The organism is Aerococcus sp. 150760013-2 (assembly GCF_053627715.1).
This window is the reverse complement of sequence record NZ_JBSEYI010000001.1, coordinates 173014-265522: the sequence shown is the minus strand read 5'-3', so window position 1 is coordinate 265522 and position 92509 is coordinate 173014. Positions and strand designations below refer to the sequence as shown.

Sequence of the window (92509 nt, the reverse complement as noted above, 5' to 3'; positions counted from 1 at the left end):
CAGCTAAAAATATATTAAATATTGGCCTGGAACAGGCCTTAGTTAAATAGCTTAGACCGCTGTTTTGCTTTGAAATAAGTGGAACAAGTCATGAGTGTTCCTAGAAACACGCCATTTTAATGGCGTTGTAGTTCATAAGTTACCGTCTAACAAGTCTTGAATGACTTTTGATACACCTAGATCGTTATTAGATGGGGCGATAAAATTAGCTTGTGCTTTAACATCGTCATGGGCATTTTCCATGGCATATGAATATTTCACTGCAGCCAACATTTCAATGTCATTATAGTTATCACCAAAAGCCATCATTTGGTCAGTGGTGATATTGAGTAAGTTGCTCAGTTGGTACATGCCTTGGCCTTTATCGATATTTTTGTTCATAATATCAATCCACTCTTTTCCGGATGTTGTGGCAGAAAATTGTTTGTTTAAAGCCGGACCGTAAATGTCCGCATATTGGTCAACGGCATCATTATTCGGTGTGTACACTGTAAACTTGTTGGCAACAGCGTCTACTGATGCGAAGTCGTCGAAATAGTAAATATTGGTATAGAATGTCCGGTAGATTTGATCATATTGATCATGGGCTTTTGAAATGTAGGCAGCGTCTAGGGCACACAAGATAGGGATACCAGTTGCTTCATTTTGCTCAAGGGTAAAGGCCATCAATTTGCGGTAGTCATCTGGATCGATGATTGAATTAAATAATTGTTCTCCTTGTTTGGTAATGGCTGCACCATTATCAGATACGAAAATCAAATCGTCTTCGATATGACTGAACATATCTACCAATGTATAAAGTGGTCGACCGGATGCGATGGCCACCTGGATGCCTTTTTCCTTTAAGGCGTGTACCTGGTCAGTAAAGTTCTCAGGGAGCTGACCCTTATCATTTAGCAAGGTGTTGTCCATATCAATGGCAATTAATTTAATATTTATCATGTAAATCCTCCAATTGGTATTTTTTACTAGCGAACTTTTTAGACTGTTATATAGCGCTTACAATTACTTTTAACTTAAAGATTACATCGTAAGACGGATGGCCAGTAAACTTATCTATGTTATATTATAACCATAAACTATTGAAAACGAAAATGAAAGGATGAATGCCCTTGGGTTGTTTAGGAAATTTAATTTGGATGATTTTTGGTGGGCTTATTTCTGCCATCTCTTGGTTCTTTATCGGCTGTCTATGGTGCCTAACGATTATTGGTATTCCCGTAGGCCTACAATGTTTCAAAATGGCCAAGTTATCATTAATGCCATTTGGTAAAGACGTTGTCCGTGAGGAAAGTGGCTTTGGGAGCTTGCTATGGAATATTCTATGGTTAATCTTTGGTGGTCTAGAATTAGCAGTCATGCACCTATTTGTGGGGGTTATTTTAGCTATTACCATTATCGGTATCCCATTCGCCAAACAACATTTTAAACTAGCCTTACTAGCCCTAGTGCCATTTGGTGCGCGAATCGTACCGTCAAATACACTTTACATGGATATAAGATAGTAGAATAATTATAGGAAAAAACTAGCCAGATACCTCTTGGCTAGTTTTTTTTAGGATAGAATGTCGGCAAAATCTAATTGGCCAATCACTTTTTCCAGACCATTTACGGGTGCTTCAACTAGGAAACCGCGTTTTCCGGCTGAAAAAATAATGGTCTCATAATTTTGAGCGGAGGCATCAATAATGGTTGGGAAGGCCTTCTTCATACCAATTGGAGAACACCCACCGTGAATGTAGCCAGTTAAGGGTTCAAGATCTTTCTGAGCAATCATATGAATATTCTTCTCGCCAACGGCAGCAGCGGCTAATTTTAGGTCTAACTCATGGTTAACAGGGACTAGGAAGACATAGTGGTCTTTTGATTTTCCGTGTGTGACTAGCGTTTTGAATTGTTGATCTGGATTAATGCCAAGGATTTCAGCAACTTCTTCACTAGAACGGGGCTTGAAATCTTCAGGAAGGGTCATTTCTGTATAGGGAATTTTTTGTTGGTCTAATTTACGGATTACATTGGTTTTTTTAGCTTTTGCCATAATACAACATCACTTTCTTTTATATTTTCATCCTTCGATTTAATTCTATGATTTAATCCTATTTTACACATCTATGTTTATTTTGCGAAAAAAAGCGATGGGGTAAAACAAAATGGGACGTGTGAGTAAATAGACAGGTTTGATCTGCGCGTGTGAGAAAATCTGACATTTTGCGTGATATTTCCTTTCCTTTTTTGATAATTTCAAGGTATACTTGTAACTATCTTGTGAAAGCATTAAAAACATATGAAGAAAGAAGTGAGGGAAAGCCATGATGAAGCATATAAAGCTATCATTTTCCGTATTTATTGTAAGTTTACTTACTATATTATTTTCAATCGCACCTGGTAAAGTTGAGGCAACTGAAACAGGTAATGGCGAAACTTATATTATTGCAACTGATACAACTTTTGCACCTTTTGAATTCGTAGATGATTCAGGTGAATTTGTTGGCATCGATGTAGATATTTTAGCAGCAATCGCTGAAGACCAAGGATTCGATTATGAATTACGTTCATTAGGTTTCGATGCAGCGGTTCAAGCTGTTGAAACAGGTCAAGCAGACGCGGTAATCGCTGGTATGTCAATTACTGAAGAACGTCAACAAACCTTTGACTTCTCAGAACCATACTATGAATCAGGTACTGCTTTTGCGGTATTAGACGATTCTGAATACCAATCATTAGAAGATTTAGAAGGTCAATCTGTTGCTGTTAAAACAGGTACGCAAGGGGCAACCATCGCAGCCGACTTAGCGGACCAATACGGTTTTACAGTGAATACTTTCGATGACTCGCCAAATATGTACCAAGATGTTATTTCTGGTAACTCAGCAGCAGCGGTAGAAGATTATCCAGTAATGGGTTACGCAATCGAATCAGGTGGTTTAAACTTACGATTCATTGGTGACAATTTTGAAGAAGCGCCTTATGGATTTGCTGTATTAGGTGGTCAAAATGCTGAATTACTTGAAATGTTCAACGCCGGTCTTGAAAACATCAAGGCTTCAGGTGAATATGATGACATTTTAGCTGAATACGGTGCTAGTCAAGAAGAAACATCTTCTTCATCAGAAACACCAGCAGCTGGTTCAGGTGAAACTTACACAATTGCAACCGATACAACTTTTGCACCATTTGAATTCGTAGACGAAAATGGTGACTTTACTGGTATCGATGTTGAATTATTGGATGCCATTGCAGCTAACCAAGGTTTCAACTACGAGTTGAAATCATTAGGGTTTGATGCGGCAGTTCAAGCGGTTGAGACCCAACAAGCAGATGCCGTAATCGCTGGTATGTCAATTACAGAAGAACGTCAACAAACATTTGACTTCTCAGAACCGTATTTTGATTCAGGGACAACATTTGCTGTTTTAGCGGATTCAGATATTGAATCATACGAAGACTTAGAAGGACAAAATGTTGCCGTTAAAACTGGTACGCAAGGGGCAACAATTGCCCAATCAATGGCCGACGAATACGGTTTTACCGTAACGACATTTGATGACTCTTCTAACATGTACCAAGATGTTATTTCTGGTAACTCATCGGCAGCGGTAGAAGATTATCCAGTAATGGCTTACGCGATTAACTCTGGTGGTTTGAACCTTAAAATTATTGGTGACCAATTAGAACCAGTATCTTATGGGTTTGCTGTTTTAGCTGGTGAAAACCAAGAATTACTACAAATGTTCAATGACGGACTAGCGGCTATTCAAGAATCTGGCGAGTATGACGAAATCGTTGGTAAATACTTGGGTGATTCTGAAGAAGGCGAAACAAGTTCTTCTAACGGCTTCTTAGCTCAATTAGCCAACAACTTCCCAGCCTTATTATCAGGTTTAGGAACAACCGTTTACTTAGCTATCGTATCATTAGTAATTGCGACAATATTAGGTATTTTCTTAGGATTGATGCGTACAAGTGGTAACGTTGTGCTATCAGGAATTGCGACAGTATATATCGACATCATGCGTGGGTTACCACTAATTGTAATGTCATTCTTCATCTACTTCGGTATTCCGCAAATGTTTAACATTACCATTTCAAGTAACTTGGCGGGTATCTTAACCCTTTCACTTAATGCAGCAGCCTACATGGGTGAAATCGTTCGTGGTGGTATCCAAGCCATTGATACTGGTCAAACTGAAGCAGCTCGAAGTTTAGGTTTAACAAACGGTCAAACAATGCGTCGCATCATCTTGCCACAGGCAGTAAAAGTGATGGTACCGTCATTCATTAACCAGTTCGTTATTACCTTGAAAGATACGTCAATCCTATCCGTAATTGGTATCGTAGAATTGACGCAAACAGGTCGTATCATCATCGCCCGCACTTACCAATCAGGTAGCATGTGGTTGATTGTTGGTTTGATGTACATCATCATCATTACGATCCTAACTAAACTATCAAACTATATTGAAAAACGTTATGTAGGTTCAAGAACTACACGCTAATAAATAAACGTTAATCATACCAAAAATCCAGGCACCTTTAACCGGGCAACCTGGATTTTTTTTTGATTTAAGTTGATGGAAACTAGGCTTCTTGAACGATGTTTTGTGGTTTACCGTCGATAAATGCTTTGGTGTTTTCAAAAGCAATTTGCGCCCTTAATTCCATGGCTTCGTCAGATAAGAAACCAACATGTGGTGTCAAAATAGCATTCTTAGCCGATAATAATGGGTAGTCAGCAGGCAATGGCGGTTCACCGTCAAAGACGTCAATCCCAGCGCCGGCTATTTTACCTTCATTCAATAAGTCTGCTAAGGCTGAATCATCAATAATCGGCCCGCGGGCAACGTTAATAATCACAGCAGATTCTTTCATCAAGCTTAATTTGTCTTTATTTAACAAGTGTCTTGTTTCATCATTTAAAGGCAAATGAACTGATACAATATCTGCGCTTTGTAATAATTCATCCAGTTCAACTAATTCCACGCCTAAGTCTTTGGCTTCTTGCTTTTCAGATCGGTTGTATCCGATTAAATCAGCACCGAACGCTTTAAATAATTTGGCCGTTTCAAGGCCAATATGACCAGTACCGACGATACCAACCGTTTTTCCTTTGATTTCACGCCCTTGGAAGGGACCTTGGAAGTTGGCATTACGAATGTCGTCGTTACCCTTTGTGATGGCGCGGAATAGGTCTAAAGTCAAACCTAAAGCCAATTCAGCAACCGCTGTTGTTGCATATCCTGAAGCATTGGCGATGGCGATCCCTTTATGCTTACTTGCTTTGCTGTTAACATGGTCGAAACCAGTGAAGGCGACGTTGATAAATTTTGTGTTTTCTAAACGCTCGATCACTTCAGCCGGGAAGGGATTATTGGCAATCATGACAATATCAGCGTCTTTAGACCGTTCATAAAGTTCGTTTGGATCAGTTGTTTTGTCAGGGTAATAGGTAAATTCTTGACCCGCGTCAATCAGCGGTTGGGCCAATTCGTTAATGCGGGCTTCTGGTACGCGTAATGGTTCTAGTAAAGCAATCTTCATGGAATCTTCCTTTCAACATTTAATTATACAATCGATTCTTACTTTCACTATAAGGCATAAAGGCTTTTAATTCAAACAGTTGACACCCGGAAATAGTATGAGAAAATTTAGGAAAAAGGGGTAGGTGTGTGACATGATTTTACTAGGATTGGAAATTACATTTACATTTGCTAGCGATTCGCTGAAAGACAAACGCCGAATCCTACAAAGTATGATGAAAAAAGTATCCGCCAAATACGGTGTTTCAGTTGCAGAAACTGGAGACCAAGACGTCATCAACCAGGCTATTCTTGGCATTGGTATTGTGTCAAATTCATACGGTTTTGCGGAGAAGATGCTCAATCAAGCTGTTGACTTTTGTGAAGCCAATTATCCCATTGAAGTCATCCAACAAGATTGGTATGAATAGCTTTTTAGAGGCGGTCTTGAATAATCTTGTCTAGGGCTTGAATAAAATGATAACGGTCTTCTGCAGTAAAGGGTTTAGGCCCCTTCGTCCGCATCTTGGCTTTTCGCATCTGTTGACTTTCATACCGCTGGCGGAGCAGTTGGTCGATATTCATGTCGGTATAAATCATGCCAGAATGGTGGATGACCGTCGCTTTTGCCAGAGCTAATGACGCTAGGCCGTAATCTTGGGTGACCACAATATCCCCGGCACTGATCATGGATAGGATTTTAAAATCGGCCGAGTCAGCACCTCTTTCCACATAGACTGTTTCCACGTGGTCAGCGACTGGCTTTTTTGAAAAATGGTCAATCGAGGTTACTAAAACGACTGGTAAATCATATTTTTTCGCCAATTGAATAGTTTCTTGTTTAGTGGGACTACCGTCACCGTCGATAAAGATTTTCATCAAAACATCCTTTCTATCATTAACTAATGGGAAAATAAAACGTATAATATAGTGTAGACAAAATAATGCGCAATTAAGGTGTAAAATCACCAGTAAATAAGGAAGTGGCAGTATGGCTTACAATAGAACATCTGGTCAACAACGACCGCATATGGGCAAGTCAATCATCGGTTTTCCAAAAGATTATGTCATGATCGATATCGAAACAACCGGTTTAAAACCAAGTAACGACGAAATTTTAGAATTATCAGCTATTCGGATTCGTGACCACCAGATGGACCGGACTTTTTCAACCTTGGTCCAACCCAACCGACCAATTTCAGGATTCATCACCAATTTAACTGGCATATCCAATCATATGGTCATGACCGCACCGCCAATTGAACAGGCTATGCCCGAATTCTTAGATTTCATCCAAGAAGATATCATTTTAGGCTACAATGTCAACTTCGACTTGAGCTTTATTTATGATACAGCAGTAAACCTTTATAATTTCCCCGTGAGAAACGACTACCTGGACGTGCTAACCATCGCCCGTAAATTAGTAACAGAAACACCCAACCATAAATTGGGGACTATGGCCCAATTCTACGGCATTTCATACGAGGGCGCTCACCGGGGATTAACAGACTGCTATATTACGGTAGAAGTGTACAACCAACTCTTCAACCAAGCTAAGCAAGTCTATCAAAGTGAACAAGACTTCAAGAATGATTTCTACCGCCGTGCCTATCCAAAACAAATTAAAGTAGAGGACTTAAAGGCAGAAACAAGTGACTTTAATCCTATGCATCCCTTATTTAATAAGACAATCGTTTTTTCAGGGGACTTAGATAATATGTCCCGTGAAGAAGCCATGCAATCTAGTTTGAATAAGGGGGCTATTTTAGGTAAGTCAGTGACCCTTAAGACAGATTACCTTATTGTCTCACAATCTGATTTAAATAAGCAGAAGAAAACAAGTAAATTTAAAAAAGCTGAAGAATACGCTAATCGCGGCGAAAAAATTAAAATTATTTCGGAAAAATTTTTCAAACAACTCTTGGAAATGGAGTAGGGCTAATGCAATGAGGATGCAAAAAGAGCTGTGACATCATCAGCACAGCTCTTGATTCAAAAGATTAGCCTTTGGGACTATGACGTTGAATAATATCATCGTATTTTTCAACCAGTTCATGACCGCGTTCAGTTGTTTGATAAGCGATCATAGGCATTTGCGGTGCTAAATCTTTTTCATTGATTTGATCTTGCACATATTTCACCAATTCATCTTTCTTCATAGAAGAATAGCCCGATAAGCCAGCATTTTTAAGGATTTTTTTCAAAGTCCCGGCATTCACTAAATACAAAGTTTCCTTGGCTGACATTTGGTAAGCTAGACCTTCTTCAATAAAATTGTCCAAGGCATCTAAAGCATGAATGCCGTAAATGTATTCGAAATAGCGAGGGATAGCTGACTCAGTTGAAAAAGTCCCCAAATCAAGACGCCATAATAAAATAATGTGACCAGGTAATAAGCCTTCTTCCGTCCGTTCCATATTTCGTTTAGGGACTAGATGTTCTTTTTGAACATCCAGTTTATCCATAAAGGTATCAAAATCACGGTCTGGATTGATATAAGGCATTTCAGGGTAGTCTTTGTAAAGTTTTCTTATCGTATCTAAGTTGGCCATAAAATCTCCTTTTGTCATGTTTCTCTTTAATCTTAGTATAGTTTGCGAAGGAAACTTACACAAGTATATTGAGGAAAGTGCCATCTGTTATTGTGACTAATTAAAATAAAGCAGAAATAAGCAAGAGCATGGAGGATGTATATGGAAGTAGCACCTATAGGTTGGATAGAAACGGCTTTTGTAGAAAAGTTCGGCATTCCGAGACAAAGTATGGTTGTGCCACAAGTAAAGGGAATGATTCAATTTTATCCACCTTTCAATCAAATTGAATATTTTAAAGGGATTCAATCCTTTGATTACTTGTGGTTAGTTTGGCATTTTTCAGCACAAAAGGGTCGGGCCAACAAAGCAACTGTCAGACCACCTCGTTTGGGTGGGAATGAACGGGTAGGTGTCTTTGCTTCAAGGTCGCCGTACCGACCAAATCCTATCGGCCTGTCTTCAGTGAAATTAGAAAAAGTTCATATCGATGGGGCTGGAAAAGTGTCTTTAGAAGTATCTGGTGTTGATTTAATGGATAAAACACCTATTTTAGATATCAAACCCTATGTCAAAACAGACATCCATGAAGAAGCTAGGGCTGGTTTTACAGATGATATAGCTTGGCAACCATTGACAGTCGATATGCCTGAAGCGGTGACTGCGGGGTTACCAGAATATTTACTTACCCAACTGCAAGCCGTTTTAGCTCAAGACCCGAGACCTAGAACCCAAGATAATCCTGATAAAGTTTACGGCATGCGTTTTGATGCTTATGATGTACATTTTACAGTCAAAAGTGGTATTTTAAGGGTAGTAAAAATCACTGAACAGGCAGAATCATAGGAGGTTGACGATGAAATTTATTCAATATTTCCAGGTAAATTCAAATGACATGCAAGTCGGTATCCTGAGTGACTTAGGAATTATCGACATCAGAGAAGCAAGTGAAACATTAGGTATCCAAGTCCCAAACCAACTGAAGACTATTATTGAAGGGTCATACAAGGACCGTATTCAACAAATTCTAGACTACTATACCCACCATGCCCACGAAGTAACCTTTGTGGACGCGGACACCATTGTCTATGCGCCAGTTATCCATAATCCTGAGAAAATAATTTGTGTGGGCTTAAATTATCATGACCATGTGAGTGAATCGAAAATCTCTGATGATCCAGAAGAACCCGTGTTATTTTCAAAATTTAATAACGCCTTAGCCAGCCATCATCAGGTCATCCCATTGAATAAACACGGCGAACAATTCGATTATGAAGGGGAATTAGTAGTCGTAATTGGCAAAACAGCTAAAAACATTTCTCATTCCGAGGCCCTAGATGCCGTATTTGGCTATTCTATAGCCAATGATGTATCCGTTCGTGACTTACAGTTTAAATCAGGTCAATGGTTACTTGGTAAAACCAATGATTTCTCTACACCCGTTGGTCCCTATTTAACGACTAAAGATGAAGTGGACATCAACAATTTAGTCATTAAGACATACCGTAATGGTGCAGAAGTTCAATCAGCTAGTACCAAGCAAATGATTTTCAAGGTAGCTGAGATTGTGTCCTATATCTCAGAATACATGACCTTACAGGCAGGGGATATCATCTTAACAGGTACACCTTCAGGGGTAGTATTAGGTTATCCAGAAGATCAACAAGACTGGCTTAAAACAGGCGATGAAATTTCGATTGAAATTGAAGGATTAGGTCGTTTAACCAATAGCTTTGAAATAGAAGGATAAGAGAAATATATAGAAATTTGAGAGATGTAAGTATGTCAATATAGTACTTTACCTCTCTTTTTTATACAATGCCCGATGGTATCGCTTTATTGACGATGACATTTAAAGTATAATTAGAATATAAAAAGAGAAGGAGTTGTATATTATGGTATGGATTATTGTCATTGCTATAATCGTTATATTAGTTGTGTGGGGGATTGGAGCCTACAATAACTTCGTACGTTCCAAAGAAATGGTATCAAATGCCATGGCGCAAATTGCAGCACAAGTAGAATCTCGTTGGGATGCCTTAACCAATTTGATTTCAGCAACCAAACAATATCAAACACATGAACACGATACCTTAACCAAAATCGTTGAATCACGTTCGAATGTTTCACGTAACTCCTCTGTTAGTGATGTGGAAAAAGATGATGCAGCTTTCAACCGTGCATTACGTTCAATTGATGTAGTAGTGGAACAATATCCGAATTTAAAAGCTTCGGACGTTTACCAATCAACAATGAATTCTGTAAATACTTATGAAAACAATGTACGTCAGTCACGTATGGTCTTTAATGACACTGTTACTAAATACAATCGTTTAATTAAAACTTTCCCGAATTCTGTTATTGCTGGATTTACAGGATTTACACCAGAAGAATACTTTGAAAATTCAGCAGAAAAAGCGGAGATGCCACAATGGTAAAAACACATCAAAAAGCTATTGAGATAATCATAGCCTTTGGTGCGTTGGTTTTATTTTGGGTAGCACCCCAATCAGTATTGGCGAATGAGATTAATTCGATCGATGTAGATGTAACTTTACAATCTGATGGATCAGCCTTAATCCATGAAACTTGGGACATGAATACTGATGAGGGAACTGAGATTTATAAAGGTTTGAATCTTAAAGATGTTCAGAATATCTCTAATTTTACAGTTTCAATGGATGGAAAGCCTATGGATCAACAATCATCTTGGGATATTGATGATAGTTTTGACCAAAAAGCAGGTACCTATGGGCAAAACACGAATGAACTGAATTGGGGGATTACTGAATACGGGCAACACACATACGAGTTGTCATATGAGATTTCAAATTTTGTTACACAAACATCAACGGATCAAATGGTCTATTGGCAGTTTATTAACTCAGACCTATCGCCATCTCCGGAAGCTGTGTCCGTAGAAATTTCCTCAGATGTACAAACAATGAATTATGAAGATAACCGCATTTGGGGGTTTGGTTACAAAGGTAATATTGATATCAAAAGCGATGGTGTCGTACAAACAGAATCGACTGAAGCTTTAGGGTCAAACAACTATGTAACGATTCTATTGCGTATTCCAGATGGAACCTATCCAACTGACTTCGTCATTGAAGATAGGACATTTGATTCATTTGTAGAGCAAGCATTTGAGGGGTCATCTTATAACTATGAAGATTATGATCCTAATGCTACTTATGAAGAAATCCAAGAAATGGATGGGGCAAATGAAGCCGATACTTCAACCTCAACATCTACTAAGGTCATCCTTGGTTTAGCAGCAGCCGCTGGTATTGGTGGACTTGGTGCGGGTATCTGGGGGATTTCTCGTTACGCTTCTGACCAACGGAAATACCGAGAGTATTATCCAACCATGAAAACTATGGAAAAACGTACGCAAGGAGAATATTACCGTGAAGCGCCAACTGAAGATGTATTCCAACTTTATGTGATTTTATCCCAATTAATCGATAACAAGAGTGAATTGCGGCAAAACTATATGACGGCAGGGATATTATACCTGGTAAAAAATGGTTATATCACAGTGCGTGAAGAAGAAATTGATGGCATCCTAAGATCGAAAGATCAAGCTGTTATCTATGTTCAATCAGACAAGGCGCCAACCGGCCCATCAGCACGATTGTTTAAATTGATGCAACGTGTTGCTCAAAAAGACGGCCGTGTTGAACAAAAAGCCTTCTCTAAATATATAGAAAAGAATTACAAGAAAATTGAGGCCTATGAACGAGCCTTAGATTCTTATTCATCAGATTATTTGGAAGAAAATGGTTACACTTTTGTCGGCTTAACAGCCAAATCACGTCGTGAAAAAAGCGACTTAGATATCGCCCATGAAGTGGCAGGTGTCGCTTATACAGATAAAGGCTTTGAGTTACGCGATAATATCGTGAAATTCAAAAACTATCTGTTAGACTTCTCATTACTAAATGAGCGTCAAACGAATGAAGTTGCCTTATGGGATGAATTAATGATTTATGCGGGTGCTTTTGGTATTGCTGATGAAGTGGAAGAAGAATTCCGTAAGATTTATCCTGAATATGCTGAAATCTCAACCTACTCAGATGCGCCATTCTTCTACTATGCGTACTATGGTTCAATGCTTAACAGATCTTATTCAGACGGTCATAGCGCTGCAACAGCTTCTTCATCATCTGGTGGAGGTGGCGGTACCAGCTTCGGTGGTGGTGGCGGTTCCTTCGGTGGAGGTGGCGGCGGCGGTGTTCGCTAGTCTGTCACGATATAAATGCGAACAATAATTGTATTAGCCAACTAGACTCGTTTTAGTTGGCTTTTTATTTGCGAATGATTTCAAACATTCATACCAGGATTTCCAATAATATAACTTATTATCCTTAATTATGTGTAAGGTTTAGCCAAATTAAAAAATGAATGTCTAATAATTAAGGAATGGATAAATTTCCAAGATTTTTCTCTTGAAAGTTAATTTAGTTATTTCTGGCTGATCAATCGTGGTATATTGATTATAATGAGTATTTATGTCAAGACAGGGCTTTTTAAAAATTTCAAGGAAATATTTTTAATTAGGCATATTATATAGATTATGGAATACAGGAGGATAGCATGATTGTAAATGTCTTAGCAAATATGGCAATTGTTTTTATGGATATTTATTTAGTTTGGCGCTGGCGATATGGTATTGAGGAAAGACGAAATCCCATCAACAACCGTAAACTCTTTATTAGTTTACAAACGGCAGCGGGTTTTTGCTTGATGATGTCATCCTTTCTCGTTGAAGGTGTTCGTTTTGACTTTAGGTCGGTACTATTCGCCTATACCATGGTATATTTGGATAAGAAAATTGCCTATCCGACAATGGTGCTGGTTGCGATTGGTCGTTTTTTCTTTGGTGACTTAACCTTGTCCAGTTTAAACCTCTTGATGGTCTTAGTCTATATTTTGCTCAGTTTAGGTGTCTTTGACCGTATTAAAGCCAAGTATTCAGAGTTCTTCCAACTATGGTTGTTAGCGATGATGGCTATTTTCATTACTACGCCAATATCCATCATTCGATTAGAAGATCCCGCCCAAGTATTTTCATCTTTACTATTGCTAGCTGTTTTGTCATCGGCATTCATATACGTTTCTTACCAGTTCACCAACGATCTAGACAAACTCTACCAAACCTCAGTGCATGACAGTTTAACGACCCTCTATAACGCCCGAAAATTAGAAGAAGACCTTAGGAAAATTTCAGAAAATAATGATCCCTATTCCCTATTAGTTCTTGATATTGATAATTTCAAAAAGTTAAATGATACCTATGGTCATCTTGTGGGCGATAGGGCACTTAAAGAAATAGGCACCGTGTTAAATAATTTAAAGTCCGATTTATTCGATTATTACCGGTATGGTGGGGAAGAATTCGTGGCTTTAGTATTTGACGAGACGGGACAAAAGACGCTGGATTTAGCTGAATCTATCCATGAAAGGGTTGCTGAATTGCCACTATTTAGTGAAGAAGGCGACCCCTTGAAGATTACGGTGTCAATTGGTGTGGCCCATAGAAAACCGCATGAAGACATGAAAATTACCTTATTGCGGGCTGACCAAGCCTTATATCAAGCGAAACACCGAGGGAAGAACCAGACGGTGAGCGCTATAAGTGAGTTGAGTGTTGATTAATTGATTATTTTCAACTAGAACTTTCATATTTTTTAGCTTTCAACGATGATTCTCAGCCCAAAGATTGATACAATACATATTATCTAATAGTACAATGGATTGGTCTTATTGAACTGTCTAGTAAAAAATGGAATTGAAAGAGGAGAATAAATGAATAATAAAAAAGATGCCGTCTTTTCGGCAGATTGGTTTATCCGTGTTCTGAAGGGTGCAGCTGTTGGGATAGGAGGCATTCTACCAGGTCTTTCAGGTGGTGTCCTAGCTGTGATTTTCGGTTTGTACGATCAAATAATTAACTTTTTAGCTAACATTACGGAAAACTTCTGGAAAAATGTGCGTTACTTTATTCCAGTTGGGATTGGTTTCTTAATAGGAATATTGGTATTTTCAATTTTCGTTGAAAAAGCTTTTGGACTTTACGCAGCTATTTTTATTACCTTATTTATCGGTTTCGTAGTGGGTACATTACCATCACTATTTAAGTCTGCTGGAAAAGAAGGGCGCAGTACATCTGACTTAACCTTGCTTGCAGTGACTGCAGTCATCATTTTCTTAATCATGTACTTTGGAGGTCAAGGGATTACACAAGTACAACCTTCTTTTATCGCTTGGGTATTATCAGGTGCTTTGATTGGTTTAGGGGTTATTGTACCGGGGATGAGCCCATCAAACTTCTTAATCTACTTTGGTTTGTATGACAAAATGGCCGCTGGTATTGCAGCCCTTGATTTTTCAGTCATTATTCCGTTAGGTTTAGGTGGGTTACTGTGTGTCATTGGTTTAGCGAAGGTTGCTGAATGGGCCTTTAAACATTACTACTCTAAAATGTACCACTTTATTTTAGGGACTGTAATTGGTTCATCGATTGCATTATTCCCAACACAAGTATTCCCAGGTTTCTCAGCTGAAGGTTTAGCAAATTCTGGTTTATCATTCATGAGCACATTGATTTGGTGTGTGATTGCCTTTGTATTAGGGACAATCTTCTCATTATGGTTCTCTAAAATTGAAGAAAAATATTCAAATGACTAAATCGTCTAAAAACAGGCACTTCCTTTTGTGGGGAGTGCCTGTTTCGTTTTACGGATAATAATTTATTTTGTATAATGAACTTATAAGAAAACGAATTTCTAGGGAAGGGAGTGATTTGAATGAATAAACGGCATGAAGTATTTGAACAGCAGATAAATAAGGTGTCGGACTTATATCTAGATTATCAGAACAACCCATTTTCCGATGAACTAGTCCACGATTTGCGTGTTTCAATTCGAGAATTACGTGGTCTACTTAACTTTATAAAAAAACGTATGGACAAAGACCATTATAACAAGTTGAACCAGCAATTGGGTGCAGCAGCGCGCGTATTTGGGCCCCTTCGTGAATTGGATGTGCTTTATGAATATTGCGAAGATTATGCAGTAAATCATCCTGAAACCAGCGAGGCTTATTACCAGCTGTTTAACACCTTCGTTAAAGAACGTCGGATAGAAATGAACCGGACTTTTAATAAGGGCAATAGCGCCACCATTCAGCAGGCTATTGAGGATGCGAAAGAAATCCTTGAACTCGACCTATTTAAAAATAAGAAAGACTGGAAAAAGTATACGCTTAAGCGCCTGAAAAAGAAGGATAAAAAATTGCGATACGCCTTTAAGACAGTGGATATTTCTGACTACGAGGTAGTCCACGAAATTAGAAAGAGTGCCAAGAAGGTGCGGTATGCTGCCACTTACTTCGACGATACGGTTTCTAAAGACTTAAACCAATACAGAAAAGACGCCAAGGCCATTCAATCTGAATTCGGTGAAATTACAGATGCGCATGTCAATTATGATTTACTGACAGCATACAAAGATAAAGTGAAGGATGAAAATGTGCGTGATTTATTAAATCAAATTCGCGATAATATCGAAAGCGCGGAATAGATTTAAGAATAAGATAATACACAAAAAGCAGTTGGATTTTCCAACTGCTTTTTGTGATTTTTTGCTATTTGAAAGTATGTAGCGCCTTGCACCCTCATTCAAAATCGGGATCGAGCGACTCGCACCTTACATAGTCGAATTTAAAATGTCAGACTTCGCTGACATATCACCAAATCCTTCAATATCTTTCAGATCTCGTAGGATTGGTTACAGTACGGCTAGTCTAGGCGACATTTTTACCATCCTATTTAAAATCTTTCGTTTGCGTATCTTGTCAAGAAGGCTTTTGTTCTTTCTTGTTTCGGGGTATCGATGACCTCTTTGGCTGGACCTTGTTCGACGATGACACCTTTGTCCATGAAGACGATATTGGTTGATACGTCACGGGCGAAGGCCATTTCGTGGGTTACAACGATCATTGTTAGACCTTCTGTTGCTAATTGGGTCATTGTTTCCAATACTTCCCCAACCATTTCTGGGTCAAGGGCAGATGTAGGCTCATCGAATAGTAAGACTTCTGGGTCCATTGAAAGGGCACGGGCAATCGCGACACGCTGTTGTTGTCCACCAGATAGTTGCTCAGGGCGGGCGTCACGGTAAGGTGCCATACCGACTTTTTCAAGGTTCTTAAGGGCAACTGCTTCTGCTTCAGCCTGACTACGACCTAAGATTTTACGTTGGCCAACTGTACAGTTTTCTAGGGCTGTACAGTTTTTAAATAGGTTGAATGATTGGAATACCATACCAACTTGGGTACGGTATTTATTAATGTTCATTTTCTTCCCGTTTAAAATCGATTGGCCGTGGTATAAAATGTCGCCGCCAGTTGGTTCTTCAAGTAGGTTTAAGCAACGTAGTAGGGTAGATTTACCTGATCCAGATGAACCAATAATAGAGGTTACTTGTCCTGGGCGTACTTGGAAGTCGATATCACGTAGGACCAAGTTTTCCCCAAAACGTTTTTCTAAATGTTGTACATTTAAGATTAATTGATCTTGGTTTTGCATGTCATTTTCCTCCTATTGTTCTCTTTGACCGTTGATTACTGTATTCGTGCTAGATTCATAGACATGGTAAGTCTTTTTGCCTGCCATACGATTTTCGATAAAATTCAAGACACGAGTTGTTGTAAAAGTTAAGACAAAGTAGATAATCGCTGTAATTAGGAATGTTTGGAAGGTTAGGTAAGTTGAACCTGCAGCTGATTTCGTTACAAAGAATAACTCAGTTACTGCGATAACATTCAATACAGAAGTATCTTTAATATTGATTACAAATTCGTTACCTAAAGCAGGTAAGATTGACCGAATAGCTTGTGGCAAAACGATTGTCGTCATTGTTTGGTAGTGGTTCATACCAATGGCACGAGCGGCCTCAGTTTGGCCTTTATCCACTGAGGTAATCCCACCACGGATCACTTCGGCAAGATAAGCACCAGTATTAATCGACACAATTAGTAAGGCTGCAAACATAGTAGACATTTGGAAATTGAAGAATAGTCTTGAACCATAGAAAATCATCATAGCTTGTACCATCATTGGTGTACCACGGAAGATTTCAATGTAGGCAGCAATCACAAAGTCGAATAATTTATAGAAGAAGTAGGCAACTGGTTTTTGATCGCGACGAACGATTAATGAACGGTAGATAGCAATCAATAAACCAATGACAAATCCCATAATTGTCGAGCTTAACGCGATAAACATAGTGTTACCAGCACCAGTTAGGAATTGGGAACCGTAAGTATCCCAAATGCCCGCAACTTCAGACCAGAAACCAGCACTTTCACCGCGCTCGTTCAAGTTCACCATATCTTCCATTAATTGGTCACGGTCAGCGGTTGGAATAGTTGCTAAGGCTTGGTTCATAATGTCTGTTAATGGAGAATCTTTTCTGGTTGCAACAGCAATATCAGAAGTGACTTCACCTAAGTTAAAGCCTTGGCCCTCAGCAAACTCAACGTATGTTAAGTCAGGGTTAGCAGCTACAGCAGCCATGGCACCTGGTTTTTCAGATACATAGGCGTCAACTGAACCAGCAGTTAAAGCTGTAATCATCGTTGGGAATGAATCTAAGGCAGTGGCTTGGGTTACGTCAGTAATTTGCGGAATTAAATCATAATGGAATGTATTTAATTGACCAGTAACAGTTGTGCCAGCGAAATCTTCTAGAGATTTAGCATCTGCGTATTCACTGTCAGCCATAGTCACAAGAACGATATCTGAAGAATAGTAAGAATTTGAGAAGTCCATTTGTTGTAGACGTTCTGGTGTTGGTGACATACCGGCAATAATCACGTCTATCATGCCAGATTCAAGTGCGGGTGGTAGACCGTCCCACTCTAACTTAACAATTTCAAGTTCTAAACCTAGTGAATCAGCTAGACGTTTAGCGATTTGTACGTCATAACCGTTTGCATATTCACCGTCAGAGTTTGAAATAGGGACTGCACCGTCCGCGTCAGATGTTTGCGACCAGTTGAAGGGCGCATAGTTGGCTTCCATCCCAACTCGTAGGACGCCTTCTGTGTCTAAACCTTCAGCTAATGCTTCTTGGTCAACCTCAATTGTTGTGCCGACCTCACTCGCTTCAACAAAAGCGGATGTTGGGCCAACGATGGCAAATACGATGGTCAAAATAGCAATCAAAGCTTTTTGCCAAGTGTTACTTACTTGATGATTTTTCATAATAATACCTCCCGAAAATAATAAAAAGCCTCTACAGCAATAAATTGCAATAGAGGCTTCCCTTTGTACGCAGTTAGACTATGACTAGTCTTTCAGTCGTCACTCCTAGGATAGCGCATCACTTGGTTAAGTGACAGTCATAAACATTTTTTGTTTATGCCCAATACTTTAACTTGGGGTTAAAATATTTCGGCGAATATTCCTTTCCATACTTTCAACGCTCCCGCTCGGGTATGTACTGATAAGCTCCGCACCTCTATCTCAATATATCGTATCTCATCATACACGAAGAATAATGACTTGTCATGAAAATCTGATTAAATCTTTCATGATAGCTTAAAATCATTGCAATTTTTCTATCTTTTTTGATCATTAAAAGCAGATAGTGGCTAGGTCTAGCCATTATTCGGGATAAATGGTAAAATATCTAAGATTATGAAAGCTAGGTGGAACGAAAGTCGTTAAGACGCGACCTTTCTATTGCATCTATAAACATTTAACGCACAGTAAAAAAAGTTGGAGTGACAAATATGTCGAATGAAGAAAAAAACAGAGTAATAGCGAAATTGGGCTATCACAAATTCACCATCAAGAGTCATAAAACAAGTGAACATATTCAACAAGTGAGCCGTGATATCAACCAATTACTTGCTGATATCAGTAAAAAGAATCCCAATATGTCAATGGAAGAGATGGCTTTATTAGTAGCGTTAAACATCCAATCTGATAATGTGGATTTACAAGCACAAATGGCTGTAAAATCTAAAGAAAATGCCGATTTAATGGTCCGTGTAAAATCAATGGAGCAAACCATGGGCACGTTGGTGAAAGAAATTGCTGAAATAGAAAAAGAAAAGATGCGTGAAGCACAAGAAAAAACGCAACCGCAAACACCATCAAAAGCCAAGACGAACCAGGGACATGCTAAGGCGCTAGCTAAAAGACCAGCGCAAACAAAAGCAAGTGGAAAACAAACACTGACACAGGCTGACCTAGATAAAGAAATTCCTGAAATTAGCCAACCAAGTTTGAAGTCTAGTGTGAACACAGCCTCAAAACAATTGGGTCGTTTGCGTCAAACACCAAGATCATAGGCTATTGATAGAAAATATGGATACCAACGGGAGGAAAGCATGACAAGTTTTTTGATTTTATTATTTTTTACACTTAGTATAGGCGTTGGTGTCTATCGAGGGGCTATACTGCAAGGCATTCATTCTATAGGCCTATTAGTCGCGTATTTGTTTGCCGTTTTGTTCTATCAAAATCTAGTTGACCTTGTAACCTTATGGGTGCCTTATGTAGGTTTTGATATTGAAAATACCTTTGTCTATTATCCAGTAGCTTTATTACAAAATATGGATATCATTTACTTTAGATTAGTTGCCTTGTTAGCAATTATCTTGCTTGTCTGGATTGTTACTAAATTAATTGCTTTTGGCTTAAGAGACTTAAAATTTAAAGAAATGGATATTCAATGGAACGGCATTTTGGGCGGCCTATTTGGCTTCTTCTCAGCTTGGTTCTGGTCATTCTTTATTTTGATGTTTATGTCAGTTTTAACCTTTGAAGGGGTGCAAACAGCCTTATCCAATTCTTCAGTCGCCGACTTCATTATCTTGAATACCCCAATTTTATCTGGTCAAGTATTCAATATCCTACTACAAGGACTAGGCAACTTACCATTTTAACAACGTGCAAATATATGCCTTTGCGCACTGCGCAATTATGGCAATTCATATGGCTGTGATAATTGATCACGGCCTATTTCCTACTTAAGACGCCTTTTATATTCATTACTGATAACAATCGAAGGAGGACACATTTTGAATCCTAAAATATTTCAAACCTTAGAATTTGAGAAAATACAACAACAAGTAGCAAAAGAAACCCGAACTGAAATCGGAAAAATCCAAGCTTTAAATTTAAAACCCAGTGCAGAAGCGGAAGAAATCGAGCAAGCCTTACAAAGTGTTGACGATTTAAAACGCTTGTTTGAATTAGACAAACGGATCCCAGTCAGCCAACTAATCAACGTAAAACCATTCTTAAAACGATTGGATATTGGTGCCGACTTAAACGGGAAAGAATTGGCTGCAGTAGGCCGGGTCTTACGGGCATCTGGTGAAGTTTCTACCTTCTTTAGCAAACTAAAAGAAGCAAAAGTAGAATTAATGCAATTGTATGAAATTGCAGATGACTTTATTGACATGCGGGATTTGATGCGTAAGATGCAAAATGCAATTGCAGATGATGGGTCAGTTTATGACAATGCCTCGTCAACTTTACATGGCTTAAGACAAGGAATCAAACGCGAAGAAGCGGGTATCCGTGTCAAACTAGACCAAATAATCCGGTCTAATAAGGCTTCTTATTTAAGTGAGGCCATCATCACCATCCGGAACAACCGCTTTGTAATTCCGGTTAAACAAGAATACCGTAACGCTTTTGGTGGGGTAGTTCATGACCAATCGTCATCAGGACAAACATTGTACATTGAACCGCAAACAGTTTTAGATGCAAATAACCACTTGCGGTCCCTGCAAGTCCAAGAAGACGAGGAGATTAGACGGATTTTCCAAGAGTTATCTACAGAATTAGCCCCTTATACCAGTGAAATTGCTGAAAACAATCAACGTCTTGGGGATATAGACTTGATTCAAGCTAAATTCTTCTATGCCCGTGAAATTGGGGCCAACCGACCGATTTTAGCAAATGGATCTGAACGCATTGACCTAAAAGAGGCGAGACATCCTTTATTAGACCGCAAAACAGTTGTCGCTAACGATATTCATTTTAGCCATGAATATAATATGATCGTCATTACCGGGCCAAACACCGGTGGTAAAACCATTACCTTGAAAACAGTCGGTCTACTGCAATTAATGGCTCAATCAGGCTTATATATTACTGCCAAGGCAGATTCTCGGGTAGAAATCTTCAAAGAAATATTTGCGGATATTGGTGACGAGCAGTCCATTGAACAAAGTTTATCCACCTTCTCAGGACATATGACGAATATTATCCGTATTGTTGAGGCTGCAGATGAACATTCGCTAGTTTTAATCGATGAGTTGGGTTCTGGTACCGACCCTCAAGAAGGGGCAGCCATCGCCATCGCGGTACTAAACCGTTTTGCCTTCCTAAACGCCCGCGTATTGGCCACTACCCACTATCCGGAACTGAAAACGTACGCTTACGACCATCCTGGGGCCATTAATGCCTCGATGGAATTTAACGAAATCACCTTGGAACCAACCTATCAATTGCTGATTGGGGTGCCAGGTCGCTCTAACGCCTTTGATATCTCCCAACGACTAGGTTTACCAGTTGAAATGGTGGATGAAGCACGTTCTTATATCCAGGAAGATAGCCAAAATCTCAACGAAATGTTGCTTGATTTAGAAGCCCAACGTCACGAATACGAAGACTTATCAGCCGAAGCCGCCAAAGACTTAGCCGATGCTGAAAATCTTTTAAATGATTTGAAAAAGGCACAAGCTAGACTAGAAGCCGACAAACAAACCTATATGAACCGGGCCCGTAAAGAAGCCAATCAATTGGTAGAAGACACCAAGGCAAAAGCCGATGCCATTCTGGCGGAGATCCGGGAGTGGCAAATCAACCATCCAACCATTGGTAATATCAAAGAACATGAGATGATTGATCGTCAAAGCGCCTTGTCTAACTTAACGCAAGAGGAACAGCTAAAGAAAAACAAAATCCTTCAAAAAGCCAAGAAAAATAAAGAGCGAAAAGCCAGCTTTGAAGTGGGCGATGAAGTGAATGTTCTAACCTACGGGCAACGTGGTACCTTGGTTGAGAAACGTGAAAAGGACTGGGTTGTTCAGATGGGTATGCTGAAGATGGAAGTGGCTGAAAAAGATTTAACTTTAGTTGATGAGAAACCGAAGAAAGAGAAAAATCATCGGGCTGGACTCAAAGCAAGTAAGGCTAAATCAGTCAATACGAGTCTAGATTTACGTGGTGAACGGTATGAGGAAGCCATGATTCGACTAAACAATTTTATCGATTCGGCCTTATTAGCCGGGCATGGTCAGGTCACCATTATCCATGGTCACGGCACAGGTGCCTTAAGACTGGGTGTTCAAAAGGCCTTGAAGAACCATCCACGGGTTGAATCCTTTGAATTCGCACCTTATAACATGGGTGGTAATGGGGCGACAATCGCTAAATTTAAAGGCTAAATTGGTAAAAAGCAGATAAATGTTCAAATTGGTCAGACAATGCTATAATGATGAAGAATAAAAATGAGAGGGGTAATATAAATGGTTAAAGCTATTACAGATGCAGAATTTAAAAATGAGACTGAAGAAGGCGTTGTATTAATTGACTTTTGGGCTACTTGGTGTGGTCCTTGTCGTATGCAATCACCAATCGTTGAAACTTTAGATGATGAAATGGGTGACCAAGTTAAGTTCACCAAAATGGATGTGGATGATAATCCAGAAACAGCACGTGAATTTGGTATTATGTCCATCCCAACATTAATGATCAAGAAAGACGGTCAAGTTGTTGAGCAATTAGTTGGTTATACGCCAAAAGAAAATCTAGAGCAAGTATTAAACCAATACTTATAATCTAAAATAAAGAAAGCGGCCGGGAAAATTCTCGACCGCTTTCTTTATTTGCTTAAGTCTATTGTTACAGGGCAAACTTTACTCATCAGTCCTATTTGACGAAGAGCCCTATTTTCAAATTTACTCGACCAATTTACGGCCTTCGTTGCCTCTTTCGATATTTTCTAAGATGTCTTGGTTTAAGAAGCCATCGTCGTATTGTTTACGCCAGTCCATAAAGCCTTCATCTAACCCGCGAATAAGGACTTCTGCGGTACCGATATTGGTTGCTAGTGGGATGTTATACACGTCACATAAACGGATCAGGGCAGTCACATCTGGTTCGTGGGGCATAGCTGCTAATGGATCACGCATAAAGATAACTAAGTCCATGGCGTTTTGTGAGATAGCCGCACCGACTTGTTGGTCACCACCAAGTGGGCCTGATTTAAAGCGGTGAACGTCTAAACCAGTGGCTTCGATAATACGTAAACCAGTTGTCCCTGTAGCAAATAATTCATGTTTTTCAAGAATGAACTTGTAGGCAGTTGCAAAGGACACCATCATATCTTTTTTTGAATCATGGGCAATAAGAGCAATTTTCATATAGCATATCCTCCAGTTCGTATCGGCAATTTGATTTTCAAACGAGACATTGACCTTTTTCATTAAATTACGTTTAATAATTGCGAATGGGTGAAGTGAATCGTCTTCTTCTGTTATAATTGTATCATAGATTTTAAATTGTTCATTGCGATTTTTGAACGATTTGTTTGACGGAGGAGGTTAACATGAACAGACCTATCGGATTCTTAGATTCTGGTGTAGGTGGCTTAACGGTAGTGAAAGAAGCTATGCGACAATTGCCCAATGAATCGATTATCTATATTGGTGACAATGCACGTTGTCCTTATGGGCCAAGAAGTGTAGAAGAAATAGCGACTTTTACTAATCAAATGGTCGATTTTCTTTTAACCAAAGATATTAAATTATTGGTCATTGCCTGTAATACAGCGACTGCGGTTGCCTTGGATGAAATTAAACAGCGGTTGTCTATTCCAGTTATCGGGGTGATTCAACCGGGTGCAAGAGCAGCCAATAAATACACAAAAAATGGCAAAATTGGTGTTTTAGGTACTGAAGGGACCATTAAAAGTGGCATGTACCTTGAAAATTTACTACAAAAAAATAAAGACTTGAACATGACTTCATTAGCTTGTCCAGCCCTTGTCCCACTGGTAGAAAGCCAACAATATGCCACACCTTTAGCCAAAAAGGTGATAGCGGAAACTTTAGCACCAATTAAAAATAAGGGGTTGGATACTGTTATTCTAGGTTGTACCCACTATCCTTTACTGAGAGATACCATTCAAAAAACCTTGGGACATACGGTCAAACTTGTTGATTCTGGCCAAGAAACCATTTCAGACGTATCCATCCTTTTGGATTACAACGACATTGCCAAATTGTCGGATGATCCATCACCAAGAGTGACTGAATTTTACACCACCGGCTCACCAGAACTATTTAAGGAGATTGCGGACGACTGGTTGGATCAACCAATTGAAGTAGACCGTGTCACTATCGAAACACTTGAAGCAATTCAAAAACAGATGAAAGAAGGCTAACATTTATATGAAGCAAGTAATGATCGCTACAGCCAACCAAGGTAAAGCCAAGGAATTCAAGCAATTATTTGATAAATACGGAATTGAAGTTAAAACCTTGCTAGATTTTCCTGACTATCCAGATATTCCAGAAACTGGGACTACTTTCATTGAAAATGCGACGATTAAAGCCACAACAGCCGCGAAAGACTTGCACATTCCAGTCATAGCGGACGATTCTGGTCTAGCCATTGACGCATTAGACGGAGCACCTGGCGTTTATTCAGCCCGTTACGCAGGCCCTGAGAAGTCAGATGCCAATAACCGGAAAAAGGCCTTAACCGAGCTTGCTGACGTACCTGACGCAGATAGAGGCGCGACTTTCCATACCTATCTAGTCGTTTCTGACGCACAAGGTCAAGTCATCAACCACTACCACGGCACTTTATCGGGTGTCATCTTACGTGAAGAGCGCGGGGAAAATGGCTTTGGCTATGATCCAATTTTTTACGTACCAAGTGAAGGGTTAACCACAGCTGAAATGTCAGCAGAAAAAAAAGATTCTTTAAGTCACCGAGGCAATGCCTTACGATTACTAGCCAAAGATTTACAAAGTGGGGAGTTGAACTTATATGAAGATTCTAATCACAAGTGATAACCACGGCGACCATGAAGCGCTGGTCAACCTAGTCTTAAAAGCAGGGGATGACATTGATTTATTTATCCACTGTGGTGACTCTGAGTTATCAGAAGACGATACCATTTGGGGAATTTTCCATACCGTAAGAGGGAACACTGACTATGGCAACTACAAGGACGCCATTAGTTTAAATACCCCTGAAGGGAAAATTGTTGTGACCCACGGCCATTTATATGGGGTAAAACAAAACTTGAAGAAATTGGTTGCCTTAGCGAAAGAAAATCAAGCGGATGTCATCATGTACGGCCATACTCATGTCATGGATGACCAAGAAATCGACGGGATTAAAATTATTAACCCAGGTTCAATCCGCATTCCAAAAGGTAACTACCCATACCCATCATTTGCTATTTTAGACTGGCAAGGTGACAATAAAGAAGTCACTTTCTACAATGCAGACTGGGAAATTATTACAGAAGTAGGTTAAAAATACAAAAAGAAACCGCACGGTCAAGTCCTGGTTTGGACACCAATCGTGCGGTTTTTGTATATGTGATTGTAATGATTATAGTTCTGCTCCTGAGTCATAAACAGGTTGTTTGTAGCCATTGCGTACAAGTAGGGCTGTAAGTTGTTCATAGTAGTGTGAACGAACTGCCATCTTATCGCTATCTCTAGTATTGAATACTACACGGTAGAATAAGCGGCCGACAGCGTCACGTTGGTAACCCCAAACTTCTGGTTCACCTAAAACCCGGTCATCAGAAGAAGCTAATGATAAACCATCTTTAATAACAGATTCGAATGAACCTAAATCAGAGTTTGGATCAATGTACAAGTCTACGTACATATGACGAGTGGTATTAGAAGAGTTGGTTACATTTTCGATGTTACGGTTAGGGACAAAGTGCCTTGAACCGTCATCTCCAGATAGAATAGTTGTCCGGATACCCGTTGAAATAATGGTACCTGATAAACCAGCGATTGTAACATAGTCTCCAACAGCAAATTGGTGTTCTAAAAGAATGAAAAAACCATTGACCACGTCAGTGATAAAGCCTTGTGCACCAAGACCTAAGGCTAGGGAAGCAACCCCGGCACCGGCTACTAGTGTGGCTACTGGTAAACCTAGAATGGCTAGAATAGAGTAACCTAATAGGAAATAGTAAGTATATTGAACAACGTTTTCCACTAATTTATGGATGGTTTTGCTCCGTTGGATAGACCCAACGTTGCGGTTTTCAATACGTTTAGCGTCCCGCTCAAAGTATACGTCAACAATACGGTCGACAATCTTTTTGACAACCCAAAAGATTAAAGCGGTGATTACCAGTTCAAAAATGGTAGAAATTAAGCTTGAGAGTAGACTGGCATAATCAATTGATTCGATATAAGTGCGCCACCATTGTCTAATTTGATCCAAATAAATCATCCTTTCAGCATTATCCTTATTCTTCATGGTATCGAATGATGAAATTATTGTAAAGCAATTTGCAAAAGGGTTAACCAATATTTAAGCTGTTGGATTTTTAAGCTTAAAATAAGTGCCTTATTTTTTGTAAAGCCCTCTCATGGTATGGTAAAATATTCTTATAGTTATATATTAAATATCTTATATTTAATGATATGAGAGATGGAGAAGGAGTGATTTTTACATGACCGGAGGCCAAATTGCGGGCTTAATCGCAGCAATAGCATTTGCGGCATTAGTGATCTACATTATTCTATTCTTACGTGAACTAACAAAGACCATGAAGGAAGTTACAGGTATTGTTAATGAAGCGAATGAAACAGTTAAAGTAGTCACCAAGGATGTGGATGCATTATCAATTGAGGTGCAAGGATTACTCAATAAGTCTAATGTTTTATTAGATGATGTGAATGGAAAAGTAGCTCAAGTGGACCCATTGTTCAAAGCAATCGGGGACGTCGGGGTAACTGTTTCAGACGTGAATGATTCTACACGTAACTTAGTCCTAAATATTACCAATACTGCCCAAACAAAGGTAGATGATATTAAGGATAAAACAACAGGTGCTACTGAAGCTGGTTCAGCTACAGTAACTGCTGATCAAGCAGTAAAACCTGGACAACCAACTGTGACTGGTATTCAAAAAGTGGGGCAATCAGCTAAAGCTTTATATCAAAAACGGCAAGTGCGCAAGGCACAAGAGAATTCACAATCTAAACCATATTAATCAATATTATTAATTGAAAGAAAGAGGGAAATATATATGTCTAGAAATACAGGTTCATTCTTATTAGGTGCAATCATCGGTGGTACTGCAGGTGCTGTAGCGGCATTATTATTTGCACCAAAATCAGGTCGCGAGTTCCGTGATGACTTAAATCAACAAGCAAACGTTCTTCGTGATACAGCTTTAGACTACGCTGATATCGTCACTGAAAAAGGTAACGTAATGTATCAAACTGCTAGCGACGCTGCACAAGATATCCGCGTGAACTTATCAGAATCTGCTGAAGTTTTAAAAGCGCAATTAAACGAAGCAACTACCGAAGCAACTAAACAATACCAAGTAGCTCGTGATGAAGTGGCAAGTGCTTATGCAGATGCCAAAAATACGACTACCCAAGCAACAGAAGATGCAAAAGCTGAAGTTGCGGAAGGTACTGAAGAAGCGAAAGTCGCTACTGATAAAGCAGCAGCTAAAGAACAACCACTTAAAGAAGACGCTGCAAAAGTGAAAAAACAAGTGGAAGAAGTTAAAGAAAAATAATTGCTGATTTAAACAAATGAAATAGGATTGTCTACAAGTATTTGAGATTTTGAAATACTTGTAGACAATTTTTGTTGTGTTTCATAAAAATCATGCAAATTTTGTACATTTTTATGAAAATGACTTGTTAAACAAGTCAAATACTGATAGAATATGAAAATGTGAATGAAAGCAGTCACCGTAACAAAGAAAACGTTTGCAAATATCACTTTTTAGTGCTATATTTGGCAATGTACGTATGAAAACAAATTAAAAAATTTTAAAGGAGCGATGAAGATGGAAAAACAAACTGTTACGATCTATGATGTTGCGCGTGAAGCACAAGTATCTATGGCTACAGTTTCTCGTGTTGTAAATGGTAACACGAATGTTAAACCTTCAACGCGTGCAAAAGTATTAGATGTAATTAAACGACTAGACTACCGTCCTAATGCGGTCGCACGTGGATTAGCAAGTAAAAAGACGACAACTGTTGGGGTATTATTACCAGATATCACGAATAATTTCTTTAGTGCTTTAGCTTTAGGGATTGATGATATTGCCTCAATGTACAAATACAACATTATTCTAGATAATGCAGATAATAAAAAAGAATCACAAGTTCTTTCTAATATTTTAGCAAAACAAGTAGATGGTGTTATCTACATGGGTCACCAATTATCTGACTCTGTTCGTGAAGAAATCAACCGTACAAACACACCGTTTGTATTAGCTGGTTTAAACGATGATAAAGGCGAAATTCCTTCTGTAAATATCGACTACACACAAGCTTTCTACGAAGCTGTTTCAGGTCTATTTGCACAAGGATACAAAAATATTGGTTTCCTAGCGGCTAAACCATACTTTAACAATAACCTAGACCGTTACAATGGTTACTTAAAAGCTTTAGAAGAAGCTGGTAAAGAATTGGACAAATCATTATTATTTGAAGTGCAAGACTCTCGTTTCAAAAACGGTGAAGACATTGCCCAACAAATCCGTGATTCAAAAGCTGACGGTATCGTTGTCGTTGGTGATGAGTTAGCGGTTAAAGTAACGAACCATATGGTGGATAATGGTGTGAAAGTACCAGAAGAATTCGCTATTGTGACGTCAAACAACACTTCCCTAACTGAAGTTGTTCGACCAACTTTAACGTCAATTGAACCACCTTTATATGATATTGGTGCCGTTTCAATGCGTATCTTAACAAAATTAATGAACAAAGAAGAAGAAATCGAAAACCATGTAACCTTACCACATAAATTTATTTTACGTGATTCAACTAAAGATGCATAAAGTGAGAAAGGCCCTCAAAGCGAAATGCTTTGAAGGTCTTTTTTTTACCTTGTTGTTTGAAAATTCTTCCATTATCATTAATGTAATGAATTGGGAGAGGTGTTGGATTTAGATGAAGAATAAGTTGAGCCAGGGTAACCGAATATTACTAATGATTATAGCCATTGGACTAGTCTGTCTAGTGGGCATTGCACTTGCCTACAAGGGGATTGTTTCACCAAGTAACGCCAATGAAAACGGGGATGAACAAGGGGGAAACGATACGCCAGCCATACAAGTGCCGTCCTTTTTATCAAATCTGCCGGCTAAGGAAACTGAAGACCAGTGGCAGGGTGAAGATGGGACTTTTGTCTTGCGGTCGGTTGGAGATGTTTTGATCCATTCGGAGGTGACAGCAACATCGGATACGACAGCGGAGGTGTTTGCGGATCAAACGGCTTCAATACAGGATGCGGGTGCTCTAACTGGAGACAATTTGATTGCCCATGGTTCAAATAATGGGGACATGGCGGTTGATCTAGGTGTTTCGGACTATAATTTTGACCCTATGGTTGCTAAAATTGCGCCATTTACATCTTATGCAGATTATACAGTGGCCAACCTGGAGATTCCTGCGGCCTATCCTAAATTGCCGGTGGCGACTTATCCGAATTTCAATATGCCTTCATCCATTCTTGGGTCTTTGAAGCGGGCTGGTATTGACGGTGTGTCAACTGCGACCAACCATACGCTGGACCAGTTTGCGGACGGAGCTAACATCACTATGGACTATCTGGATGAAGCTGGGCTCATGTATTACGGGGCTTTTCGTAGTCAAGAAGACCATGACACGGCAAGGATTGTCGAGAAAAATGGGATTAAGTTGGGCTTTCTGGCTTATACTTATGGGACCAACGGCATGGTTCCGCCCGAAGATGAGCCGTGGGTGGTTAACTATGCGGATTTACCAGTGATGCTTGAAGAAGTGGCGGCATTGAATGACCAAGTGGATGCGGTTGTTGTGTCATTACATTTGGGGACTGAATACGGGACGTTGCCGGATGATGAACAAATCGCTGTGACCCAGGCCTTGGCCGATGCTGGTGTAAAATTGGTGATTGGTGGACACCCACATGATTTACAGCCAGTGAATTGGTTGAATGACAAGGATACCTATGTGATTTATTCGCAAGCGTCATTTATGACTGGTCAAGTTGCGGATGATAATAAACTTGGGGGCATTCATGAGGTGACTTTTACCCGTGACGAAAACGGTGAAGTACAAGTGAGCGTCGGGAAATTCATGCCAACTTATTTTTCAGGGACAGCTCACGAGACTTCATACGAAAGTGTTCCACTAGCGGATTATAAGGGGCAAGATAATGATCAAGCGGCTTGGGTTGAAACCATTCATGACAGGATGATGACTTATACAGAAGAATTTACCTATGCGGATTATTTGGAGACTGCCTGGACAGAGGGCGTTGACTACGAATAATAGCAGTAGGTAGGAGCATGCTAAGAAGCGTGGGATTTACAATGCCTTTACTAAAAAGACTTTTGTAAAATGCAATAAGGGATTGATTTTGTATCGAATTCCCCTTAAAATGTCAGCTTTTTTGTGAGAATGTCATCTTTTGATTTTGTTTTCAAATGGCATAGATTATAATAGGATGAGATTTTGTTTATTTTGATTAGTAGATATATGTACTTGGCAAAAGAAAAAACAAGGACCTTATTTAAGTTGTCAGTGGGACCTGCATTAAATAAGGGGATAAATCAATTGAAGGATGGGATAATATGCAAGCAGTAATTACAGTAATTGGTAAGGATAAGGTTGGTATTTTAGCGAAAGCAGCCACTAAATGTGCTGAATTAAACGCAAATATTGTAGATGTTGAGCAATCAATCATGCAAGACCTTTTTACCATGGTGATGATCGTCAATATTGATGGTTTAAACGTTGAATTTGAGGACTTTAAAAAAGAAATTAAAGATGCATTAACTGCGATGGAAGTTTATGTAATGCACGAAGATATTTTTAATGCCATGCATAAAATTTAAGTCAGTTGAGGAGAAACAAACATGCTAGAAATGAATAATATCATTGAAACAGTTTCAATGATTAAAGACAACAATTTAGACATTCGAACAATTACAATGGGGATTTCGCTGATTGACTGTGCAGATCCAGATATCGACCGTGCCTGTCAAAAGGTATACGATAAAATCACTACTGTTGCCAAAGACTTGGTGAAAACCGGTGAAGAAATTGAAGAGAAATACGGGATTCCAATTGTCAATAAACGGATTGCTGTAACGCCAATTTCGCAATTATTAGCGGCTTCAGGTGGCGACCCATTGAAATATGCCCATATCTTAGACAAGGCAGCCAATGCAGTTGGCGTCAACTACATCGGTGGGTATACAGCATTAGTTCATAAAGGATTTTCTGCTGGGGACCGTGCTTTAATCGAATCGATTCCACAAGCCATGGCTGAAACAGACCACGTTTGTTCATCCGTTAATATTGGGTCAACACGTGCAGGTATCAACATGGATGCTGTTAAAATCATGGGTGAGGTTGTCCGTAAGGCAGCTGAATTAACCCAAGAAAACGAAAGCATGGGGGCTTCTAAGATTGTCGTCTTCTGTAATGCAGTTGAAGATAATCCGTTCATGGCCGGTGCCTTCCACGGTCAAGGAGAGCCGGATGTTGTGATTAACGTTGGGGTTTCTGGACCAGGTGTTGTCCGTAATGCCCTTGCAGAATTGCCAAAAGATGCATCTCTTGAAACAGTTGCGGATACTATTAAACAAACAGCTTTCAAAGTAACTCGTATGGGACAATTAGTGGGGACAGAAGCCTCTAATATGCTAGGTGTACCTTTTGGAATTGTAGATTTATCATTAGCGCCTACGCCAGCTGTCGGCGATTCTGTAGCTCATATCTTAGAAGAAATTGGTTTAGACCAAGTGGGTGCCCATGGTTCAGTAGCGACTCTAGCTATGCTAAACGATGCAGTTAAAAAAGGCGGTATCATGGCATCATCAAATGTTGGTGGTTTATCAGGTGCCTTCATTCCAGTAAGTGAGGATGCAGGGATGATTGCAGCTGCAGCTAACGGTACTTTAAATATTGAAACGTTAATGTCGATGACAGCTGTATGTTCAGTTGGTTTAGATATGATTGTTATTCCTGGTGATACAACGCCTGAAATTATTTCAGCGATTATTGCCGATGAAGCAGCGATTGGGATGATTAATTCCAAAACAACCGCTGTTCGTGTGATTCCAGCTATAGGTCGCCGTGATGATGAAGTCTTGAACTTTGGTGGTTTGTTTGGTGAAGCTTCTGTTATGCAAGTAAATCGAACTTCTCCTAATACCTTTATCCACCGTGGTGGTCGTATTCCAGCACCAATTCAATCACTTAAAAACTAGTTTTTTTATCATAAGTAAGGCCCTTATCTTTTTACAAAATAAGGGCTTTTATTTGGTTCAATGAATGAATGCGCTTATAATGGAGGCACAGTGGAAACTGAATACGTATTAAGGGGAAATTACATGAATTTATTAAATCAAACATTAACCTTAAATAATGGGGTAGAAGTCCCACAAATTGCATTAGGGACTTGGCAAACACCGACTGCTGAAGCGGTGAGTTCAGTCCGTTTTGCCCTAGACAATGGCTACAAACACATTGACGGTGCTCATGCCTACGAAAACTCTAAGGGGATTGGTGAAGGGATTAAATCTTCAAACGTTAACCGTGAAGACATTTTCATCACAACTAAGGTTCGTGGGGAATCGAAAACTTATGAAGCGGCAATGGACAACTTCTACCAAGAGTTGAAAGACTTAGATACTGACTACATAGACTTATTATTAGTCCACTGTCCAACACCTTGGCGCTTTTTCTCAAGAACTGATGAAAAACGTCCAAGCTTCTATGAAGAAAATATCCAAGTATGGCGCGCTTTAGAAGAGTTGTATGATAAAGGCTTAGTCCGTGCAATCGGGGTTTCAAACTTTAACGCCGATGACTTACAACACTTAATCGAAAATACAAATATTAAACCTGTGGTAAACCAAATCAAGTACCACATCGGCTACACGCAAGACGATATTGTATCTTACTGTGAAGCTAACGACATCATCGTTGAAGGCTACTCATCACTAGGTACAGGCCGCTTATTAGGCAACGAAGATATCAAGGCGATTGCAGACAAATACGGGGTATCCGTACCACAATTATGCTATCGTTATCCTTTGCAAAATGGCCACATCATTCTACCAAAATCAGTTCACGAAGAATACATTCTTGCCAATGCTGAATTAGATTTCGAAATTTCTGAAGCTGATATGGCAACTTTAGATGCATTCGTTATTGAATAACCTGATGGTCATCTTTGATAAAAAAAGGAGCTAGGAAATACCTAGCTCTAAAAATAAATTCACCGTCAACTTTGCGTTTAGCGTAGATAACTTTTTTATTTTGTTATAATTTTGATAGATGGTGAGTCACTCATTTAATTTTTGTGTGTCACTAATCTAGTAAGGTATTTGACTCACTATGCTTTTTAAAAGGATAAAAAACCTTCAACTTTTTCTTGTTTAGAATGAGTTGAAGGTTTTTTTGTTAGGGGACTAAGTTGTTTTGCAATCTCCTTTTTAAGTAACTTTTTTAGAGGCAATATACTGTTTCACTAAGCGATCGTATTCACGCATAATTGACGATATGACCGGCTTTTTTATCGACTCTAATGGGATGGAATCGATGGAAGCTATAGGCAATACATCGTTACCCGTTCCTGAAATAAAAGCGCCATCGATAGTATTTAATTCCGTCACAGGAACATTTTGTTCAATAATATCAATTTGCTGTTGTTGGCAAATAGCTACAACTTTAGAACGGACAATACCTAAAAGAACATTTTTAGCAGGAGAAGTATAGAGTTTATCCCCTTTAACAACAAATAAATTTGAACGACTACCTTCTGTGACGTTACCTTCTTGGTCGACTAACAGCACTTCATATGAACCTGTTTTTTCTCGTTCCGCTAGTACAGTTTTTTGATACGCTTCACGTTGGATCTTGATATTCGGATCTTCTCTTTCCAAATTCAACAAAGTTGTTTTAATGCCATTTTGATAATAGCTCGCAGGCGGATAAGAACTTTTAGTGAAGAAAGCCAGTAAACCAATGTCTTTATTCCAGATCAATTTGATATTTTGATCAAAGGCACTATTCTTATCTATAAGTTGGTATAACCGATTGATTAAAATATCATCTGAATCTGTTAAAGGAATGCCGACAGCTAGAGCAAAATCTCTGAATCGGCGCAAATGATCTTCCAAAAACAAAGGTATGCCTTCTCTAACGCGAATCACTTCATACACGTTTTTTCCTGTTAATTGTTCAAATGGATGCAAATTGTCTGTGGATACTTCTTGATCATTATGATAGTAAAACTTTTGTTCAACATATTCCATATTTTTCATCCTCTTTTATTTAATCATTGTGGTTAATTTATTCAGGAGCCTGTTAATGGTCTATTTTTAAATAAGTTTATCACTTTTTTTAAATGAAGACAGCAATGTTTTTTTAAATAGTTGAATAGATACTCCTTACTATAAAGTGTAGTGAGTAGTGTAATGTTTTTTACTAAATACATACTGGTAAAAAGGTATTTAATATCAAATAGGAGCGAAAATAACATATAACTTACATAGAGTGTTAGGGCTTATTTATCTAAGCTATATATCCGTATCAGTCATAGAATAATTATTCACTGTTAGCGACCTTTCAATGCTAGCTTTAGTAGCAAGAATCCCTTGTCGTTTATGAGAAAAGTTCTATGGCACAGCTATAGTGGTACGAAAATAGAGAAGTTAAAACTTTAACGATTACATAACTTTTGACTTATATAAAACAAGATGATAAACTACTTTAAAATATGAAACTATCACTTTTATATGAAGGAGAGATTCTATGCGCGCAGTAACATGGCAAGGAAACGAAAAAATGGAAGTCAAAACGGTCCCGGATCCTACGATTGAAGAACCAACCGATATGATCGTTCGCATTACAGCAACAGCTATTTGTGGTTCTGATTTGCATTTATACCATAACGGGAAACCGGTCATGGAAGAAGACTATATAGTAGGGCATGAGCCTATGGGTATTGTAGAAGAAGTTGGTTCTGCAGTGACCAAAGTGAAAAAAGGCGACCGAGTTGTTATCCCTTTCAACATTGGTTGTGGAGATTGTCATTTCTGTGCTCATCATATGGAAAGTCAATGTGACAATTCCAACCCTAATCCAACGTTTGATCAAGGCGGATTGTTCGGTTTTGGTAAAATGAACGGAAATCACCCTGGAGGGCAAGCTGAATACTTACGTGTCCCATTTGCAGATTTTACTTCTTTTGTTGTTCCTGAAAGTAATCTACCGGATGAAAAGGTATTATTTCTATCGGATGTACTGCCAACAGCATATTGGAGTGTAGAGCATAGTGGTATGAAACCAGGAGATACAGTGATCGTATTGGGTTCTGGCCCTATCGGATTATTTGTACAAAAATTTGCCAAAATGAAAGGTGCTAAACGTGTAATTGCTGTAGATAACGTCGATCATCGTTTGCAGCACGCGAAAAAAATGAACGGCGTAGAGACCGTGAATTTTTCAGATGTTTCTAAAGTTGGTAGTGAATTGTATGAAATGACTAAGGGCGGTGCTGAGGTAGTAATTGATTGTGTAGGAATGGATGGTGTAACACCAATCAAAGAAAAAACCAAAGAAATTCTTACCCCGCAAAGCGGTTCTTACTCACCAATTCAAACGGCAAGTGAAGCTGTGAAGAAATTTGGGACGTTGATGGTAACTGGGGTTTATATGACTCCAGCAACGAATTTCCCTTTCCAAGATTTCTTCACTCGTAATGTGAGTATTAAAATGGGACAAGCTCCGGTTATCCACTTGATGCCGAAAATCTATGACATGATTGAAAAAGGGGAATTTGACCCATCGGATATCATTACACATACCATGCCTTTGGAACGTGCTGCTGAAGCATACGATATTTTTGACAAAAAAGCAGATAATAATATTAAAGTAGTATTGAAACCCGGTATGTCTTAAAAGAAATAGTGGGGCTGGCAAATAACTAGCTCTAAAAAAAAAAGCGCGATGAGATAATCATGAAATGTGGTTGTTTTGTCGCGTTTTTATTTTTAGCGGATTTGGGAGATATGAAATCAGTCAGACATTTATGGCGATGTTTCTTTAGATTACGACGACGTCGTTCGTGAACAAGATGCGCTTTAGGAATCGTCTTTTCTTCTTTGATTGTAGCTTCAACTTCTATCAGTTCTTCACCCAAATGATAAATGATTTTTATAATACCTTCTGGCGTTTCTGAAATTTATTCAGATAAAACCATATCAATACTTTTTTAGACGGATAAAAACCCTTCAACTCTTTCTAATTTAGAATGAGTTGAAGGGTTCCATTGTTAGGAGACAGAGTTGTTTCCTAGCACATCTTTTTTATTTTTCTAACCATCTTGTTGAATATTATCTTCTTCAATTTCTTGACGACGTTGTTCATTTTCTGCACTACGCAATTTAAAGGATTCTAATACTTCTTGAACTTTAGCATTTACAGTAGCATTTGTCTTAGAACGGAAGCTTTCAAGTTTGTTCATGTAGTCATCCATCGAACCACCTATACCAAAGGTAAAGCTTGGTTGTTCTGGATCCATCGCAGCGGTAAACAATTCAGTGTTGGTTGCTGCTGATGAAGAAATTGTATAGCTTGTATCATATGGCCCTTCAAAGGTACCAGATGTCGTACCTGTTTCCGTCACAACTGTTTCCTCGTGAACACCTTCAGGTTCTTCTAAGACTTCACCAGATCCCATTGTATTCGGGTAGTAGTAGTTTAGTCGGTTACCTAAGGTTGTCCAGTAACTTAATGAACGTTGAGCTGGCGTACCGTATACCGCATTTTCAACTTGACTATATAGGTCGCGAGTTTGCGTGATGTTATCATAACCAATCCAAGAAGTAAGAGTAACGTTTGGTGTTGAACCGTTGGCCCATAAATCCCTAAATTCTTCTGAAGTACCAGTCTTCAGAAACCAGTCTAAATCACTATCCATTTGCGAATTATAAGAGGCCATAGCACCAGTAGTTGTCGCGTCTTTTAAGATATCAGCAATTACATAGGCTACATCTTCATCAAAGACACGTTCTTTTTGCGTTTGATGCTGGTAAACCACATTACCATTGGAATCTGTAATAGTTTCGATTAGGTAAGGTTCAACGTAAACACCACCATTTGCAAAGGTCGCAAAGGCTGCTGCGTTTTCTAATACAGTTGGACCATTAGTAGTTCCACCAAGTGATAGGGCTAAGTTACTGAATTCATCAGTTGAAATCGCATCCTGTAAGCCCATCTTATATGCATAAGATTGAATGTCGACGCCCTGGTTTAATAATTCATTATATAAGGCCAAGGTCGGATTATTCATAGAAGTTGACAGGGCATAGCGGGCGGTTACAAAGTCATTTGAAATGGTAGTCCCAAAGTTGGTTGGCTCATAAATGGACCCATCTGGTTGAACGATACGAGTATAAGTATCCGCTAGCATCGTATTTGCACCAGCAATTTGCTCCTGCAAGGCCGGACCATAAGTCAAGATAGGTTTAAATGATGAACCAGGTGAACGACGAGAACTAAAAGCGTGGTCAACTTGAGTGGTATCAAAGTCAATCCCACCTACAAATCCAAGGACTTGGCCAGTGTCGTTATCTAATAAAACTGTTCCATTTTGAACAGGTTCTACGACTTCAATCGGGTCACCATTTTCATCTGTTGATTCTGAATAATAGGTGGTACCAAATGAAGCAGAAAATTCTTGAACGGTTGAGTTCATTGTTTCGTAAATATCGGGATCGACTGTCGCTTTAATGGTTAAACCACCGTTACGCATTTGACTTTCAGCCTCAGCATAATATTGGTTGTATAACTGATCATTCGCGTTAACATCAGCCATAGTCAGTCCATCAGCCGCTACTTTTTGTGCCATCAAGATATCAATAGTTTCAAGTTCAACCGCTTGATAGATGTATGAATTACGTTCATCTGGTACTTCTTCGCTGGTTCCAGTACTTAGGAAGTCTTGGGTAATATCGTAATTAATGGCTTCTTGATACTCTTCTTCAGTAATATAGTTGGTTAACCGCATTCTTTGTAAGACTTCATGCGAACGGGTAATCCCATCTTCTAAATATTCTGCATCTTTTAATTCACCAGATTGCAAGAAGGGGGTATAAGTATATGGATTTTGCGGAATACCCACTAAAAAGGCTGCTTGTGCTAAAGTGACTTCACTCGCTGATACACCGAAAATCCCTTGGGCTGCTGTTTCAATCCCTGCAATATTTTCCCCTTTATTATTACGTCCGTATGGTGATTCATTCAAGTAACCTTGCAGAATCTGCTCTTTTGAATAGTGGTTTTCTAACCGCATCGCTAGCAAAATTTCCTTCGCCTTACGTTCAAAAGACACTTCATTGGTTAATAGTTTTTGTTTGATCAACTGTTGGGTAATAGTTGAACCACCGGAAGTCCCACCTACACCAAGGAAGGTTGAAGCACCTGCCCGGATAATGGCTGACGGTACGACACCACCATGTTCGAAGAAGTTTTCATCTTCCGTAGCCACTAAACCATTAATGATATACGGACTCACATTTTTCAGTTCAGTATTTTCACGAACCAAGTCAGCACGAATACTAGAAATTTCTGTATCATCACTATAAGTCATGGTAGAAATCTCACCGGCATTCTCCACCGCATTAGCAAGTTCCTCTTCAGTTGGGATTGGCATATCTTCTACCAAACCAATGAAATAGCCTGATCCTAAACCAAGCCCCAATGACCCACCAAGAAATAGGATAAGCAATAAGACTAGGAATATTTTAGCCAAGGATTTAAAAGCCACATTCACATAGAACATCACTTTTTCAGTTTTAGATAGCCCATTCCCAATTTTTTTCTTTTCTTCATTGTTTTTCTTCACTATACACACACTTTTCTATAACATATTTTATTGTAAAAATAGCTTGATTTGCTCTTAATTATATCAAAACAATTGTATACATGCTATGTGAATTCCCCCTCTGTAAAATGAATGTAAAATTAACTTAGCTCGCTTTCCTTCGTTTTCAAAATAATCTAGGGCTAAATATAGCTAAATAAGCAAGGGTCTAGTAAAATAAAGGTAATACAAAGCACATGGAGGTAGAGAAAATGTCTAAAGTAATGTTGATTATTAACCCCTCATCAGGAAAAGGTGCGGGTAAAGAGATTCAAAGTGACTTAGAAAAAGCCTTGTCTGCTTCATTTGATGACGTTGAAACAAGATTCACTGAAGGAGAAGGCGACGCCAAAGACTGGGCTCGAGAAGCTAGTGATGAAGGCTGCGAAGCTGTTGTCGTCGTTGGTGGTGATGGTACTGTTAACGAAGGGATTTCAGGAATCGCTGAAGCAGATTCAACCATTAAATTTGGCTTCATTCCACTTGGGACAGCCAATGATTTAGCACGTGCCTTAGGAATTAGTCTAGAACCTCAAAAAGCAGCTGAAGACCTGGCTAATTTTAAAACGCGAAAAATTGATATCGCTAAAATAAACGACCTATACTTCTGTAATGTGGCCGCTATTGGATCAATTCCAACAGCAGTAATGGAAACCTCAAGTGAAGAAAAATCAAAATTTGGTTTCTTCGCCTATGTGCGTGATTCAATGCGTGCTGTATTAAACGATAACCAGTACACCTACAAATTAGTCTTAGACGACGATGAAGAGATTGAAATCTCAACAAAAGTATTAGTGATTGCCTTAACAAACAGTGTAGGTTCATTTGAAAACATGATTGCTGGTGCAACACCAGATGACGGCTTATTACATATCATGACTTTAAAAGATGAAAACTTATTAGCTGAATTACCAGGCATGCTACAAGAATTAAACGGCGGGTATATCTCTGAAGCCAATAACATGATTACGTATAACGTAAAAAAAGTGTCTATCTCGGTTGTTAATGAAGACGCGGACGAAGTGAAAGTGAATATTGACGGTGAGGTTGGTCCAGCGTTACCAATTGATATCGAAGTCTTACCATCACATGTGGAAGTAATGGTGCCTAATAAATAGGCTTCATTGCTATGATGTCAATACTTTGATATAATAACCTAGTGAAAAATTACAGGAAAGAGGGTATATGTCGTGTCTGGACATAATAAATGGAGTAAAATCAAAAACAAAAAAGGTGCAACCGATGCTAAACGAGCGAAAGTATTCCAAAAACTTTCTCGTGAAATTTATGTAGCAACGAAAGCGGGTGGACCTGATCCAGAATCAAACCCATCTTTACGTTTGGTTATGGATAAAGCAAAAGCAGCGAACATGCCTAACGACAATGTAAACCGTGCGATTGAAAAAGGTTCAAGTAACAACGCTGGTGAAGATTACGATGAAATCACTTACGAAGGTTATGGACCAGGCGGTATTGCCATTTTAGTTGAAACCTTAACTGATAATACCAACCGTACTTTAACCAATATACGTACTATCTTTAACAAAAATGGTGGTTCATTAGGTGAATCAGGTTCAGTTGCTTACATGTTTGACCGTCAAGGTTACATCGTGATTGAGCGTGAAGGTTTAGACCTTGACGAAGATGAAATGTTAATGAACGTAATCGAAGCTGGTGGGGAAGACATGACAACTTCAGATGAAGTATTTGAAATTTCTACAGAAGCTTCTGACTTCACTGATGTTCGTGACGCCTTAGAAGCGCAAGGATTCAAATTAGCACAAGCTGAAATCACAATGGTAGCTAAAACAATGTTAGAACTACCTGAAGATAAAGCCAGCCAACTTGAAAACTTGATCGACTTATTAGAAGACGACGATGATGTACAAAATGTACATTACAATACAGAATTAGCTGAATAAAGTTATTCAATACAAATAGTGTTGGTAGAAGTTCGAAGGAACTTCCACCAACACTTTTTATATAATCAAAAAGACGGCCTATGTATACTGGCGCGAAACCAGTTTACATAGGTCGTCTTTATCTTTACTCTTTGCTATTTAAGATGCGTTTAACCACTTTAAGACGGGTAAATTCTTCACGTTCTTTCTCTTCAAGCGCAGAAGAAATAGATTTTTGCGCACCTTCCAATTGTGGAATGGTCACGTTTTGAAGGGCATTTACACGTTTTTGTGTTTTCTGCATGTTGTTCGCTAAACGATAAGCCGCATTCTCAACTTCAGCGATTTGAATCAGCAATTCTTTTACCCGACGAAAGGCAATCCTTGCTTCATCAATAGCCACTGTATTGTCATAGAATGAGTAGGCGGGCTTCATAGGTCGAGGTTTGTAATTAATTTCTGGCACCTCTGAACCCATGACACTACGTACTTTTAATTGGATATCGTCTTCAACATCTACGTTAGTTGATGCATCATTTACACTTAAAATACCATTTTCATATGCAGCAATTGACAGTTTATGATAAGCCAATTCATAAGCTTTTTTAAGGTCATCCTGTAAACCAGAAGCCTTATTCAGCAATTCAATCAACTCATTCATTAAGATAATCCGTTTACGATCCATCAATAGGTAACCGCTACGTGAAAGATCTAATGTCTTTTGAATTTGCATTAGGTTCCCCTTAGTAGGGGTGTTATTAATATCCATTAATTCTCACCACCTTAAACTAGGGGCTTGTCAGTTGTTTGTTGGTTTAATACCTCATCAGCTGTATCTTTGTAGTATTTATCAAGGATTTCAGTATCCATACGTGTTAATTCTTCACGTGGGAAAATACCCAATAATTTCCATCCTAAGTCCAATGTTTCTTGAATAGTTCTGGTCTCATCTTGACCTTGACCAACAAATTTTTGTTCAAATAATTCACCAAATTTTAGGTAAAGTTTATCAACATCTGATAATTCTTCTTCACCGATAACAGAAGCTAAAGACTTAGCTTCATTAGCACCAGAATAAGAAGCGAACAATTGGTTAGCAACGTCAGAATGGTCTTCACGAGTATAACCTTCACCGATACCATCTTTCATCAAACGAGAAAGTGATGGTAAAATCCCAACTGGTGGATAAACATTTTTACCCTCAATTACACGGTCAAGTACGATTTGGCCTTCAGTAATATATCCGGTAAGGTCAGGGATAGGGTGGGTAATATCATCATTAGGCATGGTTAGAATTGGAATTTGCGTTACTGAACCTGGTTTACCTTTAACGATACCCGCACGTTCATAAATAGTCGCCAATTCAGAGTAAAGGTAACCTGGGTAACCTTTACGAGAAGGGATTTCTTGTTTTGCTGACGATACTTCACGTAAGGCCTCAGCAAAAGAAGTCATATCCGTTAAGATAACTAACACATGTTTACCTAAATCATAAGCCAAGTATTCAGCTGTAGTTAAGGCCACACGAGGTGTGATTAGACGTTCCATAACGGGATCATCAGCTGAGTTTACAAACATCGTTACATGGTCCATTGCACCAGACTCTTCAAATGAACGACGGAAATAGTCAGCAATATCATGTTTTACACCCATAGCAGCAAATACAACAGCGAATTCTTCGTCAGAATCTTCACCCAATTTAGCTTGTTTAACGATTTGAGCGGCTACTTGGTTATGACTCATACCATCACCAGAGAAGATAGGTAATTTTTGACCACGAATTAACGTCATTAATCCGTCAATGGCTGAGAATCCAGTTTCAATATAGTCACGTGGGTAAACACGAGATACAGGGTTCAGTGGTGCACCATTAACATCACGCTTAATGTCAGAATGGATTGGTCCTAAATTATCAATTGGTCGACCAATTCCATCAAAGACACGCCCTTGAATTTCAGGTGCAAGTTCGATTTCTAAACCGTGGCCAGTAAATTGTGTATGTGTATTGTCTAGAGACATAGAAGTAGTTGAGTCAAATACTTGAATGATGGCTTTTTCGCCTTCCATTGTAATAATTTGACCTAATTTTTCTTCATTACCATTTACGCGAAAGCGTACGATATCGTTATATGCAGCGCCTCTAACACCGTCTACAACTACTAGAGGGCCATTAATGGAATTTAATCCTAAATATTCTATTGCCATTATTATTCCCCCTTAACCATTCTCTTGCATAGCATTTTCATAGAATGTATCGATATCCTCAAAGTAGTGATCGAAATCAGCTAAGTTATCATTTGAGGTTGTATACTTCATGTTGATTACATCAGTGAAAATGTTTGATTTATTTAGATATGACATCGGCATACCCCATTGGATCAATGACTTCGCACGGTGATGTAAGTATAAAATAACTTCCATCATTTTTTCTTGTTTAGCTATAGGAACCGCAGAGTCTACCTTATGGAAGGTGTTTTGTTGTAAGAAACCTTCACGGAAGACACGGGCAGTTTGTAAGACTAATTTTTGGTGGTCAGGTAGGACATCAGAACCGATTAGTTTTACAACTTCCATTAATTGATCTTCTTCATGTAAAAGAGCCATCATTTCAGCACGGTTAGCTAGGAATTTTTCAGAAACGTTGGCAGTATACCAAGCACCTAAATCATCCACGTACTGACTATAAGAATTCATCCAGTTGATGGCAGGGTAGTGACGTTTATGGGCAAGTTCTGAATCTAGCCCCCAGAAACAACGTACAAAACGTTTAGTATTTTGGGTAACTGGCTCAGAGAAGTCCCCACCTTGAGGAGACACAGCACCGATAATCGATACTGAACCTTCTGATTGGTTTAAGTTACGCATGTAACCTGCACGCTCATAAAAAGTAGCAATACGACTAGCTAAGTATGCAGGGAAACCTTCTTCAGCGGGCATTTCTTCAAGACGACCAGATAACTCACGTAAAGCTTCGGCCCAACGAGAAGTTGAATCGGCCATGATTGCTACGTCATAACCCATATCACGGTAATATTCAGCGATTGTTAAACCTGTATAAATAGAGGCTTCACGGGCTGCTACCGGCATGTTAGAAGTGTTGGCAATTAAAACTGTACGTTCCATCAAAGGTGCATTTGAACGAGGGTCAATTAATTTAGAGAAGTCTTCAAGTACTTCTGTCATTTCATTACCACGTTCCCCACAACCAATATAAACAATTACATCCGCATCTGCATACTTTGCAATCTGATGTTGCATAGTCGTTTTACCAGTACCGAAACCACCCGGAATTGCAGCAGTACCACCTTTAGCGATAGGAAAGACTGAGTCAATAATCCGTTGACCAGTTACAAGTGGTGTAGTTGACTCGAATCGAGAAGCAACAGGACGTGCTTGACGGATTGGCCATTCTTGATAAGCTTTGATTTCATCAATGTCACCGTTGAATCGGCGTACTTTAACCAAGATATCCTCGATTGTATAGTCACCTTCAGCAACGACTTCTATGACTTCACCAACAGTTGTAGGAGGTACCAATACTTTATGGGTAACGGCATTTGATTCTGGGATTTCGGCGATAATTGCACCACCAGAAACTTGATCACCGACTTTAACAACTGGTTTCACATGCCATAAGGTTGATTTATCAAGTGAATCTACTTGAACACCACGTTTGATCATGTATCCGGATTGTTTTTCAATTTCAACTAAAGGACGTTCAATACCATCATAGATATTATTGATTAAACCAGGGCCTAACTGTACTTTAATCGGCATTGTTGTACCGTAAACGCGTTCTCCTGGACGGATACCCGCAGTTTCTTCGTACACTTGGATAGTGGTTTCTTTTTCATTGATGGAAATAACTTCCCCAACTAATTTGTCTTCACCAACGTGGACCATCTCTTGCATAGATAAGTCGGTTGGACCAGCGATTTTAACGATTGGACCCGAAATTGAATAAATTAAATTTTCGTTTGCCATTCTAGTCATCAACCTCCTTGATAGTAAAGCTATCTTCAACGTTTGCTAATAGGGTAGAGAAAGAGTAATCAATCAACACTTGACGGTCTTTCAAGACACCACGGACGCCACCTAAAAACTCACGGTCTGAAATTTGAATATTTGCATTTGTTTCTTCTAATAAAGTTTCAATCATACCTTGATCTGAATGGTTGATGTAAACAACCAACTCTTCACGATTTTTTTCTGCATAGTCTTTTAAGTTATTAATCATCACAACTAATTGGTTGCGGTATTCATCTGTTTGCATGTAATTTTGAATCGCACTGTTGAATTCAGCGAATAGAGATTTTTTCAACTTTTCTTCTTGTAAGTACAAGTCACGTTGTAAGTGAATTTGACTTTGAGAAATGTTTTTATTCAACTCTTTACGCATATTTTTTTTGGCGTTGACAAATTTTGCATCAAACTCTTGATTTGTATTTTTCACAAATTCATCATAGTCTTTTTGCAAAGTTGCTTGGTATTGATTGACTTGTTCGTCAATAATATCTTGCGCTTGTTGGTTGACTTGCGTTTCAAAATAAGCAAATTTATCTTCTAAATCCATTGCTTAAAACTCCCATTCTATAATTGGATACCGATTGCATGTTGAATTGTTTCAGCAATGGTATTGGTCGCATTTTGATATTCATTTGCACCTAAGACTGAAGTGATAAGTGGTGTTGCTTGGTTAAAGCGAACATCATTTACAAGGTCTTGATTGCTTTCAATTAGAGAAGGCGAAAGATAAAGAATGCCAATACCTTTATCTGCTATTGCACGTTTAAAGGCAGGTTCAAATTCCGCAGGCTTTACAATTTCACCTTCAATACCTACTAATCGCAATCCAGTCAAAGTGTCTAAGTTATCGCAGATTACGTAAGCTTTCATTATAGTTGACCTAAGATCATGAATGAGATGATCAAACCGTAAAGGGCAACCCCTTCAGCAAGACCAACGAAGATTAATGAACGACCGAAGATTGAACCATCTTCTGAAATAGCACCTAGGGCAGCTGAAGCAGCAGAGGCAACGGCAATACCACCACCAACACATGATAAACCAGTTGATAAGGCAGCAGCGATGTAACCAAGACCTGTTGCTAAACCAGCAGCATTACCAGCAGTTTCTGCAGCAGCACCAGTTGATGCTAAAGCAACTTCTGGGTTGTAAGCTAATACGATAGCAATTAAGATACCAGCTACAACAAATACTATGTTAGTAGTTAATGATTTTTTGTAACGATCTTTTGTTTTTTTGCCTGTGTAGAAGTAACCAAATGGTAAAACAAAACCCAATACGAAAGTTGCAACCATTGTTAGTTTAATTAATAATTCTGTTGACATTTTTATTTTCTCCTTTAATCTTTAATCCAAATATTTTTAAATTCAATACCATCGCCACGATAGAAGTGACTGAAAATTTCATAAAATTCAAGACGTAAAACTTGAATTGCCACGACTAATCCTTCAAAACCAGTTACAAACAAGTTACCTAAGATAATAACCAACCAGTTGATGTTGCCACTATTTTCAGCACCTGCAAACATTAATACCACACTCATCATTGCACCATGGGAAATAGCGAACGCACCCACACGGACGAATGAAATTGAGTTAGAGAAGTAAGTTAATAGGGTTTCAAATGTCTCAAAGAAGATCGTTAATGCTTTAATCACGATGTTGTCACCATTTTTCTCTTTATGGTTTTCCAACTTGTGAATGATTTCTTCCTTAAAGGCAATTGTGATTAATGCTAAAACCAGGATAGTGATTAAGATGCCAATTGCTGGAATTGTGTGTCCAGACATGTAAAGGATTAACATAGCTACTAATACAAAGTAGAAAATGAATCCGGCAATACCGTTCTTATCAAGAATGGCTTCCCATTTTTCTCCGGCATTAAAGCGTTGCACGATGTTGACGATCATTGTTGCGAGGATCATGAACATACCAAAGGCGACTGCTACGATAAATACTGTATTTAAGCTTCCGAAGAAGGGAATGTCTGTCATGTGTGTCATAGGATGTAGCCATAATGCATGGATAACATCTTCAAATCCAAAGATTGATCCGTAAAGGAAACCAAAGATAGTTGAACTTAATCCAATTGGCGCTAACATACCGATAGGGCGTAATTTCTTGTTGAAGAATCCGACAAGCCCTACTAGGAATAGAATTAATCCCTGACCCACATCTCCGAACATGGCACCAAAAAGAAGGGAGTACGAAATACCTACGATCGCTGTTGGATCAATTTCACGGTAGTTTGGAACGCCGTACATTTTGGTTAGTAGCTCAAAAGGGCGGATTAGGAAATTGTTCTTCATTTTTGTAGGTGGATTCAAATGACTGTTGTCATCTTCATCTTCGATATACATAGTCACGTTTGGATCGTTTTTAACTTCAGCGCTGAAGATTTGCGCATCAGATTGAGCCATCCAACCGATTAATAAGTAACGTGTTTCTTTTTGCGCGAATTCCTCACGGGTAATTGCTGCAAATTTACGAACACCAAAAGCTTGAGATAAATCCATTAACCGACTCTTAGCCGCTAATAAATCTGGCGCCACTGGTGTAACTAAAGCACGCATTTTTCGTTTCAATTGGATTAACTGGCTTTCAGTATCTTCTACCAAATTCTGATATTTATGTGTAATTTCACGGAAACTACCACTTTCCTCAGGTAGGTAAATCCGCTCCCAAGCTAGTGAGAATAGAAGGGCATCAACACGTTGGCGCGCTTCATCAGGTGTGAAGTAGACACCATAAACGTATTTTTCAGTTTCTTCACTCTTCACGAAGATGGCTGGTACCATTGTGTCCACATATTTTTCGAACTTACGGTAGTTTTCACGAGTGAAACGACCGAAACGGAATTTAATGTGGTTCATTTCGTAAATTTTATCTAATGTGAAGTCAACTGATTGGAAGGGTCTAAACATTAATAAGTTTTCGTTTGCTTCATCATGTGCTGCTTGCACCTTAGCAATGGCCTCTCGTTCATGTTGCAAGCTTTCTTCAACTTCGTTTACTAAAGCTTTTGCTTGATCAAAGGTCATGGGTTTGTCCAGGTGAATGTCTTTACCATGCTCAACGTTTGTGTAGTCTAATAAGTTATCAATTCGTTCTTCCCAAGGTTCATAAGGGTTTGGACTTGTATAGGGACGAAGTGTTCGAATCTCTGACAACTCCTTCAACGCATTTTCTAAATGGATAGGGTAGTGGGTCAAATAACGATCCGCCATCCGGTCAATATCGTCACGAGGACCGGTAATATTGACTAAGCGCATTTCGGTTATCATTGATTTAAACTCCTTTCTATAGGTGAGATGTTTTTATATGTAATTCGTTCGGTTAATTCTTCTAACATCAACAAAGCACGACGACTATCCTCTAAATAATTGATAATTGCGTACATAGATTTTGGTGCTCTAGTCGCAAGATGACGTTGTAAGGATCTTAAGAAATCTTCCTCATATTTTTGTAGGGATTCATCTGTCGATAGATGTTCAAAAATTTCACCATAACCAAGTTCAGCAACCGTAATCTCGAAGTTTCGAATATCAGGTGCTTGCAATAATCGGTCGATATACTCGTCATTCAAACGATACTTTCCGTCTACTAAAGCAGATGTGACTTCGTTATCGCTTAATTGGTAGAGGAATTTCAAACGATAAATTGTAAAAATATTTAAGATATCAAAGCGGGCGCCGAATAGTTTTTTAAAACCTGTTAATGACTCACCGGTTAGATATTTTTTACCGCCTTGCCAAATTTGTTGAATGACAAATTGGTCAAAGGCAATTTCGAATTCATAGCGCTCGTAGTCATTTTGACTAAATAAGTTACTATATTGTTGGAAAAAAGGTCCGTAAATGGTGTCAGCAAGTGCATCCACAACTGTTTTTACATCAGTTGCCATGATCAAATCTGTCGTTTTGAATCCGCGATTATCATCGAGATAATGGGTGACTGGACTCATGATGACGGTTGTTTCACCACGATTTACGACGGTTCTTAAGGTATGTTTGATAAACCAAGCCTCAAAAAACATTGCATATCGTTTAAGGAAAGCGCGTTGTTGCAAAGAGGCAAATCGATATATCTTTAAAAACTCAAAGAAATTGCCGTAATTAAGCATCAATTCAATATCTTCTCGCGAAGAGACATCAGTTTTTAGAACGTCTGCTGCCTTTTGGTAAGAAGGATTTTCGGTGATTAATGCGTACAATTCATTTAATGTACGAATATTCCCATGAGCCTCGATTTTCTCACTGGTCAGTAAATGCTTTCGCATACCATGAATTTTTGTGTCTATAGCAGTATAGTTATCCAATTTCATCGACTCCAAGCTTTGTTACTTTTTCCATGAACTCGTCTACATAAAGACCGTGTTCATTGTCAAGAATATCTTGAATGCGTTGCATTTTACGGGAAAATTTGGCAGTAAGATTATGAGAAGTTTCATAGTCCTCAGAACTAAACGATTCTCTTGTTGCTTCGATTTTTTTAGCATAAGCATCATTAGCCGCTTGTAAAAAATCACGTTTCTTATCGTCAAATGATCTTTTAATGCTCATTTTTTGATCTTGAACCGTATTCTCCGCATCTTTAGCCGTATTTTCAATTTGATATAAACGATTTACGATGTCATCCATTGCAGTTCCCTCCCTTTTTGTAGTGCCAATTTAGCGGCCTAACTTAAAGTATATCATTTCAGAAAATTTTCAAAATTAAAACGGGGGCTTATCATGCAAAAGTGCGCAAAATTTTGAGATGCGCTTTTTTTTGCATATTATTTTCATTTCGTAAGCGATTTTATAAGAATTCTTCGTATAAATTATATGACCTGAAAATAAATGGAGGTGATAGGTTGAAAGAAATGATAGACAAGATGATTTCGATGGCGATATTAAAACGGTCCGATGATATCCACATTCTCCCAGAAGGACAGCAGTATCATATTTTTCTAAGAGACGGATACCAATTGATATTGCAGGAAACCCTTGAATTTGAAAAAGGGAGTCAGTTGATTCGGTTATTAAAGTATATGGCTAATATGGATGTAGGTGAGAAACGTATGCCCCAAGATGGTGCTATTGTCTATGACCTGGGAGACGACAAAATCGAATTACGATTATCGTCAATCTCTAATTATCTCATGCATGAATCATTAGTCATCCGTGTTTTCCATGACAAGGTGACCAGTGATTTTAAAGCCAATCACTTGAATCAAGCAGCTTATGACACCCTGAACAAATATATGAAGCGCAAAAGTGGTTTGATAATATTTTCAGGCCCAGTTTCTTCAGGGAAAACAACGACCATTTACCAACTGTTAAGGAATGCCTATCAAGAAAAAGCCAGTCAAATTATTACAATAGAAGAGCCCATTGAAATTAAAGAGCCTACTTTCTTACAAACAGAAGTCAATGAAAAGGCGGATATTACTTATGACCGTTTGCTGACCGCTAGTTTGCGTCACCATCCGGATATTATTCTAATTGGCGAAATCAGAAGTGAAGAAACAGCGAAAATGGTGATTCGCGCATCACTGACTGGTCATCTAGTTTTAGCTACCGTTCATGCTAAAAATACTTTTGGTGTAATTGGACGCTTAAAAGAATTAGGCATCACAAACGAACAATTGGTCCAGACCTTACTATTAGTCGTTGCCCAAAGGTTGGTGCCTCGTGTCCCTGATCCAGAAATTGTTGCGACTGAGAAATTAGCCTTATTTGAGTTACTACAGGGTGACCAGCTGAGTAGTTTCATTTTAAATCAAAGCTATCCAAATGATTTTAAATCACTAAATCGACTATTAAAGGAGGCTTATGATCATGGCTACATCACCCAGTCCAGCATGGAAGAATATCAACTGGAAACAATTAGCGAAAACTGAAATTACTAGCACTTGGCAACCGCAATTACAGGCGACTGTACTTTTATACATCGCAGAAATGCTTCAAGAAGGGTTTCCTATGCTTGAAATATTTTCTTTTTTAAAGACTATTTTTCCTAAGCAAGAAGTGACTTTTGGCAAAATGGCGACCGGTTTCTCAGCTGGTCAGTATTTTTATCAAGTTATACATGAAATGAAAATTAAGGGTAATGTAGCTTATCAAATTCAAGTGGCAGAAGCTTATGGCAATTTTGGTTTAGGGCTAGAAACGATTGCTAAGTACATTCAAGAACGTGATCAACAGATGCAAAAGCTAAAAGGGGTAATGCTTTATCCAATTGCTTTAATTGTGTTGATGATTGGCATGTTATTTGGCTTGCGCATATTTCTTTTGCCACAATTAGCTTCTATGTCAGTGGGTGAGGGACAGGGATTACTGAGCTATTTATTGATTTTCTTGCAAAAGCTGCATTGGATAATGATAGGGTTCTCAATTTTGTTGTTAGTTATACTCATCATCTATCTTATATGGAAGAAGCGGACTAACCCATTAGTAAGGGCAAGGTTATATGTCAAATTACCAGTGGTTGGAAAATTATTTAGATTATATTACACCCAGTTTTTTGCTTACGAATTTAGCCAACTATTTAAAATAGGTTATTCAGTACGGCAAATCACTGAGTCGTTAATTAAACAAGATGAAGTTGCATTCTTACAAGCTTTCGGTGAGTACTTAGACGAAAGATATTATCAAGGAGTGTCATTTGCAGATAGTTTAACAGCTGCCGGTGTGTTCACCCGTGAATTTCCAGCGATAGTTATTCAGGGGGAATTATTAAATCAATTGGCGATTAAGACAAGGTTATATAGTCAGAGGGTTCTAAGACTTTTGTATCAAACGATTGATCGACAGATAAAAATAGCCCAATCCATTTTGTTTTTGAGTGTCGCAATCTGTGTGGTCATGGTCTACTTAATTTTAATGTTACCAATGTTAACTATGCTAGAAACAATCTAAGGAGGAATTATCATGAAAAAAGTATTGGTTAAGTTCATTCAAAAGGGTCGTAGAAAAGAAGGTTTTACGCTTATAGAAATGGTTCTCGTCTTATTTATTGTGGCAGCCTTGTTATTGCTAATTATACCAAACATGTCCAAGCAAACAAAAAATGTAGAAACTAAAACTAACGCTGCTTTAGTCGAAACTGTTGAAACGCAGATGGAATTATATTTACTAGAACATGATGAAGCAAGTGTCACGGCGGAAGTACTAGCAAACGAAGGCTATATCACCACTGATCAATTAGAAAAATATAATGCCATTCCAGCTGGAACTGTTACCCCTTAGGAATTATTAACATCACCATTTTAAGAGGAGTAGATTTTGATGAAAAAACATAAAAAGAAGTCAGGATTTACTCTTCTAGAAATGATACTTGTTTTATTTGCGCTGTCATTATCATTAATACTTGCGGTCCCATATGCAAAAGACGCTATTATCCGCTATGAATCAAAAGTAATGATGCGTAATGTCATGCAACACTTTGAATACGTGCATAAAATGACAATAGTTAGGAAAGGTATTCATTTTGTGACTTTTTCAGGTAATACAGTGGAATTTCGAGCTGATCTATTACGACCTTCACCAGTAGATACGACGTTTGTGTTTCCAAAAGAATCTAAGTTTGTACATTATAAAAGATTTGAATTTTCTACGTCAGGAACTGTTGGGCCACAAACGATAACCTTAAGAACACCAACGAAGGATTATGCAATTGTTTATCAATTTTCTGGAGGGCGTTATGTTATTGAAGAAAAAAAGCCAGTTGATCCATAATTCCAATAGTAAAAAGGGGAAACAAGGGTTTATGTTCATCGAATCTATTATTGGACTGTCTTTAATAGGGGCTATGGTCTACCTCCTTGTCATAAACCAGCAGGTGCAACTTGAAAACCTAAGGCGAAGTGAAAGGGCCTTAAGTCAAAGTCGTGAACAGTTTCATCAATTAAATGCTGTTCAATTTGGGGCAAGTATACATGAAGGGATAGAAATCAATCTGGAAAAAGGCAAATTGGAGGATCAACGGGATGGTCATTTCACAGAATTTAAGATTCAAGAATAAATTAAATAGGCGAAAGTTAAAGCTGACTAAGTTAAATCTAACTATGTCAAATATGATTAATACAAGATCAGGATTTACCTTATTGGAAATGATTTACGGACTATTTTTCTATGCCCTAATTCAAATTACCTTTTTGGCTGTGATGGGAACAGAGATGAATATATATAACAGATATGAAGCAATGGCCTACGATGACTTTGATATCTTCTCCAACCAATTTTTGACAGATCATACACAAACGGAACTAGTTAGATATACTGCAGATACCCTTTCTCTCAAAGAAAATAATAAGGTCGGTATTTACCGGTACTATAAAGATAGCAATGGGAACTCCTGGATTAGATATTCTTTAAACGGAGGATACGAGCCACAAATTCCAAACGCTACAGGTCTCACGATCCAAGAATTAGATCATGGGAACTTCCTGTTTAAAGTGAGGCTATTCGATGGTAAGGATTATAAAATCCTTTTACCTTTAGTAAAGAAGGGTAAATAATAATGAAGAAAAGTGGTTTTGTCTTATTTACCGCATTAATGTATATGTCGATCCTAACCTTCATCTATTTAGTTAACTTAAATATGTACAGTAGCCAAGTTAAAATGAATGAAGAAATTAAAATATCCTATCAAGCACAAATCATGTCTCGCCTGGCGGTGGAGAAAGTGATCGCTGAGAAGGAGAAAGTAGTGACTAGCCAAATAAGTTCAAAGGATCAGCCGTCAGAGCCTTCAGATAGTAAAGAATTGGATACATCCCATTCTAAAGAAGAAAGTGATGTAAAACCTTTGCCGAATGAAAGCAGTGTAATCATAAATAATCCTGATCAAGCTAGTGTTTCAGAGATTCAGCCAGATGCTACCGTTGGATCGAGCAATCAAGAGGATATAGAAAATAACGAAGCAGCTGTTAATTCAGCAACTTCAGATCAAGTAAATGAAGTTGCGGCTGCCACTCAATCGTCAATACCATGGACAGATGGTAATTGGACTATGACCTTTAACCAGGGACATGTGTCAGTTGAATTAAAAAATAAGGTCTTTAGCACGACTGTATTCATTGTAGAAAACGGACGGCAATATAAATATAATAATGTCCCTTATGATCAAAGAACTCGGGAGTAAGTAGCTTTGGGTAATGGGTAAAAAGTGAGCAAGAATGTTGATAAAGAGCACTATGGATAAAGCTAAGTTTCATTGAAGACTGATATATGCTATACTAATTGGGCTATAAAAAGTGACTCTATTTAGAGAGATAGATTAGTCAATATGAGGTGAAAAGTTTGGAAAAGAGAATAAGTGCTTTGCAAGAAAGCATGGCAGCTGAAGGTATTAATGCATACTATGTCACTGACCCATTTAATTTAAGATATATTTCTGGTTTTACTGGCACAAGTGGTACAGCATTAATTACAGCAAATAATGCGTACTTCATCACAGATTTTAGATATCGGGAACAAGCGAAAGCACAGTGTGCTGGCTATGAAATTATCATTGCTGGCGGATCTGCAGCGCATACTAGTCCATTGCGATTCGTTCAATCCGCAGTGGTTAACGAAAATCTAGGTCAACTTGGTTATGAAGAAGAATATATGACAGTTGCTAAATTTGATGAGTTAGAAGATATCGTTTCTGCTCGCTTAATCCCAGCATCTGGAATGATTGAAGCCTTACGTCAAACCAAAGACCAAGAAGAAATTACGACAATTCAACGAGCATGTGAAATTGCAGATGCAGCTTTCGAGCATATCTTAGGCTTTATTCAAGTCGGTATGACTGAAATCCAAGTTGCAAATGAATTAGATTTCTTTATGAGAAGCCAAGGGGCAAGTGGTGTTTCTTTTGAAACAATTGTTGCATCAGGTTATCGTTCTGCAATGCCACATGGCGTGGCCTCTGATAAAGTGATTGAAGCAGGCGATATCGTGACTATGGACTATGGTTGCTACTATAAGGGGTATGTTTCTGACATCACAAGGACTATCGCTGTTGGAGAACCATCAAGCAAGATGAAAGAAATCTATGATGTTGTTTTCCAAGCAAACCAGCTGGTGAATGAGCAAGCGAAAGCTGGCATGACTGGTGAAGAAATGGATGCTATTGCACGTGATTTTATTGCTAGTCATGGTTATGGGGATGACTTTGGACACTCACTTGGACATTCTATTGGTTTAGATATTCATGAGTCACCAAATGCAAGTATGCATAATAAACAACCACTAAAAGAGTACACTGTTATTACAAATGAGCCAGGCATCTACTTAGAGGGTATTGGTGGGGTTCGTATTGAAGATGACATCATTTTGACAGAAGATGGGAATAAAGTCCTTACACATTCTCCACGTCACTTGATTATCGTGTAATTTTACGTAGATGATAGAATGCATCCGTCTTTTTGAGCCAGGATGCATTTTAATGTGTTATAATTTTGGTATGATTAAATTTTTTAGGAGATGTAAATATGATTACAACAAACGATTTTAAAACAGGCTTAACTATTCAAGATAATGGTAACTTATTCCGTGTTGTTGAGTTTCAACATGTTAAACCAGGTAAAGGGTCTGCTTTCGTGCGTTCAAAATTAAAAAACTTACGTACAGGTGCATTATTAGATAAGACTTGGCGTGCAGGTGAAAAAGTAGAAACTGCTCATATCGAAAACCGTGACATGCAATACTTATACGCTGATGGCGATACTCACGTATTCATGGATAACGAAACTTATGAACAAACTGAAATTCCTGCTAACCAAATCCAAGACGAATTAAAATTCATGTTAGAAAACATGGAAGTTAAAATCATCACTTTTGGTGCTGAGGTATTAGGTGTTGAATTGCCTAAGACAGTTGAATTAGTTGTTAAAGAAACAGAACCTGGTATCAAAGGTGATACTGCTTCAGGTGGTTCTAAACCTGCTACTATGGAAACAGGTGTAGTTGTTAACGTACCATTCTTTGTTAACGCTGGTGACAAATTAGTAATCAATACTTCTAACGGTGGAGAGTACATTTCACGCGCGTAATTTGAGATAAGGAGTGAACGACAATGGCTGATAAAATTGAAGCATACAAGCATAATCAAGTGCAAGCTACCGGTGCAATTGAAATTGCTCCTCAAGTAATCGAAAATATTGCCGCAGCGACGGCCTTGCAAAGCAAAGGTGTTCGAGCAATTAAACGTGCTAACAAGACAATTCAAGATGTTTTCCAACGCGATGCCGGAGTAATTCTTTATCAAAATAATCGAAATGAAATGGTATTAGATATGTCTGTAGAATTATATTTTGGGACTGCTGTAATTGCAGTTGCACAAAATATTCAATCACAGGTAATTGACCAAGTGAAGTACATGACAGATATTACGATTGATGTCGTAAACGTACATGTAACAAACTTGTATATGGAAAAAGCAAGTAAATAAATCGTATTAAGGGGAACAAGTATGAAATTAGGGTTATCACAAATTAGAGAACTCGCTGTATTAATATCTTATGAGCAAGAGTTCAATCCACAACTTTCTTTGGAAAGTGCCTTCAATCATATCCTACAAAACCACAAGAAATTGGGTCAAAAGGTGAATTTTGAGGAATTAACTGAAGAAGAATTTATTGAGTATGAAAATCATGCAATCAAGTTGAAAGATAGTATTGAGAATTTTTCAGCTAAAAATCATTTTGATAAATTACCGGATGTTACTGAAGATGTGACTGTTCCCGCTTATTTACGTACATTAGTAGAAGGTGTTAAAGCAAATCGCTTTGAGATTGACCAAATGATCGATAACCATATCCATGGTAATTGGTCAGTGCAACGACTAGAATTAGTGAATCTACAAATTCTACGAGTAGCTGTGTTCGAATTACTATTTACCGATGAAGAAACGGTTCCCCGCGTAGTAGCGGTTAATGAAGCAATTGAATTAGCTAAATTATATTCGGACGACCGTGCACGTAAATTTATTAACGGGATCTTATCAAACGTCCTAGCTGAATTAAAAGCCAACGCGAATGGCGATGTTAAACCAGTAGAAACTGTTGATATTGATACTATTGAAGAGGGCGAAACAGACTTAGACAGTGAATAGTCAGCTGAATAATCGTTTTGTGTGCAAGAGACCGGGACCTGAGTCCCGGTTTTTTAAATGTATATAGGTATAATTTAATTATATTGCCACTACAATACTGTTAATATGGCTCAACTTTCGATATACTTGTTACATTACATTATGGATAAGGTGGGCAATTATGATAGAAATTCGTTCCAAAGAATATGTTAAAGTTCAAACTGAGTTATTGAAACAAAGAGTAAGTGAATTAAAAGATAAAGGCATTCACCCTAAAATAGTCATTATTCTTTGTGGTGATGATGAAGCGAGTGCATCATATGCACGAACTAAAACTAGATTTGCTGACAAAATCGGTGTGGCAAACGAATTAATTTCTTGCCCAAGTAATACAACAACAGAAGAATTGTTGGCGGTTATCCAACAATATAATGAAGATGAAACAGTACAAGGTATCATGATTGAGATGCCTTTACCAAAACAAATTGACGTACAAAAAATTAATATTGCGATTGATCCAGATAAAGATTTAGATGCCATTCACCCAGTACATTTAGGAAACCTATTAGCCGGTAATCAAAGTCGGGTACCGAATACACCACTTTCTGCTATCACCTTGATGGACGAAGTAAATACGACTTTTAGAGGGAAACGCGCTGTTATGATTGGCCGGTCTACAATCGTTGGAAAACCACTAGCAGATTTGATGTTACAACGTGGGGCTACGGTAACGGTTGCCCACAGTCAAACGGAAAATATGGCTGAATTAACGCGGTCTGCTGATATTATTTGTGTTGCCGTTGGTATTCCGAAATTTTTAACAGAAGATATGGTTTCACCAGGTACAACTGTAATTGATATCGGGACTACATATGATGAAAATGGTAAAGTTACTGGTGACGTAGATTTTGAAAATGTCGCTGAGAAAACCCATGCCATTACACCGGTGCCAGGCGGTGTTGGACCAGTCACCAAATTAATGGTATTTAAACAGATGATTGATAGATTAGAGGAAGTGACAGGTATTGTCTGATAAGAATTATTTAACCGTTAGCCAGTTAACGCAATATATTGCAACCAAGTTTGAAAAGGACCCTTATTTACATCAGGTCTACGTAACAGGTGAAGTATCAAATTTTAGAAAACGCGCTAAGCATCAGTATTTCTCCTTAAAGGATGATCATGCAGTATTATCTGGGGTCATGTTTGCCAATGCTTTTAACCAGATGAAATTCGATTTAGAAGACGGAATGAAAGTCTTAGCAATCGGTCGTATCGGTGTTTTTAATGCGACTGGGCGTTACCAGTTGTATATTGACCACCTTGAGCCAGATGGTGTGGGTGCTCTTTACCAACGCTATGAGCAATTAAAGAAACAGTTAACTGAAGAAGGCCTTTTTCATTTTGATCCGAAGCCGATTCCAAGATTTCCAAAAAATATCGCAGTCATTACTTCGCCATCTGGTGCTGTAATTAGAGATATCATTACAACCGTTAAGCGTCGATACCCGATCGTGCAATTGACCCTGTACCCAACCGCAGTCCAAGGCAAGCACGCTGCCGACGAACTGGTGAAGAATTTAGAACGGGTGTCCGCACACGGTGACTATGATACAGTGATTATCGGCCGTGGTGGTGGATCGATTGAAGACTTGTGGCCTTTCAACGAGGAGAAGGTCGTTCGTGCCGTCCGCAAAATGGACATCCCTATTATTTCATCAGTCGGCCATGAAACGGATACAACCCTCGTTGACTTTGCCAGCGATCAAAGAGCAGCCACACCAACAGCTGCTGCAGAACTTGCTACACCGGTATTGTCAGAGGAGTTGATTCGCATTCAAGAATTGCAAGCGCGATTATATCGAGCTCAAGTTAATCGTATACAATATTTAAATCAGCGATTACTTGAATATCAAAATGCTTATATATTCCGCCAACCATTGCGGTTATATGAAGGCCACCAATTAAAATTAAAGAACTTACAGGCACAACTGATTCAGTCGCAAGAAAGCCACTTGAAATCTCAAAAAGTTGCCGTACGGCACTTAGACCAAAGGTTAAACCAATCTTCTCCTGCAATTACATTAGGCAATTACCGTACAAAATTACAATACATGCAGCGCCAATTGATTAATAGCCAAAGCCAACAGGTAAGGTCTAAGGAATATCAATTGCAAAATGCGATGTCACAACTGGATCTTTTATCACCCCTAAAAAGGATGAGCAAAGGTTTTGCTTATGTGACAAGTAAACAAGAACCAGTAGATTCCATTACAAAAGTGAATATTGGTGATCCACTAGCCATTCAATTAGCAGATGGCCGTATTACCGCGCAAATTACTGGAACAGACAAGAAACAATTTTCTAAATTAAAAGGAGAATCATAAATGGCTATCGATACCTCAAAATTATCGTTTGAAGAAGCGTTAGAAAAACTAGAAGCAATTGTCAATCAATTACAATCTGGCGATATCAAATTAGAAGAATCAATGGACGCTTTTCAAGACGGCATGATTCTAAGCAAATATTGCAGCCAAACTTTAGAAAACGCTGAAGAAACAATGACAAAATTGATGACAGAAAGTGGTCAATTAGAAGCATTTGAAGAACCAACGAGTCAAGGTGACCAATAATGGATGCAACTTTTTTTATGGAAAACCAATTGCTAGCCTTAGACGAAGCTATTCTGAAGTCTGTTGACCAATTCGGTCACGCCCAGCCTGGTCAATTGAAAGAATCAATGGTTTATTCATTAAATACAGGTGGCAAACGCATTCGACCAATGTTATTGTTGGCTACTTTAAAAGCGCTGAACGCTGACATTGAAACAGGGTTAAATACAGCTATTGCCTTAGAGTATATCCATACGTATTCTTTAATTCACGATGACCTACCAGCAATGGACAATGATGATTACCGCCGGGGTAAACCGACTAACCATAAAGCCTTTGATGAAGCGACAGCTATTCTTGCTGGCGACTCGTTGCTAACGGATGCATTTGCCTTAATTGCAACTGACTCAAAAATCGAAAATACAGAAACAAAATTAAAATTAATTGCGGAATTGTCAAAGGCAGCCGGTTCTACCGGTATGATTGCCGGGCAAATCATGGATGTTGAGTCAGAAGGCAAGCAAATTAATTTGCATTCACTACAAAATATCCATAAGCGCAAAACTGGTGAATTGATCCGCTATGCTATATTTGCAGGGGGCCAAATCGCTGAGGCTTCGAGTGAAGTTGTTGCCTTATTAGATGACTTCGCTTGGACATATGGGATTGCTTACCAAATCCAAAATGACTTACAAGAAGTGATGTGGACGGATCAAGCGCGAGGTAAATTGAACCATTCAGATGCAGATCTAGATAAAAATACTTACCCGTCAATAATGGGTACTAATGGTGCCTTGACGGCATTATCTGATAAAATAGAATCATGTAAAAGTATATTAAATCAAATTCAGGCAATTCAACCAGCATTTGACGTAGAGTTATTAGCTGGCTTCTTGAAATACTTAAAAATTTAATTGAAAAAAGGGGTGAATTAATGGAGAAAGAAAGAGCGGATATTTTAGTTGTTCGCCAAGGATTAGCGGATTCGCGTGAAAAGGCCAAACGATTTATTATGGCGGGACAAATTTACACTGAAAAGGCCTTACGGGTGGATAAACCGGGTGAAAAGTTACCGGTAACGACTCAATTGACTTTAAAAGGGGAAGATGTGCCATATGTATCTCGTGGGGGCTTTAAATTAGTTAAAGCCATGGAGTCTTTTGATATCGACTTTACCGAGAAGAAAGTGCTAGATATTGGCTCATCAACTGGTGGATTTACAGATGTTGCCTTACAAAATGGAGCCAGCATGTCTTACGCCCTAGACGTTGGAACCAATCAGCTTGACTGGAAACTACGTTCTGATGACCGAGTTGTGGTGATGGAACAAACAAATTTCCGTTATTCAAAGCCTGAAAACTTTGTAGCCGGACAACCAGATATCGCAACAATTGACGTATCCTTCATTTCATTAGATTTGATATTACCGCCTTTACGCCCTATTCTTAAAAGCAACGGACAAGTGGCTGCTTTAGTGAAACCACAGTTTGAAGCCGGTAAAGATAAAGTCGGTAAAAAAGGGATCGTTCGAGATAAGAAAGTCCACAGAGACGTGATTGAACATACTATGCAAACCGCAATTGGACTTGGTTACGATGTTTCAGGTTTAACCTATTCACCGATTACTGGTGGTACTGGGAATATTGAGTTTTTAATGCTACTAACGAATACAGAAGGTGAGCCTGGCCAAATTGATCCCGCAATAGATATTGATGCGGTCATCGAAGAGGCACATTCAGTATTTCATTAACGAGGGTATCTATAGGGTTAGATAAGGGGAGAGAGTAAATGCTTCAGCATCTTACAATTAAAAATTTTGCAATTATAGAAGATTTAACAATTGATTTTGATACAGGCATGACTGTCCTAACTGGTGAAACAGGTGCCGGGAAGTCCATTATTATCGATGCTGTTGGCTTGTTAGTCGGTGGTCGTGGATCAACAGACTTCATTCGCTATGGTAGCGATAAATTTGACCTTCGAGGGATCTTTTACATGCCTGATTTATCTGAAGAAGGTCGCAATATGTTGGCTGATAATGACATTCCTTTCGATGATGCCCAATTAATGATTGTCCGCCAGTTAGATATCAATGGTAAAAATACAATCAAAGTTAATGGTGTATCCATGACTGTTAGCATGCTCAAAGCTTTAGGTACGCACGTTGTAGATATCCATGGGCAAAATGAGCACCAGTCTTTAATGAATACAAGCAATCATATTCATTTGCTAGACCATTTTGCTAAGCATGAAATTGCTCCTAAACTAGCTAGCTACCAAGAAGCTTATGTAACTTATCAAACTGAGAAAAAACAATTAGATAGTCAAAATCTAAACGAGCAAGAAGCTGCCCAACGCGTTGATTTATTAAAATTCCAAATCAATGAAATTGAATCGGCGAATTTACAAGTGGGTGAGGACCAAGCTTTAATTAGTGAACGTGATCAATTACAAAACTTTCAAAAAATTGCTGATGCCTTAGGTGCCAGCAATAATTTGCTGTCTAATGCTGATTTGAATATTATCGATTTAGTCGGTCAGGTTATTGGTGAACTTGAAACCATACGTGACTTTGACACGACCTATAGTGATTTCTATGAACAAACAACGGGAACTTATTATGCCTTACAGGATTTGGCCTCAAGTATTTCAGACCAGGTAGATCAACTGCATTATGATCCGAATCGTTTGGATGACATTATTGAACGATTAGCTGTATATAAGAATCTGACTCGTAAATATGGGGACGATACTGAAGCCGTTCTAATCTATCTGGATAAGGCGAAGGAAGAGTTGAAGCAAATTGAAAACCGTGAGTCGAATCAACAAAAATTAAAGGATACAGTAAAAAAAGCGCAAGCAAATGCATTAGCATTAGCAGAAGATTTATCTAAGAGTAGAAAATCTGCAACAGCAGGTTTAGTGACGGCCATTGAAGGACAGATGCAGGCGCTCTATATGGAGAAAGCCAAGTTCCGCGTGGATATGTTAACCCTGGATGAATTAGGACCCTATGGGATTGATGATGTCGCCTTTATGATCGCCACTAACCTTGGTGAGCCATTTAAGCCGCTTGTTAAGGTCGCATCAGGCGGGGAGTTATCTCGATTGATGTTAGCAATGAAAACTATTTTCCAAAATGCATCTGGGGTAACAGCAATTATCTTTGATGAGGTGGATACGGGGGTATCTGGACGTGTGGCTCAGGCTATTGCAACCAAAATGTTTGAAATTGCCCTTAAGGCTCAGGTATTATGTATCACGCATTTACCGCAAGTAGCCTCGATGGCAGACCACCAATTGTTCATCTCTAAAGATGAAAACAGCAACCGTACCTACACAAATGTACGATTACTAACAAATGAAGAACGGATAGACGAAGTCGCAAGAATGCTGACGGGTTCTAATATTACAGCAGTTGCAAAGCAAGCAGCGGCTGAACAAATTGAAGAGGACCGACAATTTAAAGCGAACCTTCGCTAATACTAGGAGGAGTGGGTGGATGAAGCCTAAGATGATAGTGATTGCTGGGCCTACGGGTGTAGGGAAGACCAGTTTATCTTTAAAATTAGCCAAAGCATTTAATGGCGAAATTATTAACGGTGATTCCATGCAAATCTACCAAAATTTAAATATTGGAACGGCGACCCCGACTGAAAGTGAGCAAGGTGTGGCAGTGCATCATTTAGTTTCCTATGTTAGAGTGGATGAAGAATATTCAGTTTCCCGCTTTAAAGAGGATGCTAAGTCGGCTATGGAGGCTATTTTGGCAAAAGGAAAAGTCCCTATATTAGTTGGGGGAACGGGTTTATACCTAGAATCCTTTATATATGACTTATCCTTGGGTGGTAAAGATTTGGAACATCCTGAATTCCGTGCGCAAATGGAAACGTTAGCGCAAATGGAAGGGAATGAAGCAGTCTACCGGAAATTGGTTGACTTAGACCCTAAAGCAGCAGACCAAATTCATCCCAATAATTTACGTAGAGTCATTCGGGCTTTAGAAGTTGGGACTTTTTCGGACCGGTTATTTTCAGACCAATCGGAAACGCATGCAAATCATGTGTCGCCTTATGATTTGTTGATTATCGCTTTAAATACGGACCGACAAGTCTTATACGAAAGAATCAATATGCGGGTCGATGATATGGTCAACCAAGGGCTTATTGAAGAAACGAAATGGTTGATGGCGCAAAACTTAGCTGAGGATCAACAATCAATGAAAGCTATCGGCTATAAGGAATTATTCCCTTATATTCGAGGTGAAATGCCACTTGAATTAGCGCTAGAAGATTTAAAGCAAAATTCAAGACGGTATGCCAAACGACAAATAACATGGATCAGAAATCGATTAACAGATGCGCATTGGCTAGATTTAGTGACGCATCCTGAGAATTTGCAGCAGGTATTAAAGCTAGTAGAAGATTTTTTGAATGCGACTAGTTTGCCTTAATTTAGATTTTCGGTTCAGAAGGAGGAAGTATGCAAAAAGTTTTATTAGCAGCAGTTCAGACACCTGACACCAGTGACCGACAATTTGATATGCAAATTGAAGAGTTAGAGGAGTTAGTGAATACGGCAGGGGGAGAAGTGGTTGGGCTCGTTTCACAAAAACGGGAAAGATTTGACGCCAGAACCCTAATTGGTAAGGGGAAAGTAGAAGAATTGGCCATGCATGCAGATGCAAATGAAGCTGATTTAATTATTTTCTATCAGCAATTAACACCGTCACAAAATAACAACCTACAACAAGCAGTAGATTTCCCAGTGATCGACCGAATTCAATTAATTTTGGATATTTTCGCTATGCGGGCAACTTCAAAAGAAGGTAAATTACAGGTTGCCTTAGCACAGAACGAATACCTATTACCGCGTTTAGCAGGTAATTATAATGCCCTATCTAGACTTGGTGGGGGGATTGGGACGAGAGGTCCTGGTGAAACGAAAATTGAGCAAGACCGTCGGGTTCTTCGTAACGAGATTCAACGCATCAAGGGTGAGTTGAAAGAAGTAGAGAAGCACCGTAGTCGGACTCGTGAGAACCGGGAAAAGGGCGCTATTTTTCAATTGGGCTTAATTGGCTATACCAATGCCGGCAAGTCAACAATTACAAACGTCTTGACCCAAGCGGATACCTTGGAAGAAAATCAATTATTTGCTACCTTAACACCTTTAACACGGGTATTTTCACTCAATAATCATTTCCAAATGTCCATAACGGATACGGTAGGATTTATTCAAGATTTACCACCACAAATTATCGACTCATTCCATTCAACATTGGAAGAAAGTCGTCAGGTGGATTTGATGTTGATTGTAATTGATGCGTCATCGCCGTATGCAAGCGAGCAGGAAGCAGTCGTTCTAGATACCTTGAAACAATTAGACATGTTGGATATCCCGCATTTATTCGTTTATAACAAAATGGATAAAGTGGCAAACACCCACCAAGCAATCTTGGCCTTTAATCAGCCAAACGTGCAGATTAGTGCCAAGTCTGAAGAAAGCATTGGAGATCTGTTGGCTGCCATCGTCAACGAATTGAAAGACCAATATGACGAAGTTGAGATCGCTGTTTCACCGAGTCAAATCGGTAATTGGATGGGACTGCAGGACCATACTTATTTTGAAAAGATGGAATTTGACGAAGTGTCTCAGCAATATGAAGTGCATTTATTTAAACCCAAATATTTACAATTGCCTAAGTCTGAGTAAAATGTACTTGACAGGCATTGCTATCTTGGTATAAAATTTAATAGTTGTCATCTAAACATGACGGCTTTTGTTAGGATAGCTCAGCTGGATAGAGCAACGGTCTTCTAAACCGTAGGTCGTGGGTTCGAATCCCACTCTTAACACTATATAAAAACCCTCACTACTTAGATAGTGAGGTTTTTTTTGTTTCAGCATATTTATTTAGCTTGATCGCAATGCCTAGCTTCATATTTTCGATTGGTAGTGCCCTTGTTTAAATCTTGAAATAGTTTGTTGGGGTCTACCAGTGTCTTTTGCAATTTTATTTCTATTTTCAGTTTCTAATAACTCTTTGATTATTTTTAAGTTTGCTATATTTTGAAAATGAAAATGGCACGATACAAAGTAACATTTTGCTAGTTAGTATAGAATAAAATGGGCTGAGACACACGGATAAATAGGGCACTGTACCATTTTTCGGACTTTTTTATGGGCTCTTTTTTTCGTGAAATTATAAAAGTTACCTAAAAATACACCTATTTTCAGAATTCTCAACCAATCCTACAGTCCAATATCAGATCTAGCTTTAAGATCTTTATTTATTTTCCTAGTCTCATCAATATGGCTATGCAGGGTGGTTTGCTTTAATAAAAGTGTACTGGCAGGCCAAATTTTACTAGAGTGTAATCTTCTATACATGAAATAGTTAACGTTTTGTAAAGATACGACATTTAAGGCTTGCAATTTGATTTGTTATGATAAAATAGTTATAAGATAAATGGGAGGTAGGACCATGAAAAAAGTATATTCATTTTTAGGTATTTCTTTATTAGCTTTATCATTAGCGGCTTGTGACAATGTCGATTCTGCATTGGGTATGTATTCAGATGAAACGTCGTCAAGTGAAGAGAGTGCATCTTCTTCAATATCGTCTGAGAGTGCTTCTTTAAATGTGGTAGAATCTGACAGTACATCTTCAAGTAATGTGTCTGCGGATGCTGATTCAGATGCATCAAGCGAAGATACTACAGCGTCAAGTGATGAAACAACACAATCTTCGGAAGAAGTTGTGGCGGATTCATCGGTAGCGAGTGAAGCTGCAACTGCGCAAGCGATGACGACTGAAGAGATTGAATCTTCTATCATTGCAGCAGAAGCTGAAAAAACTTCACCGTCTTCAGAAGTAGTACCATCTAGCGAAGTGGAAGATCAAGGGACTTACGCAAGTTCTAGTCAACCAGAAGGTAACCAAGGGGCTTTCGATAATACACGTGCGCGTGAATTATTGGCTGAAGCAGCACCTTTAATTTCTGCACATTCTCAAGGTGCATACCAATCTGACGAATATTTCTTCTTACCAACATTGGTAAATGAAGATTTAGCACAAGTAGATGTTTACCGTCAATCTCCTGATGGACAAGGACATACAAACCTGATTGCAACTTACCGTTATGATGCTTATTCAGGCACTTTAATGGTGATGGATGTTGTGAGTGGTACTTGGCAAAATACGGGACAATAGAATCGCTTAGTGCATACAAATAAATTTAAGGCTGGTGATTTTAATTAATGCTAAAGGGTATATAGCATTCGATTTCAACCACCAGTTTTTTATTTGCTTTAAATCAGGAAGAAAACTTGTTAAATACCCCTAAATTAAGTAGTATTAAGAGTAAAGAAGTGAGGTGGCAAGAGTGAAAGAAAAATTGAAAGATCGTATTATTCCAATGACCTTAGCCTCGGTTAATCAGGCCAATATCGCTGGCAGTGCTGCAGAAATGTCTTATTACTTTCTACTATCTCTGTTTCCACTATTAATGATGATTGCCAATATAATTCCGATGTTACCGTTTGATCCGGATTCAGTTGTTGGACTACTTGAAACGTTATTGCCTGACCAGGTGGAGCCTATTATTGTGCCTACTTTGGAGTCTTACCTAACATCAGACACTACAGGTGCGCTTTCAGTTTCCTTCATATTAATTCTATGGTCAGGGTCTACTGCTTTTGGAACAGTGCAAAATATTTTAAACCGAACTTACGGCATCACAGACAAGCCAAACTTTATAGTTTCTAGGCTATTTTCATTTGCCATTGCCTTTGTATTAGTCTTGTTTGCGGTAGCTTTGAGTGTTCTCTTCGTATTTGGGCAGACACTTTTAGAAGCGGTAAATCAATTTATAGACGTGCCAATGCAATTGTTTGATATTTTTACCAGTGTAAAATGGCCAATTCTATTGCTTGTTTTGATTATGGTATTTACTTTTATCTACCAATTCATCCCGCATCACAAGTATCCGATTAAGTTCGCGGTACCAGGAGCGATTGTAGCAACACTGCTTTCAGCTGTTCTGTCGGGTGGATTTTCATTTTATGTGAATAATTTTGGTGGTTCGTCAGTTTCTAACGGGACTATTGGGGTATTCATTGTATTAATGATCTACCTTTGGTTAACATCTATCGTGTTGATTGTAGGTGCCATGATTAACCATATTATTTACCGTTTAAACAATGTGGAAGAGTTTATCGATTCGAGTCCAAATTACCATACAACAACATCTGCGAGTTTCCCTTTTATGGATAAAAAGACGATCGCATTAGGTACATTAAAGCGTCAACCAGGAGACATCATTATTGCAGATAATCCTGCGCGACCACAAGGAAATAGAGATTAAAGGGGCGCATTATTTTGGAAAAACGTTCGTCAAATCGGCGATTAAAGAAGAAACCAACGAGTAGAGTTGATATCACTATCGTCATATGCGTCATGTTGTTAGCTTTAGTGAGTATCGTGACTATTTTTTCAACGACATATTTACAATATGATTCAGGTTCTTATTCCCAAACTATTATGCAAATAGCTTGGTTTGCGGTCGGGGCCGTAGCAGCAGCTGTTGTGATGCAGCTTGACCGGGAAACCTTGTATCACTTTGCGCCGGTAGCATACGGATTAGGGCTAGTTTTACTCGTATTAGTATTGATTTTCTATGACCGTGAATTGGCCGTGACCAATGGGGCGCATTCATGGATTACCATTGGACCTTTATCCCTTCAACCATCCGAACTAATGAAGGTTGCCTATATCATCATGATGGCTTATTTAGTTCAAGGCTACAATGATGAAGGTCGTCGTCTTGGTGTTGAGGACATGGACATGATGGAACGGGTTAAATTTGATGGTCGATTTTTATTGAAAATTACGTTATGGACCATCCCGCCGGTGGCTTTAATCATTGCGCAGAATGACTTGGGGACAACCCTGGTATTCTTGATGATGTTTATCGGTGTCATATTCGTGTCAGGAATCACTTGGTATATTATTTTGCCGGCATTCCTATCATTTGCGGTTATCGCCTTAGTATTGATCATCTTAGTGGTTTACCAACGCGATTTACTATATGCATTAGGTTTCCAAGACTACCAATTCGCCCGTATCGATTCATGGTTAAACCCTTTCGGTAATTCGGCCAATGAGTCTTACCAATTAGCACAAAGTTTGAAGGCCATCGGTTCTGGGGGCATTCTTGGAAAAGGGCTTGGTCAATTCCAAGTTCACGTCCCAGTTCGAGAGTCGGATATGATTTTCTCTACTATCGGTGAAAACTTTGGTTTCCTAGGGTCAAGTTTTGTCGTCTTATTATACTTCATCTTAATATTCCAAATGATTTCAGTGGCCTTTAGAGCCCACGACGCCTTCTATGCGTCAATGGTTTCAGGGGTAGTCATGATGTTCACCTTCCATATCGTTGAAAATATTGGGATGTCCATCGGGCTTTTACCGCTGACAGGTATTCCATTACCGCTAATTTCGGCGGGTGGTACTGCCTTAATCACTAGTATGTCGAGTATTGGTTTAATACTGTCAATCAAATACAATGAGGGCTTGGACGATGAGCACTTAAGCAAGAATCCGGTTGTGAAAGCTATTCGCTGGGTCAACCGTTTAATCCCACAAAATTTGATTGATAAACTAACCTAATTTTTGAATAATTTTAGAGGTGAATTGCATGCATAAAGTTTATAGTAAAGAGGGCTTGTACCTTGAAGAGCAAGCTGACGGCACAGTTCGTATCGGCCTTTCTGCTTATGGGTCAGATGCAGTCGGTGAGGTTTCTTACTTCGCCTTCTTCAATGATCGTGAGCTAGTTTCGGGTGAGCCATTTTTCTCAGTTGAAGGGTCTAAAGCTGTCACAGACATGCTAGCACCAATCTCAGCAGATATTGTTTCGAAAAATGAATCATTAACGGACCAACCTGAATTGCTGAATGAAGATGACGAAAGCCTTAAATGGTTAGTAGTCGCAAAAAGCAATCAAGCAATCAAGTGGGCTGATTTTTTATCTGAAGATCAACCGATTGAAAACTAAATGAACATAAAAGAACTGGATCTCTTAGCCAAACATGCGGCTTTAAGAGGTCCAGTTTTTTAGTATGCAGTAGTTGCTAAATTGCTACATCAATGAAAAGAAGTAGGCAATTTCTTCAATGGTATATTTCTTATTGTACTCCTCAAATTTAGCCAAGAAATTGATGACGGCAGAGGCCTTCAAATCATTGGCTAATTCATCATATTTACTGGGAATTTCCATTTGTCTCACACCAGTTGGGAAATTTTCTTTAACAGACTTGGTCATTTTATGGACGAAAGAAGGGTCGCCATTTTCACCCAAAAGGATGCCTGACCGGGTTGTTTCTTTGGAAAATTTGTTCAAAATATGAAAAAGTACCTCGTATTTACTTGTTTGAGCGAACAACTCTTCAACTTGACCAATGGCCTCGTTTTCTAAATTTTCGATAATTTCATTTTCGATTTCTTCTACCACGGCGTATTTATCATCAAAATAACGGTAGAAGGATGACCGGTTTAGGCCAGCTTCTTTGACAATATCTTGAATGGTGATGGTGGTGAAGGGTTGGTCTTCTATTAATGTTAGAAGGGATGATTTGATGTTTTCACGCGTTTGTAATGATTTATTGCTTACAGTCATTTGTTCGTCCTTTGCCAATTTTTAGGGTAAAATATACTTGTGCTATTGCAATGTTATCAAACTTTTATAGAATAAGACACTTTGTCCTATTTTGTGCTAGCCATGAAAATGAATATACTATAAGCTATTAAAGCAGTAAAAATAAAAGGAGTCTTATATAAATGCTTGAATTAAAAAATCTCAAGAAAACGTATGAAGTGGGCGATACGGTAACACATGCTTTAAATGATGTATCGATGGCTTTTAGAAAACAAGAATTCGTTGCTATCTTAGGGCCTTCAGGTTCAGGGAAAACGACACTTTTAAATGTGATTGGTGGTTTAGACCAGTATGACTCTGGTGACATGGTGATCAACGGCCAGTCAACTAAAAACTTCAAAGACCTAGATTGGGACGCTTATAGGAATAATTCAATCGGATTCGTTTTCCAGTCATATAATATCATCAGCCATTTAGATGTCTTATCCAACGTGGAATTAGGGATGACTTTATCTGGTGTGGCGAAAGAAGAGAAACGGGAAAAAGCGAAAAACGCCTTGATACGTGTGGGCTTAGAGAAACATATGCACAAGCAACCCAACCAATTATCGGGTGGACAAATGCAACGTGTAGCCATTGCGCGTGCCTTAGCCAATGATCCGGATGTCCTATTATGTGATGAGCCAACAGGGGCTTTGGATTCTGAAACAGGCCAACAAATTATGGGCTTGATTCAAGAACTAGCCAATGAAAAACTCGTGATTATGGTTACCCATGATAGCGAATTAGCCCACCAATACGCCAACCGTATCATCAATTTTAAAGATGGTGAAGTGGTTAACGATTCAAATCCATACGACAACGAGGATGCAGATGCAGTCTTGGATATGCGCCGTACTGGTATGTCTTATTTAACTGCTTTAAACCTATCTTTTAAAAATATCATGACCAAAAAAGGGCGAACCTTTATCACGTCCTTCGCTTCAAGTATTGGGATTATTTCAATTGCGGTTGTCCTATCTCTATCAAACGGTTTTCAAAAGCAAATTGATTCAACACAGGCCGAAACGAGTGCTCAATTCCCGGTAACCATATCACAAGTCGCCCAAGATGCCTCTAATTTCACGCTATCAACTGAAGAAGAAACGGAATACCCAGAGGGCAATACCGTGATTGCCAACGAAGACCCAGCTTCAGCTGGTCAACATGAAAATGACATTACCAGTGATTTAGTTGAGTACGTGAAAGACATCGACCCAGCCCTGACTGAGGCTTTAAACTATACTTATTCTGCCCAGTTGAACCTTTTACGCGATGTAGATGGGGAAGTTGAGCAGGTTGCCTTTTCTAATTACGCTCAAGATTCAGCTACCAGTGACATCCAAAGTTTCTATGCGACATCATCAGGTATGGGAGCTTCCACCTTCCCAGAGGCTACTTCTGGCGATGAGAATGCCTTTTTAACGGAAAACTACGACGTGCTTGCAGGAGAATTACCATCTGAAGAAACGGATATTGTTCTAGTAGTTGACGAATACAACAAGGTCAACTTAAATGCTTTGAATAATCTAGGATTCGACTATGGAAATGGCGACGAAATTACCTTTGAAGACATCATCGGTACCCAAGTAGTGGTCGCTTCAAACGACGCTTACTATCAAGAATTACCAACGGGTACATACATGCCAAACCAAGATTTAAATGCTGTTTACGATAACGAGAACAATCAGACATTACGTGTATCAGCTGTTATCCGGCCAAAAGAAGATGCCACTATGGCGATCTTAACTGAAGGGATCAACTATTCAAACGCTTTGACTGAAACAGTGATTGAAAATAATCAAAATTCAGCTATCGTTCAAGCACAAAATGATAGCGACAGTTCAGTTCTTACAGGCGAAAGTTTAGATGAAGCTGGTAAAGAACAAGTCTTAACTGCACTTGGCGCTAACGCAATCCCGTCATCTATCATGATTTACCCTAAAAACTTTGAAACGAAAGATGACGTTCTTGCCTATTTAGATGCATACAACGAAGGCAAATCTGAAGATGAGAAGATCCTTTATACAGATTTAGCGGGTACCATGACTGAATTAACTGGCGGTATTATGGACGCAACAACTTACGTTCTAGTTGCCTTTGCCGGTATCTCGTTAGTGACTTCGATGATTATGATTGGGATTATCACCTATACATCGGTCCTTGAACGTACTAAAGAAATAGGTGTCCTTAAAGCCTTAGGTGCTCGAAAAAAAGACATCACCCGTGTATTTGACTCTGAGACTTTAATTCTAGGTGTACTTTCTGGCTTAATTGGTGTGGGGACTGCTTACTTATTAACATTCCCAATCAATATGCTGATTGAATCCTTAACAGACCTTAAAAATGTAGCCATTTTAGACCCAGTACATGCCGTTGTCCTATTGATTATTTCAACTGTTTTAACAGTTATTGGTGGTCATATTCCAGCCCGAATGGCAGCGAAAAAAGACGCCGCTGAAGCCTTGCGCGCTGATTAATGTTGTTTGCTTAATCTTAACTAATTGTTAGCAAAACTTCGGTTACTATCTTACAAAAAATAAATACATCACAAGAACCACCTAAAGTAGGGACGCAAAAGCCGTCAACTTTAAGTGGTTTATTTTTAGGTAGGTTGGTTGATTGCCATTGGTGCAGGTATTATTGTCTTATTGGTGACAGAATTAGATAAATATTTCCGTTAAAATAAAGTGAATAATTAACAAAAGTCATTTTAAATAAAAGAACTGCCGCTTTCTCTAAATTAGAGTGAGCAGGCAGTTCTTTTTTGCAGCTTATCTTGCTATTGTATGCATTTACTTCTTTTATTGATTTTCTAGTTCAGCAGTAAAGTCTTCGTAGGTTTGATTAGCGTCGATACCTTGTTGCCAGTACATTCAAAGCCAATTCACTAGAAAAAGAAAGCGTTTAATTTTATTAGAAATTGTTGAACCACTCAAATATTGGTAGCATATTGTCTTCAAGGTTATCTGTCATCATTTCCGGATGCCACTGTACCCCTAAAATATTATAGGTCGATTTGGACTTGTCCACTTCATAGGATTCTATGACCCCATCATTGGCCCAAGCTGTTGCCTTAAGTAGGGGTGATAGGTCTTCAATCACTTGGTGGTGGTAGGTGTTAATCAGCAGTGTTTTTGGATTATCAAACAGGTTGCTGATGATAGACCCTTTTTCCAATTGGATTGAGTGGTGCGGGAAGTGCATACGACTCCAATTCTGAATGTGTTGAACGGCATTGGCCTGACCGATTGGGTATTCGCTTAAATCTTGGTAAACTGTCCCATTGAGTAGGATATTAATCAATTGGAAACCACGACAGATGCCTAATATCGGAATATTCTTCTTGGTGGCAGCTTCAAATAGCGCCCGTTCCCAACGATCTCGTGGGGGATAGACACTTTGTAATTTAGGCGAAGGCTCGCGGCCGTAAAGTAGCGGTGAAACGTCTTGTCCACCAGTAAATACAAGCCCGTCCAATTTGGCAACATACAGTTCTGCCAAAGCTAAGTCTTCTTGTAATGGGATAATAATTGGCATATGGCCAGCCATAGTTAATGATTTACTATAACCGTGGGGACTATAATCACGCATAAATTCATCCCAGTCATGATCTAGGGCGTTATGGTTTCCGGTAACACCAATGACCTGTTTATATGTGGATACTTTATTATTCATACTGTCACTCCAAACTTTGATTTCCTATCTATTATACCAACAAACACTGGGGTAGGGTCAACTTAGACTACTTTTTCAAGATGATAGCGAATAAGGATAACAATTGATAGCTAATCGATACCCTGAAAAAGAGCTCAATTCTTCGAATATTACAATATTGAATGGTATATTAATTGCAGCGGATTTAAGGAAGAAGGAAATGAATATGAGCATATCAGTGAATTTACCAAGTTTTACGATCGGGCCGGATGCCTATGACGATATTAAAAAATACGCAGGTTTTGCAGGAGAGAAAGTAGCCATCATAGGTGGAGAAACTGCTTTGGAGAAGGCTTTGCCAAGATTGAAACCAGCGATTCAAGCAGCCGGTTTAACCATTACCGCCATTGAATGGTATGGGGGTGAAGCTTCTTATTCAAACATTGATCGCCTTGTCGCTTTAAACCAAGTTCAAGCAGCAGATATGATTTTTGCGGTCGGTAGCGGGCGTGCCATTGATACTGGTAAAACAGTTTCAGCTAAACTTGAAAAGCCAATTTTCACTTTCCCAACAATTGCCTCGAACTGTGCGCCAACTTCATCCGTTTGCGTCTTATATAATGACGACCATGAATCAGCGGGTTCATACCGGTTACATGCACCGGCCGTCCATTCATTTGCCGACTCAACTATTATTGCTGAAGCACCTGAGCAATACATTTGGGCCGGAATCGGTGACGCAATTTCTAAAGAAGTAGAAGTATCTTTTTCAGCTGAGGGACGAGAATTAGCCTACAATAATACAATCGGTGTCCATATTGTCCAAGGGGCTAACCAACGTGTCTTGAAAAATGGCTTAGCGGCACTTGAAGCTGCCAAAGCCCATCAGGAATCGCCTGCTATCGACAATATTTTATTTGAGATACTTGGGACAACTTCTTATACGTCAGTATTAGTAGATCACGACTATAACGGTCACTTTGCCCACTCATTCTACTACGGAGTAACTGTCTTACCTCAAGGGGAAAGACACTTGCACGGTGAAATCGTATCTTACGGGGTATTAATCGTTCTACAATTGGCTAAAAAGTATGACGAATTGAAAGAAATTCGTGATTTCATGATTTCAGTGGGTTTACCAACGTCATTAAAAGCCTTAGAAATTGAAATTGACGAAGATTTGAAAACGGTATTAGATAAGGCCTTTACCTTAGATCATATTCAAACATCACCATTTGAAATTAACCGTCAAATGGTTGAAGATGCTATTCAAGAAGTTGAAAAATTAAACCAATAATTTGATGCATCATCATTTATATAATCGAGTGTGGGCTGTGGCGAAATGCTGCAGTCCCTATTTTGGATTTTTGAAGTGGTGAGGGCAGGGCGGGTAAAGTAACTTTTGCAGTCGGTCCATAAAACATGATAGAATGATAGCGATGAATAAGAAGCTTTATGCATGTAGAGCCTTTTATATTTGGGGAAAAAGTGATACAATTGACTAATTGTAAAGCAGTTTTTTTACAAAGTGCCCGGTTCTTACCAGAAGGATTTTAATGTGTTTGATAGGTGGTTTAGAATAACCAAGTAAACTAGCAAGAGACATATAAATTCATGAATCGGCCTTCAATATATAAATCAAAATAAGAGGCAAGTTGGCATCTGACTAAGTTGATGATTTGTCTTATTTTTCGAGAGGAGAACACTTAATGGACTTAAAAAATCAAGTTGCCCAAGTCATTAAATCGAGCATTGAAACTGAATTGACTTTGGAACAAATTCAAAATCTATTAGAAGTACCAAAACATGAAGGACACGGGGATATCGCCTTCCCATGTTTTATTTTTGCTAAGGAATTGCGCAAAGCGCCTCAAGCCATTGCACAGGAAATTGCACCACAAATTGAGGGAGAAATTGTAGACCGTGTTGAAGCAGTTGGCCCATACATCAACTTCTTCTTAAATCAAACATTGGTGACACAAGCGATCCTAACTGAGATTTATGAAGCAGGTAACCACTTTGGTGAATTAGCCATTGGACACGGTGAAAATATCACCATCGATATGTCTAGTCCAAACATTGCGAAACCAATGTCAATGGGACACTTACGTTCAACTGTTATCGGGAATGCCATTGCCAACATCACAACAAAAGTTGGGTTCAATCCAGTACGTATCAACCACTTGGGTGACTGGGGGACACAATTCGGTAAGTTGATTGTTGGTTACAAAAAATGGGGTTCTGAAGAAGCTGTTCGTGAAAACCCAATTCAAGAATTGTTGAAATACTATGTACAATTCCATGAAGAAGCAGAAAATGATGAAAGTCTTGAAGATGAAGGACGTCTATGGTTTAAAAAATTAGAAGACGGCGATCCAGAAGCTTATGCATTATGGAAATGGTTTAAAGACGAATCATTAAAAGAATTCCAACGCATCTATGATATCCTTGGCATTGAATTTGATTCTTACAACGGGGAAGCATTCTACTCAGATAAAATGCCAGCTGTTATCGACGAATTAGATGACAAAGGCTTATTAAAAGTGGACCGCGGTGCAACAATCGTTGATTTAGAGGCTTATAACTTAAACCCAGCTTTAATTAAAAAATCTGATGGGGCGACTTTATATATCACACGTGATTTAGCAACAGCTTTATACCGTAAGGATACTTATAACTTCGACCAATCGCTTTACGTGGTAGGTAACGAACAAAGTAACCACTTCAAGCAATTAAAAGCTGTATTAGAGTTAATGGGATATGACTGGGCTGCAGACATTAACCACATTCCATTTGGTTTAATTACTCAAGATGGTAAGAAGTTATCTACTCGTAAAGGTAATGTTGTATTGTTAGAAGACGTATTAAACGATGCCATTGACTTGGCCTTCAAACAAATTAACGAGAAAAACCCTGACTTAGAAAATAAAGAAGAAGTTGCCCATCAAGTTGGTGTTGGTGCTGTTATTTTCCATGACTTGAAAAATGACCGCTTAAATAGCTTCGACTTCAACTTAGAAGAAGTTGTGCAATTTGAAGGGGAGACTGGCCCATATGTACAATATGCCAATGCTCGTGCTCACTCAATCTTGCGCAAAGGAAACTTTGAGCCGGCTAAGATCAGCGAAATGACAAACTTCAACCTAGATAGCGATGAAGCTTTCCAAGTATTGAAAGAATTGAACCGGTACCCAGATATCGTAGCTAGTGCATATGAAAAATACGAACCATCTGTTGTGGCTAAATACTTATTAGCCTTATCTCAACAATTCAACAAATACTATGCACATACACGTATCCTAACTGAAGATGATCAATTACAATCGCGTTTAGCATTAGTATATGCCTTAACACAAGTGTTAGAATCTGGTTTAGCTATCCTTGGCGTACAAGCACCAAGCCAAATGTAATTTTTTGGACGCTAGGTTGTTAAAACCGATTTAAAACAAAATATGTTTTCATAGGAGAAGGGTAGTCACTGCCTTTCTCCTTTTTATTGACTTTTAACTCATATTCTTCTAAGAATTCTCATCTACCTTTAAAAATTCTATACAAGTGTCTTGACTTTAAATATCAAACCTTTATAATAATGAAAGCATAAAATCCTGTGAAGCATTGAGGGCGGGACCCGAGGTGTGACCAAATAATATCAATTGTGTTCTTAGGTCAATTTGCGAATGGCCTTATTTTTTTGGGGAAAAATAGAGTAAAACAAATTTGAGGGAGATGTGATTTATGGCAATTAAAGCGAAACCACTTTTATTAGATGTAGAGGAAAAGCCGTTGTTCGCGAAAGGTTTATTATTGAGTTTTCAACATATATTTGCAATGTTTGGAGCAACAGTATTGGTGCCAATTCTTTTAGGTATGCCTGTATCTGTTGCTCTTTTTGCGAGTGGGATTGGGACTTTAATTTATCAAGTTGCAACTAAAGCGAAAGTACCCGTTTACTTAGGGTCATCATTTGCTTATATTACAGCGATGCAAATTGCAATTCAACAAATGGGCGGAGATGTTTCAGCAGCCCAAACTGGTGTCATCATTTCTGGTATAGTCTACGTTCTTGTAGCGATTGCGATTCATTTTGCAGGTACTAACTGGATTGATAAATTATTACCGCCAATCGTTATTGGACCTATGATCATGGTAATTGGTTTAGGTTTATCATCAAGTGCGGTAGCCAATGCAGGTTTCGCAGAAGATGGAGATGTACGTAACATCGTCGTAGCTGTTGCGACCTTCTTGATCACAGCCCTTGTCCAAACAAGAGCGAAAGGCTTTTTCAAAATTATTCCGTTCTTAGTAGGGATTATTGGTGGTTATATTGTAGCGGTCCTATTGGGGATTGTAGATTTTACACCAGTTGTAGAAGCGCAGTGGTTTGAGTTGCCAGATTTATACCTACCATTTGAGACATCTCTGTTTGAATCATATAATTTATACTTTGGTCCTGAAACATGGGCGATCGTACCTATTGTCTTGGTAACTATTTCAGAACATATTGGTGACCATACAGTATTAGGTAAAATTGTTGGCCGTAACTTCCTAAAAGATCCAGGTCTAAGCAGAACCATAATCGGTGATGGGGTAGCCACTGCAGTGTCAGCCTTCATCGGTGGACCAGCGAATACGACATATGGTGAAAACACTGGGGTGATTGGTTTAACGCGTGTGGCTTCTGTATCAGTTATCCGAAACGCCGCTATTATCGCTATTATCTTAGCCTTCCTTGGTAAATTTACTGCCTTGATTTCAACAATTCCAAACGCTGTAGTCGGTGGGATGTCTATATTACTTTACGGGATTATCGCAAGTAACGGTTTGAAAGTCATGATTGAAGAACAAATCGACTTCAACCAAGTACGGAACTTAATTATTGCATCAGCAATGTTGGTTATTGGTTTAGGTGGCGCGGTCTTAGACCTTGGTTACTTAACCTTCTCAGGAACTGCCTTATCAGCCATCGTTGGTATCGTATTAAACTTAATCTTACCTGCAGAAGTGAATTTCCAAGCAGATAGAGACGTTAAATAATTAAATAAAAATTTTTAGCAAAACGGCGGTTGAGATAGCTTAGTCTCAACCGCCGTTTTAGCATTTATTGTTTTTCAAATGTGTTAATTAGTCTCTAGAATAGTCTTTATCTTCGCCTTGTAATTCTGGGTTGGTTTCAACTTCGTGGTACATGTTATGGATAGACAGTACAACGAACAAGAATAAGAAGGCTGTTTGTAACCAGAAAATGGTCAAATCAAACATACCGTGCAGGATAACGATACTGCAGAAACTACAAATCAAGGCTAAACGTCGACGTAAAATCGGATATTGCCGCATTTGATGAATCTTCTTGCCTAATGAAATCAGCGAAGGTAACAATATACCTGTCCCAACGGCACCGTAGGAAAGAAGGGTGTCTAGAACAATATTATGGGCATGTTGAGTGTATTTGTCCCCATAGTCTTGCCAGACATTGAGATAAGTCAAAGGCCCTTGTCCAAACCAAAAGTTATCTCTTAAGCCTTTCAAGCCGATTTCCCAGATGACAAACCGGTCTTCAAAAGCAAATCCTAAGTCCTCAAATCTTGGAAGGAAACCTAATTTGATAGCGATCAGTGTGCCAATCGTGGCAGTTAGAAATGTCCCAACTGCTATTTTTTTATAACCTAATACGAAATAGAATACAAAGAGTGTCCCAATCACCACGAGTAGTGAGGTACGGGTCCCGGTATAGCTGATCGCGAATAGGTTGCATAAGGATATAAATAGGAAAACGAATTTCTTCCGGTATTTGGTCGTCCGCATCATTTTGTAGAGGCCGATGAAGAAGAAGAATTCTAGCATCATGGCATAGTAATTGGGGTTGGCAAATGTTGCTTCCGCCCGACCGTTGTGGATGCGGTTAATCTCTGGGGATATGAAACTGTAATCCCATTCTGGTACCCAATTTAAATATTCAAAGGTTGCGAATATAAAGATGATAAATGAGCCAATTAAGGCAATGTTCAACAATTCTTCAACGTAATAGGGTCGAATGACTTGCTGGTAATAGTTAAAATAGATAGCGATTGGTATAAAGGCAATCGAAATCCCTAATCCTGCCCAGTTTTGAAAGATAAATGAAATCACTGCTGAATACGCAATAAATATCCATATTGAGGTTGCCACTTCTCGCTTAATGTAGCGCGGGCCAAGTAGGCCTAACATGAATAAGAATATAAATATGACAGCGAAAGTGACTAAGGTCATATAAAATGGAAATAGGTTACTGATAAATAATATCGAGATCAGTAATGATTGAACTGGCCAGGTTAGTTGAGCTTCTGGTTTACTCACCAAAAGTACACCTCCCTAATGTAATCATAATTATCATTATAGCAACAATTCACGGGAAAAACACGGATAGGTCGCAATATTATCAGATTTTTAAGACCTTTAATTTGTGGTGCGGGCAAGGAGTAAATTCCTATTCTATAAGCACTATAATTAAAAGATAGGTTGAATAATGATATAATAAGTTATATTGATTGGAGGGACGGATATGGAAAAACTCATTTGGACCGGACTTGATGAAAAGGCCTTTAAACCTTACAAGTCTTGGATAAACAAAGGTAGTCCTGGTATCTGTGGCACCTATTGTGCTGCGGTATTAACACACTTTACAGTGCTTAGGGACACCAACCATTGGATGGCTAAACAGGACCTAATTAATGCCTTTAAAAAAGTTGTCGACGACTACCACCTACATAATGGGACTTTTTATTGGAATGTGGAAACAGGCTTAAATTCGGTATTCAATTTCGAAAATTACCGTGCGAAATCAGGCTTATTACCGGATATTGAAGTGCCTAAGTTAATTAATCAATACCAAGCACCAGTCATCGTTGGTACCTTAAAATATTTAGGTTCCGCCTATAAAAACCATTGGCTAATTGCCTATGCTTACGCTTATGACGAGAAAAATGATTTATATTTTAAAGTTTACGACAATCACGGTAAATACAATGCGGTCATTCCAGCTAAACAAACGAATGCCTATGTGTATTTAGAGCCGATCCAAGCAACGACAATAGAGCCGTCTACTGACGAAATAATAAATGAAGTGGACGATTTTACGAAAGATATTGCGATTGAAACCAATCAAGCGAGACAAATCTTTTTAAAACGACAAGCTAAAGAAGCTGAAGAACGTAAGAAAAAACAAATTTTTGGAAAAGAGTGGGATGAATGGAAAGATATGATTATATAAGTATCGGCGGTGGGAGTGCTGGTATCGCATCAGCAAACCGTGCCGCTGAATATGGAGCTAAAGCTTTAATTATCGAGAAAAGAGATGTTGGTGGTACCTGTGTAAATAGAGGTTGTGTACCTAAGAAGATTTCCTGGCATGGCACGATGCTCAGAGACCAGATCAACGAGTACGGTTCTGCATATGGCCTAAACTTCACTGAAGAAGGTCCAGTTGACTACCCTGTATTAAAAGCCAATAGAGATGCTTATATTGACCGCATTCACGGTGGTTATGCATCTGGTTTTAAATCTCGTGGGACCCATTATTTAGCGGGTGAAGCGAAATTTATCGACAACCACACAGTAGAGGTTGACGGCGTTCAATATACAGCGCCACATATCGCCATCGTTCCAGGTGGCCGTCCACGTTTAATTGACCTACCGGGTATTGATTTAGTAGATACTTCTGACGACTTTTTCGAATGGAAAACTTTACCAGAAAGCGTCTTAATCATTGGTGCAGGTTATGTGGCAACCGAATTTGCGGGCGTATTAAATGGCCTAGGTGTCAAAACAAGCCAAGCTGTTCGACATGACCGTCCTTTAAGAGGATACGATCAAGCAATTATCGAAGTCTTAGTTGATGAAATGAAGAAAACGGGCATTGAATTGCTGACTGAAAGCGATCCTGAATCCATTGAACAATTAGCTGATGGTTCACTTCGCGTAAACTTTAAAAATGGCCAACATGCTGATGCTGAAAAAGTGATTTACGCCATCGGACGTACACCAAATACAGATAATATCGGTTTGGAAAATACAGATGTTAAATTAACAAAATCAGGCCACATCAAAGTGGATGACTACCATAATACCAATGTGGAAGGCTTATATGCCTTTGGTGACGTTATAGGTAAAGTTGAATTAACACCGGTAGCCATTATGGCGGGTAGAACATTATCCGATACCATTTTTAATGGTGCTGACCCGTACTTATTAGACTATGACACAGTACCAACTGTCATCTTTACCCATCCAGCAATCGGGGCGATTGGTTATTCAGAAGAGGCAGCTAAAGAAAAATTTGGTGCGGACAAGGTGAAAGTGTATACTTCAAACTTCACGCCAATGTATTCAGCAGTTTCAGAAAACCGACAACCAGCACGGTTTAAATTGATTACCCAAGGCGACGATGAAGTGGTTGTTGGTGTTCATGGGATTGGTTATGCCGTAGAAGAAATGATGCAAGGATTTGCGGTTGGTGTTCGTTTAGGATTAACCAAGGAACAATTCGACCAAACAATTGCCATCCATCCAACAGGCGCAGAAGAATTCGTCACCATGCGCTAAATTTAATAGCATACAAAAAAAAGCGTCCATCAGGAATCAGAAATCCTAATGGACGCTTTTTGTATGGATGTCAATAGACCTGGATGCAAAAAGATTGATTTGCTTTGATTCAATTTTTAATGATAAACGCGCTCGATATAAATTTGGAAGCCGGCCTCAGATACGTCAAAAGTAACATAATCGATAACTGCAGCTAAAATTTCTGTATTAAAAGTATCATTACGGATACCAAGAAGGTCCTCATAATAATATTCAATTTCTGGTTGTCTCTTAGCATTTAACTCATTTAGTTGATCAACAAAGGAGTGCGGAAGATTAGATTTTTTTCCATCAAATTTAATTACAGACGTAGATTGCTTATCGGTCGCGATGGATAGCTCCATTTGGTATTTATTAATTTCATAATGATCAAATAAGTTCATAAATTCTGATATAATACGATTAACCTTTGCGTATTCTCTCATGTTTGTTAATTCTCTCCTTTATGACATCAAGTATAGGGACAAGGAACGCTGCAACAAAACCTCCAGAAAAGCCATTATTGTATAGGTTCAATCCGGCATGGGCAGTACCAGTGTTTTGCACAACTGCTGCATGCAAAGCACCGGCAACAAGACCTGCCTTCCATCCATAATGCCCAGCGATTGGTGCTAGGGTAGTACCAAATAATGCAGCTAATAGTGAACTTGTTGTGTTAGGGTTGTCAATATGCATAGCAATTTGCATCAAATAAATACCTACCATAATAGGGATGATATTAAATGGGTTTTTACCAAATGCTGCAAAACCAATTACAGTCAAGACTCCGCCAACAACTGCACCTTCTAGTTGGCCACCAACAATATGCACATATGTGATAGCAATTAAACCTAGAATACCCATATTCATTAAGGTAATGGGTGTACCAAATTCAATCACAATATCTGAGATTAGTTGTCCGGAAGATTTTCGCAAGTTCATATAACCCTTAAATGAATAATCATTCAAAATAAAACCCGATAAGAATAACACAAGTGAAAAAACGAGAAAAAACCATGTTACGAGCGGACTAAATAATTGTTGGGGTTCAATATCGTAAGATACCGGCAATTCGAAAACCCGCATTATAGATGCAATCAGTAATCCTATAACACCAGCAGTGAAACCAGTATTATATAGATTAAATCCCTGATGAAATCGTATAAAGCTAGATGAGACTGGGTGGATTACGAAACCAATCATTACCCCGGACAAGATACCAACCGGCATACCTATATAGATGGGTAACCCCTGCCCAAATGTGATTAAAGACACTACAGGACTTAGAGCTGAAGAAAAAAGAGCACCCAATAGTAGGTTTGCAATCGGCGTATCCGAATATTTGCTATAAAGAAAGGTACCAATTAGAAACGGTATCGAATTATATAAGTTTTTCCCGAAGAAGGAAAAGCCCATAACTGTCAATATTGCAGCTAAAAGTGGACCAGTAATTTTAGGGGCGTTACGATGTATAAAAAAAGTATTGGCTAAAGTTAAAGTTCCTACGTTAAAAAAAGTTGCACCTATTCCACCAACTTCAAAATAATCCGTAATTAAATTACTAGGAGACAAGAGAATTGTCCAATAACCAGATATTAAAGTGCTAGGTGATTGCATAATTAATCCAAATAATATAAAAATGCTAGCTACTGTATAGAAGAATAAGGGTTTAATTTCAGTTTTACCAAAGAACAGAACTAAAAATCGTTGTAGTTGATTGTTGATTGTATTGCGCATCTAAAACCACCTTTATATAGTATAGTTTATTTTTATTCAATTTTAGCAAGAATTTGGTAGGTAAACAAGCAAAAATTGCAAAGATATATAATGAGATAAACTCAGGAAAAACAGATCATATGACACAATGTAAAAGGGCTATGACGGAAGTGTCACAGCCCTTTGTAGCTTAAAAAAGCAAATAGATAAAATTGTTATTTGTTTAATTCTGACCCCGCATCAAATTTTTCATCCCAACCAGTAGCACGGATAATAAATTTACCGATTTCTACGTAAAGTACTACAGAAGCAGCAGCTAATAGAATTACAGTCCACATTTCCATAGCCATTGGGTCACCTAACAAGTGAACAGTACCGAAGGCGTCGTTTAGACCAGGTACGAATACAGTAATTAACATCAATACTGTTGAAGCTAATACTGCGATGTTTAACCACTTGTTGTCGAATGGATTTGAAGCGAATAGTGACTTGAATACTGACTTAGAGTTGTAAGCGTGGAACAATTGGATGAATGCTAATGTTAAGAAGGCCATAGCTTCTGCATCTTCCAACGGCACACCCATTTGGTAACGACCGTACCAGAATACAAATAATGTTACAGCACCTTCATAGATACCTTGATAAATAATTGATGGTAATACACCATTTGATAATAAGTTACCAGAACGTCCACGAGGTTTGTGTTCCATTACATCAGATTCCGCTGCTTCAAGACCTAAAGCAATTGCAGGGAAGGTATCAGTTACTAAGTTGATCCATAAGATATGAATAGGTTCTAAGATTGTCCAACCAAGCATTGTTGCAACGAATAAAGTCATAACCTCACCCAAGTTAGCAGATAGTAAGAATTGAACTGCTTTTTGGATATTTGAGAATACTTTACGTCCCTCTTCGATTGCAGTGATGATTGTCGCGAAGTTATCATCTGCAAGTACCATGTCAGAAGCACCTTTAGAAACTTCTGTACCAGTGATACCCATACCAATACCGATATCAGCTTGTTTCAAAGAAGGCGCGTCATTAACACCGTCACCAGTCATCGCAACAACTTTATCGTGTGATTGCCAAGCAGATACGATACGAACTTTATGTTCTGGAGATACACGCGCGTAGACTGAGTATTGTTCAACATTTGCTGCTAATTCTTCATCAGTCATTTCATTTAAGTGTGCACCAGTTGTAACTGCTTCTTCTTGACCTTCTTCAATGATACCTAAACGAGCTGCGATAGCTGCGGCGGTATCTTTGTGGTCACCAGTGATCATAACAGTACGGATACCCGCTTGTTTTGCAGTAGCGATAGAGTCTTTAGCTTCTGGACGCTCAGGGTCAATTTCCCCAACCATACCAGCGAAGATTAGATCATGCTCTAAAGTTTCTGTGTTGAATTCACCAGGTAATTCATCAATGTAACGGTAAGACATACCTAATACACGTAATGCTTGGATAGCCATAGCGTGGTTAGCGTCTAATAATTCCTTACGAGCAGCTTCATCCAATGGTAAGATTTCGCCGTTGTTCACGTAGTGTGTACATTTTTCAATAATAACATCAGGCGCGCCTTTGGTCATTGAAACGTATTTACCGTGTGATTGCTCTTCACCTAAAGTTTCGTGAACAGTAGTAGACATTTTACGATCTGAATCGAATGGTACTTCACCAACACGAGGTTGAACTTTGATTGTTTCACGTACATCGTAACCTTTGTCGAAACCGAATTGAATCATTGCAGTTTCAGTAGGGTCACCAGCTAATGAACCATCATTGGCGATTGTAGAGTCATTGGCCATATTCATAACTCGGAAAACAGGTTCGTTATGGTCAATGTCCTCAGATGCATCGTGTAATTCACCATTGTAGTAAACTTTTTCGATAGTCATCTTGTTTTGAGTTAGGGTACCAGTTTTATCTGAACAGATAACTTCAGTACCACCAAGCGTCTCAACAGCTGGTAGCTTACGCACCAAAGCACGACGATCAGCCATTTTTTGAGTACCTAATGCAAGGATAATAGTTGAGATAGCAGGTAGACCTTCTGGAAGGGCAGCAACGGCAATTGAGATTGCAGTTAATAGCATTGTGATCCAGTCAAATCCACGTAATAAACCTAGGAAGAAAATAACAACGGCAATAATAACAATTGCATAAGTTAGGAAACGAGTTAACGCGTTCATATTTTCTTGTAGTGGTGTTGTTTTACCTTCAGCGTTTTCTAACATCTCAGCGATGTTACCAACTTCAGTATCCATAGCTGTTGCAGTTACAATACCTTCACCACGACCGTAAGTTACGTTAGTAGAAGAGAATCCCATATTTAAACGGTCACCGATACCAGCGTCACCTTCAACAGGGGCCGTATCTTTAGTAACCGGTACAGATTCACCAGTTAAAGCAGCTTCTTCAATTTGTAATGAACTTGCTTTAAATAGACGTAAGTCGGCAGGAACAACGTCACCAGCTTCAAGAATTACAATATCACCAACAACGATATCTTTAGAATCGATTGCTTTAACTTCGCCACCACGACGAACGTTTGCTTTAGGTGAAGACATTTTCTTAAGAGAGTCAATAGCATCCTCAGCTTTATTTTCTTGAACAACACCCATGATTGCATTAATTAATACAACCGCAAGAATAATAATTGCATCTACCAAACCGTGAGTACCTTCTAAAATTAATGAAAGTGCTGCAGCGATTAATAAGATAATAATCATTAAATCTTTAAATTGATCCAAGAACTTTTGTAAGGTTGACTTGCGTTCACCTTCTTTAATTTCGTTCGGTCCGTTCTTCTCTAAGCGACTGGCAGCTTCAGCATCAGATAAACCTTCAGTAGAAGAATTTAATGATGTGAAGACTTGATCAGCATCTTGAGTGAAGAAAGACTGATTGTTCTTTTCTTCTGACATTAATTATCTCTCCATCCTTTAAATTATTACCCCTAAAGCAAGATCCAGAGGTTGTCTTTCAAAAAAAAGACCTATGACTACCCCTCCAAGTAGAGAAGTAGCCATAAGTCTCATCTTTTAAGACGGCACCAGCAGATATCTGCCGTATATGTTGGCGCCGCCACGATACAATAATCGCTGATTACTCCCTCATGGAACTGTTTAAGTTAAGATAATTATATTTTATTTAAGATAGAATTGCAATAATTAACTGAAATTAAAATGCGCAAAGACTGTCTAAATTTGTTGAATGGCAAAAGCACCATTTTTGGGGTATAATAATTGTTCGTGAAAAAAGAAAGGTGTTGAATATGGAGTCATCTTACATTCAAATTATTAATCAAAGCTTACCATTTAATAAAAAGCAAATTGAAAATGTATTGGGATTGCTAGAAGAGGGCAATACAGTACCTTTTATCGCTCGTTATCGTAAGGAAGTTACGCAGTCATTAGACGAGGTTCAAATTAGAGAAATTGAACATGCTTACCAATATACGAAACAATTAGAGGAAAGAAAATCATCAGTTCTTGCAAATATTGAAGAACAAGGAAAATTAACAGATGATCTAGCTAAAAAAATTAAACAAGCGACAATTTTACAAACGGTTGAAGACCTTTATGCGCCTTATAAACAAAAACGTCGTACAAAGGCAACCATTGCCAAAGAGAATGGTTTAGAAGATCTTGCCAAATGGTTATTTTCATCACCAACTACAGGTAATGTTCAAGCGGAAGCTGAAAAATTCTTAAATGACGAAATAAAAGACACTAAAATGGCCTTGGATGGGGCACACGAAATTATGGCTGAATGGATTGCAGAAGATGCAGATATTCGTCTATGGTTACGTAAATATACTTTAAAAGAAGGTAAATTAACCAGTCTAAAACGTAAAAATGCGGAAGATGAAAAAGCTATCTTCGAAATATATTACGATTTTAGCCAAAATATCCAAAACCTGAAACCTTATCAGGTATTAGCGATTAATCGGGCTGAAAAGTTGAAGATTTTAAATGTTTCTATTGAAGCTGATGAGTTTCCAATCATTGAACACTTGGTACACCGTTTTATCAAAGGCCACCCAGTGTCAACGCGCGAAATCCAAGCGGCTATTCAAGATTCATTAGATCGTTTCTTAAAACCTTCTATTGAAAGAGAATTGCGATCTAAATTAACTGAGACAGCTGAAACACATGCAATTGCCACTTTTTCAACGAACTTAGGTAACTTATTAATGCAACCGCCATTGAAAGGCCGTGTGGTTCTAGGATTAGACCCAGCATTTAGAACAGGTTGTAAGTTAGCTGTTGTTGATGCAACTGGGAAAGTGTTAGCTAAAACCGTAATTTATCCGCATGCACCGGTCAACAAAAAAGCTGAAGCCAGCAAAAAATTTATCGAATTAATCAAGACTTACCAAGTAGAAATGGTTGCGATTGGTAACGGCACAGCAAGTCGTGAGTCTGAACAGTTTGTTGCTGAACAAATCCAAGACAATGACTTAGACTTGGTTTATAGCATTGTCAATGAAGCTGGCGCTTCAGTTTATTCCGCTAGTGAAATTGCCCGCGAAGAATTTCCTGAGTATAACGTTGAAGAACGTTCAGCCGTGTCTATCGCGCGTCGCTTGCAAGACCCATTAGCTGAATTGGTAAAAATAGAACCTAAAGCCATTGGTGTAGGGCAATACCAACATGATGTTTCTCAAAAAGAACTTGCTGAAAGTTTAGATTTCACTGTTGAAACTGTGGTTAACCGGGTTGGAGTCAACTTAAATACAGCTTCTGCTTCATTATTGAGCCATGTTGCCGGCTTATCGATGACAGTTGCTAAAAATATCGTTGAGTACCGAAACGAAAATGGTGTGTTTACTGACCGCAAGCAATTAGGTAAGGTAAAGCGTTTAGGACCAAAAACATATGAACAAGCAGTTGGTTTCATCCGTATTACGGGGGGCGACAACATTTTAGATAATACAGGTATACACCCTGAAAATTATAAGGAAGTTAAGGCAATTCTGAAAGACTTAGGTATTTCTTTAGAAGAACTGCAAAGTGAAGAAGCCAGAAAAACAATTGCCAATTTCGATCTAGATGCCTTATCTGAAACATATGGTATTGGTAAAGCGACCTTAGTAGATATTCAAAAATCACTAATGACACCAGGACGTGACCCACGAGAAGACGTCGCTGCGCCAATTTTAAGATCGGATGTTCTTTCATTGAAAGATTTAAAAGTAGGGATGAAATTACAAGGTACAGTGCGTAATGTTGTGGATTTTGGTGCCTTTGTCGATGTTGGTGTCAAACAAGATGGTTTAGTCCATATTTCGAGAATGTCTACAAAATTCGTAAGTAATCCAAGTGATATCGTTTCTGTAGGTGATATTGTTGAAGTTTGGGTATCAGAAGTAGACGAGAAAAAAGGTCGAATTGGCTTAAGCATGCTTGAAATTAAATAAACTTTCTTAAAATTAGAAAATAATTAAAATTAAATTAAAAAACACTTGATTATTCTGTTTTATTTGTTATATTTAAATTAACTTAAAGAGAGGAAGGTAGAAACAATGATGACTGTACATTCAAATATGCAAGCGGAATTTGTTTCTGCTTTCCCACATCTAAATTTATTATTATCATTAGCTAACTGAGGATTCTACCATATATTGTAGAGTCCTATTTCTCGTGAGATACGGGCTCTTAGCTAAAACGCCGGCCCGTTTGAACGGGTCGGCGTTTTTTATTTGATTATGTTGTTGGATGTGGCTTTTGGGTTAGTTTTGGGTTGGAGACAATATTTACAAATAGATGGGAGAAATCTTTTATGAAAAATATGAAATTTACTAAAATGCTAACAACGATCTTTGCGGCTTCTATTATAGTAGCTGGTTGCTCGCAAGCAACTACTGCCACTTCTAATCATTCAAATTCGTCATCCTCCTCAGAGGTGTCAACTAGCAAGTTAGATACGGTAAATATTGGTGGCCTTTGGGAACTAACTGGTGCTACTGCGGCATATGGTGTGGTCCAAGATAATGCTGTCCAATTGGCCGTTGAACAACGGAATGAAGAGGGCGGGATTGATGGAAAAGAAGTGAGTTATCAATCATACGACAATCAAGGTACACCAGAAGAAGCTGCTACAGGTATGACTTATTTAATTGAGCAAGGCAATTCAGTCGTCCTTGGACCCGCTACAGCGGCCTTAACTTTTGCTACCCAACCAGTGGCTGAAAATGCGCAAGTGCCATTTGTATCCGCAACGACTACAGTAGATGATGCAACCATTAACTCAGAAACGGGTGAAGTATGGGAATACTTTTACCGGACAAGTTTTGAAATTTCTTTCCAAGGTGCTGCTATCGCTGAGTTTGCCAACCAAAATAGCTATGAAACTGCTGCTGTATTGAAAGACAACTCGACTGATTATGGTCAAAACTTAACAGATATCTTTGTTGAAAAATTTGACGGTGACGTAATCATTGATGAATCATATATTTCTGGTGATACAGACTTCAGCTCAGTCCTAACAAATGTTAAATCTCAAAGTCCTGATGTAATCTTTATTGCAGGTTACTACCAAGAAGCTGGTCCAATCATTAAACAAGCCAGAGAAATGGGTATCGATATTGCGATTGTTGGTCCTAATGGCTTGGGTAACCAAAATATTGTCGAACTAGCAGGTGCTGAAAATATGACCAATGTCTATTATGTAGCCCATTTCGTGTATACAGAAGATGCTGACCAAGATGTCCAAGACTTCTATAATGCTTATGTTGAAAAATTCGGTACTCAACCAGATATGTTCTCTGCAGTAGCATATGACGCTGCAAATATGGTGATGGACGCGATTGATGAAGCCGATTCTACAGACCCAACTGCCATCAAAGACGCTATTGGCGCAACGGAAGGATTTGAGGGTATCGCTTATGATATTACCTTTGATGAAAAACATAACGTATCTGCACCGGCTTATATTCAAGAAGTTGTTAACGGCGAACCAACCGAAAATGTTACAGTAATTGAGCCAGAATAGGGTCAAAAATCTGTACTTTACTCAAGTAAATGATAAAATATATGTAAGCACTTAAAAACTATTGATAAATAGGGAGGGTTCTTCATGAAAATTAAACAATATATGAGTAAAGATGTGATTACTATTTCACCGGAGACTTCTGTAACAGAAGCTGTGGCTAAAATGGAAAGTCACCAGATTCATAATCTGCCAGTTACAAAGAATGGTCAATTTGTTGGGTTAATTACACAAGACATTATTGATGCAAAATCTGCTTCAGATGCGACAAGTCTAAGTGTTTACGAATTGAACTACATTCTTTCTCAAGCTGATGTTGAAAAATTCATGGACAAGAAAGCAGCAACTGCCACTACTGAGTGGATGGTAGAAGAAGCGGCGGAATATATGCGTACGAATAACCTACGCGTGTTACCAATTGTTGATGAAAATAAAACAGTTCAAGGAATCATAACGTATAAAGATATCTTCAAAGCCTTAATTGACTTATCTGGTTATACACCAGGTGATAAAGGTAGCCGTATCGTCGTAAAAGTTGTCGAAGACAGAGTAGGGGTTCTTTCAGAAATTACCAAAGTCCTTGCTGACGCGAGTGTAAGTGTATCGCATATCTTTGTGAATGATGAAGATGGTATTGAAATTACAATTCAAGTTCATGCTGGCCAAGGTGATAATGCTAAAGCAGCTATTGAAACTGCTGGTTATGAAGTTGTCACACTATAATATTATATAGCGGAAAAGTGGTTTAGATTTCAACATCTGGACCGCTTTTTGTATTGCCTAAGTCAGTATTTACGACAAAATATCTGTTATTTAGTAGATTTTCTCATTCAAAAAAACCAGTCAAACCCTTATGAAATAAAAGATTTGACTGGTTTTTAAATGTGTTAAAAAGTACGTATGCGGCTAACAAGATTTGAACTTGCACGAGAATACTCTCACTGCCCCCTCAAGGCAGCGCGTCTGCCGTTCCGCCATAGCCGC

At 38.7% G+C, this 92509-nt stretch carries 86 protein-coding genes, 2 tRNA genes and 1 riboswitch; of the genes, 61 read left to right on the top strand and 27 right to left on the bottom strand.

Features of this window, described 5'->3' with window-relative positions; translation table 11 throughout:
* Nucleotides 1-132 precede the first annotated feature (132 nt).
* A complete protein-coding gene (locus ACUW85_RS01235; RefSeq protein WP_182022940.1) occupies nt 133-942 on the bottom strand; it encodes an HAD family hydrolase in 810 nt (269 codons plus the stop codon).
* A gap of 170 nt (nt 943-1112) precedes the next feature.
* Between ACUW85_RS01235 and ACUW85_RS01230 the strand changes: the two genes are divergently transcribed.
* The gene (locus ACUW85_RS01230; protein ID WP_154836699.1) at nt 1113-1505 is read left to right on the top strand and encodes a YccF domain-containing protein; all 393 of its coding nucleotides are present in this window, start codon (nt 1113-1115) and stop codon (nt 1503-1505) included.
* A gap of 50 nt (nt 1506-1555) precedes the next feature.
* Here the strand turns inward: ACUW85_RS01230 and ybaK are convergent, their stop codons facing one another.
* Nucleotides 1556-2038 (bottom strand): Cys-tRNA(Pro) deacylase, encoded by a 483-nt coding sequence (gene ybaK, locus ACUW85_RS01225; RefSeq protein WP_182022941.1) that lies wholly within the window; start codon nt 2036-2038, stop codon nt 1556-1558.
* Between the two features lie 274 nt (nt 2039-2312).
* Here ybaK and ACUW85_RS01220 point away from each other — a divergent pair, with 274 nt between their 5' ends.
* Entirely contained in the window at nt 2313-4496 is a 2184-nt protein-coding gene (locus tag ACUW85_RS01220; RefSeq protein ID WP_182023034.1) for an ABC transporter substrate-binding protein/permease, read from the top strand.
* Nucleotides 4497-4578: 82 nt separating this feature from the next.
* On the opposite strand, the gene ACUW85_RS01215 is transcribed toward ACUW85_RS01220, so the two are convergent.
* Nucleotides 4579-5538 (bottom strand): 2-hydroxyacid dehydrogenase, encoded by a 960-nt coding sequence (locus ACUW85_RS01215; protein WP_149314534.1) that lies wholly within the window; start codon nt 5536-5538, stop codon nt 4579-4581.
* Nucleotides 5539-5671: 133 nt separating this feature from the next.
* Between ACUW85_RS01215 and ACUW85_RS01210 the strand changes: the two genes are divergently transcribed.
* Nucleotides 5672-5947 carry a DUF503 domain-containing protein gene (locus tag ACUW85_RS01210; RefSeq protein WP_016896967.1) on the top strand — a complete coding sequence of 92 codons (276 nt, stop codon included), beginning with the start codon at nt 5672-5674 and terminating at the stop codon, nt 5945-5947.
* Between the two features lie 4 nt (nt 5948-5951).
* On the opposite strand, the gene ACUW85_RS01205 is transcribed toward ACUW85_RS01210, so the two are convergent.
* A complete protein-coding gene (locus ACUW85_RS01205; protein WP_154836704.1) occupies nt 5952-6395 on the bottom strand; it encodes a YaiI/YqxD family protein in 444 nt (147 codons plus the stop codon).
* 112 nt (nt 6396-6507) lie between these two features.
* Between ACUW85_RS01205 and ACUW85_RS01200 the strand changes: the two genes are divergently transcribed.
* Nucleotides 6508-7452, top strand: coding sequence for an exonuclease domain-containing protein (locus ACUW85_RS01200; protein WP_182022942.1), 945 nt, complete (start codon nt 6508-6510; stop codon nt 7450-7452).
* A 64-nt stretch (nt 7453-7516) separates the two neighbouring features.
* Here the strand turns inward: ACUW85_RS01200 and ACUW85_RS01195 are convergent, their stop codons facing one another.
* Nucleotides 7517-8086, bottom strand: coding sequence for a hypothetical protein (locus ACUW85_RS01195; RefSeq protein ID WP_182022943.1), 570 nt, complete (start codon nt 8084-8086; stop codon nt 7517-7519).
* Between the two features lie 123 nt (nt 8087-8209).
* Between ACUW85_RS01195 and tsaA the strand changes: the two genes are divergently transcribed.
* The 7 genes from tsaA to ACUW85_RS01160 all read left to right on the top strand — a co-directional run bounded on the left by tsaA (nt 8210) and on the right by ACUW85_RS01160 (nt 15636).
* Entirely contained in the window at nt 8210-8893 is a 684-nt protein-coding gene (gene tsaA / locus ACUW85_RS01190) for a tRNA (N6-threonylcarbamoyladenosine(37)-N6)-methyltransferase TrmO (protein ID WP_182022944.1), read from the top strand.
* A 10-nt stretch (nt 8894-8903) separates the two neighbouring features.
* A complete protein-coding gene (locus ACUW85_RS01185) occupies nt 8904-9797 on the top strand; it encodes a fumarylacetoacetate hydrolase family protein (protein WP_182022945.1) in 894 nt (297 codons plus the stop codon).
* A 145-nt stretch (nt 9798-9942) separates the two neighbouring features.
* On the top strand, nt 9943-10485 hold the full coding sequence (locus tag ACUW85_RS01180; protein ID WP_003141927.1) for a LemA family protein: 543 nt from the start codon (nt 9943-9945) through the stop codon (nt 10483-10485).
* A complete protein-coding gene (locus ACUW85_RS01175; protein ID WP_182022946.1) occupies nt 10479-12296 on the top strand; it encodes a DUF2207 family protein in 1818 nt (605 codons plus the stop codon). Before ACUW85_RS01180 ends, ACUW85_RS01175 begins: the two co-directional genes overlap by 7 nt.
* A 353-nt stretch (nt 12297-12649) precedes the next feature.
* On the top strand, nt 12650-13711 hold the full coding sequence (locus tag ACUW85_RS01170) for a GGDEF domain-containing protein (RefSeq protein WP_182022947.1): 1062 nt from the start codon (nt 12650-12652) through the stop codon (nt 13709-13711).
* A gap of 150 nt (nt 13712-13861) precedes the next feature.
* On the top strand, nt 13862-14743 hold the full coding sequence (locus ACUW85_RS01165) for a DUF368 domain-containing protein (RefSeq protein WP_182022948.1): 882 nt from the start codon (nt 13862-13864) through the stop codon (nt 14741-14743).
* A 119-nt stretch (nt 14744-14862) separates the two neighbouring features.
* Nucleotides 14863-15636 (top strand): CHAD domain-containing protein, encoded by a 774-nt coding sequence (locus tag ACUW85_RS01160; RefSeq protein WP_182022949.1) that lies wholly within the window; start codon nt 14863-14865, stop codon nt 15634-15636.
* A gap of 248 nt (nt 15637-15884) precedes the next feature.
* Here the strand turns inward: ACUW85_RS01160 and ACUW85_RS01155 are convergent, their stop codons facing one another.
* Nucleotides 15885-16643: an amino acid ABC transporter ATP-binding protein gene (locus ACUW85_RS01155; protein ID WP_059134088.1), complete on the bottom strand. Its 759-nt coding sequence runs from the start codon at nt 16641-16643 to the stop codon at nt 15885-15887.
* A 12-nt stretch (nt 16644-16655) separates the two neighbouring features.
* The gene (locus ACUW85_RS01150; RefSeq protein ID WP_016896979.1) at nt 16656-18323 is read right to left on the bottom strand and encodes an ABC transporter permease subunit; all 1668 of its coding nucleotides are present in this window, start codon (nt 18321-18323) and stop codon (nt 16656-16658) included.
* A 103-nt stretch (nt 18324-18426) separates the two neighbouring features.
* Nucleotides 18427-18590, bottom strand: a riboswitch (Lysine riboswitch).
* A gap of 263 nt (nt 18591-18853) precedes the next feature.
* On the opposite strand from ACUW85_RS01150, the gene ACUW85_RS01145 reads away from it, so the two are divergent.
* The 4 genes from ACUW85_RS01145 (at nt 18854) to trxA (ending at nt 22924) form a co-directional block, all read left to right on the top strand.
* The gene (locus ACUW85_RS01145) at nt 18854-19417 is read left to right on the top strand and encodes a cell division protein ZapA (RefSeq protein ID WP_182022950.1); all 564 of its coding nucleotides are present in this window, start codon (nt 18854-18856) and stop codon (nt 19415-19417) included.
* Between the two features lie 39 nt (nt 19418-19456).
* Nucleotides 19457-20014 (top strand): CvpA family protein, encoded by a 558-nt coding sequence (locus ACUW85_RS01140; RefSeq protein ID WP_182022951.1) that lies wholly within the window; start codon nt 19457-19459, stop codon nt 20012-20014.
* A gap of 135 nt (nt 20015-20149) precedes the next feature.
* A complete protein-coding gene (locus ACUW85_RS01135) occupies nt 20150-22531 on the top strand; it encodes an endonuclease MutS2 (RefSeq protein ID WP_182022952.1) in 2382 nt (793 codons plus the stop codon).
* Between the two features lie 81 nt (nt 22532-22612).
* Nucleotides 22613-22924 (top strand): thioredoxin, encoded by a 312-nt coding sequence (gene trxA, locus ACUW85_RS01130; protein WP_016896983.1) that lies wholly within the window; start codon nt 22613-22615, stop codon nt 22922-22924.
* Between the two features lie 120 nt (nt 22925-23044).
* On the opposite strand, the gene mgsA is transcribed toward trxA, so the two are convergent.
* Nucleotides 23045-23509 carry a methylglyoxal synthase gene (gene mgsA, locus ACUW85_RS01125; RefSeq protein WP_182022953.1) on the bottom strand — a complete coding sequence of 155 codons (465 nt, stop codon included), beginning with the start codon at nt 23507-23509 and terminating at the stop codon, nt 23045-23047.
* A gap of 185 nt (nt 23510-23694) precedes the next feature.
* Here mgsA and racE point away from each other — a divergent pair, with 185 nt between their 5' ends.
* From racE to ACUW85_RS01110, 3 genes are read left to right on the top strand one after another with little or no spacing between them, the layout of a single operon-like run.
* Entirely contained in the window at nt 23695-24531 is an 837-nt protein-coding gene (gene racE, locus ACUW85_RS01120) for a glutamate racemase (RefSeq protein WP_149255741.1), read from the top strand.
* Between the two features lie 7 nt (nt 24532-24538).
* Complete coding sequence (locus tag ACUW85_RS01115) at nt 24539-25165, top strand: XTP/dITP diphosphatase (RefSeq protein ID WP_182022954.1); 627 nt, start codon at nt 24539-24541, stop codon at nt 25163-25165.
* Nucleotides 25143-25637: a YfcE family phosphodiesterase gene (locus tag ACUW85_RS01110; RefSeq protein WP_182022955.1), complete on the top strand. Its 495-nt coding sequence runs from the start codon at nt 25143-25145 to the stop codon at nt 25635-25637. The genes ACUW85_RS01115 and ACUW85_RS01110 overlap by 23 nt, the downstream gene beginning before the upstream one ends.
* 78 nt (nt 25638-25715) lie before the next feature.
* Here the strand turns inward: ACUW85_RS01110 and ACUW85_RS01105 are convergent, their stop codons facing one another.
* Nucleotides 25716-26582, bottom strand: coding sequence for a mechanosensitive ion channel family protein (locus ACUW85_RS01105; protein WP_259345318.1), 867 nt, complete (start codon nt 26580-26582; stop codon nt 25716-25718).
* Nucleotides 26583-26805: 223 nt separating this feature from the next.
* Between ACUW85_RS01105 and ACUW85_RS01100 the strand changes: the two genes are divergently transcribed.
* From ACUW85_RS01100 to ACUW85_RS01070, 7 genes are all read left to right on the top strand, one after another.
* On the top strand, nt 26806-27348 hold the full coding sequence (locus ACUW85_RS01100; protein ID WP_026466183.1) for a DUF948 domain-containing protein: 543 nt from the start codon (nt 26806-26808) through the stop codon (nt 27346-27348).
* A gap of 36 nt (nt 27349-27384) precedes the next feature.
* A complete protein-coding gene (locus ACUW85_RS01095; RefSeq protein WP_069285512.1) occupies nt 27385-27888 on the top strand; it encodes a YtxH domain-containing protein in 504 nt (167 codons plus the stop codon).
* Nucleotides 27889-28164: 276 nt separating this feature from the next.
* Entirely contained in the window at nt 28165-29166 is a 1002-nt protein-coding gene (ccpA, locus tag ACUW85_RS01090; RefSeq protein WP_059348803.1) for a catabolite control protein A, read from the top strand.
* A 112-nt stretch (nt 29167-29278) separates the two neighbouring features.
* Complete coding sequence (locus ACUW85_RS01085) at nt 29279-30643, top strand: CapA family protein (RefSeq protein ID WP_182022957.1); 1365 nt, start codon at nt 29279-29281, stop codon at nt 30641-30643.
* A 302-nt stretch (nt 30644-30945) separates the two neighbouring features.
* Nucleotides 30946-31209, top strand: coding sequence for an ACT domain-containing protein (locus tag ACUW85_RS01080; protein ID WP_016896993.1), 264 nt, complete (start codon nt 30946-30948; stop codon nt 31207-31209).
* 21 nt (nt 31210-31230) lie between these two features.
* Nucleotides 31231-32589 (top strand): PFL family protein, encoded by a 1359-nt coding sequence (locus ACUW85_RS01075; protein ID WP_083069677.1) that lies wholly within the window; start codon nt 31231-31233, stop codon nt 32587-32589.
* Between the two features lie 123 nt (nt 32590-32712).
* Complete coding sequence (locus ACUW85_RS01070) at nt 32713-33543, top strand: aldo/keto reductase (protein WP_149255735.1); 831 nt, start codon at nt 32713-32715, stop codon at nt 33541-33543.
* A 276-nt stretch (nt 33544-33819) separates the two neighbouring features.
* Here the strand turns inward: ACUW85_RS01070 and ACUW85_RS01065 are convergent, their stop codons facing one another.
* The gene (locus ACUW85_RS01065; RefSeq protein WP_149255734.1) at nt 33820-34641 is read right to left on the bottom strand and encodes an aminotransferase class IV; all 822 of its coding nucleotides are present in this window, start codon (nt 34639-34641) and stop codon (nt 33820-33822) included.
* Between the two features lie 499 nt (nt 34642-35140).
* Between ACUW85_RS01065 and ACUW85_RS01060 the strand changes: the two genes are divergently transcribed.
* The gene (locus tag ACUW85_RS01060) at nt 35141-36289 is read left to right on the top strand and encodes a zinc-dependent alcohol dehydrogenase (protein WP_182022958.1); all 1149 of its coding nucleotides are present in this window, start codon (nt 35141-35143) and stop codon (nt 36287-36289) included.
* A gap of 415 nt (nt 36290-36704) precedes the next feature.
* On the opposite strand, the gene ACUW85_RS01055 is transcribed toward ACUW85_RS01060, so the two are convergent.
* Nucleotides 36705-39236: a transglycosylase domain-containing protein gene (locus tag ACUW85_RS01055; protein ID WP_182022959.1), complete on the bottom strand. Its 2532-nt coding sequence runs from the start codon at nt 39234-39236 to the stop codon at nt 36705-36707.
* A gap of 230 nt (nt 39237-39466) precedes the next feature.
* Between ACUW85_RS01055 and ACUW85_RS01050 the strand changes: the two genes are divergently transcribed.
* Entirely contained in the window at nt 39467-40372 is a 906-nt protein-coding gene (locus ACUW85_RS01050) for a diacylglycerol/lipid kinase family protein (protein WP_069285504.1), read from the top strand.
* A gap of 72 nt (nt 40373-40444) precedes the next feature.
* A complete protein-coding gene (locus ACUW85_RS01045; protein ID WP_059134071.1) occupies nt 40445-41176 on the top strand; it encodes a YebC/PmpR family DNA-binding transcriptional regulator in 732 nt (243 codons plus the stop codon).
* A 124-nt stretch (nt 41177-41300) separates the two neighbouring features.
* On the opposite strand, the gene ACUW85_RS01040 is transcribed toward ACUW85_RS01045, so the two are convergent.
* From ACUW85_RS01040 to ACUW85_RS01000, 9 genes are read right to left on the bottom strand one after another with little or no spacing between them, the layout of a single operon-like run.
* Nucleotides 41301-41924: a V-type ATP synthase subunit D gene (locus ACUW85_RS01040; protein WP_016897002.1), complete on the bottom strand. Its 624-nt coding sequence runs from the start codon at nt 41922-41924 to the stop codon at nt 41301-41303.
* A gap of 14 nt (nt 41925-41938) precedes the next feature.
* Nucleotides 41939-43360, bottom strand: a complete 1422-nt coding sequence (locus ACUW85_RS01035) for a V-type ATP synthase subunit B (protein WP_059134069.1) — start codon at nt 43358-43360, stop codon at nt 41939-41941.
* A gap of 12 nt (nt 43361-43372) precedes the next feature.
* A complete protein-coding gene (locus tag ACUW85_RS01030; RefSeq protein ID WP_182022960.1) occupies nt 43373-45139 on the bottom strand; it encodes a V-type ATP synthase subunit A in 1767 nt (588 codons plus the stop codon).
* A gap of 1 nt (nt 45140) precedes the next feature.
* Nucleotides 45141-45728 (bottom strand): V-type ATP synthase subunit E, encoded by a 588-nt coding sequence (locus ACUW85_RS01025; protein ID WP_182022961.1) that lies wholly within the window; start codon nt 45726-45728, stop codon nt 45141-45143.
* A gap of 17 nt (nt 45729-45745) precedes the next feature.
* Entirely contained in the window at nt 45746-46051 is a 306-nt protein-coding gene (locus ACUW85_RS01020) for a V-type ATP synthase subunit F (protein WP_003142406.1), read from the bottom strand.
* Complete coding sequence (locus ACUW85_RS01015) at nt 46051-46506, bottom strand: ATP synthase subunit C (protein WP_182022962.1); 456 nt, start codon at nt 46504-46506, stop codon at nt 46051-46053. The genes ACUW85_RS01020 and ACUW85_RS01015 overlap by 1 nt, the downstream gene beginning before the upstream one ends.
* Before the next feature lie 14 nt (nt 46507-46520).
* Complete coding sequence (locus ACUW85_RS01010; RefSeq protein ID WP_182022963.1) at nt 46521-48464, bottom strand: V-type ATP synthase subunit I; 1944 nt, start codon at nt 48462-48464, stop codon at nt 46521-46523.
* The gene (locus tag ACUW85_RS01005) at nt 48461-49504 is read right to left on the bottom strand and encodes a V-type ATPase subunit (protein ID WP_182022964.1); all 1044 of its coding nucleotides are present in this window, start codon (nt 49502-49504) and stop codon (nt 48461-48463) included. Before ACUW85_RS01005 ends, ACUW85_RS01010 begins: the two co-directional genes overlap by 4 nt.
* Complete coding sequence (locus tag ACUW85_RS01000) at nt 49491-49820, bottom strand: hypothetical protein (protein ID WP_026466164.1); 330 nt, start codon at nt 49818-49820, stop codon at nt 49491-49493. The genes ACUW85_RS01005 and ACUW85_RS01000 overlap by 14 nt, the downstream gene beginning before the upstream one ends.
* A gap of 224 nt (nt 49821-50044) precedes the next feature.
* Here ACUW85_RS01000 and comGA point away from each other — a divergent pair, with 224 nt between their 5' ends.
* The 24 genes from comGA to ACUW85_RS00880 all read left to right on the top strand — a co-directional run bounded on the left by comGA (nt 50045) and on the right by ACUW85_RS00880 (nt 69919).
* A complete protein-coding gene (comGA, locus tag ACUW85_RS00995; protein ID WP_259345327.1) occupies nt 50045-51064 on the top strand; it encodes a competence type IV pilus ATPase ComGA in 1020 nt (339 codons plus the stop codon).
* The gene (gene comGB / locus ACUW85_RS00990; RefSeq protein ID WP_182022966.1) at nt 51003-52082 is read left to right on the top strand and encodes a competence type IV pilus assembly protein ComGB; all 1080 of its coding nucleotides are present in this window, start codon (nt 51003-51005) and stop codon (nt 52080-52082) included. The genes comGA and comGB overlap by 62 nt, the downstream gene beginning before the upstream one ends.
* A 12-nt stretch (nt 52083-52094) precedes the next feature.
* Nucleotides 52095-52412: a competence type IV pilus major pilin ComGC gene (gene comGC, locus ACUW85_RS00985; RefSeq protein ID WP_034258210.1), complete on the top strand. Its 318-nt coding sequence runs from the start codon at nt 52095-52097 to the stop codon at nt 52410-52412.
* A gap of 39 nt (nt 52413-52451) precedes the next feature.
* The gene (locus ACUW85_RS00980) at nt 52452-52901 is read left to right on the top strand and encodes a prepilin-type N-terminal cleavage/methylation domain-containing protein (protein WP_048727553.1); all 450 of its coding nucleotides are present in this window, start codon (nt 52452-52454) and stop codon (nt 52899-52901) included.
* Nucleotides 52867-53187 carry a hypothetical protein gene (locus ACUW85_RS00975; RefSeq protein WP_048727550.1) on the top strand — a complete coding sequence of 107 codons (321 nt, stop codon included), beginning with the start codon at nt 52867-52869 and terminating at the stop codon, nt 53185-53187. Before ACUW85_RS00980 ends, ACUW85_RS00975 begins: the two co-directional genes overlap by 35 nt.
* An 88-nt stretch (nt 53188-53275) precedes the next feature.
* Nucleotides 53276-53683, top strand: coding sequence for a hypothetical protein (locus ACUW85_RS00970; RefSeq protein ID WP_259345328.1), 408 nt, complete (start codon nt 53276-53278; stop codon nt 53681-53683).
* A 2-nt stretch (nt 53684-53685) separates the two neighbouring features.
* Nucleotides 53686-54309 (top strand): hypothetical protein, encoded by a 624-nt coding sequence (locus ACUW85_RS00965; protein WP_048727544.1) that lies wholly within the window; start codon nt 53686-53688, stop codon nt 54307-54309.
* A gap of 158 nt (nt 54310-54467) precedes the next feature.
* Complete coding sequence (locus tag ACUW85_RS00960; protein ID WP_107069892.1) at nt 54468-55547, top strand: M24 family metallopeptidase; 1080 nt, start codon at nt 54468-54470, stop codon at nt 55545-55547.
* Between the two features lie 98 nt (nt 55548-55645).
* Nucleotides 55646-56206 carry an elongation factor P gene (gene efp, locus ACUW85_RS00955; RefSeq protein WP_016897019.1) on the top strand — a complete coding sequence of 187 codons (561 nt, stop codon included), beginning with the start codon at nt 55646-55648 and terminating at the stop codon, nt 56204-56206.
* A gap of 23 nt (nt 56207-56229) precedes the next feature.
* Entirely contained in the window at nt 56230-56604 is a 375-nt protein-coding gene (locus tag ACUW85_RS00950) for an Asp23/Gls24 family envelope stress response protein (protein ID WP_026466155.1), read from the top strand.
* Between the two features lie 21 nt (nt 56605-56625).
* The gene (gene nusB / locus ACUW85_RS00945; RefSeq protein ID WP_016897021.1) at nt 56626-57267 is read left to right on the top strand and encodes a transcription antitermination factor NusB; all 642 of its coding nucleotides are present in this window, start codon (nt 56626-56628) and stop codon (nt 57265-57267) included.
* Nucleotides 57268-57427: 160 nt separating this feature from the next.
* The gene (locus ACUW85_RS00940) at nt 57428-58279 is read left to right on the top strand and encodes a bifunctional 5,10-methylenetetrahydrofolate dehydrogenase/5,10-methenyltetrahydrofolate cyclohydrolase (protein WP_048727538.1); all 852 of its coding nucleotides are present in this window, start codon (nt 57428-57430) and stop codon (nt 58277-58279) included.
* Nucleotides 58272-59633: an exodeoxyribonuclease VII large subunit gene (gene xseA, locus ACUW85_RS00935; protein WP_182022967.1), complete on the top strand. Its 1362-nt coding sequence runs from the start codon at nt 58272-58274 to the stop codon at nt 59631-59633. Before ACUW85_RS00940 ends, xseA begins: the two co-directional genes overlap by 8 nt.
* On the top strand, nt 59634-59879 hold the full coding sequence (locus tag ACUW85_RS00930; protein ID WP_026466152.1) for an exodeoxyribonuclease VII small subunit: 246 nt from the start codon (nt 59634-59636) through the stop codon (nt 59877-59879).
* The gene (locus ACUW85_RS00925; RefSeq protein ID WP_182022968.1) at nt 59879-60772 is read left to right on the top strand and encodes a polyprenyl synthetase family protein; all 894 of its coding nucleotides are present in this window, start codon (nt 59879-59881) and stop codon (nt 60770-60772) included. The genes ACUW85_RS00930 and ACUW85_RS00925 overlap by 1 nt, the downstream gene beginning before the upstream one ends.
* Nucleotides 60773-60792: 20 nt before the next feature.
* A complete protein-coding gene (locus ACUW85_RS00920) occupies nt 60793-61608 on the top strand; it encodes a TlyA family RNA methyltransferase (protein WP_182022969.1) in 816 nt (271 codons plus the stop codon).
* Between the two features lie 38 nt (nt 61609-61646).
* Nucleotides 61647-63341, top strand: coding sequence for a DNA repair protein RecN (recN, locus tag ACUW85_RS00915; protein ID WP_182022970.1), 1695 nt, complete (start codon nt 61647-61649; stop codon nt 63339-63341).
* A gap of 19 nt (nt 63342-63360) precedes the next feature.
* A complete protein-coding gene (gene miaA / locus ACUW85_RS00910; RefSeq protein WP_016897028.1) occupies nt 63361-64311 on the top strand; it encodes a tRNA (adenosine(37)-N6)-dimethylallyltransferase MiaA in 951 nt (316 codons plus the stop codon).
* A 29-nt stretch (nt 64312-64340) separates the two neighbouring features.
* Entirely contained in the window at nt 64341-65573 is a 1233-nt protein-coding gene (hflX, locus tag ACUW85_RS00905; protein ID WP_182022971.1) for a GTPase HflX, read from the top strand.
* Nucleotides 65574-65642: 69 nt separating this feature from the next.
* Nucleotides 65643-65716: transfer RNA gene (locus tag ACUW85_RS00900), tRNA-Arg, on the top strand.
* A gap of 629 nt (nt 65717-66345) precedes the next feature.
* The gene (locus ACUW85_RS00895; RefSeq protein ID WP_182022972.1) at nt 66346-67074 is read left to right on the top strand and encodes a hypothetical protein; all 729 of its coding nucleotides are present in this window, start codon (nt 66346-66348) and stop codon (nt 67072-67074) included.
* Nucleotides 67075-67246: 172 nt separating this feature from the next.
* A complete protein-coding gene (locus ACUW85_RS00890; protein WP_149314567.1) occupies nt 67247-68227 on the top strand; it encodes a YihY/virulence factor BrkB family protein in 981 nt (326 codons plus the stop codon).
* A 14-nt stretch (nt 68228-68241) separates the two neighbouring features.
* Entirely contained in the window at nt 68242-69531 is a 1290-nt protein-coding gene (locus ACUW85_RS00885) for an FtsW/RodA/SpoVE family cell cycle protein (RefSeq protein WP_165696132.1), read from the top strand.
* Nucleotides 69532-69559: 28 nt separating this feature from the next.
* Complete coding sequence (locus ACUW85_RS00880) at nt 69560-69919, top strand: glycine cleavage system protein H (protein ID WP_149255714.1); 360 nt, start codon at nt 69560-69562, stop codon at nt 69917-69919.
* 84 nt (nt 69920-70003) lie between these two features.
* Here the strand turns inward: ACUW85_RS00880 and ACUW85_RS00875 are convergent, their stop codons facing one another.
* Entirely contained in the window at nt 70004-70540 is a 537-nt protein-coding gene (locus tag ACUW85_RS00875) for a TetR/AcrR family transcriptional regulator (protein WP_182022973.1), read from the bottom strand.
* A 161-nt stretch (nt 70541-70701) separates the two neighbouring features.
* Between ACUW85_RS00875 and ACUW85_RS00870 the strand changes: the two genes are divergently transcribed.
* Entirely contained in the window at nt 70702-73038 is a 2337-nt protein-coding gene (locus ACUW85_RS00870) for an ABC transporter ATP-binding protein/permease (protein WP_182022974.1), read from the top strand.
* A gap of 436 nt (nt 73039-73474) precedes the next feature.
* Here ACUW85_RS00870 and ACUW85_RS00865 read toward each other — a convergent pair whose 3' ends face one another.
* A complete protein-coding gene (locus ACUW85_RS00865) occupies nt 73475-74236 on the bottom strand; it encodes a gamma-glutamyl-gamma-aminobutyrate hydrolase family protein (RefSeq protein ID WP_182022975.1) in 762 nt (253 codons plus the stop codon).
* Between the two features lie 199 nt (nt 74237-74435).
* Between ACUW85_RS00865 and ACUW85_RS00860 the strand changes: the two genes are divergently transcribed.
* The 3 genes from ACUW85_RS00860 (at nt 74436) to ACUW85_RS00850 (ending at nt 79249) form a co-directional block, all read left to right on the top strand.
* Nucleotides 74436-75512 (top strand): iron-containing alcohol dehydrogenase family protein, encoded by a 1077-nt coding sequence (locus tag ACUW85_RS00860; RefSeq protein WP_259345320.1) that lies wholly within the window; start codon nt 74436-74438, stop codon nt 75510-75512.
* A 412-nt stretch (nt 75513-75924) separates the two neighbouring features.
* Nucleotides 75925-77625, top strand: a complete 1701-nt coding sequence (gene argS, locus ACUW85_RS00855) for an arginine--tRNA ligase (RefSeq protein ID WP_059134207.1) — start codon at nt 75925-75927, stop codon at nt 77623-77625.
* A gap of 325 nt (nt 77626-77950) precedes the next feature.
* Nucleotides 77951-79249 carry a uracil-xanthine permease family protein gene (locus ACUW85_RS00850; protein WP_182022977.1) on the top strand — a complete coding sequence of 433 codons (1299 nt, stop codon included), beginning with the start codon at nt 77951-77953 and terminating at the stop codon, nt 79247-79249.
* Nucleotides 79250-79336: 87 nt separating this feature from the next.
* Here the strand turns inward: ACUW85_RS00850 and ACUW85_RS00845 are convergent, their stop codons facing one another.
* A complete protein-coding gene (locus ACUW85_RS00845; protein WP_310648927.1) occupies nt 79337-80548 on the bottom strand; it encodes an O-antigen ligase family protein in 1212 nt (403 codons plus the stop codon).
* A gap of 205 nt (nt 80549-80753) precedes the next feature.
* On the opposite strand from ACUW85_RS00845, the gene ACUW85_RS00840 reads away from it, so the two are divergent.
* Nucleotides 80754-81461 (top strand): dihydrolipoamide dehydrogenase, encoded by a 708-nt coding sequence (locus ACUW85_RS00840; RefSeq protein WP_182022979.1) that lies wholly within the window; start codon nt 80754-80756, stop codon nt 81459-81461.
* Complete coding sequence (gene gorA, locus ACUW85_RS00835) at nt 81440-82792, top strand: glutathione-disulfide reductase (RefSeq protein WP_149358486.1); 1353 nt, start codon at nt 81440-81442, stop codon at nt 82790-82792. The genes ACUW85_RS00840 and gorA overlap by 22 nt, the downstream gene beginning before the upstream one ends.
* 116 nt (nt 82793-82908) lie before the next feature.
* Here the strand turns inward: gorA and ACUW85_RS00830 are convergent, their stop codons facing one another.
* The 3 genes from ACUW85_RS00830 to ACUW85_RS00820 form a co-directional block, all read right to left on the bottom strand.
* Nucleotides 82909-83256 carry a hypothetical protein gene (locus ACUW85_RS00830; protein ID WP_149255704.1) on the bottom strand — a complete coding sequence of 116 codons (348 nt, stop codon included), beginning with the start codon at nt 83254-83256 and terminating at the stop codon, nt 82909-82911.
* Nucleotides 83234-84547: a DUF1576 domain-containing protein gene (locus tag ACUW85_RS00825; RefSeq protein ID WP_149314573.1), complete on the bottom strand. Its 1314-nt coding sequence runs from the start codon at nt 84545-84547 to the stop codon at nt 83234-83236. The genes ACUW85_RS00830 and ACUW85_RS00825 overlap by 23 nt, the downstream gene beginning before the upstream one ends.
* A 194-nt stretch (nt 84548-84741) precedes the next feature.
* Nucleotides 84742-87456, bottom strand: a complete 2715-nt coding sequence (locus ACUW85_RS00820; RefSeq protein ID WP_149314574.1) for a cation-translocating P-type ATPase — start codon at nt 87454-87456, stop codon at nt 84742-84744.
* Nucleotides 87457-87806: 350 nt separating this feature from the next.
* On the opposite strand from ACUW85_RS00820, the gene ACUW85_RS00815 reads away from it, so the two are divergent.
* The 3 genes from ACUW85_RS00815 to ACUW85_RS00805 all read left to right on the top strand — a co-directional run bounded on the left by ACUW85_RS00815 (nt 87807) and on the right by ACUW85_RS00805 (nt 92248).
* The gene (locus tag ACUW85_RS00815) at nt 87807-89954 is read left to right on the top strand and encodes a Tex family protein (protein ID WP_149314575.1); all 2148 of its coding nucleotides are present in this window, start codon (nt 87807-87809) and stop codon (nt 89952-89954) included.
* 362 nt (nt 89955-90316) lie between these two features.
* Nucleotides 90317-91528: an ABC transporter substrate-binding protein gene (locus ACUW85_RS00810; protein WP_111857109.1), complete on the top strand. Its 1212-nt coding sequence runs from the start codon at nt 90317-90319 to the stop codon at nt 91526-91528.
* 84 nt (nt 91529-91612) lie between these two features.
* Nucleotides 91613-92248, top strand: coding sequence for a CBS domain-containing protein (locus ACUW85_RS00805; RefSeq protein ID WP_003141265.1), 636 nt, complete (start codon nt 91613-91615; stop codon nt 92246-92248).
* Between the two features lie 178 nt (nt 92249-92426).
* Here the strand turns inward: ACUW85_RS00805 and ACUW85_RS00800 are convergent.
* Nucleotides 92427-92509, bottom strand: a tRNA-Leu gene (locus ACUW85_RS00800).

Coding starts and splice junctions, on each gene's coding strand:
- ACUW85_RS01235 (WP_182022940.1), bottom strand. CDS start 942: ATGATAAATATTAAATTAATTGCCATTGATATGGACAACACCTTGCTA.
- ybaK (WP_182022941.1), bottom strand. CDS start 2,038: ATGGCAAAAGCTAAAAAAACCAATGTAATCCGTAAATTAGACCAACAA.
- ACUW85_RS01220 (WP_182023034.1), top strand. CDS start 2,313: ATGAAGCATATAAAGCTATCATTTTCCGTATTTATTGTAAGTTTACTT.
- ACUW85_RS01215 (WP_149314534.1), bottom strand. CDS start 5,538: ATGAAGATTGCTTTACTAGAACCATTACGCGTACCAGAAGCCCGCATT.
- ACUW85_RS01210 (WP_016896967.1), top strand. CDS start 5,672: ATGATTTTACTAGGATTGGAAATTACATTTACATTTGCTAGCGATTCG.
- ACUW85_RS01205 (WP_154836704.1), bottom strand. CDS start 6,395: ATGAAAATCTTTATCGACGGTGACGGTAGTCCCACTAAACAAGAAACT.
- ACUW85_RS01200 (WP_182022942.1), top strand. CDS start 6,508: ATGGCTTACAATAGAACATCTGGTCAACAACGACCGCATATGGGCAAG.
- ACUW85_RS01195 (WP_182022943.1), bottom strand. CDS start 8,086: ATGACAAAAGGAGATTTTATGGCCAACTTAGATACGATAAGAAAACTT.
- tsaA (WP_182022944.1), top strand. CDS start 8,210: ATGGAAGTAGCACCTATAGGTTGGATAGAAACGGCTTTTGTAGAAAAG.
- ACUW85_RS01185 (WP_182022945.1), top strand. CDS start 8,904: ATGAAATTTATTCAATATTTCCAGGTAAATTCAAATGACATGCAAGTC.
- ACUW85_RS01180 (WP_003141927.1), top strand. CDS start 9,943: ATGGTATGGATTATTGTCATTGCTATAATCGTTATATTAGTTGTGTGG.
- ACUW85_RS01175 (WP_182022946.1), top strand. CDS start 10,479: ATGGTAAAAACACATCAAAAAGCTATTGAGATAATCATAGCCTTTGGT.
- ACUW85_RS01170 (WP_182022947.1), top strand. CDS start 12,650: ATGATTGTAAATGTCTTAGCAAATATGGCAATTGTTTTTATGGATATT.
- ACUW85_RS01165 (WP_182022948.1), top strand. CDS start 13,862: ATGAATAATAAAAAAGATGCCGTCTTTTCGGCAGATTGGTTTATCCGT.
- ACUW85_RS01160 (WP_182022949.1), top strand. CDS start 14,863: ATGAATAAACGGCATGAAGTATTTGAACAGCAGATAAATAAGGTGTCG.
- ACUW85_RS01155 (WP_059134088.1), bottom strand. CDS start 16,643: ATGCAAAACCAAGATCAATTAATCTTAAATGTACAACATTTAGAAAAA.
- ACUW85_RS01150 (WP_016896979.1), bottom strand. CDS start 18,323: ATGAAAAATCATCAAGTAAGTAACACTTGGCAAAAAGCTTTGATTGCT.
- ACUW85_RS01145 (WP_182022950.1), top strand. CDS start 18,854: ATGTCGAATGAAGAAAAAAACAGAGTAATAGCGAAATTGGGCTATCAC.
- ACUW85_RS01140 (WP_182022951.1), top strand. CDS start 19,457: ATGACAAGTTTTTTGATTTTATTATTTTTTACACTTAGTATAGGCGTT.
- trxA (WP_016896983.1), top strand. CDS start 22,613: ATGGTTAAAGCTATTACAGATGCAGAATTTAAAAATGAGACTGAAGAA.
- mgsA (WP_182022953.1), bottom strand. CDS start 23,509: ATGAAAATTGCTCTTATTGCCCATGATTCAAAAAAAGATATGATGGTG.
- racE (WP_149255741.1), top strand. CDS start 23,695: ATGAACAGACCTATCGGATTCTTAGATTCTGGTGTAGGTGGCTTAACG.
- ACUW85_RS01115 (WP_182022954.1), top strand. CDS start 24,539: ATGAAGCAAGTAATGATCGCTACAGCCAACCAAGGTAAAGCCAAGGAA.
- ACUW85_RS01110 (WP_182022955.1), top strand. CDS start 25,143: ATGAAGATTCTAATCACAAGTGATAACCACGGCGACCATGAAGCGCTG.
- ACUW85_RS01105 (WP_259345318.1), bottom strand. CDS start 26,582: ATGATTTATTTGGATCAAATTAGACAATGGTGGCGCACTTATATCGAA.
- ACUW85_RS01100 (WP_026466183.1), top strand. CDS start 26,806: ATGACCGGAGGCCAAATTGCGGGCTTAATCGCAGCAATAGCATTTGCG.
- ACUW85_RS01095 (WP_069285512.1), top strand. CDS start 27,385: ATGTCTAGAAATACAGGTTCATTCTTATTAGGTGCAATCATCGGTGGT.
- ccpA (WP_059348803.1), top strand. CDS start 28,165: ATGGAAAAACAAACTGTTACGATCTATGATGTTGCGCGTGAAGCACAA.
- ACUW85_RS01085 (WP_182022957.1), top strand. CDS start 29,279: ATGAAGAATAAGTTGAGCCAGGGTAACCGAATATTACTAATGATTATA.
- ACUW85_RS01080 (WP_016896993.1), top strand. CDS start 30,946: ATGCAAGCAGTAATTACAGTAATTGGTAAGGATAAGGTTGGTATTTTA.
- ACUW85_RS01075 (WP_083069677.1), top strand. CDS start 31,231: ATGCTAGAAATGAATAATATCATTGAAACAGTTTCAATGATTAAAGAC.
- ACUW85_RS01070 (WP_149255735.1), top strand. CDS start 32,713: ATGAATTTATTAAATCAAACATTAACCTTAAATAATGGGGTAGAAGTC.
- ACUW85_RS01065 (WP_149255734.1), bottom strand. CDS start 34,641: ATGGAATATGTTGAACAAAAGTTTTACTATCATAATGATCAAGAAGTA.
- ACUW85_RS01060 (WP_182022958.1), top strand. CDS start 35,141: ATGCGCGCAGTAACATGGCAAGGAAACGAAAAAATGGAAGTCAAAACG.
- ACUW85_RS01050 (WP_069285504.1), top strand. CDS start 39,467: ATGTCTAAAGTAATGTTGATTATTAACCCCTCATCAGGAAAAGGTGCG.
- ACUW85_RS01040 (WP_016897002.1), bottom strand. CDS start 41,924: ATGGATATTAATAACACCCCTACTAAGGGGAACCTAATGCAAATTCAA.
- ACUW85_RS01035 (WP_059134069.1), bottom strand. CDS start 43,360: ATGGCAATAGAATATTTAGGATTAAATTCCATTAATGGCCCTCTAGTA.
- ACUW85_RS01030 (WP_182022960.1), bottom strand. CDS start 45,139: ATGGCAAACGAAAATTTAATTTATTCAATTTCGGGTCCAATCGTTAAA.
- ACUW85_RS01025 (WP_182022961.1), bottom strand. CDS start 45,728: ATGGATTTAGAAGATAAATTTGCTTATTTTGAAACGCAAGTCAACCAA.
- ACUW85_RS01020 (WP_003142406.1), bottom strand. CDS start 46,051: ATGAAAGCTTACGTAATCTGCGATAACTTAGACACTTTGACTGGATTG.
- ACUW85_RS01015 (WP_182022962.1), bottom strand. CDS start 46,506: ATGTCAACAGAATTATTAATTAAACTAACAATGGTTGCAACTTTCGTA.
- ACUW85_RS01010 (WP_182022963.1), bottom strand. CDS start 48,464: ATGATAACCGAAATGCGCTTAGTCAATATTACCGGTCCTCGTGACGAT.
- ACUW85_RS01005 (WP_182022964.1), bottom strand. CDS start 49,504: ATGAAATTGGATAACTATACTGCTATAGACACAAAAATTCATGGTATG.
- ACUW85_RS01000 (WP_026466164.1), bottom strand. CDS start 49,820: ATGGATGACATCGTAAATCGTTTATATCAAATTGAAAATACGGCTAAA.
- comGA (WP_259345327.1), top strand. CDS start 50,045: ATGATAGACAAGATGATTTCGATGGCGATATTAAAACGGTCCGATGAT.
- comGB (WP_182022966.1), top strand. CDS start 51,003: ATGGCTACATCACCCAGTCCAGCATGGAAGAATATCAACTGGAAACAA.
- comGC (WP_034258210.1), top strand. CDS start 52,095: ATGAAAAAAGTATTGGTTAAGTTCATTCAAAAGGGTCGTAGAAAAGAA.
- ACUW85_RS00980 (WP_048727553.1), top strand. CDS start 52,452: ATGAAAAAACATAAAAAGAAGTCAGGATTTACTCTTCTAGAAATGATA.
- ACUW85_RS00975 (WP_048727550.1), top strand. CDS start 52,867: ATGTTATTGAAGAAAAAAAGCCAGTTGATCCATAATTCCAATAGTAAA.
- ACUW85_RS00970 (WP_259345328.1), top strand. CDS start 53,276: ATGATTTACGGACTATTTTTCTATGCCCTAATTCAAATTACCTTTTTG.
- ACUW85_RS00965 (WP_048727544.1), top strand. CDS start 53,686: ATGAAGAAAAGTGGTTTTGTCTTATTTACCGCATTAATGTATATGTCG.
- efp (WP_016897019.1), top strand. CDS start 55,646: ATGATTACAACAAACGATTTTAAAACAGGCTTAACTATTCAAGATAAT.
- ACUW85_RS00950 (WP_026466155.1), top strand. CDS start 56,230: ATGGCTGATAAAATTGAAGCATACAAGCATAATCAAGTGCAAGCTACC.
- nusB (WP_016897021.1), top strand. CDS start 56,626: ATGAAATTAGGGTTATCACAAATTAGAGAACTCGCTGTATTAATATCT.
- ACUW85_RS00940 (WP_048727538.1), top strand. CDS start 57,428: ATGATAGAAATTCGTTCCAAAGAATATGTTAAAGTTCAAACTGAGTTA.
- ACUW85_RS00930 (WP_026466152.1), top strand. CDS start 59,634: ATGGCTATCGATACCTCAAAATTATCGTTTGAAGAAGCGTTAGAAAAA.
- ACUW85_RS00925 (WP_182022968.1), top strand. CDS start 59,879: ATGGATGCAACTTTTTTTATGGAAAACCAATTGCTAGCCTTAGACGAA.
- ACUW85_RS00920 (WP_182022969.1), top strand. CDS start 60,793: ATGGAGAAAGAAAGAGCGGATATTTTAGTTGTTCGCCAAGGATTAGCG.
- recN (WP_182022970.1), top strand. CDS start 61,647: ATGCTTCAGCATCTTACAATTAAAAATTTTGCAATTATAGAAGATTTA.
- miaA (WP_016897028.1), top strand. CDS start 63,361: ATGAAGCCTAAGATGATAGTGATTGCTGGGCCTACGGGTGTAGGGAAG.
- hflX (WP_182022971.1), top strand. CDS start 64,341: ATGCAAAAAGTTTTATTAGCAGCAGTTCAGACACCTGACACCAGTGAC.
- ACUW85_RS00895 (WP_182022972.1), top strand. CDS start 66,346: ATGAAAAAAGTATATTCATTTTTAGGTATTTCTTTATTAGCTTTATCA.
- ACUW85_RS00880 (WP_149255714.1), top strand. CDS start 69,560: ATGCATAAAGTTTATAGTAAAGAGGGCTTGTACCTTGAAGAGCAAGCT.
- ACUW85_RS00875 (WP_182022973.1), bottom strand. CDS start 70,540: ATGACTGTAAGCAATAAATCATTACAAACGCGTGAAAACATCAAATCA.
- ACUW85_RS00870 (WP_182022974.1), top strand. CDS start 70,702: ATGCTTGAATTAAAAAATCTCAAGAAAACGTATGAAGTGGGCGATACG.
- ACUW85_RS00865 (WP_182022975.1), bottom strand. CDS start 74,236: ATGAATAATAAAGTATCCACATATAAACAGGTCATTGGTGTTACCGGA.
- ACUW85_RS00860 (WP_259345320.1), top strand. CDS start 74,436: ATGAATATGAGCATATCAGTGAATTTACCAAGTTTTACGATCGGGCCG.
- argS (WP_059134207.1), top strand. CDS start 75,925: ATGGACTTAAAAAATCAAGTTGCCCAAGTCATTAAATCGAGCATTGAA.
- ACUW85_RS00850 (WP_182022977.1), top strand. CDS start 77,951: ATGGCAATTAAAGCGAAACCACTTTTATTAGATGTAGAGGAAAAGCCG.
- ACUW85_RS00840 (WP_182022979.1), top strand. CDS start 80,754: ATGGAAAAACTCATTTGGACCGGACTTGATGAAAAGGCCTTTAAACCT.
- gorA (WP_149358486.1), top strand. CDS start 81,440: ATGGAAAGATATGATTATATAAGTATCGGCGGTGGGAGTGCTGGTATC.
- ACUW85_RS00830 (WP_149255704.1), bottom strand. CDS start 83,256: ATGAGAGAATACGCAAAGGTTAATCGTATTATATCAGAATTTATGAAC.
- ACUW85_RS00825 (WP_149314573.1), bottom strand. CDS start 84,547: ATGCGCAATACAATCAACAATCAACTACAACGATTTTTAGTTCTGTTC.
- ACUW85_RS00820 (WP_149314574.1), bottom strand. CDS start 87,456: ATGTCAGAAGAAAAGAACAATCAGTCTTTCTTCACTCAAGATGCTGAT.
- ACUW85_RS00815 (WP_149314575.1), top strand. CDS start 87,807: ATGGAGTCATCTTACATTCAAATTATTAATCAAAGCTTACCATTTAAT.
- ACUW85_RS00810 (WP_111857109.1), top strand. CDS start 90,317: ATGAAAAATATGAAATTTACTAAAATGCTAACAACGATCTTTGCGGCT.
- ACUW85_RS00805 (WP_003141265.1), top strand. CDS start 91,613: ATGAAAATTAAACAATATATGAGTAAAGATGTGATTACTATTTCACCG.